Genomic DNA, 107005 nt, shown 5'->3' with positions numbered 1-107005 from the left:
ACGGCGTACCTTTTGTATAATGGGTCAACGACTTAGTGTATCTAGCAAGCTTAAGCCGGTAGGTGTAGGCGCAGCGAAAGCGAGTCTGAATAGGGCGATTTAGTTAGATGCATTAGACCCGAAACCGAGTGATCTAGCCATGAGCAGGCTGAAGGTTGGGTAACACCAACTGGAGGGCCGAACCCGCATCTGTTGCAATAGATTGGGATGACTTGTGGCTAGGGGTGAAAGGCCAATCAAACTCGGAGATAGCTGGTTCTCCGCGAAATCTATTTAGGTAGAGCGTCGACCGAATACCCTCGGGGGTAGAGCACTGGATGGGCTATGGGGACTCACCGTCTTACTGATCCTAACCAAACTCCGAATACCGAGGAGTACTAGTCGGCAGACACACGGCGGGTGCTAACGTCCGTCGTGAAGAGGGCAACAACCCTGACCTCCAGCTAAGGTCCCCAAGTCATGGCTAAGTGGGAAAGGATGTGAGGATCCCAAAACAACCAGGATGTTGGCTTAGAAGCAGCCATCATTTAAAGAAAGCGTAACAGCTCACTGGTCTAAATAAGGGTCTTTGCGCCGAAAATGTAACGGGGCTAAAGCCATGCACCGAAGCTGAGGATATGCACGCAAGTGTATGTGGTAGCGGAGCGTTCCGTAAGTCTGTGAAGGAGGACCCGTGAGGGCCTCTGGAGATATCGGAAGTGCGAATGTTGACATGAGTAACGATAAAGGGGGTGAGAGACCCCCTCGCCGAAAGACCAAGGGTTCCTGCTTAAAGTTAATCTGAGCAGGGTTAGCCGGCCCCTAAGGCGAGGCAGAAATGCGTAGTCGATGGGAACCACGTTAATATTCGTGGGCCTGGTGGTAGTGACGGATCGCGTAAGTTGTACCTCCTTATTGGATTGGATGTGCAGCGGGGCGGTTCCAGGAAATAGCTCCACCGTATAGACCGTACCCGAAACCGACACAGGTGGTCAGGTAGAGCATACCAAGGCGCTTGAGAGAACTATGTTGAAGGAACTCGGCAAATTGCACGCGTAACTTCGGAAGAAGCGTGACCCCTTTTTACGCAAGTGGAAAGGGGTGGCACAGACCAGGGGGTAGCGACTGTTTATCAAAAACACAGGGCTCTGCGAAGTCGAAAGACGACGTATAGGGCCTGACGCCTGCCCGGTGCTGGAAGGTTAAAGGGAGAGGTGCAAGCTTTGAACTGAAGCCCCAGTAAACGGCGGCCGTAACTATAACGGTCCTAAGGTAGCGAAATTCCTTGTCGGGTAAGTTCCGACCTGCACGAATGGCGTAACGACTTCCCCGCTGTCTCCAACATAGACTCAGTGAAATTGAATTCCCCGTGAAGATGCGGGGTTCCTGCGGTTAGACGGAAAGACCCCGTGCACCTTTACTATAGCTTTACACTGGCATTCGTGTCGGCATGTGTAGGATAGGTGGTAGGCTTTGAAGCGGGGACGCCAGTTCTCGTGGAGCCATCCTTGAAATACCACCCTTATCGTCATGGATGTCTAACCGCGGTCCGTTATCCGGATCCGGGACAGTGTATGGTGGGTAGTTTGACTGGGGCGGTCGCCTCCGAAAGAGTAACGGAGGCGCGCGATGGTGGGCTCAGACCGGTCGGAAATCGGTCGTCGAGTGCAATGGCATAAGCCCGCCTGACTGCGAGACTGACAAGTCGAGCAGAGACGAAAGTCGGTCATAGTGATCCGGTGGTCCCGCGTGGAAGGGCCATCGCTCAACGGATAAAAGGTACGCCGGGGATAACAGGCTGATGACCCCCAAGAGTCCATATCGACGGGGTTGTTTGGCACCTCGATGTCGGCTCATCGCATCCTGGGGCTGGAGCAGGTCCCAAGGGTTTGGCTGTTCGCCAATTAAAGCGGTACGTGAGCTGGGTTCAGAACGTCGTGAGACAGTTCGGTCCCTATCTGCCGTGGGTGTAGGAATATTGACAGGATCTGTCCCTAGTACGAGAGGACCGGGATGGACATATCTCTGGTGGACCTGTTGTCGTGCCAACGGCATAGCAGGGTAGCTATATATGGAAGGGATAACCGCTGAAGGCATCTAAGCGGGAAACCCACCTGAAAACGAGTATTCCCTATCAGGGCCGTGGAAGACGACCACGTTGATAGGAGGCGTGTGGACGTGCAGTAATGCATGAAGCTTAGCCTTACTAATAGCCCGATTGGCTTCATCGTTCTCATTGACTATGCTCATCTCAAGGCCAACGCGTGAGCGTTGGTCCTGACAGAGCGAAGGCGAAAGCCTTTGCGACGGGCCCGGCGAACACGTCAGTGTTCGTCCGGTTTGTTGCACCAAAGACGTGTTCAACTAAGACAAAAGGGGGTTCGCCTCCGCCAGCTTCTCGATAAAGCGTTGCAATGGTCGCCCATTGCCACGCATACATTGCCCTTAATCGACCTGGTGGTCATTGCGGGGTGGCTGCACCCGTTCCCTTTCCGAACACGGCCGTGAAACACCCCTGCGCCAATGGTACTCCGTCTTAAGACGCGGGAGAGTAGGTCGCTGCCAGGTCTATTAAAGGCAATGCCATCCATAAGGATGGATCAAACAATCTTCTCACACATAAACCAACCGGCCCCTGGCCAAACCAAGGGCCGCTCCCAAAGCGGCCTTTTGTCGTTGGTGGGGTTTAGAATTGCCGAAGGGACGTCTGGCTCGTAGTCGGTGCGTCCCTCACAGGAGACAAATCCTTCGGATTTGCTCCGGCACTACACGTAAACCGCAACGCGGTTTACGCAGACGCGAAATTTGGCAATGCCAAATTCGCTTGGCGCGGGGTGGAGCAGCCCGGTAGCTCGTCAGGCTCATAACCTGAAGGCCGCAGGTTCAAATCCTGCCCCCGCAACCAAATCATCATTATCGAAAAACACCCGTAGCCATAAGCTGCGGGTGTTTTGCGTTTGTAGCCTGACCGAACCGCATCGACGGCCGATACGTGTCCGCCAAAGACGGGTGACGCCGGATGCGATCGGGTTTGCTGGGCTTCTCCTCAGACAATCCTGACAACTCTTCGAGCGACGCTCGTGTTGCTAGCCTCTGCCAGGGCTTAAGACAAATCTGCACGGGCGCAGGTTTCAGTGCTCAAACGAAATTGCGAGACCGCCTTTCCTTCCTTGAGGTTGCAGGTTTGCCGTTCGCTGCACTATCGTGCAAGCCGATTGCCTGATGGAGGTTACCGTCCAAGGGCGGCGGGCTGCCGAAAGGTTTGCCGCTGACCGACATCCCCTCCGAATATGATGACGTTTGGACCCGTAGGCGCTGAGGCCATGACAGGCTGTCAGTGAAACAAAGGAATGACATGTCTGATTTCGATTTCTTTTCCGCGAAGCGCCCGTCGACCCTTTCGACCGGCGCGATGATTGCCACGTCGCATCCGCTCGCCACCGCAGCCGGTCTGGAAGTCCTGCAGGATGGCGGCAATGCTGTCGACGCAGCGATTGCGGCTGTCTCCGTCCAATGCGTCGTCGATCCCCTGATGACCGGTATCGGTGGCGATTGCTTTGCGCTCTACGCACCTGCGGGCGGTGCGGTCAAGGCGCTCAACGGTTCGGGCCGCGCGCCTGCCGCCGCCTCCGTTGCAGCCCTTACAGAGCTCGGCTTAAACGGCGAGATTCCCCAGACAAGCCCGCATTCGGTCACCGTTCCGGGTGCCATTTCCGCCTGGTGCCGTCTTCACAAAGACCATGGAACTCTGCCGCTCGAGCGATTGTTCATGCGCGCGATCGGCTATGCGCGTTCCGGCTTTCCCGTCACGCCTCGTGTCGCGATGGACTGGAAGGGCAATGAAAAAGTCATCGCCGGCGACAGCCACGCCGCTGCGGTGTTTCTGCCTGAAGGCAAGGCGCCTGTTGCAGGCGCCGTCATCCGCCAGCCGCTTCTGGCAGACCGCCTCGAGGAGATTGCTGCAGGCGGGGCTGCCGCCTTCTACGAAGGGGAAACGGCGGAAAAGATGGTTGCCCATCTGCGCTCGCTCGGTGGTCTGCACACGCTCGAGGATTTCGAGGCCGGCACGGATGGCGCGAACTGGATGGATCCGGTCAGCGCCAGCTACAAGGGTTTCGACGTCCACGAGTGCCCGCCGAATGGACAGGGGCTGGCGGCGCTGCTGATCCTGAAGATCGTCGAAGGCTTCGATCTCGCCGCCATGGACGAGGCGGATCGGATCCATGTCCACGCGGAGGCGACCAAGATCGCCTATCATCACCGCGACGCCCTGATCGCAGACCCCGAGCATTGCGCGGGCGTTGCCGAACAGCTGTTGTCCGATGAAGTCGTTGCGACGCTCCGCAGCCGTATCGACATGAAGAAGGCATTGCCGCCGGTTCTGTGGGACGAGCCAGAACACAAGGACACGATCTATCTCTGCGTCGTCGATACGCAGGGCAACGCGATTTCCTTTATCAATTCGATCTTCCATCCCTTCGGCTCGACGCGTCTCGACCCTAAGACCGGCGTGCTGTTCCACAGCCGTGGCGCATCCTTCCGGCTGATCGAGGGGCATCCGAATGCGATCGGCCCATCCAAGCGCCCGATGCACACAATCATTCCCGGCATGGTGACGCAGGATGGCAAGACGGTGATGCCGTTTGGCGTGATGGGCGGCCATTACCAGGCAGCGGGTCATGCGGCCTTCCTGTCGGGCGTGATCGACAGAGGTCTCGATCTGCAGGCGGCCATGGACGTGCCGCGCAGTTTCGGCTTCGGCGGCGTGCTGGAACTCGAGCCCACCGTCAGCCCGGTAGTGCGTAGCGATCTTGAAGCGAGAGGCCATGTGCTGAAGATCGTCACCAGCCCGATCGGAGGCAGCCAGGCCATCCGCATCCGCGACGGCCTGCTCGAGGGCGGGTCGGACAGCCGCAAGGATGGCATGGCGCTCGGCTTCTAGCCATAGCGGCGTATTCTGTTACCGTCGTTCGGAAGTGCAAAAAGCCCGACGAGTGCGGGCTTCTTGTCGTTCTAGCAGACGGTGGAACGCCCTAGCGCCACTGTTTCATTTCCGCATCCACTAGCGCGCGCCATGCCTGGGAATCGATCAGAGCCTGCGGAAACAGGCCCGGGATCTTGAAAAACGGGGCCGAGGGCTGCTCGTCCGAACTCTTGGCAGCGGCGGAGAGAAGCTCGTCGCGGCGCGGATCGTTGCAGTCCTGTAGCCGGCAAACGGCCGCTAGCCAGACGCCGACCACATGCGCATAGGCCGCCCCATCCTCACCTTGGCCGAGAACCTCAACTGCTGGTCCGAAAATCCGCTGCGGGATCTTCTGGCTCGTATCCATCGCGATCTGTGCGCAACGATGCGCGATCGTCGGATTGGCAAAGCGTTGCAGAAGCTGCTGGATATAGGCTGACAGGTCGATGCCCGGCACCGGGTCGAGCGTCTTGACCACGGTGTTGAGATGCCGCTCGACATCGTAAACATGCCGGCCGACCGTCATCACGTCGCGTGTGCATTCCAGCCCGTCCAGCAGACCCAGATGCGCAAGCAGCGTGTGCGATCCGTTGAGAAGCCGCAGCTTCATTTTTTCATAGGGCTCGACATCGACGGCAAAGAGGGCGCCGGCGGCTTCCCATTGCGGTCGGCAGGAGACGAACTCGTCTTCGATCACCCATTGCAGAAACGGCTCCGTATCGAGCGCCAACTTGTCTTCGACGCCTAGCAGACGGGATGCGCGCTGCCGGGTTTCTTCCGTGGCGGCAGGCACGATCCTGTCCACCATGCTCGAGGGAAATGCACCGTTCTCGGCAATCCATTCGGCAAGAGCGGGGTCGCGCCGGTTTGCCATGTCGAGCACCAGCCGCCGCAGGATCTTGCCATTGGACGGAAGATTGTCGCAGCAAAGCACAGTGAAAGGCGCGACATCCAGGTTGCGGCGAAGCGCCAGCCCTTCGACGATGAAACCGATCGGGCCGACAGGCGCCTGCGGGTTTTGAAGATCGGCGGCAACCGACGGATGATCAGGATCAAGGCCGCCTGTCGTCGGATGCAGCCCGTAGGCCTTTTCGGAGACGGTAAGCGTGACGATCCGGATGTCGGGGCTGGCGAGATAGGCCAGAACCTGGTCGCGCTGGTCCGCAGCGCAGATCCAGTCGACGGTCGAACCGATCACCTCGGACCGATCACCTTCGGTGTCGCGCACGGTGATCGAATAAAGTCCGTCCTGTTCGGCCATCGCCCGGACCGGCTCCGGCGAGCGCAGGTTAACCGCAACGATGCCCCAAGGGCCGAACTCCGCCTCGAGTGCCTTTTGCGTATAAACGGCCTGATGCGCGCGGTGAAAAGCACCGAGCCCGAAATGAACGATACCGGGGCGAAGTTTCGTGCGGTTGAAGGTCGGACCGGTCACGGTTTCCGGCAAGGTCGTCGCGGATGAAAGTCTCTGCAGGGTCATTCTATTGCTCCAAATTCCGGATGGCTGAGCGCGCGCTCGATGCCGCGCAGTTCCGCCAGTCCCTTCAGCCGGCCGATGGCCGGATAGCCCGGCTGGGCGCCACGGGTGAGATCGTCGAGGATTTCCTGACCATGGTCCGGCCGCATGGCAATCCTGTGGTCTTCACGTCCTTCGCGATGGCGCCGCTTTTCTTCCTTCAACAGGGCGGCGATGACCGCCACCATGTCAGTGCCACCTTCGAGATGTTCGTCCTCGAAGAAGGAACAGGGCAATGTGTCCTCATCGCGCGTCACGTTGCGCAGATGGACGAAATGGATGCGGTCGGCGAAACGCTCGGCAATCCGGGGAAGATCGTTGTCCGCACGTGCGCCGAGCGAGCCGGAGCAGAGCGTCACGCCGTTGGCGCGGCTGTCGACGGCCTTGAGCATGTGGGCGTAATCGTCTTCCGTCGAAAGGATCCGCGGCAGGCCAAGCAGCGGCCACGGCGGATCGTCCGGATGAGCGCAGATGTTGATCCCCACCTGCTCGGCGACAGGCACGACTTGCGAGAGGAAATCGACGAGGTTCGACTGGAGTTTTGCGCGGTCGATGCCGTGGTAGGTCCTCAGCTTCTCCAGAAGCTGGTCGAGCGAGTAGCCGTCCGCCGAGCCCGGCAGCCCGGCACCGATGTTGCGGCCGAGTGCTGCGATCCTGTCGTCCGCGAGCTCGGAGAAGCGCTTAGCCGCTTTGTCCTGCAGGGCTTCCGGATAATCGGCGGCCGCATCCGGTCGCTTCAGAATATGGATGTCAAAGGCGACGAAATCGGTGAGGTCGAAACGCATCGCCTTCGCGCCATGTCTGGTTTCCCAGCGCAGGTCGGTGCGGGTCCAGTCGAGGACCGGCATGAAATTATAGCAGACTGTGCGAATGCCGCTTTGCGAAAGGCGGCGCAGACTTTCCTGCCAGTTGGCGACATGGGCGCGCCAGTCGCCGGTCTGTGTCTTGATTTCTTCCGAGACGGGCACGCTTTCGACCACATCCCAGTAAAGACCGCCGGCCTTGATCTCCGCGTGTCGCTTCTCGATCTCGTCGGCCGGCCACACTGCCCCCGTCGGAATGTGGTGCAGGGCACTGACAATGCCTTCCGCACCGGCCTGCGCCGCATCCCTCACCGAGACCTTGTCGATCGGTCCGAACCATCGCCAGGTATGCTTCATTCTGTTCTTCCCGTTTCATGGTCGAAAAGTGCGATCTGCACCTTGCAGGCGACGGAACGGTCCGAAGCCTGTTCGAAGGCGCTCAGCGCGTCCTCGAGTGGATAGGTATGCGAAAGGATTGGCCGCACATCGATGGCGCGCCGAGAAATCAGATCGACCGCTTCTGCAAACTCGCGATCGAAGCGCTGCGAACCGCGCCAGTTGATTTCCTTGCCGACCAGCATGTTGAGCGGGATCGTGACGTCTCCCGTCACGCCCACCTGAACAAGGGTTCCCCGCGGCTTCAGGGCTGCAAAGGCGGTGCGAAGGGCAGGGCCGGCGGCAGAGCAGTCGAACGCGACATCGATCGTGCCCTTGCCCTCCAGATAGGGAGAGAGCCCTTCCGCGTTGTCGGCCACGTTGACCGTATCACTCGCGCCCATGGCGGGACCGCGGGCAAGCGCTGCATCGGCAAGATCGGTCACTATGATTTCGGCAGCCCCTGCATACCGGGCGGCTGCGACCGTCAGAAGGCCGATCGGACCGGCACCGGTCACGAGAACGCGCTTGTTTTTGAGATCGCCGGCCTGGGAGACCGCATGAAGGCAGACCGCAAGCGGTTCGGCGCACGCGGCTTCGGCTGGCGAAACGTCTGATGAGACCGGATGGCACTGGATGGCCGGCACCACCAGGTGATCGCGGAACATGCCCTGTTCGTGCGGCAGGCGCATGGCGCTGCCCATGAACCGCATTTCGAGGCAGTGGATCGGCTGCCCAATGCCGCAATAATGGCAATGGCCGCAGGGTTGGGACGGATTGACGGCGACCAGGGTGCCGACGCTGAGACCGGAAACGCCGTCTCCGATCGCTTCGACGAAGCCGGATGCTTCGTGTCCGGAAATGATCGGTTCGCGCACGCGGATCGGGCCGAAGCCGCCGTCTTGGTAATAATGCAGGTCAGAGCCGCAAATGCCGCCCATCGCCATGCGCAGGAGCACTTCACCGGGTCGAGGAGCGCCATAACCCTCGCTCTCGACCTTGAGATCGCGTTTGCCATGCAGGCGGACGACGCGGGTAAGCATGGGGATAGCCTCGTTTCATGCGTTTCGATCGGTCATTCCGCGCCGGTTGCCCGACGCGGAATGTTTGTCGGTATCAGCGGATCAGGCCCATTTCAGTCGGCAGCCACAGCGTGATTGCCGGCACGAATGTGATCAGCACCAGTGCGAGCAGCAGCGGCACCAGCCAGGGCAGGATGGCCATCGTAGTGCGCTCGACGGACAGTTTCGCGACGCGGGACAGGACGAACAGCACCATGCCGAGCGGCGGGTGCAGCAGTCCGATCATCAGGTTCAGCGTCATGATCAGACCGAAATGCACCGGATCGATGTCGAACTGCAGCACGATCGGCAGCAGGATCGGCACCAGAATGGTGATGGCGGCGATCGTATCGAGGAAGCAGCCGACGAACAGCATCAACAGGTTGACGAGGATCAGGAACACCCACTTGCTGTCGGTCAGGCTGGTGATCGCCGTGGACAGAAGCTGCGCCGTCTGGCTGACCGTCAAAAGCCATGCAAAGACCGAGGCCGCGGCCACGATGAACAGCACGGATGCCGTGGTTTCGATCGTGTCGAAGGTTGCCTTGGCAAGCGATTTGAAGGTCATGGTGCGATAGCGCACGAGGCCGAGGAACAGCGACCACAGCACGGCGGCAACGGCTGCCTCCGTCGGCGTGAACCAACCCATCGTCATGCCGCCGATCAGGATGACCGGGGTCATCAGCGCCATGACGGCGGAGAAGTCGAAATACCAGTCGCAGGCGAGAAGCACGACGAGCGCGATCAGGATCGACAGGTTGAGCGATAGCCCGGTCAGCGTCAGCAGATAGATACCAAGCGGCACCATGGCCACAACAAGGACCTCCGTCGATGCGCTGAGGATATTCCTCCAGCTGAACGGCGTATCGGAACCCCAGCGTTTCACATAGGCGAAGATGGCAACGGTCAGCATCATCAGCACCGTCATGACGACGCCCGGCACGATGCCGGCCATGAACAGCGCGCCGATCGAAACGTTGGCCATCATCCCGTAGATGACGAAGGGCAGCGATGGCGGAAAGATCGGACCAAGCGTTGCCGATGCCGCGGTGACGCCGACGGCGGCCTCGATCGGATAGCCGTGGTCCTTCATCGCCTTGATCTCGATCGTGCCGATACCGGCAGCATCGGCAAGCGCCGTTCCGGACATGCCGGAAAAGATGACCGAGCCGATGATGTTCACCTGCGCCAGGCCACCCTTCATCCAACCGACCAGTGCCACCGCGAACGAATAGATACGACCGGTCACGCCGGCGCTGTTCATCAGGTTGCCGGCCAGAATGAAGAAGGGAACAGCCAGAAGCGGGAAGCTCTCGACACCGGCAATCAGCCGCTGCGCGACGATGATGTCAGGCGCGACATTGTAGAAGACGATGTAGAGGACCGACGAGGTTGCCATGGAGATGGCGACCGGCAGGCCCAGAACCATCAGGAGAAGAAACGAACCGATAAGCAGCAGCATGAAATCAATCCTCGGCGTTCTGGAATTCTTCGGGGCGCTCGAGCACCGAATAACCGCGGCGCATGTTGGCGACGAAAACCTGGATGGAGCGCAGCAGCATCAGCACGAAGGCAACCAGCACGCTGTAGAAGACGATGTTGCGGGGCAGGTTTACGGTGACCATCTCCTCGCCCTCGACGATTTCCATGTACCGCCACATCAGCCATGATCCGTAGCCAAAGAAACCGACCCGGATAATGTCGACCAACGTCGCCATGATGCGCGTCACATGCGGTGGCAGGTAGTGGTAGAGAACGTCCACCTGAATGTGGCGCGACATGCGCACGCACATGACGGCACCGAGGAAAACCACGCCGATCAGGCAATTGACGGCGATTTCCTCTGTCCAGGCATAGCTGTCGTTGAGGACGTAACGGGTAAAGAACTGCAGGAAGACGCAGCCCGTCATCACCCAGAACAGGGCAAGCGTGACCCAGTCCTCGAAGGCATAGATTTTAAGGTCCACATCGACGGGCGCTTCGTCGAATGTATGGGCAAGCTCCTCAGGGGTCACCTGAGTGTGGATTTCCGGGGATGTCGACATGGATCCGATCCAGTTTCACGAAGGGAAGGCGCGGCTCTTGCGAGCCGCGCGAACGTTGGCGTGATCCGCGTTACTTGATGGCGCGGATGGCTTCCCAATCGGATTTCGCGTAGCCGAACTCTTCGAAAGTGACCTTTTCCAGCACGGTCTTTTCGAAGTCCGCCTTGTCGACGGTCACGACGTTGAGGCCGCGCTTCTTGAAGTCCTCGACGAGCGCCTTTTCGCGTTCCTCGATGATCTTGGTGGTGCGGGTGGCAGCTTCCTGCGTCACTTCCGTGAAGATCTTCTTGTCTGCGTCCGACAGGCTTGCCCAGCGGCTCTTGGAAATGACCGTGTTGAGATGGTCGACGATGTGACCGGACAGAACGATATTCTTCTGGACCTCGAAGAACTTCTTCGCCTCGATCGTGGTCAGCGGATTTTCCTGGGCGTCGACCGTGCCGTTCTGCAGAGCGAGATAGACTTCCGCAAAGGCGATCGGCGTGGTGTTGGCGCCGCAGGCACGTGGCATGGCAAGGTATGCCGGAACGTCCGGAACGCGCATCTTGACGCCCTTGAGGTCGGCGCATTTTTCGATCGGCTTGTTGGATGTCGTATGGCGCGTGCCGTAATAGCTGACCGCGGTGATGACGTTGCCGGTCTTGTCTTCATAGCCCTTGGAGAGACGCTTGAAGACGTCGCTCTTCACATAGGAAATCAGGTGTGCCGGATCGCGAAAGATGTACGGGAAGTAGGTCACGCCGATCGGCTTGTAATCGCGGGCCGCAAAGCTGGAGCCGGAAATGATCATGTCGACCGTTCCGAGCTTCAGACCCTGGTTGATGTCGGCTTCCTTGCCGAGCTGCGACGCGGGGAAGACGTCGATCTTGTAGCGACCTTCGGTTCGCTTGGCGATTTCGCCTGCAGCCCATACGGATTCCGTATGGAAAGGCTCCGAGGTCTCATAGACATGCGCCCACTTGAGCGCTGTCTGCGCCTGTGCGCCGATTGCCGACGCCATGACGACGGCGGCGGCACCTAAAATAGCGGTAAACTTCAACATAACTTTCTCCTCCCGAATTGAAATCTCAAACTATCGTCTCGATCCGCCGCCTCCTCGCGGTCGGATCAGTCGTTCCTCGTCGGCTCCTCTCCGAAGCTTTCCGAGAATCTCTTCTGCGACAGCGTCAAATGCTGCCGCATGGCCTCGCGCGCATCGGCGGGGTTGCCCGCAGCAAGCGCGTCGCGAATGATCTTGTGTTCTTCGAGTGCTGCCTTCCAGGTGTGCGGGCCTTCGAAATAGCTGGCCAGCTTGGTGAAATACGGCGACAGCCGCTTGTCGTAGATCAGGCCGGTAAAGCGGTTGAGCGCCGAATTGCCGATCATGTCCGCAATCGTTGTATGAAACGCCCGGTCCAGCGCCAGCGCCTGGTGCGAATCGTCGAGCGAACCCTCCATCTCCGCAAGGATCGAATTGAGCTTTGCTATGCTCTCGCTGTCCGCCTTGCGGGCTGCCTCCTCGGCAATAGCGCTCTCGATCAGGCAGCGCGCCTGCAGGATTTCAAAAGGACCATCGCTGTCATCGGCGGCAAGGATTTCCGGCTGCCGGTTTGATCTGGCGCTGACATAGACGCCGGATCCCATGCGGATCTGGATCAGACCCTCGACTTCGAGCACGATCAGGGCTTCGCGAATGGTGGGACGGGACACGCCAAGGCGCTCGGCAAGCTCACGCTCGGCCGGCAAACGCTCACCGGCCCGGACTTCTCCGGCTTCGATCAGCGTACGAAGCTGTTCCGCGGCCTGCCTGTAAAGGCGGCGCGGCTCAAGGGCTACGAACATGGTGTCCTCCACGCGTCCTCCCGACGCGTAATGCGGTCAGATTGTCTTACCAATTTTGGGAAGTCAAGTGCCATCAACCTCTGACTGCGAAACCAGGTTTGGAACCGGCAGTTGCGCCCCGTAGCGACCAGCAAGTCCTTCGAAAGCCGCGTGTGTTGCCGGATCGAGCGTGACGCCAGATGCTTGTCGATCCGCTGCAACCGCCCATTCCCGGTCGCCTGGCGCCATGACCCGGCAGTCGGCACGGGCGGGAGAGTTTCGCAACACGTCCAGATAGCGTGCCATGCCCGCATCGAACGTCTCCCGATCGCCGAACGCCTCCGGCAGGATCGCAAATACGAAGGCTCCAAGACCGCGCGGCGTCGAAAAATCTGGACCGCCCATCGGGGCGAGGTCGAAACTCAGGCTCATGCCGGTCACGACAGCGCTGAGGATTTCCGCAAGACCGGCGAGACCGGCGCCCTTGAAGCCGAATTCGCCACCGAGCGGTGCCAGCATGTCGGCCTTGTCGGCATCCAGTGTGTCGATGCCCGAAACATCTGACGCGACCGACTGCGGCAGGGTCGTGCCCATGCTGCGGTAGAGGAGAACGCGGTTATAGGGAATGGCGCTGGTCGCCATGTCCAGCAACCACGGATCTTGCCCTTCCACCGGCACGCCGACGGCAATCGGGTTGGTGCCGTGGAAGCGCGATGCGCCCTCATGCAGGCGCACGAAACTGTCGGAATTGCAAAAGGTAAAGCCGATCACGCCCTGGCGGGCCGCCTCCAGCGAATAGGCGCCGGCCGGGCCGAAATGCGAACTGTTGCGGATCGCCACAGCGCCGATGCCGAACTGACGGGCGAGCGCGATTGCGCGGTCCATCGCCGTATAGGTTGCGAGTGCGCCATGCGCGTGATCCGCATCCAGCGTTTCCACCGCTCCGAAACCGCCAACGGGCTTTAGCTTCGGCACCTTGTTGAGGCGCCCGCCTTCAAGCGCAGTCACGTAATGGTCGAGAAGACGCACCCCGTGACTGTCCACGCCATGGCGTGTGCCATGCATCATCGCCCGCGTTGCAGCGTCTGCCGTCGCAGCGTCTGCGCCGCAAGCCAGAAGGACCTCGCGGCAAAAGCGATCGAGCTCGGTGAGCGAAACGCACGCTCTGTCATTCCCAGTCGGCATGTCAGGACATCCTCCACAATGTCTTTTGTCTACACTAGACATCCGATTTGGAAGATGCAATCCATGCACTGCGATTTCGATCGATTGCGTTTCATGTCCTGGAGAGCCGAATGGCTGGCCCGTCCCCGAGGCTTCATCAACGCGTATGCGAGATACTGGCATCCGAGATCGCCTCCGGTGCGCTGTCTGCCGGCGCGTATCTGACCGAAACCAGCCTTGCCGACCGCTTCGGCATCAGCCGGGCGCCAGCGCGCCATGCCTTGGGCGAGCTTGAACTGCGAGGCCTGATGCAGCGCGTCCCTGGCAGGGGATACCAGATCCTGTCCTCGGAAAGCGGCACCGCGCCCGCCGCCCCGTCGAGCCATCCTGCGGGCTCCGACGAGAAGATCCATTTCCTGTCGAGCTGGGAACTGATCTACCGCCAGATCGAGATCGAGATCGTTTCCCGCACCTCGCTCGCCAGCTGGCGCATCAACGAAGCAGCGCTTGCCGCAGCCCACGGCGTCAGCCGAACCGTTGCGCGCGACGTGATGGCCAGGCTGCAGCAACGCGGCGTGGTGCTGAAGGACGATGCCGGCCGCTGGCTGGCGCCGGGCCTGACGCCTGTCCATATCGGCCAGCTCTACGAGCTGCGCTGGGTGCTGGAACCGCTGGCACTCGCGCAGGCATTTCCGCATTTGCCCGATGGCTACGTGACCGGATGCATCGAGTTCGTCGAGCAGGCAATCGCCGCCGCCGAGACCGTTACCGGCGACATGCTCGACCGCGTCGAACATCAGCTGCATTCGGAGCTTCTCGGATATTGCGACAACCGCGCGCTGATGCAGGCAATCAGCCTGCCGCAGGCGATCCTGGTCGCCCACCATTTTCTCTATCAGCCGAAGACCACCGGCTATGACGGCGAGCCATTCCTGCTGGAGCATCTGGACGTGCTTTCGCCGCTCGCTTCCGGCGATATCGGCGCCGCATGCGATGCGCTGGAGAGGCATTTGCGGATCTCACGCGACCGCGCAATCGCCCGCATTGGGGCTGCCGCATCGCGAAACATCGCCCTGCCTGACCTGCCTTATCTGGAGCGGCAGGGGCACGTCAAAACAGACTGATGTCTACCACCGGGAGGAGGAGCCCAAGAATGAAGATCAAATCCGTACAGCCATTCATCCTGCATCTGCCGCTGACCTCGGACTCGATTTCCGACAGCACCCACAGCATCACCCATTGGGGTGTCGTCGGCACCGTGATCGAAACCACCGACGGGTTGAAGGGATACGGCTTTACCGGCACCCATGCCCATATCGCCTCCGACCGGCTGATCACGGCCTGTATAAGGGATTGCTACGCGCCGCTGCTGATCGGCGAGGATGCCAACGAACATCAGCGTCTTTGGACCAAACTCGCACGCTATCCGTCCCTGCAATGGGTCGGCCGTGCGGGGATCACCCATCTGGCGCTGGCCGCCGTCGACGTCGCGCTCTGGGACCTCAAGGCGAAGCAGGCCGGCGTGCCGCTCTGGAGCCTGCTCGGCGGGGCAAGAACCGATCGTCTCGAGGCGTATAATACCGATATCGGCTGGCTGTCGTTTTCGCTGGAGGACCTGCTGGCCGGGTCGGCGCGCGCCGTGGAGGAGGACGGCTTCACCCGGATCAAGCTCAAGGTGGGTCATGACGATCCAAATATCGACGTCCGCCGCCTGGAAGCGGTGCGCAAGCGGCTGGGCCCAGATGTCCGGATCGCCATCGATGGCAATGGCAAATGGGATCTCCCGACCTGCCAGCGGTTTTGCGAGAGAGCCCGCGATCTCGACATCTACTGGTTCGAGGAACCGCTCTGGTACGACGATATCGCCGGCCACGCGGCGCTTGCGAAAAGCAGCACGATCCCGATCGCGCTTGGCGAGCAGCTCTATACCGTGGATGCGTTCCGGGCCTTCATCGCAGCCGGTGCCGTGTCCTACGTTCAGCCTGACGTCACGCGTCTCGGCGGCGTCACCGAATATATCCAGGTTGCGGATCTGGCACTGGCCCATCGGCTTCCCGTCGTGCCGCATGCGGGCGAGATGAGCCAGGTTCATGTCCATCTCAGCTACTGGCATCCGGCCTCGACGATTCTCGAATACATTCCCTGGATCAAGGATCACTTCGAGGAACCGTCCAATGTCGATGGCGGCATTTATCGAAGGCCACAGCAGCCAGGCGCCAGCACGACGGTGCTGAAGGAAAGCTTCGAGCGATACGGCAAGAGCCTCAGCTGAATGCGAAAGGCCGCCGGCGTCAGTCACCAGCGGCCTCCTCTACAACGTCGACAATCGCCGTCAGATCTCGAAGATATTCTCGAACGATTCCGGAAAGTTCTGCCGCGCCAGCTTTTCGTTGATGACAAGCATCGCCTCATAGGAAAGCGGATCGAACGTTTTGTCGGCCGGCAGCACTTCGCGCCCGAACAATAGGCTCAGACGCGCGGCATCGAGATTGCCGCGCTCGAAGGGTTCGGTGCCGAAGTGATGCCATAGCGCATGCAGAAAGGCCCCGTCGATCTTGTGCTCTTTCGTGCCGGGACGTGCCCTGCGCGGCAGAGCCTTGATCGGCGTCACGCCTTTCGGATTGGCCCGGCGGATGGTGAACTGCACCCCCGTGCTTGGCATCCCGCCCGGAAAGCCTCGGTGTTTGGTCATTTCAGGCAGGTTTGCCATGTTCGTATCCTCAAGTCCTATGCGGCTAACCGGCTTTCAGCCGATCTTGTCTTGTGTCTTCGTATCGAAATCCGAAGCGTCGTGGCGCTCATGCAGCTGCTCGGATGGCTCCCCGGATGTCCGGTTGACCATGCGGCCGCGTTTGACGCCAGGCCGTGCGAAAACCTCCGCCGTCCAGCGCTGCAGATTCTCATAGCTCTTTACCTCGAGAAAATCACCTGCATCGCCGTAAACCTGGCCGAGCGCCAGCGTGCCGTACCAGGGGAAGATCGCCATGTCCGCAATCGTATACTCGTCGCCCGCCATATAACGGTTGTCGGCAAGATGCCGGTCGAGCACGTCGAGCTGGCGTTTCGTCTCCATCGCATAGCGATCGATCGCGTATTTGATCTTGATCGGCGCATAGGCATAGAAATGCCCGAACCCACCGCCGAGAAACGGTGCCGAGCCCATCTGCCAGAACAGCCAGTTCATCGTTTCCGTGCGGATGCGCAGATCGGTCGGCAGGAAGGCGCCGAACTTCTCCGCCAGATAGACGAGGATCGAGGCCGATTCGAACACGCGCAGCGGCTTGCCGCCATCCTTTGGCGCGTGGTCGCAAAGTGCGGGGATCTTTGAGTTCGGATTGATGTCGACAAAGCCGGATCCGAACTGATCGCCCTTGCCGATATTGATCATCCAGGCGTCGTATTCGGCCTGTGTGTGACCGGCTGCCAGAAGCTCTTCCAGCATGATCGTCACCTTGACGCCGTTTGGCGTGCCCAGCGAATAGAGCTGCAGCGGATGCTTTCCGACCGGCAGTTCCTTGTCCTGCGTCGGGCCGGCGATCGGGCGGTTGATACTGGCGAACTGGCCGCCATTGCCCTTTTCCCAGGTCCAGATCTTCGGCGGCTCGTAGCCGGCAGGAAAATTGTCGGCAGGAGTTTTCTCGGTCATCAGGGCGGTCCTTCCTGAAAAATTGCTCTTAAAATACGAACGATGCCTGCGATATAGGAAAAACGAGAAGAGATTTCCCGTTTTATAGCGCCATCGTATCGCGTTTTTTGGTGCTGGTCAGGATCTCTCTATGCTGCCCCGTGGTGTTCCGAACGAGCGGCAATGGTTAACCACGTACACGCAACTCCGCGGTCGGTTCTTGTTCAGTTAACCGTTGCACCGGCACTGTCCAGCTATTCGAGGACACCCGTGCCTGCTTCAGGCGGAGACGTGTCCCACAACAAACAGGGCGAACGGTTTTTCCAGCGACGAACTCAACGTTGCGGCGAAGCTGGAAAAGGTGGTGGACATGGCAGTCAGAGCGGTCGTATCGATGGAAGAGGGTGTTTCCGCAGACGCCTCGGCGTTTGCCGCGCGCCTGGACGCTGCCCGTTCGCGCCTTGAGGAACGCTTCACCGAAGGCGGACGAGCGCTTCTTTCCATTCTCGACGTTCTCAACCGCCTGGTCGCCTCGCTCGATCAGGCCGAGAGCTCGCTCGACGCAGAAACGGCGAACGCATCCCTGTTCGAGCTCACCCAGACGGTCGCGCGGCTTTCGCAGCTGAGCGAAAACGAGAAAGGCCGACAGGTCCAGTTCACCCTCATTTCCGACGCCCAGGGGCACTTGAAGGGCCATGCCGAGGACATGCAGGAAACCCTGCGCTATCTGCGCACCTTTGCAGTTACTGCAAAGATCACCGGCGCCGGAATTGCCGACTTTGCAGGATTTGCTGAGGAAATCCTGCAAAGGATTCAGGACGGCACCCGTCAGGTCAATGATTTCTCGGACAAGGTCCAGTATCTCGGCCAGGGACTGGGTTCCCTGATCACAAGAGGGAAGAGGATTGTAAGCTCCTACGAGGACACAATCCCGCAGATCGCAGCAGGACTGTCGAACGGCGGCGAGGCGATCGCTCTCAATCGCAGATCGATGATCGAACAGGCCGCAAGCGTCCGGGCAATCGCGCGCGGCATCCAGACCAAGCTCGCCTCGACGCTGTCTGCCATGCAGATCGGCGACACAACCCGCCAGAGGATCGAGCATTGTCAGTCAACGCTCACGCTCCTCGACGATTTTCTGGCCTCACCGGACGCTACGCCGCTGACCAATCCTCAGCGCGACAACCTGTCCGCTGTCATCCGGAGGCTTGTCTCCCATCAGCTCAGGCAGTCCATCGATCATTTCGAGCGTGACACGGCAAAGATCGTCGCAAGCGTGGCGAGTTTCCGTTCAGATCTCCAGAAGATCGATGCAATCCGGGAAACGATGGCAGAAGGCCAGGGCGGCGCCGCCGCCATGCGCCAGCTCGACACCGGCATCGGCGTTGCGCGCGAAGCGGTTCGCCAGATCGAAGCCGTTGCCGGCGAGGCGACGGAACTCAGCCGGTCGACCGGCCAGACCGTAAGCGAGCTCGTCACCAGCATCGGCGTCGTGCAACTGGTCCGCACCGATATTCACTACATGGCCCTCAATACCAATCTGCGCTGCGGCAGGATCGGAGATCAGGGCAAGGCGATCAACGTGGTTGCCGCCGAACTGCGCAATTACGCGGGCGAACTGGATGGTGCCGCCGACAAGATCCTCGTTCATCTCAGAATGCTGGAAGAATCTGCGCAAAAGCTCAGCGCCTGCGAAGATACGGGCGGCTCGCTCGATCTTCGGCTCGAACAGGCACTCGCCAATATCCGCGTTGTCGGCGATCGCAGGGAGACCGAAATGTCGCTGCTTGGCGAACACAGCCGATCCGCCGTCGGCGAAATCGATGCCTCGCTTGCTCGGCTTGATTTCAAGATTGAGCTTGGTGAGGTTTTGCGGGCCTGCGCGGAAGAGGGCGAAGCCTTCGCAAGCGCCCGGCCACTGGCCGCCATCGAGCCTGCCCTCATCGAACTCGGGGCTCGCATTTCCGCCCTTTACACAATGGGTTTGGAACGTGAACTGCACGCGAAGATCATGGGAACCACACCCCTTGGCGAAACGTCCCTCGTCTCGGTTGCATGAGTGACGACACGCTGTTTTCAGGTGTCATCGGCATCGACGGCCTCCAAGTCAGACCGATTAAATACCCGCTGGACCTTGACCTTTCGCCGGGCCTTTGTCATGTGACCGCCTTCATTTGACGAAGCGCCCCATCGGGACGAGCCCCGGCGGCGTTATACGAAAGAAACAACATGACCAAGCCCACATCCTCGGCGCCGTCGCAGCGCATGCTTCGTGTTGGCGAACAGGTACGCGCCGCCATCACCCAGGTCCTGCAGCGTGGCGAAGTTCGCGACGACCTGCTCGAGAAAACCGTGATTTCCGTTTCGGAAGTGCGCATGTCGACCGATCTGAAGGTCGCGACGGCCTATGTGACGCCCCTTGGCGTCGCTGACCATGACGTCGTGATCGCAGCGCTCAACCGGCATGCCAAATATATCCGCGGCCGCATAGCCGGCCAGCTCCGGCAGATGAAATACATGCCGGAAGTGCGCTTCCGCGATGATACCAGCTTCGACAACTACAAGAAGATCGACGAGCTTCTTCGCTCGCCGGAGGTCCAGCGTGATCTCAACAGCGACGAAACCAAAGACCAGAAATAACAATCAAGAAGTATTGATGTCCAAACCCCGCAAACCAAAAGGCCGGCCGGTTTCCGGCTGGCTTATTCTCGACAAGCCGATCGATTTCGGTTCGACCGAAGCCGTGTCCAAGATCAAGTGGCTGTTCAATGCCCAGAAGTGCGGCCATGCCGGCACGCTGGATCCGCTTGCGTCAGGCATGCTGCCGATCGCGCTCGGCGACGCGACGAAGACAGTGCCCTATGTCATGGACGGGCGGAAGATCTACGAATTCGCCGTCACCTGGGGCGAGGAACGCTCGACCGACGACCTCGAAGGCGCCGTTACCGCATCGTCCGACAGCCGTCCGAGCGAAGAACAGATTCGCGCACTTCTGCCCAACTACACCGGCACGATCAATCAGATCCCGCCACAGTTTTCCGCCATCAAGATTGCCGGCGAACGGGCCTATGACCTCGCCCGCGACGGCGAGACTGTCGAGATCCCGTCGCGCGAGGTCCAGATCTTTCGCCTGACGCTGCTCGGTGTAACCTCGGACAAGGCGCATTTCGAAGTGGAATGCGGCAAGGGCACCTATGTTCGGGCGCTCGCCCGTGACTTCGGCCGCGATCTCGGCTGCTACGGTCATATCTCGGAACTGCGCCGCACTTTCGTTGCGCCCTTTGCTGAAGACCGTATGGTGCCGCTCGCCGAACTTGTGGCGCTGGAACAGATCGAGGATCGCGACGAACGGCTTGCAGCGCTTGATGCCTTCATGATCAACACGTCGGAAGCGCTTTCCAGCCTGCCGCATCTGCCTGTCACAGACGATCAGGCCCACCGCATCAAGATGGGCAATCCGATCATCCTGCGCGGCCGCGATGCCCCGGCTGACGAAGCGGAAGCCTATGCGACCGTGCGTGGCAAGCTGCTTGCCATCGGCGAGATCGGCCAGGGAGAGTTCCGTCCCAAGCGGGTGTTTGGCTGAGCCTCTTCCATTCTCTCCTTGAATGGTCTATAGGCACCGCCAGCAAAAGCAGGCTTTTCCGCCTGTTTTGCGTTTCACGGCCAAGACTGGACGACATCCCGGCCTTAGGCGACCCATAATCCTCATATTCGAAAGGATAACACGATGTCGATCACTGCAGAGCGCAAGGCCGAACTCATCAAGGAATACGCGACCGTTGAAGGCGACACCGGTTCGCCGGAAGTCCAGGTTGCGATCCTTACCGAGCGGATCAACAATCTGACCGAACACTTCAAGGGCCACAAGAAGGACAACCACTCGCGTCGTGGCCTTCTGACCATGGTTTCCACACGTCGTTCGCTTCTCGACTACGTCAAGAAGAAAGACGAATCCCGTTACAGCAAGCTGATTGCTGCCCTGGGCATTCGCCGCTAAAAAATTTCCGGCGGGCGCTCAATCGGGCGCCTGCCGGTTTCTCATTCGGGCCAAGCGTCCGATGCAATGTTTGCGATGCGCTTTATCTCGCGCCGCAAGAATGCCCGCAGACCCGGATGGGCCGGATCTGCAAAAACCAAACCGTTGATCTGTCATGGGGCAGGATTGCCGGATGCTTTCGACCAGGGATCACTCAAAGACCCTGAGCAGACGTCGACCACCGAAGTCGCCGACCCGAAGCCTCCCGTTGTCTTGCCCGTGATCTGTCACATCGATTGCGGTCGACTATGCACTGCGCCGGCTACGGCACTGCGCGTGCTCCCGCATTAAAGGACACCATATGTTCAATACCCACTCCGTCGAAATCGAATGGGCAGGCCGCCCGCTGAAGCTTGAAACGGGCAAGATAGCCCGCCAGGCTGACGGCGCGGTCCTCGCCACCTACGGCGAAACCGTCGTTCTCGCCACCGTTGTTTCGGCCAAGTCGGCCAAGCCCGGCCAGGACTTCTTCCCGCTGACCGTCAACTACCAGGAAAAGACCTATGCCGCCGGCAAGATCCCGGGTGGCTATTTCAAGCGCGAAGGTCGTCCGTCGGAAAAGGAAACGCTGGTTTCCCGCCTGATCGACCGTCCGATCCGCCCGCTCTTCCCTGAAGGCTACAAGAACGAGACTCAGGTCGTCGTTACCGTCATCCAGCACGACCTTGAAAACGATCCGGACGTATTGTCGATGGTTGCAGCCTCCGCTGCCCTGACGATCTCTGGCGTTCCTTTCATGGGCCCGGTTGGCGGCGCACGCGTCGGCTACATCAACGGCGAATACGTTCTGAACCCGCATCTCGACGAGATGGACGAGTCGACCCTCGACCTCGTTGTCGCCGGCACCCAGGACGCCGTCCTGATGGTGGAGTCGGAAGCCAAGGAACTCAACGAAGAGATCATGCTCGGCGCCGTCATGTTCGGCCACAAGGGCTTCCAGCCGGTTATCGACGCGATCATCAAGCTCGCTGAAGTTGCCGCCAAGGAGCCACGCGATTTCCAGCCGGAAGATCATTCGGCGCTCGAAGCCGAAATGCTGCAGCATTTCGAAGCCGAACTGCGCACCGCCTACAAGAACACCCAGAAGGCTGAACGCTACGCTGCCGTCGACGCCGTCAAGGCGAAGGTCAAGGCACACTTCTTCCCGGAAGGCGTAGAGCCGAAGTACCCGGCCGAAGTCATCGGCGCGACCTTCAAGCACCTGCAGGCGAAGATCGTTCGCTGGAACATCCTCGACACCAAGAGCCGCATCGACGGTCGTGATCTCGAGACCGTTCGCAAGATCGTGTCGGAAGTCGGCATCCTGCCGCGCACCCACGGTTCGGCCCTGTTCACACGCGGCGAAACCCAGGCGATCGTTGTTGCGACGCTCGGCACCGGCGAAGACGAACAGTATGTCGATTCACTGACCGGCATGTACAAGGAACGCTTCCTTCTGCATTACAACTTCCCTCCCTACTCGGTTGGCGAAACCGGCCGCATGGGTTCCCCAGGGCGTCGCGAAATCGGCCACGGCAAGCTCGCATGGCGCGCGATCCGTCCGATGCTGCCAACGGCTGAACAGTTCCCCTACACGCTCCGCGTCGTCTCCGAGATCACCGAGTCGAACGGCTCGTCCTCGATGGCAACCGTCTGCGGCACATCGCTTGCTCTGATGGACGCTGGCGTCCCGCTCGCAAAGCCTGTTGCCGGTATCGCTATGGGCCTGATCCTCGAAGGCGAACGCTTTGCCGTTCTCTCCGACATCCTCGGTGACGAAGATCATCTCGGCGACATGGACTTCAAGGTTGCAGGTACTGTCGACGGCATCACCTCGCTGCAGATGGACATCAAGATCGCCGGCATCACCGAAGAGATCATGAAGGTCGCGCTCGGCCAGGCACAGGGTGGCCGCAAGCACATCCTCACCGAAATGGCCAACGCCATCACCGAAGGTCGCTCGGAACTCGGCGAATTCGCACCGCGCATCGAAGTGATGAACATCCCGGTCGACAAGATCCGTGAAGTCATCGGTTCGGGCGGCAAGGTCATCCGCGAAATCGTCGAAAAGACCGGCGCCAAGATCAACATCGAAGACGACGGCACGGTCAAGATTGCCTCCGCCTCCGGCAAGGAAATCGAAGCGGCCCGCAAGTGGATCCATTCGATCGTTGCTGAACCGGAAGTCGGCACCATCTACGAAGGTACCGTTGTGAAGACCGCCGACTTCGGCGCCTTCGTCAACTTCTTCGGCGCCCGCGACGGTCTGGTCCATATCAGCCAGCTCGCTTCCGACCGTGTTGCCAAGACCCAGGACGTGGTCAAGGAAGGCCAGAAGGTCTGGGTCAAGCTGATGGGCTTCGACGAGCGCGGCAAGGTTCGCCTGTCGATGAAGGCCGTCGACCAGGCCACCGGCCAGGAAGTCAAGAAGGCTGACGGCGAAGCTGCCGAATAAGCCCTCGACCTATCGAGAGATCGAGGCGCGGAAGGAATAACTTCCGCGCCTTTTTTGTTTTCACCGACGACACGACCGCCCGAGATCCGATCATGACCCGAGAAGCCCTGAAGACCCTTTTCCATCCCTTCGCCACCGACGCGATCCAAACGCCCGGCGAGGGTGAGCGCATACTGTTTCTGGGTGCGGAAGCGGGCAATGCCCTGCCTGACGGGTTTGATGCCGAGATCACTGCCATCCAGCCGTTCCGCCCACTGTTCCGCAGCCTGCGCGACAACGCGTTTCCCGAGCCCGAGGGCGAGGATTACGACGGTGCCCTCGTACTCTGCGGCAAGCATCGCGGCGAAAACGAAAACCGCATTGCCGAAGCACTTGCGCGGGTGAAGGTCGGCGGAGTTATCGTCGTTGCCGGCGGCAAGGAAGACGGTATCGCACCCATTCGCACGATGCTGCTGAAGCTTGGCATCACGCTGGACTACACGCCGAAGTATCACGGCGTTGCCATCTGGTTCGGTCGCCCGGAAGATGCATCCGGTGCGATCCAGGCACTGAAAAAGACGGCCGTGACGGTCGAGGGTCGCTTCCAGGCGGCTCCCGGCATGTTCTCGCACGACCGCATCGATCCTGGCTCCGAACTTCTGGTAAGCCGCTTCCCGACGGATTTCGATGGCAATGCCGCCGATTTCGGTGCGGGCTGGGGTTATCTTTCGGTGATGCTGGCCGAGCGTTCGCCCCGCGTGAACCGTATCGACCTGTTCGAGGCCGATCACCGGGCGTTGGAATTTGCAAAGCAGAACGTTGCGCACAATTGCCCGGATCTCGAAGCCCGCTTCTTCTGGCAGGATCTGGGAACCGAGCCGCCAAAGGAAAAATACGACCTCGTCATCATGAACCCGCCCTTCCACGAGACGCAGGCTGCGGATCCGGAACTGGGCAAGACGATGATCCGCACGGCTGCAGGGGCGCTCAGAAGCGGCGGCAGACTGATGCTGGTCGCCAATCGCGGGATGCAATACGAGCCGGTGCTCGAGGAAGCGTTCCGGGAATACGGCGAAACCTGCCGCAACGCCCGCTTCAAGATCCTCTGGGCGAAGAAGTAACGTCACCCCTCAAAATCTAGGATTGCCCGTCCCGACAGCTCGAATGCACACTGAAGTTGCGTTCGAGCTGTCGGGGTTTTTGTATGAAAGGCGTTGTTTCAGCACTTCTGCTCTTGATCGCCACTGAAACGGCGAGCGCCGAAGAGCCGCGCGCCAGTGTTCGCTTGACCTGGGAATGGTTCAACACCGCGGAAACCTATCGCAAATACAAGGTCAAAGGGCCGGATGACCTTCGCATTGCCGCGCATTACTTCCGGCTCGCGGCCAAGAACGGCAACGCTGCGGCAGCATACAAGCTCGGTGAAGCTTATGAGATAGGCTCAGGTGTCCCACTCAATCTTCCGGAAGCGCTCCGCTGGTATCGCCAGTCCGCCGACGCTGGCGACATGCATGCGGAGCTGAAGGTCGGCTGGTTCTATCAGAAGGGCTTGAGCCTGCGGGCTGATCCATCACGGGCTGTCGAATGGTACGAGCGCTCCGCCCGCAAAGGCAACCTGTGGGCCTATCATATGCTGGCCTTCATGTTGATGGACGGGGAGGGTGTCGCAAAGAACCTCGCCCTTGCGCAAAGTTATTTCGAAAAGAGCCTGCCTTTCACGCACGATCACTGGGCGCAGCTGAAGCTGGCGCAGTTGCTCCGGTCGAGCGATCCACGTCGCTCCAAAGAACTGCTCAAGCAGTCAGCGAGTGCCGGCAATGCCGACGCGGTCCGGGAATTGAACTCAAATTGAAAGTGCCCGCCGTCCCAGGGATCGCACGCGTCGGATGCTACTGAGCGTCGGAGTTGCGCAGTCTGTCGAGGCTTGGCAGTGAGGTGATGCTGTATCCGGCGTCCACGTAATGCACTTCGCCTGTAACACCGCGGGAGAGATCGGACAGCAGATAGAGTGCCGATCCGCCGATGTCCTCGATCGTGGCAGTGCGGCGCAACGGCGCGTTCTGCTGGTTCCAGGCGTAGATCGCCCGTGCATCGGAAATCCCGGCGCCGGCAAGCGTGCGCACGGGGCCGGCGGAGATCGTGTTAACGCGGATGTCGTTCGGGCCGAAATCGGCGGCCAGATACCGCACCGAGGCCTCAAGCGCTGCCTTGGCAACGCCCATCACGTTGTAGTTCGGGATGACGCGCTGCGAGCCGTTATAGGTTAGCGTCAGCATAGAGCCGCCATCAGGCATCAGGGCTGCGGCGCGCTTGGCGATTTCCGTGAAGGAAAAGCAGGAGATCACCATCGTACGCGAGAAATTCTCGCGCGTCGTGTCGGCGTAGAGGCCCTTCAGCTCGTTCTTGTCGGAGAAGCCGATGGCATGAACGAGAAAGTCGATCGTGCCCCAGCGTTCGCGCAGCGCGTCAAACGTTGCGTCGACCGACGCGATATCTTCGACGTCGCAGGGAACCACGAAATCTGAGCCGAGTTCGGCGGCAAGCGGTCTGACCCGCTTGCCCAGCGCCTCACCCTGATAGGTGAAGGCAACTTCCGCACCCTGTGCCGCGACCGCCTTGGCAATTCCCCAGGCGATCGAGTGGTTGCTGGCAACGCCCATGATCAGGCCGCGCTTGCCCTGCATGATCCCGGACATCAAATTATCCGTTATGACGCTGGAAGACGAGCGTAGCGTTGGTGCCGCCGAAGCCGAAGGAGTTGGAGAGCACAGTGTCGATCTTGGCATTGTCGATCCGCTTGCGAACGATCGGTACGCCGTCAAATTCCGGATCCAGCGTCTGGATGTGCGCGCTTTCACCGATAAAGCGTTCCTGCATCATCAGCAGGCCATAGATCGATTCCTGCACGCCGGCACCGCCGAGCGAGTGGCCGGTCAGCGACTTGGTCGACTGGATGTGCGGGATCTTGTCCTTGAACACTTCGCGGATGGCGCCGATTTCCTTGGAATCGCCAACCGGTGTCGAGGTGCCGTGGGTGTTAATGTAGTCGACCTCGCCTTCAACGTTGGCAAGCGCCTGACGCATGCAGCGGATTGCGCCTTCGCCTGATGGTGCGACCATGTCATAGCCATCGGATGTGGCGCCGTAACCGGTGAGTTCTGCGTAGATCTTGGCGCCGCGCGCCTTGGCATGCTCCAGTTCTTCAAGCACGAGAACGCCTGCACCGCCGGCGATGACGAAACCGTCGCGGTCGGCGTCATAGGCGCGCGAAGCCGTCGCCGGCTGGTCGTTGTACTTGGAGGACATGGCGCCCATCGCGTCGAACAGGTTCGACATGGTCCAGTCGAGGTCCTCGTGGCCGCCGGCGAACATCACGTCCTGCTTGCCCCACTGGATCATCTCAGCGGCATTGCCGATGCAATGCGCAGACGTCGAGCAGGCCGACGAGATCGAGTAGTTGACGCCGTGGATCTTGAACCAGGTCGCAAGCGTTGCCGACGCTGTCGAAGACATCGCCTTCGGCACGGCAAACGGACCGATCCGCTTCGGGCTGTTGTTCTTGATCGTCGTCTCGGCCGCTTCGATCAGGGTGCGGGTGGAAGGACCGCCCGAACCCATGATGATGCCGGTGCGCTCGTTCTCGCTGTAATCCTTTTCCTCAAGTCCGGAATCGGCCAGCGCCTGCTTCATCGCCACATGGTTCCACGCTCCACCCTGGGAGAGGAAGCGCATGGCGCGGCGATCGACGAGTTCCGTCGTATCGATGTTGGGCTTGCCCCAGACCTGGCACTTGAAGCCGTGCTCGGCGAAATCCGGCGAGAAAGAAATACCGGACTTTGCCTGCCGCAGGGACTCGGTGACTTCGGCTGCGTCGTTACCGATCGAGGACACGATACCGAGCCCAGTGACAACTACCCGTCTCATTTCATCAAACCTTTGTTGTTTTCGACAGCTGCGCTTTTCAAGCAGTTCAGGCGGTCTTTTCCTTGGACAGACCCACGCGGAGGTCCGTCGCCTGATAGATGGTCTCGCCATCGGCCTTCAGCCAGCCGTCGGCGGTGCCCAGCACGAGGCGACCCCTCATGACGCGCTTGAAGTCGATGCCGTATTCCAGAAGCTTGGTGTCCGGGCGGATCATGCCCTTGAACTTCACTTCGCCGGTCGAAAGCGCCATGCCGCGGCCGGGTTCACCCAGCCAGCCCAGGAAGAAGCCGGTCAGCTGCCACATGCCGTCAAGGCCAAGGCAGCCCGGCATAATCGGGTTGCCTTCGAAATGGCAGGGGAAATACCAGTCGTCCGGACGCACGTCGTATTCAGCCCGGATGTAACCCTTGTCGAAGGCGCCGCCGGTTTCCGAGATCTCCGTGATCCGGTGGACCATCAGCATGGGCGGCAACGGCAGCTGCGCATTGCCGGGACCAAACAGATCACCGTGGGCGCAAGCGAGGATTTCTTCGTAGCTGAAGCTGGACTGTCTGGTGGACATGAATTTCCGTTTCCCCCCGTTTGAAGCTTTTGTTTCCCAAGCTTTAGAGCAAGATGGGCCGAAATTGAAGTCTTGCCATGACAACACAGGTGCTGTCTGGGGAAGACTGCAGCTGCGGAAGCATCGCATTCAGGTCCGCATATAGGAAGCGGAGAGCGCAAACCAGTGGTAAAACACCGAAAATTAGCGTTTTTGCCGACCGCGGAAGGACGTGCTAAGGGACACTATTGAAAGAATTCATCTTAAAAGTTATATCGGAAATCAGATTAGATCCCGTGTGACAAAACGGTTGGAGCCGAAGCACATATGGCGGATGCCATGCCGAACATCGAGATTAGATTGCGCCATTGCGGCCTTCGACCGACGAGGCAGCGTGTCGCGTTGGCGGATCTGTTGTTTGCAAAGGGTGATCGGCACCTGACGGTCGAGGAACTGCACGCGGAAGCCACGGAAGCCGGCGTGCCGGTCTCGCTCGCAACCGTCTATAATACCCTCCACCAGTTTACCGAGGCAGGCCTCATCCGCGTTCTCGCGGTGGAGAGCGCACGCACCTATTTCGACACCAATATTTCCGATCACCATCACTTCTTTGTCGAAGGGCGCAACGAGGTTTTGGATATCCCGATCAGCAATCTCGAAATCGGCAATCTCCCGGATGCGCCCGAGGGCATGGAAATCGCCCATGTCGACGTCATCATCCGGCTGCGCGAAAAGCGCGGCTAATCCTTGGCCTTGCCCTTGATCGCCTCGTCTGCCGGTCGCCCCGGACGTGACTTGTAGCGTGGCAGCGTCCAGCCGTAATGGATCGCGCCGCCCCGCAAGGCGAAGGCGACACATACCCCAAAGCCTGAACTGACATATTGCGGAAAACCGAGCGCTTGTGCCGCCGTGAACGCGGCCGCGCCGGCGATCGCGGCCGTGATATAGATTTCCGAGCGTAGCAGCACGGAAGGCTCGTTTGCGAGAAGATCGCGCAGGATCCCGCCGAATGCCGCCGTCAGCGCGCCGGTGATGATCGCGATCGTGGGTGATCCGGTCGCGGCCAGGCCCTTGGCCGCACCCAGCACGGTGTAAGCGGCAAGGCCCACCGCATCGAGCCAGATCAGCAGGCGATAGCGCCATTCGACCCGGTGTGCCGTCAGGTAGACGAGAACGCCGGTTACGACGCAGATCAGGATATAGGTCGGGTCGAGAACCCAGAAGACCGGGGTACGGCCAAGAATGATGTCACGCACCGTGCCGCCGCCGAGCCCGGTCACGGCTGCAAAGAACAAAAACCCGATGAGATCGAGCTCCTTTCTTGATGCCGCAAGCGCACCGGTTGCGGCAAACACCGCGATGCCGGCATAATCGAGGATCATCAGCAGGGACATTCCATTCTCCAGCGTCGCGCAAGTGCATTGCTCTAGATGATCACGCTAACAACGGCAACGGCATCTCCGGTCAGGTCCGATGATGTCATGAACAGATGATTTGAGAATATGGGTAGGTGCGGTGAATAAGGTCTTGATACTTCTGGTCGCTCTCGTCCTGCTGCCGACGTTCGCGTCAGCCCAGCAGAAACTGTTCAGCGATCCGGAAGTCACGGAAAAGAGCCATTTCCAGAAAACCTGCGGAAAAGTCGAGTTCGGTCCGGGCTTCGTCAAACGTTTCGACATCAACAATGATGGCATAACGGACGTCGTCACCGATCACAGCGACCTGACGTGCGACGGCGTTCGCGGCCCCAAATGCAATGCAGATGGCTGCCCGCAGAACTTCTACGTCCAGGCGAAGGAGGGCGGCTATATCATGATCGCCACCGCCCAGATCTACGGCTACGATTTCGTCCAGTATTTCGGCAACATGGTGTTCATGCTGCAGATGCATCCGCGGTTCTGCGAGCGCACCGATGCCGCGCCCTGCGTCATGCGGGTCCGCGTCCGCGGCGGCCGTTTCGTGACGATCTCGAAACAGTAATCGCGGCCCCTTCAGGGATCAGGGCGCCTTGATGCTGTCGATACGGCCCGCGAACCTATAGCCGAGAACGGCCATCCACTCCCGCGCGGCCGTCGCCGTCAGCTGCGTATTGAGCGCCGGCTGGGTGAAATCCAGCTTGGCGGATACGATGCCGCTGGTGCGAAAGTCGGTGGGCCAAGGCCGGACCGCTATTCCCGCCTTCTGAAACAGGGCGACGGAACGGGGCATGTGGAAGGCCGAGGTGATCAGCGCGCAATCGCTGAAGCCACGCTGCTTCAGAATTTCAGCTGTATTGAGCGTATTCTCGTAGGTGGTGCGCGATGTGTTTTCCTTCACCACCCGGTCCGCTGCTATGCCGAAGGCCGTGAAAAACCGTTCGGACGCCTGCGCTTCGCCTTCATAGACCCCACTGAACGATCCGTCGCCGCCGGAAATCAGGATGCGCGACTGCGGAAATTGCAGCGCCAGCCGACCCGCCTCGATAAACCGGTCCGCCGCCTGGTTGAACTCGATGCCACCCCGTGCGGCCGTCACCTCGCTCTCGAATGCACCGCCGAGAATGATCATGCAGGAGAGGTCTGCAGGATCGGTTGCCGGCTTGGCGTAGCGAGCCTCGAGAGACTGCAGCGCCAATGCGCCCGCCGTCGTATAGAGCGTGACGAACAGGGTGAGCGCACTCAGAAGTGCCGAGATGCCGGAAAGCTTCCGCAGGCCGAAAAACGCGAAGAGAGCGGCAAGCGCCGAAAGCAGGAAGGCGATGGAAAGCGGCTGCGCGAGCAGCCAGATCAGCTTGGAAATGAAAAACATGGACCGTCGTCTGTTTGAGTCCCGGCCAGTCTATCCTGTCGCGGGCCGATGGTGAACGCAGCAGCAGTCACTCTGTCTTGAGATAGGCTTCAACGCCGCGCGCTGCGGCAAGACCCGTGGCAAAGCAGGCAGTCAAAAGATAGCCGCCGGTCGGCGCTTCCCAGTCCAGCATTTCGCCGGCCGCGAACAGACCCGGACGCCGCTCCAGCATGAAGCCGCTATCGAGCTCGTCCCAGGCGATGCCACCGGCCGAGGAGATCGCTTCCGCAATCGGGCGAGGACGCAGCAGCGGGATCGGCAGCGCCTTGATCGCCCGCGCCAGATCCTCCGGCGGCATCCGGTTCACATCCGGTATCAGCTCGCGCAGCAAGGCCGCCTTGACACCGTCGAGGCCTGCACCCTTGCGCAGCCGGTTGGAAAAGCTCGCTTTCGCATCCTGCCGCGAGAGGTCGCGCACGAGACGCTCAAAGCTGCGGCCCGGCACGAGGTCGACATCAAGCACCGCCTGGCCATCCCTGTTGATCAACTCACGCAGGACTGCCGAATGCGCATAGACAAGGCTGCCTTCGATCCCGTGTTTCGAAATCACGAACTCGCCCTGATACGTGCCCGCATCCGATCGCGTCGAGACGGATTTGAGCGGCGCGCCGGCAAAACGCTCGACGAACACGTCGCTCCACTTAACGTCGAACCCGCAATTGGCCGCCTGGAACTCCGATATCGCAATCCCCTCGGCCTTCAGCCACGGCACCCATGCCGCATCCGAACCCAGCCGTGGCCAGCTTGCGCCACCAAGCGCCAGAATGACCGCATCCGGGCGGATGAGAAGGTCGCCATCAACAGTTTCAAACCTGAAACCGCCGCCTTCGAACCCCGTCCAGCGATGGCGCGTCTTCAGCACGACGCCCTGGTTGCCTAGTCGGGCAAGCCAAGCGCGCAGCAGTGGCGATGCTTTCATGGCAACCGGAAAAACCCGGCCCGACGTTCCGACGAATGTTTCCGTTCCGAGCTCCTGTGCCCAGGCGCGAACATTCGATGGCGTGAACGCGTCGAGCGCCGGTTGCATCCGCGACGAAGACGAGCTGAAACGACCGGAAAACCGGCCAAAATCCTCCGCATGGGTGATATTGAGCCCGGATTTTCCGGCCAGCAGAAACTTCCGCCCGAAGGTCGGCATCGCCTCGTAAACGGTCACGGAAAACCCTGCGGCGGAAAGATGCTCCGCCGCCATCAGTCCCGCCGGCCCGCCGCCTATGATCGCAACCTGTCTAGTCATGATCTCCGGTTACGGCAGATTACGGCGTTTTGCCATAGCCCCCGGCCGTCGGCGTTGTTACCGTCACCGCTTCGCCCGCCTCGATCACCGTCTGGGCACAGCCCGGAAGTGTCTCGATCGAGCCGTCGAGCCTGCGCATGGTGGTGATGCCAAGCTCTCCCTCTCCGCCGCCGTCAAGGCCGTGCGCGTGGAGCGTCCGATGCGAGGAGAGGATGGCGCAATCCATCGTTTCGAGAAACCGGATCGTCCGCTTCGTGCCGTCGCCTGCCGCAAACTGCCCCTGCCCGCCGGAATTGTCGCGGATGTGGAAATCTTCGAGCAGCACCGGATAGCGCGTCTCCAGGATTTCCGGATCTGTGAGACGCGAGTTGGTCATGTGCACATGGACAGCGTCGGTGCCGGCAAAGCCGCTACCGTCGTTGAACCGGCCGGCCGGCGAACCGGAGCACAGCGTCTCGTAATACTGGTAGGTGGCGTTGCCGAAGGTCAGGTTGTTCATCGTGCCTTGGCTTGCTGCGATCGCACCCAGCGCGCCGAACAGAGCATTCGTCACGTGCTGCGACGTCTCGACATTTCCGGCAACGACCGCTGCCGGATATTGCGGCTTGAGCATCGAACCATCAGGCACGATGATGCGGATAGGCTTCAGGCACCCAGCATTCATCGGGATTGAGCTCTCCACCATCACGCGGAACACGTAAAGAACCGCCGCGCGCGTCACAGGCTCGGGCGCGTTGAAATTGTTCTTTTTCTGCTCGCTGGTGCCGGTAAAATCGACCGTCGCCTCGCGCTTTTGCCTGTCGATGGTGATCTTGACCTTGATCGTGCTGCCCTGGTCGGTCGCGTAGGAAAACTCCGCATCACCGAGCTTTTCCAGAACGCGGCGGACGCTTTCTTCCGCATTGTCCTGGACGTGGCCCATATAGGCCTGCACGACATCGAGCCCGAACTGCGCGATCATCCGACGCATTTCGTAAACGCCCTTTTCGTTGGCCGCGATCTGCGCCCTGAGGTCCGCGACGTTCTGTGCAACGTTGCGGGCCGGGTAGGGATGGTCGGACAGGAGGTTGGTGATGCCCGCCTCGTCGAACCGGCCGCGGTCAACCAGAAGCACGTTGTCGAACAGCACGCCTTCCTCGTCGACGGTCGTCGCCAGCGGCGTCATCGATCCCGGCGCTGTGCCGCCGACATCGGCATGGTGACCGCGCGACGCGACGTAGAACAGGATTTTCTCACCCGCGTCATCGAACACCGGTGTCACCACGGTAATATCGGGCAGATGCGTTCCGCCATTGTAGGGCGCGTTCAACGCGAAGACGTCGCCGGGACGGATCTTGCCCTGGTTCTGCGCAATGATGCTTTCGACGGAGCGGTCCATCGATCCGAGATGAACCGGCATATGCGGTGCATTGGCGACCAGAGCGCCGTTCTCGTCGAACACGGCGCAGGAGAAATCCAGTCGTTCCTTGATGTTGACGGAGGACGCCGTGTTCTGCAGCGTCACGCCCATCTGCTCGGCAATCGACATGAACAGGTTGTTGAAGACCTCGAGCAGAACGGGATCGGCCTGGGTGCCGACAGCCTTGGCACGTGAGAGCTCGACGATACGCTTCAGGACGACGTGGTTGAGCCGGGTCACTTCGAATGCCCAGCCATCCTCGATCACGATTGTCTGGTGCGGCTCGACGATCAGGCAGGGACCGCTCGCGCGCGCACCGGGATTGATGTCGGCGCGGCGATAGACAGGTGCCTCGCGCCATGCGCCCGTGGAATAGAACCGCGTGTGCTCCGCAGCCGTTGGGGCCGCGTCGTCCAGCGCAAACTCAGGTTCCGATGCATCGGCACCACCGCCGATCGCCTCGACCTCGTAGGCCTCGAAGATGATCTCGCGGTTTTCGAAGATAAAGCCGAACTGCTTCCGGTGGACAGTCTCGAACGCTGCCGTCATCTCGGCGGCCTCTGTCACCGCGACCGAGAGGGTCGTATCCGTTCCCTGATAGCGAAGATGAGCACGGTGTAGCACCTCGGTCTGCGCTCGATCCACGCCCTGCGAACCCATTTCGGCGAGCACGCTGGCGGAAAGTTCGTCGCGTACCGGGTCGAGCGACGCCAATGCTTCGGAAAGCGGCCGCGAAACCGTCCGTTGGCGGGTGGCGCGGATATCGGCAAGACCCATCCCGTAGGCGGACAGGATGCCGGAAAACGGATGGATCAGGACCGTCGAGATACCGAGCGCGTCCGCTGTCAGGCAGGCATGCTGACCGCCGGCGCCACCAAAGCAGGTCAGCGCATAATGCGTAACGTCGTAGCCGCGCTGCACGCTGATCTTCTTGACGGCATTGGCCATGTTCTCGACCGCGATGGCAAGGAAACCATCCGCCACCTGTTCCGGCGTTCGGCCATCGCCGACCACCGTCGCCATCTCTTCGAAGGCTTTTCGCACGGCGGCGGCATCCAGCGGCTCGTCGCGGTTGGGCCCGAAAATCCTAGGGAAGAGCTCCGGTGAAAGCTTGCCCAGCATCACGTTCGCATCGGTGACGGTGAGCGGGCCGCCGCGGCGATAGGCTTTCGGGCCGGGATTGGCGCCGGCGGAATCCGGGCCGACGCGGAACCGACCGTTTTCGAAATGCAGGATAGAGCCCCCGCCGGCCGCGACCGTGTGGATCGACATCATCGGCGCGCGCATCCGCACGCCAGCGACTTCGGTCTCGAACGAACGTTCAAGCTCTCCGTCATAGTGCGAAACATCGGTGGACGTGCCGCCCATGTCGAAGCCGACCATTCTGTCGAACCCGGCAAGTCGCGAGGTTTCGACCGCGCCAACGACGCCGCCGGCCGGGCCTGACAGGATTGCGTCCTTGCCCTGAAACAGTCGTGCCGCGGTAAGGCCCCCAGACGACTGCATGAACATCAGCTGGGGTCCCTCAGAACCGGCAGTCTCCGCATCCGTGCCAAGCTCGCTCGCCACCTGATCGACGTAACGGCGCAGGATCGGTGAGAGATAGGCGTCAACGACGGTCGTGTCGCCGCGGCCGACCAGCTTGATCAGTGGCGAAACCTCATGGCTGACCGAGACCTGAGCAAAGCCGATCTCACGGCCGATCGTTGCAACGAGCTGTTCATGAGCCGGATAACGATAGGCATGCATAAAGACGATAGCGATCGCACGGTAGCCCGCATCGAACTGCGCCTGAAGGTCCGCGCGCACCGTCGCCTCGTCCGGCTCAGCCTCGACTTCTCCGTCGGCACGAACGCGCTCGTCGACTTCCACGGCCGCGGTATAGAGCAGTTCGGGCTTGACGATCTTCTTGGCAAAAATGTCGGTTCGGGCCTGATAACCGATTGCCAGCGCATCCTTGAAGCCGCGCGTGGTCACGAGCAGCGTCCGCTCGCCCTTGCGCTCCAGCAGCGCATTGGTGGCGACGGTCGTTCCCATTTTAACAGCGCCGACCAGTTCGGCCGGAATAGGTTGCCCAGCTTCGACCTGCAGCAACTCGCGAATGCCCTGCACGGCAGCATCGCGATAGGCTTCGGGATTTTCCGAAAGGACCTTGTGGGCCACAAGTGTCCCATCCGGCTTGCGCCCAACGATATCGGTAAATGTACCGCCGCGGTCGATCCAGAAATCCCACTTGTCCTGCGCCATGCAATGCCCCCGTAACGATCGATTTGAGGCCACGAGAACATTTCGTCGATAAAACGTCAATGATCGATTGACAGGAAAATGCCCAGTACGGCATCATGCCTTTATAACAGGCAAAGTGGCCAGAAGAGCCGCGCCGCAAAGGCAACCGAGGGGAAGCCATATGAGCGATCTACGCATTCTTGTGCGGAGGGCAAACTGTGTCCACCGTTGATCCACGCCACAGCATCTTCCCCGAATGGCTCCGTAAAGGGTTGGACGGTTTGTACCTCGTGTCCGGCTGGCTGGCCGGGCTTTTCCTGATTGCGATCTTCCTCATCATGCTCGCGCTTTCCGCAGGTCGCCCGCTTGGGATAGACGTTCCGGCCGGCGACGATTTCGCATCCTGGGCAATGGCGGCGTCTGCCTTCCTTGGTCTCGCCCATACATTCCGCTCCGGCGAAATGATCCGCGTCGGCTTGCTGGTGGAAAGGTTCACCGGCCGCACTCGCCAGATGGTCGAGATTTTTGCGCTGCTGGTGGGATCCGCCGCTGCCATCTATTTCGCCTGGTACGCTTTCGACATGAACGTCACCTCGTGGCGTTTTAACGATCTCGCCCAAGGCGTCATCGCCATGCCGCTGTGGATCCCGCAGATGGGTTTTTCCGGCGGCCTGATCATCCTGGCTGTCGCCATGACGGACGAGCTTCTGCACGTGCTTTTCGGTGGGTCGCCGCGCTACGAAAAGTTGCCTGCCGAAACCGCCGAAGAAGTGATTGAACGCGCAATGCAGAGCGGGGCCTGAAGCATGGGAACGATTGAACTCGTTGAAATCGCCGGCGTCGTCCTCGTCGCGCTGCTGGCGCTTCTCGCCGGCGGCGTCTGGATCGGCATCTCGCTGCTGATCTGCGGCCTGATTGCCATGCTTTTCGTGCCGGGCATCCCGTTTGGCGCGGTGCTGGCCACCAACTCCTGGAGCAATGGCGCGTCCTGGTCGCTGGCGGCACTGCCGCTGTTCGTCTGGATGGGTGAAATCCTGTTCAGGACAAAGCTGTCCGAAGAGATGTTTAGGGGTTTGGCACCCTGGCTCGGCTGGCTGCCGGGTAGGCTCATGCATGTCAACGTTCTCGGATGCGGCCTGTTCGGCTCGATCTCCGGTTCCTCGGCTGCAACCACGGCGATGATCGCCAAGATTGCCCTGCCGGAATTGAAGAAGCGCGGCTACGACGAAATGGTCAGCCTCGGCTCGCTGGCCGGTGCCGGCACGCTCGGCATTCTCATTCCGCCGTCGATCACCATGGTCGTCTATGCGGTCGCCGCCAACGTCTCGATCATCCAGATCTTCCTCGCCGGCTTCCTGCCGAGCCTGATCGTGATGGTCCTCTATTGCGGCTATATCGCCATTTGGTCGCTGCTCAACCCCGACAAGCAGCCGCCTGCACCGCCGAAGATGAGCTTCAAGGAGAAACTCAAGGAATCGGCGAACCTCATTCCGGTCAGCCTCCTGATCATCCTCGTCTTCGCAACGCTGTTGCTCGGCTGGGCCACGGCGACGGAATGTGCGGCCTGGGGTGTGGCCGGCTCGCTCGCCATTGCCGCCTGGTCGAAAACGCTCAGCTGGAAGTCCTTCTGGGACAGCGTCATGGGCGCGACACGTCTCACCTGCATGATCATGCTGATCCTGACAGGTGCCGGCTTTATGTCGATCGCCATGGGATATACCGGAATTCCGAACGCGCTGGCTGCCTGGGTCGATAGCTTCAACCTCAGCCCTTACGCGCTGATCGCCGTGCTGACGATCATGTATATTCTGCTCGGCGCGGCACTCGATGGGCTTTCGATGATCGTCCTCACGACGGTTGTCGTTCTGCCGATGATTGAGCAGGCCGGCTTCGACCTCGTCTGGTTCGGCATCTTCCTGGTGCTGATCGTCGAGATGGCGGAGGTCTCGCCCCCGGTCGGGTTCAATCTCTTCGTCCTGCAGACGATGAGCGGGCGCGATAGCCTGACGGTGGCAAAAGCCTCGCTGCCATTCTTTTTCCTGCTTGTGGCGACCGTCGCCATCATTACGGTTTTCCCGGAAATCGTGATGGTTCTGCCGAAAATGGCATTCCCGGGTTAATTACAAAGAGGGAACTGAAAATGAAGGTCACTGGAAAACTCGCCCGCCTCGGCATTGCCGCAGCCGCGCTCCTCGCATCCACAGCATCGTCTTTCGCAGCCAACTGGGTCCTGCCATCTGCCTATCCGCCGACCAACTACCATGTCGAGAACCTCAACCAGTTCGCCAAGGACATCGATGCGGCCACCAAAGGTGAGCTGAAGATCACCGTTCATCCGAATGCCTCCCTCTTCAAGGCCCCCGATATCAAGCGCGCGGTCCAGACCGGCCAGGCGCAGGCGGGCGAAGTGCTGCTGTCGCTGCACGAAAACGAAAACCCGGTCTTCGGGATCGACGTCGTGCCGTTCCTCGCCACAAGCTTCGAACAGTCCAAGAAGCTTTACACGGCCTCGAAGCCCGCTATCGAACAGGCGCTCGACAAGCAGGGCCTGAAGCTCCTCTACACCATGCCATGGCCGCCACAGGGCCTCTTCACCAAGAAGGACGTCAACACCGTTGCCGACCTGAAGGGTCTGAAGTGGCGCGCGTATAATGTCGGCACGTCGCGTATTGCGGAACTGGTCGGCGCCCAGCCGGTCACCGTCCAGGCCGCCGAACTGCCGCAGGCTCTGGCAACCAGTGTCGTCGATGGCTTGATGACCTCCAGCGCCACGGGCGTCGACAGCAAGATCTGGGAATCGCTGACCCACTACTATGACACCCAGGCCTGGATCCCGAAGAACGTCATCTTCGTCAACAAGGCTGCGTTCGCAGCCCTCGACGCCGCCACGCAGAAAGCCGTGACGGATGCGGCTGCGGCTGCAGAAACCCGCGGCTGGTCGATGGCCGCCGAAAAGACGGCGTCCTACATGGAAACGCTGAAGAAGAACGGCATGCAGGTTCTGGAACCAAGCGCCGAACTGAAGACCGGTCTTTCCGAAATCGGCGCCAAGCTGACCGAGGATTGGTCGAAGAAAGCCGGCGCAGATGGCGCCGCCATTCTGGACGCCTACAAGAAGATGTGATTTCGGAAGCGCCGCGGCAATCGTGCCGCGGCGCCCTCTCATTCCGGAGAAGCTCATGTCCGAACCGATAGACACTGTTGGCCCGATCGTTTCTTCGGAGCACCTGGCAAGCGGCGCGCTGCCGGCTCTGTCCGAAATCGAGTTCGGCCTCACCATGCTCAATCATGCGTTCAGCCGCTGGATGGTGCGCTGCATGGCGGCATCCGGCGTGCCCGACCTTTCGACCGTCGACATCCTCGTCCTCCACAACGTCAACAGCCGCAACAAGCCGAAAACGCTGGCCGATATCGCGCTCGTCCTCAATATCGAAGACACGCATGTGGTGACCTACGCGCTGAAAAAGCTGGAACGGCTGAAGCTGATCAAGTCCGGCAGACGCGGCAAGGAAAAGCTGGTCATGGTGACGGAAGCGGGTGCTGCCGCCTGCGCCCGCTACAAGGCGATGCGTGAAAGCCTGCTCGTCAAATCAGTGCTGGCAACCGAAGTATCCGCCGACTCCCTGTCGGATGTCGCAGCCCGCCTTCGCGCCCTGTCCGGCCATTACGATCAGGCCGCCCGCGGCGCGGCGTCTCTCTAGCGACAAAACGCTAGGACAGAAGCGCCCTCGTCAGCGGATGCTGCGGATCGGATAGCCCGTCCAGCACTGTGAAATGGTTTCGGTCCGGCTCTTCGACCGCTTCGGTCTCTGCCCCCAGACCCTTCCAGATATTGGCGAGCAGCGCGTTCTGGCGAAGGAATTCCGAGCGTTCGTTGCCGCCCACCCAGCAGGTGAGGCGCGTGTTCGGGAGGGGTTCCAGCAAGGCCGGGCTTTCCAGCTGCGCCTCGTCAGGATCGATCTGCTGCTTCTCGTTCATCTTCGTCCTCATGATCGGGCGAAGGTCATGCACGCCTGAGATCGACACCGTGTTGACGATGCGGTCGCGGACGGTCTCTGCAAGCGGCGATGTGGTGGTGATCATCCGCGTCACCAGATGCCCGCCGACCGAATGCCCGGCAAGCCGGATCGGCCCCTCCACCAGCTCTGCCGCTGCCGTGATCGCCTCACCGATCTCGCGGGTGATTTCAGCGATCCGGTTTTCCGGCGCAAGCGTATAGGCCGGCAGAGCCACCGCATATCCGCTTTCCAGAGCGCCATGGGCAAAATGCGACCAGTAGCTGTTGTCGAGCGCGATCCAGAAGCCGCCATGGACATAGACGACGAGGCCTGCCGGCTTTCCCGCGGGCAGCAAGAGATCGAACCGGTTGCGCGGCTTGTCGCCATAGGCAATGTCGAGCTTCGCACGTCCTTCTGCCGCGAGCGTTTCGCGGTACAGCCTTGCCGGTTCCACCCAGGCCGCAGGCCAACGATCGCCCTTTGGAATGTTCGGGCCATTGGCATAGGCGTCGTCCCAGTCGATGATCCCGTGGCGCATGTGATTGTCTCCTGTTCGATCCGACAAGCGTCATAACCCGCCCCCGATGTCGCTGGAAAGCCTGCCTTGCTGTTCCAAGACTTCTCCTCGTCGGCATAGTTTGCTTTGTGATGCTTTTTGCGCTTGCACGCGGTGGAAGTTTGCCGGCGAATGTGGAAGGTAACGGTTTCACCGCCATCGACGGATTGGCGGAGCAGGGGATAAAAAAGGGGAGAATGACGATGAAGAAAATCCTGGCAGCCGCCACGATGGCACTCGGCCTCGGCGCATCCGGTCTGGCCATCGCCGAGCCGCTCAAGATCGGCATGATCACTACGCTATCCGGCGGCGGTGCAGGCCTCGGCGTCGATACGCGCGACGGCTTCATGCTGGCCATCAAGCAGTCCGGCAACAAGGATATCACCGTCGTTACCGAGGATGATGCGCAGAAGCCGGAACTCGCCGTGCAGATCGCCGACAAGATGATCCAGAGCGACAATGTCGACCTGCTCACCGGCATCGTCTGGTCGAACCTGCTGATGGCCGTCGTGCCTGGCGCAGTCGCGCAGGACAAGTTCTACGTCTCGACCAACGCAGCACCCGCAGCGCTTGCCGGTGCCGGCTGCAACAAACTGTATTTCAATGCTGCCTATCAGAACGACAATCTTCACGAAGCTGTCGGCAAATATGCCAACAAGTCCTACAAGAAGATGTTCATCCTGGCGCCGAACTATCCGGCCGGCAAGGATTCGCTGACCGGCTTCAAGCGCTATTACAAGGGCGAGCTCGCGGGCGAGGTCTATACCAAGGTTGGCCAGACCGATTACGCTGCCGAAATCGCCCAGATGCGGGCATCGGGTGCAGACGGCATCTTCGTCTTCCTGCCGGGCGGCATGGGCATTTCCTTCATGAAGCAGTTTGCCCAGTCGGGTGTGAAGATCCCGGTCATGGGCCCGGGCTTCTCCTTCAGCCAGGATGTGTTGCCGGCGATCGGCGATGCGGCGCTCGGCGCCAAGGCATCGGGGCAGTGGGCTCCGGATTTCGATACCGACGTCAGCCGCAAATTCGTCACCGACTTCAAGGCCGAATACAATCGCCTGCCGTCCATCTATGCGCTCCAGGCCTATGATGCCGGTCAGCTCATCGCGTCGGCCGCCGCCAAGGCAGACGTCAAGGATACCGAGGCTTTCCGCGCCGAACTTCTGAAAGCCGACATCCAGTCGCCGCGTGGAAAGTTCAAGTTCAACACCAACCAGCATCCGATCCAGGATATCTACCTGACGGAAGTGGTGAAGAAGGACGGCGTTTTGACCAACAAGACGGTCGAGAAGATCTTTGCCGATCATGGCGATGCCTACGCCAAAGACTGCAAGATCTAAGGGAAGCATGTGACCATCTCGCTTGCTCTCGAGCAGCTGCTGAACGGCATCCAGCTCGGCGTCATGTTGTTTCTCATGTCTGCCGGGCTGACGCTGATCTTCGGCGTCATGGGCCTGATCAATCTCGCCCACGGCTCGCTCTATATGGTCGGCGCCTTCGCCTGCGCAGCCGTTGCAGCATTGACCGGGTCGTTCTGGCTCGGCCTCGTCGCCAGCCTCGCCTGTGCGGCGGCGGCCGGTGCCATCGTCGAACTCCTGGTCATCCGCAGGCTCTATGATCGCGACCATCTCGATCAGGTTCTGGCGACTTTCGCGCTGATCCTGATCTTTTCCGAGGGCACACGCTGGCTGTTCGGTTCATTCCCGCTTTACCTCGATATTCCGCCGCTGCTGCAGGGCGCGGTCGCTCTGCCGGGGGATGCAACCTATCCGGTCTATCGCCTGGCGATCATCGCCGTCGGTGCCTTGGTGGCACTCGGCCTTTATCTGCTGATCGGCAAGACCCGGCTCGGCATGCGCATAAGGGCCGGCGAAAGCGACCGAGAGATGATCGGCGCGCTCGGCGTCGATATCCGCACGCTCTATACGCTGGTCTTTGCACTGGGCTCCGCTCTGGCGGGACTTGCTGGCGCAATCGTCGGCCCGCTGCAATCGGTCCAGGTCGGCATGGGCGAACCGGTGCTCATCCTCGCCTTCGTGGTGATTGTCATCGGCGGCATCGGTTCGATCAAGGGTGCGCTCGTTGGCGCGCTGCTCGTCGGCATCACCGATACGCTCGGCCGGCTTCTTCTGCCGCAATTGTTGGCTCTGTTCATGGACCCGTCCCAGGCGGGCATGATCGGCGGCGCTGCGGCATCGATGCTGATCTATGTGGTCATGGCGGTCATCCTGTCGGTAAAACCTCGCGGCCTGTTTCCGCCAGCCCATGCATGAAAGCCGTTCAACGATGGTGCTGACCCGCGAAAACGCAGTCAATCTCACGCTGGCTGTGCTGCTGCTCGCTGTCCCCTTGATCGCGAGCGCGCTCGGCCAGCCGTTCTACATAACCCTTGCAACGCGGATCGCTATCCTTGCTTTGGCAGCCCTCGGCCTCAATCTTGCGCTTGGCCTCGGCGGTATGGTTTCGTTCGGCCACGCGGCCTTTTTCGGCATCGGAGGCTATGCCGCCGGCATTCTTGCGAGCCACGCGCTATCAGGCGAACCGCTTCTGTTCGATCTCTCAGGCACGGCGCAGATGCCGATCATCTGGCTTGTCGCGGTCATCGCAGCCGGTGTGGTGGCGCTCGCCATCGGGGCGCTCAGCCTCAGGACCTCGGGCGTCTATTTCATAATGATCACGCTCGCCTTCGCGCAGATGGTCTATTATTTCGCGATATCCTGGCCTGCCTATGGTGGCGAGGACGGGCTTTCGATCGCGGTGCGCAATCAGTTTCCGGGCACCAACACGATGCGCCCGCTGAATTTCTTCTTTGTCGCTTACGTTGTGCTTTTGGCCGGCATCGGCCTGTTCGCGCTGATCCGCGCGTCGCGTTTCGGTGCGGCTCTGGTTGCCACCCGCCAGAACGAGATCCGCGTCGCCGCCCTCGGCATAGACCCCTACCGCATCCGGCTCGCGGGCTTCGTCATCTCGGCCATGATCACAGCCCTTGCCGGCGCGCTCTATGCGGATCTCAACCGCTTCGTCAGCCCATCCATGCTCACCTGGCACATGTCGGGCGAACTGATCGTGCTGATCATTCTCGGCGGCACCGGCAGGCTTTTCGGGCCGCTAGCAGGGGCAGCGCTTTATGTGGCGTTCGAGTTCGCTCTGGGCGGCCTTACCGAACGCTGGCAGTTCTTCCTTGGCCTCATCCTTCTCGGCGTGGTTCTGTTTGCCCGCGGCGGATTGCTCGGCCTGCTTGCCGGAAAGACCAAACATGGTTGAGCCGGTCCTTGAGATAGACAATCTCGTCAAGAGCTTCGGAGCGCTTCGTGCCACCGACGGCATCACGCTCGACCTGAAGCCCGGCGAAATCCACGCACTGATCGGCCCTAACGGTGCGGGTAAATCAACCCTGATCCACCAGATCTGCGGCACGCTTAGGCAGGACAGCGGCACGATCCGCCTCGCCGGGCAAGACATCGGCGCACTGAGTGCTGCCGCCCGCGCCCGACGCGGGCTCGGTCGCACATTTCAGGTGTCGTCGCTGGCACCAGAGTTTTCCGCATTGCGAAACGTCATGCTGGCGGTGCAGGCAAGGCAGGGGTCGAGTTTCGGCGTCTTCCGACCTGTCATGCGCGACAGATCGCTGATCGATCCTGCAATGGCGATCCTCGAGCGCGTGGGCCTCTCCGATCGGGCGAGGCTGCCGGCGGCCGAGCTTTCCCACGGCGAGCGTCGCCAGCTGGAGATCGCCATGGCGCTCGCATTGCAATCCAAGGCTCTGCTTCTCGACGAGCCGATGGCAGGGATGGGACCGGAAGGTTCGAAACGGCTAACAGGCTTTCTCGATACGCTGCGCCAGGAAGCCCCGATCTTGCTCGTGGAACACGATATGGATGCCGTCTTCGCGCTGGCCGACCGGATTTCGGTTCTGGTCTACGGCCGCATCATCGCAACCGGCACGGTTGAGGATATAAGGCGCGATCCGGCGGTCCGTACCGCCTACCTGGGGGATCACGCCTGATGCTGCTCGATGTCAAGGATATCGCGACGTACTACGGCAGCAGCCAGGCGCTGTTCGGCGTCGAATTTGCGGTGGCGGAAGGCGAGGTCGTGGCGCTGATGGGCCGCAACGGCATGGGCAAGTCCACGACCATCAAGTCGATCTGCAATCTCTTGAGCCCGAAAACCGGCCGCATCGTCTTCGATGGTAAGGACACCGGGAAGCTGGCACCCTACAAGGTGGCGCGGCTGGGCGTCGGACTTGTGCCCGAGGGACGCCGCTGTTTCCCGAACCTCACCGTTCACGAAAACCTGGTCGCCGCCGCAAGACCCGGTGAATGGACCGTCTCAGAGATCAATGCCCTGTTTCCCCGTCTGGAGGAACGGCATGCGCAGATAGCCAGATCGCTCTCCGGCGGCGAGCAGCAGATGCTGGCGATCGGACGCGCGCTGATGACCAATCCGCGGCTGCTGATCCTCGACGAGGCGACGGAGGGGCTTGCACCTGTCATCCGCCAGGATATCTGGAAGGCGTTGCGCCAGTTGAAGACGAAGGGCCTGTCCATTCTCCTGGTCGACAAGACGCTGTCCGAGCTCTTGCCGGTTGCCGACCGGTGCGTCATCCTCGAAAACGGCAGAAGCGTCTGGATCGGCGCCCCAGCCGATCTGACACCAGGGTTGCAGGATCGATATCTCGGAGTGTGAGCAATGACGGACGATCTGCAAACCATCGTCGACCGGATCCACGCCAAGCTGCAGAGCCGGCTGGGCGAGGGCAAGGTGGCCGACTACATTCCCCAGCTCGCCCATGTCGACCCGCGCAAGTTCGGCATGGCTGTCGTCACGGTCGACGGCAAGGTCCATAGCGCCGGAGATTGCGCCGAACCTTTCTCGATCCAGAGCGTGTCGAAGGTTTTCACGCTGACGCTGGCGCTCGGCAAGCATGGCGAAACCACCTGGAACCGGGTCGGTCGGGAGCCGTCGGGCTCTCCCTTCAACTCCATTGTCCAGCTCGAACAGGAGGCCGGAAAGCCCCGCAACCCCTTCATCAATGCCGGCGCGATTGCCGTCAGCGATCTCGTTCTTGCTGGCCATACGCCGCGCGAGGCGATCGGGGAGATCCTGCGCTTCGTCCGCTATCTGGCGGATGACGAAACGATCGCGATCGACCCGTCGGTTGCGAAATCCGAGGAAGCGACCGGCTACCGAAATTTTGCGCTTGCCAATTTCATGCGCTCTTTCAACAAGCTCTCGCATCCGGTCGAGCATGTGCTCGGCGTCTATTTCCACCACTGCGCCATCTCCATGACTTGCACCCAGCTGGCGCGGGCCGGTCTATTCCTCGCCGCCAATGGCCGCAACCCGATGACCGGGCACACCGTGGTCTCAAGCCAGCGGGCACGGCGCATCAATGCCCTCATGCTGACCTGCGGCCACTATGACGGCTCCGGCGAGTTCGCTTATCGGGTCGGACTTCCCGGCAAGAGTGGTGTCGGCGGCGGCATCATGGCCGTGGCGCCGGGACGCGCATCAATGGCCGTCTGGTCTCCGGGTCTCAATCAGAACGGCAATTCGCTGGTCGGTTCGCTGGCGCTCGAAATGCTGGCGGATGAAACCGGTTGGTCCGTGTTCGGGCACTGACACAACACTCCCTTCAAAACAGAAAGCCCGGCCTCCTTTCGGAAGACCGGGCTTGTTTCGTTGGGGGAAGGCTGAGGTCCTCAGTCTTCGCTGGCTGCCATCTGGTTCAGCACGTTGCCGCGTCCGCGCATGCGCAGCACCAGCGGTACGATCAGGGCAGCCGCTGCCACGAGCAGCAGGCCTGCAGCGATCGGCGAGGTGAACAGCACCGTCACGTCGCCCTGGCTGATCGACAAGGCACGGCGCAACTGCTGCTCGGCCAGCGGTCCAAGGATCAGGCCGACGATCACGGGCGCGATCGGATAGTCGAACACGCGCATGATGTAGGCGACGAGACCGAAGACGAGCAGCATGCCAAGCTCGAACACCGACGGATTGGCGCCGATCGTGCCAAGCGTCGCAAACACGAGAATGCCGGCATAGAGCCAAGGCTTCGGGATCGTCAGCAGCTTGACCCACAGACCGACCAGCGGCAGGTTCAACACCAGCAGCATCAGGTTGGCGATGAGAAGCGAAGCAATCAGACCCCAGACCAGCTGCGGGTTGGTGACAAACAGCAGCGGGCCCGGCTGAAGGCCGTATTGCTGGAAACCGGCCAGCATGATGGCAGCGGTCGCCGACGTCGGAAGACCAAGCGTCAGAAGCGGCACGAGCGTACCGGCGGCGGATGCGTTGTTGGCAGCTTCCGGACCGGCAACACCTTCGATCGCACCATTGCCGAACTCTTCAGGATGCTTGGAAAGACGCTTTTCGGTCGCATAGGAGAGGAAGGTGCCGATTTCTGCACCACCGGCCGGCATCGCGCCGATCGGGAAGCCGATGACGGTACCGCGCAACCAGGCTTTCCACGAACGCGCCCAGTCCTGGCCGGTCATCCAGACCGAGCCCTTGATCGCTTCCACCTTGTCGGGTGCCTGGGCACCCTGGGCTGCGATAAACAGCGTCTCGCCGATCGCAAACATGGCAACCGCCATGGTCGTGACCTCGATGCCGTCGAGAAGGTCAGGTACGCCGAAGGAGAGGCGGTTCTGGCCGGTCAGCTGATCGATGCCGACAAGCGACAAAGCAAGGCCGATGAACAGAGATGTCAGGCCACGCAGCGTCGAGTTTCCGAAAGCCGAGGAGACTGTGACGAAGGCGAGAACCATCAGCGCGAAATATTCGCGCGGACCGAACACCAGCGCCAGCTTGACGATATAGGGTGCAACGAAGGCGAGCGCGAGCGTGGCGATCAGGCCGGCAACGAAGGAACCGATCGCAGCTGTTGCAAGCGCTGGCCCCCCGCGTCCTGCGCGGGCCATCTTGTTGCCCTCGAGCGCGGTCACGATCGAGGCGCTTTCGCCTGGCGTGTTGAGAAGGATCGAGGTCGTCGATCCCCCGTACATGCCGCCGTAATAGATGCCGGCAAACATGATCAGCGAGCCGGTCGCATCCAGCTGGTAGGTAACGGGCAGAAGCAGCGCGACGGTGGTTGCCGGGCCGATGCCGGGCAGCACGCCGACCATCGTGCCGAGCGTTACGCCGACGAGCGCGTAAAACAGGTTCATCGGCTCTGCGGCAGAGGCCAGACCCTGAAGAAGGAATTCGAAAGTGCTCATGGATTAACTCTCTGGCTCCAAGTTAAAGGAGCAGGTTTTCCAGCGGACCGGCGGGAAGGGAAAGCTGCAGGACGCCCGCAAACAGGTACCAGATGGCGAGACAGATCGCGATGCCGATCGGAATGCTGATATGCAGCCGACGGGCACCGAAGCCGCGTGCGGCGAAAGCGAAAAGCAGGCCCGTCGCAATCGAGAACCCGACGAACCGGATCAGGATCATCTGGGCGAGAAGCCCGGCGACAACCCAGGCGACGGGACCGAATTCCTGCCGTTCGCGCGCGGGGAAATCCCGACGGAATGCCGCAAAGACCGTCCAGATGGCAAGGCCGATCAGGCCGAAAGCGATCCAGTAGGGCACGGAGGCGGGGCCGACAGGCGAGTAGCCAGTCGTACTCGTCAGCCGCGACACATCGATGAAGATGACGGCGGCGACGATCGCGAGTACGGCTGCAATGGCAAGCGCCGCCCAATCAGGGCGGCGCTGTTCGGTAGTCGTGTTTTCAGAACTCATTTGACCAGTCCGATGTCCTTCAGGATGGTTTCCGTCGCAGCGATATCCTTGGCGAGCTGCTCATCGAAGGCCGGACCGGAGAGGTAGGTGTCCATCCAGCCCTTGGTCTTCAGGTTATCCTGCCAGGTCTTGGACTTTACCAGCTTCTCGATGTCGGCAGTGATGGTCTTCTTCTGCTCGTCGGAAATGCCGGGAGCAGCGGCAACCATGCGCCAGTTCTGCAGCACGACGTCGAGACCGGATTCCTTCAGCGTCGGGGCATCGATGCCGTCGATCTTCTTGTCGGACGAAATGCCCAGCAGGCGCAGCGAGCCGGCCTTGATCTGCGATTCGAATTCGCCGTAGGACGAAATGCCGGCCGTCACCTGGCTGCCCAGGATCGCGGCAAGCGCTTCGCCGCCACCGGAAAACGCGATGTAGTTGATCTTTGTCGGGTCTACACCGGCAGCCTTGGCGATGAGGCCAGCGCCGATATGGTCGGTGCCGCCAGCCGAACCGCCACCCCAGGATACGGAACCCGGATCAGCCTTCAGCTTGGTGACCAGATCCGCCATCGTCTTGATGTCGGAAGAGGTCGGGACGACGATCACTTCGTATTCGCCGGTGAGACGTGCGATCGGTGTGACGTCCTTCAGGGTTACCGGCGACTTGTTGGTGAGGATTGCGCCGACCATGACGTAACCGCCAACCATCAGAGCGTTCGGGTTGCCCTTCTGCTGGCTGGCGAACTGGGCGATGCCGATCGTGCCGCCGGCGCCGGGTACGTTCATGACCTGGACGCGGTTGGAGATCTTCTCCTGCTGCAGGGCGACCTGCATGGTGCGGGCCGTCTGGTCCCAGCCGCCGCCCGGCGCTGCCGGTGCCATGACCGAATAGTCAGCCGCTACGGCCGGGAAGGCGACTGCGCCCGCGAGGAAAGATGCGATGAGAAAATGTTTCAAGGGTATGTCCTCCGTTGACGTCCTTTTGGACGAAATCTTTGATGGCGCAACGGTAGGATCGATTTGAGCGGACTGGTGCCGTCCGTTGATCTCCTCCCGTCACCGATCGAGTCCGCCTCCGAACGGGTCTCGAATGGTTCTAAGGCAGCATAACAAGCTGACATCTACCTGACATTTCCCTGACTGCGTTTGTTTGACAAGGGTAAATGCCTCAAAATCGCCAGAATTGATCACTGCTGGCGCAAGACCTCGTTCCATTTCGAGATCAGCCGCGCCCGTTTCACCTGATCGAGATAGACCATCAGCCCGAGGCTGACGGGCACCGGCTTCAATTGGCCACCCAGCATCTCGCGCATCGTCGTTGCGGTGTTGTTGCCGGACACTTCGGGACTGACGGCCGGGATCTGCAGTTCGCGGGCCATAATCGTCTGGCCCTCCTTCGACATGAAGAATTCGAGGTAGCGCTTTCCGAGATCGGCACGTTGAGCGGCTTGCGGCACCAGCCCGATACGCGACATGACCACCGTATAGTCCTTCGGCAGGACGATCCCGACATTCGGGTTCCGTGAGGCCCAGTCGGCGGCGTAGGAACCGACGATATTGTAACCCATCAGGAAACGGCCATCCGCCACCCTCTCGAGGATGGCGCCGCTTGTCGAATAGAGTTTGACGCCCGCTTCGCCCATCGCCCGCACCACCGACCAGATGTCCCCGAACTGTTCCTGGTCGCGCGACATGAACAGGAAGCCGACACCGGAGCGTTCGATATCGTAGGTGCCGATGCGGCCATGCACCTGGTCACCCTGGCGCGCCAGAAACGCGATGAACTCGGCGCGGGTGGCAGGCGGCGCCTCGTTCTTGAAACTCGGCTTGTTGTAGACGAACACGGCCGGCTCAAAGGTCAGCGCGTAAACCGTATTGCGCCAGTTCGCCCACTCGGGCCATCGCCCGCTCATCGGCAGGTCGCTCGCCTGGGCGTAACCGTCATTGGCAAGCTTGACCTGGAGATCCATGGCCGACGAAAACGCGAAATCTGCTGTCTTGTGGCCCGCGTCGGTCTCCCGCACGATCCTGTCGTAGATCTCTCCCGTCAGCATGTCCTCGTAGGACACCGCCACATCTGGGTTGGACGACTGGAAGCCTGTGATCATCGGCTTGGCAAGAGGCTCGTCCAGCGACGAATAGACGGTAAGGACAGGCGCATCCTTGTTGCCCGAAAGGGCAGGAAACATCAGCACTTCCGCGACGGCCAGATGCGGCGCAGCGATGAGACAAAGACAGAGGAGAAGCTTTTTCATTGCGGGCAAGAATGCCCGACCCGGGCGCTTGCGGCAAGCCGTTGGAAATCCATCACTGGCGTCCGGAATGCAGGGCTCGCGGTTTACCGCTCCCCTGTTGTATTGCCGGTCGCCGTTATTACCTGTCAATGGCGATTTCCCCACCAGCCCTTTGAGGTCACAACCATGTCGCTTTCCCTATACGACGTCTCCGTCCCGGCGTTTATCCGTGGATTTGCCAATCTCTCCGAGATCCTGAAGAAAGCCGAAGCCTTCGCCGACGAGAAGGGCATTCCCCACAGCCAGCTTCTCGCAGCGCGCCTGATCGAGGACATGCTACCGCTGACGGGTCAGATCCAGCGCGCCAGCGACACGGCCAAGTTCGTCCCGGTGCGCGTCGGCCAGCTCGAAAACGTCGCGATGGAGGATAACGAAGTCACGTTCGCCGATCTCCATGCCCGCATCGACAAGACGGTCGCCTTCCTGAAGACCGTCGTTCCCGCCAGCATGTCCGGTCGCGACGAGGCCGAGGTCGTGCTGAAGACCCGGTCCGGCGAGATGAAATTCACAGCCACCGACTACGTTCTCGGGTTTGCCCTGCCCAACTTCTATTTCCATCTCACCGCCGCCTACGCGATCCTCCGCCACAAAGGCGTACCCATCGGCAAGACCGATTATCTCGGCCGCAGCTAGGCGCGCTATCGGCAGACGCTGCTCTGTCCAGTGACAACCCCGCGTCCCGGCGATAAGAGTCAGCAGGAACGGGGAAATGACGGTTTGCGTATCCTTCTTGTCGAAGACAATCAGACGCTGGCATCGGGCCTTGCCGCGATTTTGCGCGGCAGCGGCTATGTGGTCGATCTCGTGGCCGATGGAACATCGGCGGAGGCAACGGTCGCGGCCGAAAGCTACGATCTGGTCATCCTCGACCTGAACCTTCCCGAAATGGATGGTCTCGATGTTCTGAAGGCCATGCGCGCCCGCCAGAACCGCGCGGCGGTGATGATCCTCACCGCCCGCGGCACGCCGGAAGAGCGGGTCAAAGGCCTCGATCTCGGCGCCGACGATTACATGACGAAACCGTTCGACGTGCCGGAGTTCGAGGCGCGCATTCGCGTTCTCCTTCGCCGTCAGGCGGGCCTTCGAAGCTCTGTCGTCACCTATGGCGGCGTTACTTTCGATCTGACGTCGCGAACCTTTTCGAGCCAGGGCGTACCGCTCGATATCCCCGCCCGCGAGGTGGCCCTTCTCGAACTCCTCTTCATGCGCGCCGGAAAAGTCGTCTCCAAGGAGGCGATCATTCGGTCGCTGACAGGGTTCGACGACGACCTCTCGTCCAACGCGATCGAGCAGTATGTGAGCCGACTAAGAAAAAGGCTTGCGGTCTACGGCCTGACCGTCAAGACCGCCCGCGGGATTGGTTATTATCTCGAGAAAATGGCCTCTCCGGAATGACGCCGACGGCTGCCTATTCGCTCCGCCGCCGCCTTCTCGCGTGGCTGCTTCTCTCGACGGCACTGATCGGTGGCGTCGCCATGTTCGACACATGGGATGAGGCTCTCGATACGGCGAACGAAGTATCCGACCGCGTGCTTGCGGGATCTGCTTTGGCGATTGCCGAACGGGTGATCGTTGCGGAAGACGGTGCGCTCGAGGTCGACATCCCCTATGTGGCACTGGAAATGCTGACCTCTGCCGCGCAGGACAGGGTGTTTTACCGCGTCGACGGGCCGCCCGGCACCTTCATCACCGGCTACCAGAACCTGCCATCGGTCGCCCGGCGGGAGGGCCAGGCGGTGGCGTTCGAGAACGCCAGCTTCCGCGGCGAGCCCATCCGCGTGGCGGTGCTCGCCAGATCCGCCTCGACCGGCATTCGCTCTGTGCCCTTCGTCGTCACCGTCGCCGAAACCACCATGGCCCGCGAACAATTGACGCGCACCATCCTGATCCGGTCGGCGCTGCGAATCCTCTTCATGATCATCGGTGCCGCCGTGATCGTCTGGGTCGCCGTCACGCTGTCGCTTCGCCCCCTCTATCGCTTCAGCGAAGCGATCGCCGAACGCAGTCCGGACGATCTGCATCCGATCGGTGAAAGAGTGCCGAACGAGGTTCAGGGCCTAGTCGATACGGTCAATTCGTTCATGGTGCGGCTCGAAGGCGCGTTGAATGCGCTGCGCCACTTCACCGGCAATGCCAGCCACCAGCTTCGCACGCCGCTCGCAATCGTGCGCACACAGCTCGCACTTGCGGACCGGGCGGACGATCTGGCCTCGGCAAAGACCGCAGTCCGCAAGGCGGATGAAGCGGTCGCCGGTGCCGAACATATCCTTGCGCAACTGCTGCTGATGGCAAAGATCGATGCGGCCGGACGCTCGGCAGCATTCCGCAAGCTCGATCTCACCGATCTCGTCCGCGGCCTGACGGGAGATCATGTTCCGGGCGCCGCCGATCGTGGCATCGACCTCGGGTTCGAAGGAGAGGGCGTAACTGAGGTCAACGTCGAGCCGCTGCTGATCGGAGAACTGGTGAAGAACCTGATCGTCAACGCGATCCTTCATGCGGGCTCCGGCACGGAGGTCACCGTCCGCATCGAACGGAGTGACGAGACGGCCCGGCTCGAGGTCGAGGATAACGGCCCTGGGATCGCGCCCGAGAAGCGAGCTATCGTGCTCGAACGGTTCGGCCGTCTCGGCCGCGGCGATGCATCCGGCGCCGGTCTCGGACTGCCGATCGTCGAAGAGATCGCCCGCCTACACGGCGCTGCCCTGTCGCTTCACGATGCCTCAGTCGGTACAGGCTTGAAAGTCCGGATCGATTTTCCGTTGGCGGGATAGACCGTTCAGCCCTTAAGCGTGCGCACATTCTCCTGAAATCCAGGTGCTCTTCATGGAAAGATCCGCGCCAAGCACGACGAAATCCGCGTCATATCCGGGCTTCAGAAAGCCTTTGCGGTCTTCGATGCGCGCCGCCTGCGCGGGATAGGCGGATGCCATGCGCAAGGCCTCTTCCAGCGACACGCCGAGCTTGCGATGCACGTATCGAACCGACGAGATCATGTCGATATCGGCGCCGGCCAGTGTCCCGTCGGCCAGGGTCAGCCTGCCGTCCTTGCGCAGGATTTCGCGGCCGTTGAGCGTGAAGGATGTCATGTCGGTCCCAATCGTCGACATCGCATCGGTCACCAGGAAGATCTTTCCCGGACCTGCCTTGGCGCGCAGCGCTGCCCCCATTGCGGCGGGATGCACGTGGATGCCATCGGCGATCAGGCCGGCATAGAGTGATCCCGTATCGAGCGCCGCCCCAACCAGCCCCGGTTCGCGGTGACCGAGCGGGCTCATGGCGTTGAAGAGATGCGTGACGGTGCGAATGCCAGCTTCGGCATAGGCCGTCGCCACATCGTAGCTCGCTTCCGTGTGACCGAGGCTGACGATGACGCCGGCGTCTGCAAGCTTTGCCACCTGTTCTTGTGTCACGCTTTCAGGCGCAATAGTCACCATCAGAACATCGAGCGCCCGTCCGCAGGAGAGCATCAGATCGAGGTCGCGATCCTCCATCGTGCGGATGAGCTTGGGGTCATGCGCTCCCTTGCGGGCAACCGACAGATGCGGACCTTCGAGATGCAGTCCGAGGAAGCCGCGAACGCCGCGGTTCCTCGCATCGATGCCGGCGGCAACGGTCCGGGCGGACATGTCAGGCGTGTCGGTGATCAATGTCGGCAACAGTGCCGTCGTGCCGAACTTCGCATGGGCGGCGCAGATCGTGGCGATACCCTCGACCGTCGGCTCTTCGTTGAGAAGCACGCCACCGCCGCCATTGACCTGCAGGTCGATAAAGCCCGGAGCGATGATCTCGCCACCGTCGATCCTTTCGATCTCGGGCGAAAGCGAAGCCGAAGGCTGGATGCGATCGATCCGGCCGTTCGAAAACACGACCGCGGCATTCTCATGCCATTCGGCGCCGTCGAAGATGCGGTTTGCAGTCAGAGCCTTGAGGTCGGTCATAGGGTTTCAGTGACTTTGTTAAGGGCTGCCGGCTGGTCGGGATCAAACCCTTTGGACCGCGACCACGCTTCGACGAAACCGTAAAATGGCACGATCAGCGCCAGCGCGTCGGTCAGCGGATGGCCCGTTGCAACGAAGGGCAGCTTTCGGGCAGCCGTGACCTTGTCGGAGGTCGCGTAGGCGAGCGCGCCCTTGGCCGCGAAATTGTCTGCGATCTGCACCGCGGACGCTTCCGCCGCGTCCCGTGCGGCAAATGTCAGCACCGGAAAGCGCTTTTCGACCAGCGCCACCGGACCATGCAGGACTTCTGCCGCGGAATAGGCCTCCGCATGCATGTTGGACGTTTCCTTGAATTTGAGCGCAGCCTCGCTGGCGATCGCAAGCGCCGGGCCACGGCCCAGCATATAGAGCGAATCAGCATCTCCGAGTTCGCTCGCGAACGCGCTCCAGTCGAGCTTGATGGCCTCATCGAAATGGCCGGGCAGTGCGCGAACCGCCGCCTTCAGTCCGTCATCGCCGGTCCATTCGGAGAGAAGGGCAAGGCCGGCGACAATCGAGCTGACGAAGGACTTCGTGGCTGCGACGGCAATTTCCGGACCGGCATTGATATCGACCCCATAAAGCGATGCCTCGGTGATCGGCGAAGGGAGCGTATTGGTCAGCGCAATCGTCACCGCTCCTGACCGGGTCGCAGCCTCCGCCATCGCGACGATGTCCGGGCTCTTGCCGGACTGGGAGATGGCGATCGCAGCGCCACCGCCAAGCTGCAGATTGGCACCGTAGATCGAGGCAAGCGACGGTCCGAGCGAGGCAACCGGGCGCCCCGCCGTCAACTCGATCGCATATTTGATGAACGTCGCGGCATGATCGGAGGAGCCGCGCGCGATCGTTACCAGGAAGGCCGGATCCTTGTCGCGCAGTGCCTTGCCGGCCTTGGCAATGTCTGCCGCCGAACGGTCGAGCAATCGGGCCGTCGCCTCCGGTATCTCGTCGATTTCCTGGCGCATATGGGTCTTCATCGTCATCCTCGTCTGATCAGCTGTCGCCAAGCGAAAGCTCGGCCACGAAATCATAGGCATCGCCCCGGTAAAGCGAGCGGGTAAGCTCCACCACCCGGCCGGAAGCCAGGTAGGAAACGCGTTCGATCGACAGGCCCGCCGCCTCGATGGGCACTTCAAGCAGGCCGGCGTCGATCTTTTTCAGATTGGTCGCGGAGATCCGCTGGATGGCGCGTACCGGTCGCGCATCCTTCTTTTCAAGTTCCGCATAAAGCGACTGCTGGAGCGATACCGGGTTGGGCAGGAATTCTGCCGATATGCTGGCGCGCTCGATGGCAAGCGGCATATCGTTCCCAAAGCGCAAACGTCCGATCCGGGCAACCATCGTGCCGGGTGCGAGACCCAGCATCATCATCTCTTCGGGCGAGGGATGAAACAAACCGCGCTCCAGCCATTCCGATCGGGAAACGAGGCCACGCCGTGCCATGTCCTCGGTAAACGATGTCAGCTTGGTCAGGGGTTGCTCGACGCGCGACAGCGGTTTTACCACGAAGGTCCCGGATCCATGGCGGCGGGTCAGAAGCCCGTCCCGGACAAGATCGTCGACGGCCTTGCGCACCGTGACGCGGCTGACGCTCGCATAGTCGGCGAGATCCCGCTCCGCGGGAAGCGCGTCGCCGTGACCGAGCTTGCCGGACCGGATCGCATCTTCCAGGCTTTGGCGCAGCTTGAGATAAAGCGGGCCGGAGCCGCCGGACTGCAGGCCGTCGAGGGGCAAGATGGCCGTCAGCGCCTCGCTCATGCGCACGCCTCCGTCCGGGCTCCAGATGCAAAGGCCTCTACAGCGAGTTCGACAGCACCGGTCAGTGCGTCGGCCCGCGGCTCGGAAAGACGGAGCCTGTGCCTCTCGGCAAGATAGGGAGGATAAAGCGGTGCAAGGCCACCAAGCAGGCAGAGTTTTGCTTTGTCGCCGCTCAGCGCCATGACGGCATCGAGCGCTTCGTCGATCCCGGCAGCACCGGTATGGAGGATCCGCAAAGCCGTCTCGTCGCCACGCGCCGCAAAGTTGAAAACATGAGGCGTCTGACGCCCGAAGTCGCCGGGCTTGGCCAGCCGCGCGAAATCGACGATCAGTTCCGGATTGTTGTCGAACTCGGCCAAGATCGCCTCGCAGAGCGGCGTCATCGGCCTTATCCGGTCGAAGGCAAGCAGGGTTTCCTGCAGCGCGAGCTGCCCGAGCCTTGCGCCGCTGCCGAGATCGCTCACCTGAAACCCCCAGCCGGCGATGGATCTGAACTGACCGTGGCTGCGGATGATGTAGACGGTCCCGGTCCCAACGATGCCGATCGCACCGTCTTCGTCACCGATCGCACCCTGCAAGGCGATGACGCCGTCAGAAACGATCTGCGATCTGGCAAAGGGGAGACGTTCGGTCACATAGCCAACCGCGCCGCCGACATTGTTGCCGGCAAGACCCAGGATTGCAGATGCGGATGAAAGATCCGGCGTGAGCCCTGCTTCTTCGAACGCCTGCTTCGCGGCTTCAGCAATATGCCTGAGGGCGGTGTCGGGATCGGTCAGGATATTGGATGCACCGCTCTTGCCGCGGCCGAGCAGGGTGCCGTTCATATCGGCCAGCGCCGCCCGGCAGCTTGTCCCGCCGCCATCTATCCCGATCACGTAATCCGCCATGGATACCTCCACGAAGAATGATACCAAAAAAATACCATTTACCAAGGGCGAAATTATTGATGCGGACAGATCACGGCTAACACCCTATTTCGACTCGATTATTAGTCCTGAGTGACAGCTGCCGTGTTTCCGTGGGTAACTTTCGTTAATTTCCTGCTGGACAATTGGTATTTTTTTGGCATCATTTTGCTTGAGGGAGAAACGGATGAGCCAAACAGCCACCGAAGCCAGGCATGGGAATACGGAAGGGCTCGATACGCGCGCCCCGACCGAAATCCTTCGGCTTCTGGCGTCCGGTCAGCAGCAGGCGGCCAAGAGCGTCGATGCGGCGATCCCCGCTCTTGCGGATGCCGCGGAACTCGTTGCGTCGGCTCTGAGGCGTGGCGGAAAGCTTGTCTATGCAGGCGCCGGCAGCTCCGGCCTGATGGCCATGGCCGATGCGCTCGAGCTTCCCGGAACCTACGGCATTGCACGCGAGCAGATCGTCCTTCTTCTTGCCGGCGGAACGTCCGTCCTGGCTGACCTGCAGGGTGCGCCGGAGGATGATATCGCCCTGGCCGATCAGGATGCAGCGATCATTGCGGCGGGAGACTGCGTTCTCGCCGTGTCTGCAAGCGGCTCGACCCCTTACGTGCTGAAGATCGTCGAAATTGCCGGGGCCCGTGGCGCAAAGGTCGTGGCACTCGCCAACAATCCCGATGCACCCCTTTTTGACCATGCCGATGTGGCCGTCCTTCTCGAAACGCCGCCGGAACTGGTGGCGGGGTCGACGCGCATGGGCGCGGGGACCGCACAGAAGCTTGCATTCAACATGCTGTCGACGTTGGCTGCGATCAAGCTCGGTCACGTGCATGACGGACACATGGTCAATCTGCGCGCCGACAATGCCAAGCTGCGCACCCGCGCCGCCGGCATGGTTGCCGATATCGCAGGCGTGACTGCCGACGAGGCGGTAAGATATCTGCAGGTGGCGGACGGATCGGTGAAGATCGCCGTGCTCCTGGCTGAAGGCGCCTCTGATGTCGACGCCGCACAATCGTTGCTTATTCGTTCCGATCACGTGTTGAGGAAAGCACTTGCGGAACTGAAGATGACGGAAACGACCGAGACTCGCGCTGCAAGGCGCTAACCAATAAGGGAGAACAGCATGAACAGCCTGTTGAAAACAATTCTTTTGGCCACGACGGTGCTCGCGTCCGCGGGTGCAGCGTCTGCGGCCGATGTCACGCTCAACATCGAGAGCTGGCGCAATGACGATCTGGCGATCTGGAAAGAAAAGCTGATCCCGGCCTTCGAAGCGAAGAACCCCGGCATCAAGCTCAACTTCTCGCCGACCGCACCGACCGAGTACAATGCGTCGCTCAACGCCAAGCTCGATGCAGGCTCTGCCGGTGACATCATCACCTGCCGTCCGTTCGATGCCTCGCTCGAACTCTTCAACAAGAAGCAGCTCGTCGATCTCACCAGCCTGTCGGGCATGAGCAATTTCTCGCCGGTCGCCAAGGCCGCCTGGTCGACAGACGACGGCAAGTCCACCTTCTGCGTGCCGATGGCATCCGTCATCCACGGCTTCATCTACAACAAGGACGCCTTCGACCAGCTGAAGATCGCAGTGCCGAAGACGAACGAGGAATTCTACGCCGCGCTCGACAAGATCAAGGCTGACGGTACGTTCATCCCGCTTGCCATGGGCACCAAGGATCTCTGGGAAGCCGCAACGATGGGCTACCAGAACATCGGCCCGAACTACTGGAAGGGCGAGGAAGGCCGCAAGGCGCTGATCGAAGGCAAGCAGAAGCTGACCGATCCGGAATGGGTCAAGCCCTACGAAGAGCTGGCCAAATGGAAGCCCTATCTCGGCGACGGTTTCGAAGCCCAGACCTATGCCGATAGCCAGAACCTGTTCACGCTCGGCCGCGCTGCGATCTTCCCGGCCGGTTCGTGGGAAATTGCGCTGTTCACCAGCCAGGCCCAGTTCAAGATGGGCGCGTTCCCGCCGCCGGTGCTCAAGGCTGGCGAAACCGGCTACATCTCCGACCATCCGGATATCGGCGTTGGCTTGAACACCAAGAGCAAGCATCCGGAAGAAGCCAAAAAGTTCCTGACCTGGGTTGCTTCGCCGGAATTTGCCGAGATCTACGCCAATTCGCTTCCAGGCTTCTTCAGTCTGAATTCGTCGCCTGTGAAGATGGCAGATCCGATGGCGCAGGAATTCGTCTCCTGGCGTGAAAAATACAAGCCGACGGTCCGCTCGACCTATCAGATCCTGTCGCGCGGCACCCCGAACCTCGAAAACGAGACCTGGGTCGAATCGGCCAACGTCATCAACGGCACCGATACTCCGGCCGTTGCCGCCGAAAAGCTCCAGAAGGGCCTCGACAGCTGGTACAAGCCAGGTAAGTGACAAGCTTCCCCTTCCCTTGATGGGGAGGGTCGGCCCGACGGGCCGGGGTGGGGTTATCCTTGTGCGTGTGGTGTCACCCCCACCTGCAGCTTCGCTGCGACCTCCCCCTTCAAGGGGGAGGTATCGTGATCATGCTGCGCCAGCGCAAGCACAAGAAAACAGGCAAAGCCATGAGCGACATCCACCCTTCATCTGCCCTGCAGTCGGTATCGATCAAGCGCCCGTTCCGCTGGCATATCGTCGTCTTCATGGCGCCGGCGCTGCTGGTCTACACGGCGATCATGATCCTGCCGCTGATCGAGACGCTCAGGCTTTCGTTCTACAACACTGTCGATGGTGCTCAGTCCTTCGTCGGCTTTGCAAACTACCAGGTCCTCTTCGGTGATGTCCGCTGGGCGCGCGATTTCTGGAATGCGCTCACCAACAACCTGATCTTCTTCGCCATCCACATGTGCGTGCAGAACCCGATCGGCATTGCGCTCGCAGCACTGCTGTCACTGCCGAAACTGCGGTTTGCCGCCTTTTACCGCACCGCCATCTTCCTCCCGACGCTTCTCTCCTTCGTCATCGTCGGCTTTATCTGGAAGCTCATCCTCTCGCCGATCTGGGGCGTTGCGCCCTGGCTGATGAGCCTTGCCGGCGCCAAATGGCTGTTTGCGCCCTGGCTCGGTCAGTCCGGCCCAGCCCTGATTGCGGTTTCCCTCATCTCGGTTTGGCAATATGTCGGCATACCCATGATGCTGATCTATGCGGCGTTGCTCAGCATCCCGGAAGAGGTGGTCGAAGCTGCCGAATGCGATGGCATTACCGGCTGGAGCCAGTTCTGGAAGATCAAGCTGCCGCTCATTCTGCCGGCGATCGGCATCATCTCGATCCTGACCTTCGTCGGAAATTTCAACGCCTTCGATCTGGTCTACACGGTACAGGGCGCGCTTGCGGGCCCTGATATGTCGACGGATATTCTCGGCACGCTTCTCTACCGTACCTTCTTCGGTTTCCAGCTGCAGCTCGGAGATCGCTCCATGGGGGCAACGATTGCAGCGGTGATGTTCGTCATCATCCTTGCCGGCGTCTCGTTTTACCTTTTCGCCATCCAGCGGCGCATGCGCCGCTACCAGTTCTAGGGGCGTCCAGACATGTCCAACAAGGCACGCTCTTCACCGCTCCGCTCGAGCCTCGTGCATCTGGCTTTGATCGCCTACACGCTGATTGCGCTGTTTCCGGTCTTTCTCACCATCATCAACTCGTTCAAGGATCGCAATTCGATCTTCCGCAATCCGATGCAGGTTCCCACACCGTCGAGCTTCAGCCTGATCGGCTACCAGACGGTTCTCGGCCAGGCGGATTTCATCGGCTATTTCCAAAACAGCATGATCGTCACGGTCGTCTCGATCGCGCTCGTGCTGTTGTTCGGCGCGATGGCCGCCTTTGCGCTGTCAGAGTATCGCTTCCGCGGCAATACGCTTCTGGGGCTCTATATGGCGATCGGGATCATGATCCCGATCAGGCTCGGCACGGTGGCAATCCTGCAGGGCATGGTCGCATCGGGCCTCGTCAACACGCTGACCGCGCTGATCCTTGTCTATACGGCGCAAGGCATACCGCTTGCGATCTTCATCCTGTCGGAATTCATGCGCACGGTCTCCGATGACCTTAAGAATGCCGGCCGCATCGATGGGCTCTCGGAATATGCGATCTTCTTCCGCCTGGTCCTGCCGCTGATCCGGCCGGCCATGGCAACGGTCGCCGTCTTCACCATGATCCCGATCTGGAACGATCTCTGGTTCCCGCTGATCCTTGCACCGTCTGAGGCCACCAAGACGGTGACGCTCGGATCGCAGATCTTCATCGGCCAGTTCGTCACCAACTGGAACGCGGTGCTCGCGGCCCTGTCGCTCGCCATCCTGCCGATCCTCGTCCTTTACGTCATCTTCTCGCGGCAACTGATCCGCGGCATCACGTCTGGAGCCGTCAAGTGAGTTCAACCGAAAAGCCGATCCGCGTTCTTGTCGCAGGCCTCGGCAATATGGGCCGCAGTCATGCGCTGGCCTATCACAACAACCCGGGCTTCGAGATCGTCGGTCTCGTCAACCGCTCGAAGCCGACGCTCGATCCGGCCCTTGCCGGCTACGAGATCCATGCCGATTTCCTGACTGCCCTTGCCGAGTTGAAGCCAGACCTCTGCGCCATCTGCACCTATTCCGACAGCCATGCGGACTATGCGGTCGCAGCCTTCCAAGCCGGCTGCGACGTGTTTGTCGAAAAGCCGCTGGCAACCACGGTTGCCGATGCCGAGCGCGTCGTTTCCGCCGCCAAGGCCGCAGGCAAGAAACTGGTGATCGGCTATATCCTGCGCCACCATCCGTCCTGGATCCGCCTGATTGCCGAAGCCCGCAAGCTCGGCCCGCCCTATGTGTTCCGCATGAACCTCAACCAGCAATCGTCAGGCCCCACCTGGGATGTCCACAAGGCGCTGATGCAGACGACGCCGCCGATCGTTGATTGCGGCGTTCATTATGTCGATGTCATGTGCCAGATCACCGATGCCAAGCCGGTGGAAGTGCGCGGCATGGGTCTGCGCCTTTCCGATGAAATTGCGCCCGACATGTATAATTACGGCCACCTTCAGGTGATCTTCGATGACAAGTCGGTCGGCTGGTACGAAGCTGGCTGGGGCCCGATGATTTCCGAGACTGCGTTCTTCGTGAAGGACGTGATGTCACCGAAGGGCTCGGTCTCGATCGTCATGGACCCCAATGCCAAGTCCGACGATATCGACACGCATACCAAAACCTCCGTCATTCGCCTTCACAGCGCCGAGACCGGTCCGGACGGCAGGTTCATCAGGCCCGACGAGGATATGACCATGGACGGCGAACCCGGCCATCAGGAGCTTTGCGATTTCGAGCAGGCCTATATGCTGAAGGCGATCCGCGAGGATATCGATCTCAGCCGCCACATGGATGATGCGGTCCAGTCGCTGCGCGTCTGCCTCGCAGCGGATGAAAGCGCCCGGACCGGCAAGCCGATCTATCTCTGAAAGCAACGCAAGCAATCGTACCGGACGGGTCAGCGTCCGGTACGATTGCACCAAACGACAGAAGTGGGAATACGCTCGTGGGTTCGCTGCAACTGAAATCCATCCGAAAGGCCTTCGGCGATCATGAAGTGCTGAAGGGCATCGACCTCGAGGTTCAGGATGGCGAGTTCGTCATCTTCGTGGGTCCATCCGGCTGCGGCAAGTCCACGCTGCTGCGGGTCATTGCAGGCCTTGAAGATGCGTCATCGGGCTCGATCCGGATCGACGACCAAGAAATGGCAACCACCCCGCCCGCCAAGCGCGGCATCGCCATGGTCTTCCAGTCCTATGCGCTCTACCCGCATCTGACGGTGAAGGACAATATGGGCCTAGGTCTGAAGCAGGCCGGAACGGACAAGGCCGAGATCGAGACGCGGGTGTCGAATGCCTCGTCGCTCCTATCGCTCGATCCCTATCTCGCCCGACGCCCGGCAGAGCTCTCGGGTGGTCAGCGCCAGCGCGTGGCGATCGGTCGTGCCATCGTGCGGGAACCGAAACTCTTCCTGTTCGACGAGCCGCTTTCCAACCTCGATGCGGCGCTGCGCGTCCAGACGCGGCTCGAGATCGCCCGCCTGCACCGGCGCCTGAAGGCGACGATGATCTACGTCACCCACGACCAGGTTGAGGCGATGACGCTTGCCGACAAGATCGTCGTCCTCAGCGCCGGCGCGATCGAGCAGGTCGGGTCTCCAATGGAGCTTTACAACAAGCCGGCCAACGTCTTCGTCGCCGGTTTCATCGGCTCGCCGCAGATGAACTTCATCCCGGGCGAAACGCTTTCCGAAAGCGGCATCAAGACCATCGGCATCCGGCCGGAGCATATCGCCCTGTCGCGAGAAAGCGGCGACTGGAAGGCCAAGGTAGTCCATGCCGAGCACCTCGGCGCCGATACCATCCTCTATCTCGAAACCGAGACGGCGGGCCTCATCACGGTCCGTCTGTTCGGCGAGCATCGCTATGGTCCAGACGACATCGTCTTTGCCACACCAGACAAGGCCTCGCTGCACCGGTTCGACGAAAACGATCAGGCGATCGGTTAACCTTTAAATCGGCTGTAACCAGTTTCGTGTTCCACTACCTCCAATGCGGGAAAGCGAACCTTTGCGCTCCTTCCGCGTTATGGGGATGGAGGAAACGGCAATGACGGTAATTTTAATTCTGATTGCAGCGGTCGCCACTCTCGCAGGGACCGGCGCCTTGGTGGTTCGCCAGATCGCGGATGCTCGCCGCCAGCAGTACCAGGACGAGGTTCTGGCCTCAGATCTCGGCTATCTGCGCGAAGTCGAGCGCACCAAGAAGCGCTTCCGGCACGCGGCCCACAAAACCCGCAAACTCGCCGCCCGCCGCACCCGGATTCATCAGACGAAAGCTGCGCACAGCACAGCCGCGTACTTCGCGAATTAGGCCTTGTCGGCCTCTATTCAGCAGTCGGTTTGTTCGGAGAAAGATTTGGTGGAGCTAAGCGGGATCGAACCGCTGACCTCTTGCATGCCATGCAAGCGCTCTCCCAGCTGAGCTATAGCCCCATCAGGGTGGTCCGGGTGTTCCGGTCCTTGGGAACTCCGAAGCAGCGATGCTGACCGGAGTGGCGGCTTATTACGTCCGGTTTTCGGAGAGTGCAAGCCTGTTTTTCAAAGCCCGGCAATTTTTCTTCAAATTACCGGGCTTTAGGTCGAAAGATCAATTCTCGTCGTCGTCGCCGCCAACGCCGACAATGCCGGTTACGTCGTCGTCTTCATCGTCTTCGTCGGCTTCGAGGAAGGTGTTGTCGTCATCGTCGCCGATATCGACATCATCGTCGTCGCCCAGATCCGGGATGTCGTCGCCGGTTGCCGCATCGTCGGCGTCGTCGGTTGCGACGGGCTCGACAGTTGGGTTCTCGACGTCGACTTCCTCGACATCTTCTTCTTCCGCCTGCTCCAGCTTTGCAGCGGCGCTGTTTTCGGCGAAGAACGACAACGGCCAGGACTTGCCGCTATAGGGGGAAACGACGGGATCGCGGTTCAGATCGTAAAACTTCTTGCCGGTATCCGGGTCGGTGCGCTTGGTTCCGAGTTCCGCTTTAGCCACTATCAAAGCCTCATGAGATGGCCGAACAGGTCGGCGAAGCCGCATAAAGCGGCAATCAATGGGTGAAAAATCTAAGCCGGTCCCCATAAGGCCTGGCGGGCTCCATGTCAAAGACTAACTTTTCCTGAATTCCTTGGCAGGCAGGCTAATGACCCGCCTTTTTCTTTGTGATAACGACGGCGGAAATCAAAGGCATACGAGCAAGGACCGATCATGTCGCATGGGATTGCCCTCAAACCGGCAAAGTCGAGAAGATCGACAAACCTCACCGGGACCGTCCGCATCCCGGGCGACAAGTCCATCTCGCATCGTTCCTTCATGTTCGGAGGCCTGGCTGCCGGCGAGACGCGGATCACCGGCCTCTTGGAAGGCGAAGACGTCATCAACACCGGCAAGGCGATGCGTGCCATGGGCGCGAAGATCGACAAGGTCGGCGCCGAGTGGATCATCCAGGGCACCGGCAACGGCGCGCTGCTCGCACCGCAGGCGCCTCTCGATTTCGGCAATGCCGGCACCGGCTGCCGCCTGACGATGGGTCTCGTCGGCGTCTACGATTTCGAGTCCGCCTTTATCGGCGATGCCTCGCTGTCCAAGCGGCCGATGGGCCGGGTGCTCGATCCATTGCGCGAGATGGGCGTCCAGGTGACGTCGATGGACGGCGACAGGCTGCCCGTCACGCTGCGTGGTCCGCGCACGCCCAACCCCATCGTCTACCGCGTGCCCATGGCCTCGGCGCAGGTCAAGTCCGCGGTGCTGCTTGCCGGCCTCAACACGCCTGGTGTCACCACCGTGATCGAACCGGTCATGACCCGCGACCATACGGAAAAAATGCTGCAGGGTTTCGGCGCTGATCTGACCGTCGAGACCGATGCCGATGGCGTCCGCACGATCCGGCTTGAAGGTCGCGGCAATCTCAAGGGCCAGGTGATCGATGTTCCCGGCGATCCGTCCTCGACCGCGTTCCCGCTTGTGGCTGCGATCCTGGTGCCGGGATCGGACGTGACCATCATGAACGTCCTGATGAACCCCACCCGCACCGGTCTTATCCTGACGCTGCAGGAAATGGGCGCGGATATCGAGGTGATGAATGCCCGCAGCGCGGGTGGCGAGGATGTGGCCGACCTGCGCGTCCGCGGCTCCGACCTCAAGGGCGTCACTGTTCCCGCCGATCGTGCACCATCGATGATCGACGAATATCCCGTCCTCGCGGTCGCCGCAGCCTTTGCCGAGGGAACGACGACGATGCTCGGTCTCGAGGAGCTGCGCGTCAAGGAGTCCGACCGTCTCTCGGCCGTTGCCGAAGGTCTGAAGCTGAACGGCGTCGATTGCGATGAAGGCAAGGAAACGCTTGTCGTGCGCGGCCGTCCAGGCGGCAAGGGCTACGGCAATCCGTCAGGCGCCGCCGTCGTCACCTATCTCGATCACCGCATCGCCATGAGCTTCCTCGTTCTCGGTCTCGCATCGGAGCACGAAGTCACGGTCGACGACGCCTCGATCATCGCCACCAGCTTTCCGGAGTTCATGGATCTGATGACCGGTCTCGGCGCGCAGATCGAGAACCACATCGAAGGAAAGACCTGAGGCGCACGCTAATGTACCAACCGCCGCATTTCCGCGAAGACGATCTCGGCACCCAGCATGCGCTGATCCGCGCCTATCCGCTGGGCATGCTGATCACATCGGGAAATTCCGGTCTGCTGGCCAACCCGGTGCCGTTTCACCTCGATGGAGAAGCCTCTGATAAAGGCGTGCTGCGGCTGCATCTTGCCCGGGCGAACAGCCAGTGGAAAGACATCCGCGACGGCGCGAGTGTCCTTGCTGTGTTTCAGGGCGCCGATAGCTACGTGACACCGTCCTGGTACCAGACCAAGCAGGAGACGGGTAAGGTCGTGCCCACCTGGAACTACGCCATCGTTCAGGCCCGCGGCCCGGCCCGCATCATCGAAGACGCCGGCTGGCTGCTTGCCCAGATCGAGGCGATCACCAGCGAGCACGAGAACAGCCGGCCGATGCCCTGGTCCGTCAACGATGCGCCAGACGATTTCATTTCCGCCCAGTTGAAGGGTATCGTCGGTGTCGAGATCGAGATCTCGGAGATCGAAGGAAAGTGGAAGGTCAGTCAGAACCGCCCGGTCGGCGATCGTGAAGGCGTTGCCTCTGGCCTTGATGATATGCCCGGTCAGAACGCAATGGCCGATCTTGTACGCCGCTACGGAGCTTCCCGCCTGACATGAATCCTGCAGACAACACTACGCCTCTGGTGATCGCAATCGATGGCCCTGCGGCAGCCGGCAAGGGAACCCTGTCGCGCCAGATCGCCGAAACCTACGGCTTCCAGCATCTCGATACGGGCCTCACCTACCGCGCAGCGGCCAAGGCGCTGCTTGATAGGGGTCTGCCCCTCAACGACGAGGCCGTTGCCGAGACGATGGCGCGCGACGTTGAACTTGCAGGTCTCGACCGCGAAATTCTCTCGGCCCATGCGATTGGCGAAGCGGCCTCGAAGATCGCCGTCATGCCCGCCGTGCGCCGGGCGCTGGTGGAAGCGCAGCAGGCGTTTTCGAAACGCAAGCCGGGCACGGTGCTCGACGGTCGCGATATTGGCACTGTCGTCTGCCCTGATGCACCGGTGAAACTTTACGTCACCGCCTCGCCGGAAGTGCGTGCCAGACGCCGTTACGACGAGATCGTCGGCCGCGGCGATGCCGCAGATTTCGACGAGATTTTTGCGGATGTGCAAAAGCGCGACGACCGCGACATGGGGCGTGCCGACAGCCCTTTGAAGCCTGCGAAAGACGCACACTTGCTTGATACGTCAGAAATGGGTATAGAGGCCGCGTTTCAGGCCGCGAAGGCGATTATCGACGCCGCCCTGAAAGGATGATGACCGACCGGATAACCGGCGGCGCATTCGAGCCCGATATCTTAGTCCTTGCGCCGGATTGCCTCTGAACATGACGAGGCGGGCTTGGATTTCGGGTGTGATCAACACGAACCCACGGCGCAATGTGTCCTTGACTGGACACGACCAGGAGATTTCATGGCAGTAACTAACCCGTCGCGGGAGGACTTCGCAGCCCTTCTCGAAGAATCCTTCGCAACCAATGATCTGGCCGAAGGCTACGTTACCAAAGGTCTGGTAACGGCGATCGAAAAGGACATGGCCGTTGTTGACGTCGGCCTCAAGGTCGAAGGTCGCATCGCGCTGAAGGAATTCGGCGTCAAGGGCAAAGACGGTTCGCTGAAGGTCGGCGACGAAGTCGAAGTCTATGTCGAGCGCATCGAAAACGCGCTTGGCGAAGCAGTTCTGTCGCGCGAGAAGGCTCGCCGCGAAGAGAGCTGGGTCAAGCTCGAAGTCAAGTTCGAAGCTGGCGAACGCGTTGAAGGCGTTATCTTCAACCAGGTCAAGGGCGGCTTCACGGTCGATCTCGACGGCGCTGTTGCCTTCCTTCCGCGCAGCCAGGTCGACATCCGTCCGATCCGCGACGTGACCCCGCTGATGCACAACCCGCAGCCCTTCGAAATCCTCAAGATGGACAAGCGTCGCGGCAACATCGTTGTTTCGCGTCGTACGGTTCTTGAGGAGTCCCGTGCAGAACAGCGCTCGGAAATCGTTCAGAACCTTGAAGAAGGTCAGGTTGTTGACGGCGTCGTCAAGAACATCACCGATTACGGTGCGTTCGTTGACCTCGGCGGCATCGACGGCCTGCTGCACGTGACCGACATGGCATGGCGCCGCGTCAACCATCCGTCGGAAATCCTGTCCATTGGCCAGCAGGTCAAGGTTCAGATCATCCGCATCAACCAGGAAACCCACCGCATCTCGCTCGGCATGAAGCAGCTCGAGTCGGATCCGTGGGATGGCATCGCTGCCAAGTACCCGGTTGGCAAGAAGATCTCCGGTACCGTCACGAACATCACGGACTACGGCGCATTCGTCGAGCTGGAGCCAGGCATCGAAGGCCTGATCCACATCTCGGAAATGTCCTGGACCAAGAAGAACGTACATCCCGGCAAGATCCTTTCGACCACGCAGGACGTCGACGTTGTCGTTCTCGAAGTCGATCCGTCGAAGCGCCGCATCTCGCTCGGTCTCAAGCAGACCCTCGAGAACCCATGGCAGGCATTTGCGTTCAGCCATCCGGCCGGCACTGAAGTCGAAGGCGAAGTCAAGAACAAGACCGAATTCGGCCTGTTCATCGGCCTCGACGGCGACGTTGACGGCATGGTTCACCTCTCCGACCTCGACTGGAACCGTCCAGGCGAACAGGTCATCGAGGAGTTCAACAAGGGCGACGTCGTAAAGGCTGTCGTTCTGGATGTGGACGTCGAGAAGGAGCGTATCTCGCTCGGCATCAAGCAGCTTGGCAAGGATGCTGTCGGCGAAGCCGCAACATCCGGCGAACTGCGCAAGAACGCTGTCGTTTCGTGCGAAGTCATCGCCGTCAACGACGGTGGTGTTGAAGTGAAGCTTGTTGCTCACGAAGACATCACGTCCTTCATCCGCCGCAACGACCTGGCACGCGATCGCGACGATCAGCGTCCGGAGCGTTTCTCGGTTGGTCAGGTTTTTGACGCCCGCGTCACGAACTTCTCCAAGAAGGATCGCAAGGTCATGCTGTCGATCAAGGCTCTCGAGATCGCTGAAGAAAAGGAAGCAGTTGCACAGTTCGGTTCGTCCGACAGCGGCGCTTCGCTCGGCGACATCCTCGGCGCGGCTCTGAAGAACCGCGGCAGCGAGTAATCGTTGTAGCTTGAAATGCGAAAGCCGCCGGATCGAAAGATCCGGCGGCTTTTTTCATGCCCGCTTTTTTGAGGCCGCACCGTGAACCGTCGGCTCAGGCCCACCCTGCCATGCGCCAGTAAAGTTCGTTCGGACGACGATCGTCGTTGCTGGCCTCCGAGGACGCAGCTTCGTCGTCGCCTGGGTTGTCGTCGTCAGTCGGCTCGTTGCCGTCATCAGCGTGATCGAAAGCCTGGTCCTGGCTGTGGTCTGCTTCGCCATCCTCGTCCACTGCCGTCACCGGCTGCGTCTTGCGGTTTTCGCGCCGCGGCTCGTCGTCCGCCATCGGGTAGGGGACAAACGGCAGGCCTATCGCCTCGCGCTGGACAAGCGGCAGCGGCACGGGCATCGGCTGGATGTCGGGGTCTGGCACGGCCTCCGGGGCTCCGGTGGTTTTTGCGCCGGTGGCGTGACGTTCGTTTGCAACGCGCAGCAGATCGTCCTCGGCATGCGTTATCCCGGCCGTCTGCATCGCGTCTATGTCCGGAGCACCCGCGGCAGGTTGTCCCTGTCCGCCGGCATGTGCCACCGTCCCACTGCCCCCTCCGCCAAATAGGTTCTTGAAAAGCGCCGCTGTCGAATTGTCGACCGGAGTTCCTGTCGCGAGTAGCGCCGCCTGAAGCGCGCTTGGCGCAATCGCTGATACGAGTTGCGCCAGATTGCTGGGCCATTCCACAGCGGGTTTCGGTGCCAACGCCGTTTCGGCATCGCTGATCGGGATTTTCATGTCATTGTCGAAGGCATCGATAACCGATGCGACCAGAGCCCCGGTATTCGTCACCGTCGAGATGCCCGGTACGGAGGTCTGCGGCAGGGCTCCTGGCGAAACTTGCTGCATCAGCCCCGCATCTGCGGCCGCGATCGATAAGGCTTGCGCAGGCGCCGGGCTCGCGTCCGGCTTGATCGGAACCGCGTTTGAGACGGCGGGAGACGGCGTGGCGGGTTTGGATTGCAGGTCGGTGGTTGCCGTCGCGAGACCTTCTGATCGGACCGGCATCGGCCGCGCAAGGACCGCCTCGCGGGTCGGCTCTTCCTGCAAGTCAACGAGGGGCGGCAGCAGTTGGGGTTTCTGAAGCTCAGTACCGGGAACCTTTGTGGCAGGAGCCGCGGCGGCTGACCCGCTCGTGGGTGGCGAGAACGGAGCGATAGCTGGTGCCGCTGCACCGGGAGCCGGCGGCGTTGCACTGGTGGCGGGTGACGTCACCGACTGCGATTTTGCTCCGATGTCAGGCAGAGCGCCGGGGGATGGCCCGGGGGTCTCTGTACTTGCTGTGTCCGGAGAAGAACCGGGCAGAGGAACTGCCGGCGATGCGGGGCCCGGCGCCGAGGTCTGGGGCGCTGAGGTGCCGGGCAGGGAAGCTGACGGCGAGGGGGCGCTGGTCCGTGACGCAAGGGAGGTTTTCGTATCATCTCCCGTTGCGCTGGCAATCTCATTCTGCCGATAGGAGCTGACTGCTGCATTCTCAACCGTATCGCTATCCGCGACAAGCGCTGCTTCCAGCGACAGGATCAGCCTGGCGGCATCGAGACCACCGGGGTTCTTGAGGATTTCGGCCAGCAGCGGCACGGACAAGCCCTTGACCAGCTGGCTCAGCGTTTTCTCAAGTGCGGCTAAGTCGACGGCGCTCATGGACTGCACCGCGACAGTCAGGCGCTCCGCATAGTCTGCCAGCAACTCGCCGTCGTTTCGCGGTATCTGCAGGAGTTGACCGATCGTTTCGGCGAAGATCGACGACCCGTAGGCAAGCTGCAACTGGCCGGAGAGCGACAGAAGGTTCAGGCGGCCACCCGCAATCAGTCCATCGTTCGCGGACAGGTCAAGGTCAGCTCCTGCGGCCGCCGCGATGGGACGTGTGGGAGCAACCGTACGGACCGGAGAGAGTGGGTCGGCCTGCATGCTTTGCGTAGCACTGACAGGAGTCAGCATGGCGCGCTTCCATCTGTCGCGTGTGAAAGGAAGGGACAACTCGGCCGCACACGACCGTACGCGCAAGGAGCACGCCGAAACTGCGCCGCCATCTCATGGCGCACGATTTGCCGATCAGCAATTTTAAGCGCGCTATGGTTAAATCATCGCTAATCGCCGGATTACACGGGCCGATGGTCAGCTGTGCGCAAAAATGTCGGTCTCGCCCCATCCGAGCAGATCGAGCTTTGCACGGGTCGGCAGGAACTCGAAACAAGCCGTGGCGTGTTCGATACGCTCATCGCGGAGCAGGCGTTCGGTCAGCTTGTCGCGCAGCGCATGAAGGTGAAGCACGTCGGACGCCGCATATTCCAGTTGGGCCTGCGACAGGGTTTCGGCCGCCCAGTCGGTCTGCTGCTGCGCCTTGGAGATGTCGACGTCGAGCAACTCTCTCAGATTGTCCTTGAGGCCATGTCGATCCGTATAGGTCCGCACAAGCCGCGATGCGACCTTGGTGCAGAAGACAGGCGTGGTCGTAACCCCGAACGTGTGAAACAGAACTGCGATATCGAACCGTCCGTAGTGGAAGATTTTCTGGTGGGTGGGATCGGCAAGCAATGCGACGAGATTGGGAGCGTCTTTTTGCCCCGAAGCGATCCGGATGACGTCCGCCGTTCCGTCGCCCGGCGATAGCTGCACGACACAGAGCCTGTCGCGGCGGGGAACGAGGCCAAGCGTTTCGGTATCGATCGCGACCGCGCCCGTGTAGCGCGACGCGTCGGAGGCTGGAATATCTCCATGATGGTACCGTATCGTCGTCTTCATGCGTGTCTCCGATGCCTCGCTGTCTGCCGGATAACCTAGAGGAAAGCTCAGGCGGAAGCACGCAGCCAGGACGTCTTATCCCGGACAATGGCTACCGCTTGGCGAAGACGAAACACGAACGCGTGAGCAATTGCCCAGCAATGCAGCAAACGCATTGCTGCATTGCAGCAGAGCCTCTTGGCGCACCGGGAAGATATGGCTAGAAGTTTGGTCATCGAACGACGCACCTCCTCCTCCCAGTGTCGTTCGATACGGATCAACAACACCCTCCTCCTCCCAGTTGTTGATCAAGTTTAAAGCCTGGCGCATCCTCCTCCCGCGCCAGGCTTTTCTCGTTTTGTATCCCTTAAAATCCTCTATGACCGGCTCTGCCTCCGCAGAACGCCTTGCTGCGCAATAAGAAAAAGCCAGCGCATCGCTGCACTGGCTTGTCCGGCATAAAGGTGGATCTGCAGGTCAGCCCAGAGCTTCTATCGCCTTCATCACGTCGTCGTCGATCTTGAGACCGTGCTGGATGCTTTCGGCGCGAAGACCGCGGCCTCGCCGGCCGGGCAGGCGGACACCGTCCTGCTTTGCCATTTCGCTCGCCAATGCCGCAAAGCGTTCTGCCGCGCCGCCACCCGTCGTGGCATCCGGATCGATGACGATCAGCGACTGGCCAAGCGCCGGCGGAGATCCGGTCTCGTCAAACAGCGAGCTGGCCTGGTAGGAGTATTGCGCACCGCCGATGCCGGCCGCCATCACTTCGACCATGAGTGCAAGCGCTGCCCCCTTGGCGCCCCCGGATGGCGCCATCGTTCCCTTGATCGCGGCAAATGCGTCGGTTGTCGGATTGCCGTCGGTGTCGAACGCCCAGTCGTCGGGAATACTGGTGCCCTTCTGGGTCGCTTCCATCACCTTGCCGCGGGCAACCTTGGAGAGTGCTAGATCGATGACCAGCGGCTCGTCACCGGCAATAGGCGCCGCAAAAGCGATCGGATTGGTGCCGAACAGCGGCACCTTGCCACCCCAGGGGGCCATGGAGGCGGGCGCGTTGGCAAACATCATCGCAACCAGCCCCTGCTCGGCAAAGCGCTCCACGGTCAACGCCATGACGCCTGCATGGTGCGAACGGTTGATGGCGGCAAAGGCGATGCCCTGTTCGCGCGCAATCGCTGGAAGTTCCAAGACAGCGAGATCGAGCGCCGGATAGGCAAAGCCAAAGTCCGCGTCGATTGCAAGAACTGCGGGCCTTGGCCTACTCGCCTTAGGCCGAGCACTGCCATCCACCTTGCCGGTCCGCACCTGTTTGACATAGGCCGGGATGCGGCGAAGCCCGTGACCGGACTGGCCGGCGGCTTCCGCCTGCACCAGGGCGCGGGCAACCGAGCGTGCGGTGCTATCAAGCACGCCGTTGGCTTCGAAAACGCCGCTCACCAGCGTTTCGGCTTCTTCAAGGGTAATCTGCATGGACAAGCTGTTCCGGGAGCGAGTGTTAAGGAGGGCAACCGAACCCGAAAGCACGGCTACTTGCACTCTACCGACTGAGTGACGAGGCTTGCAACACCTGCCGGTGCGATCGGAACAGGTGATGCGCGCCGAACGGCTGAGACGACGTAGTCGTCGATACGCGTATCTCCAGACGATCTGGCAACGGACACGCGCCCGATATTGCCATCGCTGTCGAAATTGAAGCTGATCGTCACGATCCCCTTCTGGTTTGACGGGCAGCGGCGGGCATTACGGGCGATCTTCGTGCGCACACGGGTCATCCAGGTGGACGGTGACATCGTCGAGGCCACCGATCCGCTCGAGGTCTGCGCAGCGGCAGTGCGCTCCGACGGCTTTGCCTGAACCTTTGCCTGCGCCTTTTCCTTCTGCGCCTGCGGCTGACGTCGTGGCTTTTCTACCTTCTGGACCGGCTTCGGTGGTGGTGGACGAGTGACCGGCAGCGGGACTTCCACGTTCTCCAACGCTGCGGTGACCTTCTGCTCGATCGGATCGACAGGCTCGGGCGGCGGCGTTTCGACGATCTCCGGCGGCGGGGGCGTTTCCTCCGGCAGCGGCGTCTCGATCACGGGTTCCGGCGGCGGTTCGGGTGTCTCCTCAGCCACTTCCGGTGGCGGTTCGACCGGTGGCGGCTCCTCGACGGGTTCGACCTCTTCGACCGGCTCGGTCTGCTGGGTCTCGACCAGTTGCCGGTCTTCGGTGTCGGTAGCGATCTGCTCTTCGTCCGGGATCGCCGCCTCCGGCTCCGGCGCAAGCTCGATCATGATGGCGGCCTGCGGACCGTTGTCGGCAAGTTCCTCCGGCTCTTGCCTCATCAGAAGCGCTGCGGCGGCAATGTGGACCGTGAGCACAAGGATAGCGGCAGATCCCCACAGCGCGATCTCGCCGATCCTGCTCGCATATCCTCTGCGCTGCATGGCAAGGCTCATGGAGCGCCTCCGGTGGCCGGCGAAGCGGCTGGTGCAGGCGCTGCTGGTGCGGCGGGTGTAGACGCTGGCGCCTGTTGGGCACCCGACGCGGCCTCCAACCCGACCAGCGCAATCTTCAGGTAGCCGGAATCGCGCAGCAGGTTCATCACTTCCATGAACTGCCCGTAATCGACGGCCTTGTCGGCCCGCAGGAAGATCCGCGTATCCTTATTGCCTTCGGTCTGACGGTCGAGATTTGCGGCAAACTGTTCGCGCGCGACCGGATCGTTGCCGATATTGAGCGACAGGTCGTCCTTGACCGTCACGTAGAGAGGCTCGTCCGGTCGTTCTGCGGGCTTTGCGCTGGAGGCGGGCAGATCGACATTGACGTCGACCGTCGACAGCGGCGCGGCCACCATGAAAATGATTAGGAGCACCAGCATGACGTCGATAAACGGCGTCACGTTGATCTCGTGATTTTCGGGAAGTTCATCGCCGTGATGTTCGCGAATGCCGCCTGCCATGGGTTTATTCCCCCGCGACCAGAGACATCGACGCAGGCCTGCGTCCGCCCGGCGGCACCTTGCGGAAATCCAGATCGCGGCTGACCAGTCTTTCGACACCGGAAGCAGCGTCGGCCAGCAGCTGGCGGTAGCCGGTGACCGAGCGGGCGAAGGCGTTGTAGATGATGACAGCAGGAATTGCGGCGACCAGACCAAGGGCGGTCGCAAGCAGCGCTTCGGCGATGCCGGGTGCCACGACCGCAAGGTTGGTCGTGTTGGACTGCGAAATGCCGATGAAGGAATTCATGATGCCCCAGACCGTGCCGAACAGGCCGACAAACGGACCGACCGAACCGATCGAGGCAAGAATGCCCGTGCCGCGGGCCATGCGCCGTCCGGAATAGGCTTCGATGCGCGACAGAACCGAAGACACGCGCTCCTTGACGCCACCGGTTTCCGCGTAATCAAGAGCTGCTTCGGAAAGCTCCACCTCTTCCGTCGCGGCACGCAGCATCAGGGCCGCAGGCCCGCCGCGACGGCCCGTCGTCTCAAGCGCTTCAGGCAGCGTATGCGCGCCCTGGATGATTTTCAGGACACGCTTTGCGCGGGTACGGGCGCCCATCAGCTCCAGCGTCTTTGCGATCCAGATCGTCCATGTGAGAAGCGAGGCAATGGCAAGGCCGATCATCACGGCCTTCACCACCCAGTCGGCCGCCATGAACATGCCCCAGGGCGAAAGATTGTGAGGAATATCGGCGCGTGCTTCGGGGGAAGGTGCACCCGTTGCAGCCGGAGCCTGCTCGATTGGCGTCACGGAGGGAGCAGCAGGTTCTGCCGGGGTTGCGTCTTGAACGGGTGGCGGGGTCTGCTGTGTCGTAGGAGCAGCGCTTGGAGGATCAAGGGCCGGCGCCGTCTGTTGTGCCGGAGCAGGCGCTTCCGGTGCAGGCGCCTCGACCTGCGCGACCGCATTTGTCGTCATCAGCATCAAGGCCGCAATCGTTGTCACGAGGGGACCGGGCCCGGCAACGCGCAACTGCTTCCTGTCGAGGTGAGACTTCGGGACAACGGACATGGCAGCGATACTCCGACTGGTCGCCGGAAGGCTCAGTTGGCCCAACGGCTCGATATCATTCAGCCGGTCCGAAAACTGAGGGCGGCGGCTTGCCGCTATGCGATAATAAACATGAGTGTGGTTGGCAACTATAATCGGGAGAGTATCGCTTAAATTTGACTGCTTCCGTCATGATTTGGTCCGCATGGCCCTGCTGCCAGCCGCAGCCTGTCTCCCAAAGCTCCGCACAAACGAAAAAACCGCCGGAGATTTCTCTTCGGCGGTTGATGGTTTCGGCAGCGCTAAACTTACAGCGTGCGCGTGATGTGCTCCACGCGGAAGCACTCGATCGTGTCGCCTGCGCGGATATCTTCGTAGTTTTCGAACGCCATACCGCATTCCTGACCCATCGGCACTTCGCCGACTTCGTCCTTGAAGCGCTTGAGCGTCTTGAGCTTGCCTTCGTGAATGACAACGTTGTCGCGCAGCAGGCGGACGCCTGCACCACGCTCGACCTTGCCTTCGACGACGCGGCAACCTGCAACCTTGCCTGTCTTCGTGATGTTGAACACCTCGAGGATCTCGGCATTGCCAAGGAAGGTCTCGCGACGTTCTGGCGAAAGCAGACCCGACATCGCTGCCTTCACGTCATCCACCAGATCGTAGATGATGTTGTAGTAGCGGATCTCGGTGCCGGCACGATCGGCCGCTATGCGCGCCTGTGCGTTGGCACGGACGTTGAAGCCGATGATCGCTGCTTCGGAGGATTCGGCAAGCGCAAGATCCGACTCGGTGATCGCACCTGCGCCCGAATGGACGATGCGGGCGCGGACTTCGTCGGTGCCAAGCTTGTCGAGAGCGCCGATAATGGCTTCGACGGAACCCTGAACGTCGCCCTTGATGAGCAGCGGGAATTCCTTGTAGCCGGTATTCTGCAGCTTGCTCATCATCTGCTCGAGCGAACCGCGCTGACCGGACTGGCGAGCAACCGCCTTGTCGCGGGCAAGCCGCTGGCGATATTCGGAAATCTCGCGAGCACGGCTCTCGTTTTCAACGACGGCAAACTTGTCACCGGCAGCCGGAGTGCTGGAAAGACCGAGCACTTCGACCGGCATGGCCGGGCCGGCTTCCTTGACGTGAACACCCTTGTCGGTCACGAGCGCGCGGACGCGGCCCCACTGATCGCCGGCAACGATGATCTGGCCAGGCTTCAGCGTGCCCTTCTGGACGAGCACGGTTGCAACCGCACCGCGGCCACGGTCGAGCTGAGCTTCGATGACGATGCCTTCTGCCGTACGGACCGGATCTGCCTTGAGGTCGAGAATTTCGGCCTGCAGCAGAACTGCCTCGAGCAGCTTGTCGAGATTGGTCTTGTTCTTGGCCGAAACTTCGACGTCGAGAACTTCACCGCCCAGCGATTCCACGAACACTTCGTGCTGCAGCAGCTGCTGGCGCACCTTGTCCGGGTTGGCTTCGTGCTTGTCGATCTTGTTGATCGCCACGATGATCGGAACACCGGCAGCCTTTGCGTGGCTGATGGATTCAATCGTCTGCGGCATCACGCTGTCGTCGGCTGCAACCACGAGGATCGCGATATCCGTTGCCTGGGCACCACGGGCACGCATGGCCGTAAAGGCGGCGTGGCCGGGGGTGTCGATGAAGGTGATCTTCTGGCCGTTCTGTTCGACCTGATAGGCACCGATATGCTGGGTGATGCCACCGGCTTCACCCGAAACTACGTTGGCCTGGCGGATCGCGTCGAGAAGCGAGGTCTTGCCATGGTCGACGTGACCCATGATCGTCACGACCGGAGGACGCGACACCATTTCGCCGGCGTCGTCCATCTGGTTGAAGATACCTTCTTCAACGTCCGATTCCGAAACGCGCTTGACCGTATGGCCGAATTCACCGGCAATGATTTCAGCGAGATCGGCGTCGATGACGTCGCCGGCCTTCATCATCTGGCCTTCCTTCATCAGGTACTTGATAACGTCGACGGCGCGTTCAGACATGCGCTGCGACAGTTCCTGAATGGTGATGGTCTCAGGCAGGATCACCTCGCGCATAACCTTTTCGCGGGTTTCCTGCATTTGGCTGCGGCGGAACTTTTCCTGCCGGCGGCGCATGGCAGCCATCGAACGACCACGGCCGGTGCCGTCATCATCAGTGCTGGCAGCGGTGATCGTCAGCTTGCCCTGGCGACGGCCTTCTTCGACCTTCGGGCGTGTCGGTGGCTTGGCAGGAACGGGCGCTGCAACGCGGCCGCGACCTGGAATGGTCCGGGCAGGTGCGCGATCCTCTTCCTCGTCGTTGCGGCGACCACGTCCGATGACGGGGGCGGCAACAGGTGCGGCTCCCGGCGTCGGGCGAGCCGAGTTACGGTTGTCCTGGGTATTGGCGTTGCGATCTGCAGCGGCTGGCGCTGGCGCAACCGGTGCCGGACGCAGAGCTTCCTCGGCGGCGCGTGCCTTGGCTTCTTCGGCCAGACGTGCTGCTTCTGCTGCTTCTTCGACCTTGCGGCGCTCGTCTTCTACCTTACGGCGCGCATCATCCTCGACGCGCTGCTTGGCTTCGACCACATCGCGCGCCTGGGCTTCGACGAGTGCGCGACGGCGTGCATCCATCTCGCTTGCGGACAGGTCGTGCAGGACAGCACCACCCGAACGCTGCGGCTGGCGCTGCGGCTGTGACGGCTGCTGCGGACGCTGGCCCTGATGCGACGAGGGACGCTGACCCTGCGATGACGAAGGGCGCTGGCCCTGCGAAGAACCGGGGCGGTATCCCTGCGATGAAGGCTGCTGGACGCGCGGCTGCGGCGGGCTAGGCTGGCTGACGGGTGCAGCAGGGGCGGGGGTTGCAGGTGCGGCGGCGGCCACAGGGGCGGCTGGTGCCGGCGCTGCAGGGGTTGCCGGCTGCGGGCGTGGCGCTACAGGAGCGGCTGCCTCGACTGGCCGAGGGGCCGGTGCTGCGATCGGTGTAATTGGCTTTTCGTCGAGCGGACGGGTCGGACGGCGCTTGACCGTCTCGACGACGACCGCCTTGGTCCGGCCGCGACCCATGTCCTGGCGCACAGTACCCTGGGTCACACCCGATGGTTTCAGGGTAAGGGTCTTCTTCACGCCCAGTGTCTTGTCGTCGTTGTTATCAGTCATTCCGTTCCTGTTCCTTCGGACAGGAACAGATGGAAGCCATCAGTGCCTGTCGTTCAATTCGTACATATCGATGTGCGTCCGGCAAAAACCGGTAACCGCGTCATTGTTTCGGCATGTCAGCGACACCTTTTGTCTGGGACAGACCGCCCTTGCGGTACTGTTCAAGTAGGTTTGCGCGTTTCACTACACCTTCACCCGCCTGTCCCGCAAGCGCGCAGGCATGGATAAAAGCATTCTGGCCCATCACTTCGTCCAGTTCGGCCCCCGTGAAGAGCAAAAAGGATGGAATTTCTTCCTCGGCATTCGAGCCGAATTTGAAGGCCTTGCGGGCCTGATCGATCTTCCGGATACCGTCTGCCGCAGCGTCTGAGGCATGAAAGACGGCAATCGCGCCGCCGGAGCGAACTGCGGCATCGACCTTCGTCGCGCCCGAGATAAACTGGCTCGCCTTGCGGGCCATGTTCATCATGCCGATCAGATCGGCCGCGAGCAGTCTGTCGACCGTCGCCCCGAGATCGGCATCCGCCTTAGCGTCCGTTTTCAACGCGCGGGCGAAGGATTTCTTCTGGACCGCCCGGTCGATTAACGCCCGTTCGGCCTTTACCCAGCAGCCCCGCCCCGGAAGGCGACGCTTGAGATCGGGAACAACCTGACCATCAGGCCCGGCCACGAAGCGGATCAGCGTTTCCGGTGATCCGGCTTCACGGGTGACGATGCAGGTACGGTCATTCACGATAAGCTCGTCGTCTGCATCGTCGTCTGGTTCATTGCCAATCGGGATCATTCCCGCTCGGCGGCAGGCGCCTCCTCGGCGTCTTCGGCCTCTGGTGCTTCTTCTGTGGCAAGATCAGCCTCGGTGATCCAGCCAGCCAGCAGGCGGGCCTGCACGACCATGTTTTCAGCTTCGGTGCGCGAAACTTCGAACTTCGAAAACAGACCTTCGAACTTCTTGGTCTCGCCGTCCTTGCGCTCGCTCCAACCGACAAGATCATCGGCCGCGCAGCCGGCAAAATCCTCGATCGTCTTGATGCCGTCTTCGCCAAGCGCGACCAGCATCTGACCGGTCAGGCCGTCGATCTGCTTCAGCTCGTCGGCAACACCGAGTGCGACGCGCTTCGCATCGTTTTCGGATTCGATCCGCTCAAGATATTCGCGGGCACGGGTCTGGATCTCGGTCGCGGTGTCTTCGTCGAAACCGTCGATGGACGAGATTTCGTCGAGCTCGACATAGGCAAGCTCTTCAACGGCGGCAAAGCCTTCGGACGCCAGCACCTGGCCAACCATCTCGTCGACATCAAGCGCGTCCATGAACAGGTTGGTGCGCTCGTTGAATTCCTTCTGGCGGCGCTCCGATTCCTCGGCTTCCGTCATGATGTCGATATCCCAGCCGGTCAGCTGCGATGCAAGGCGGACGTTCTGGCCACGACGACCGATCGCCAGCGACAGCTGCTCGTCGGGAACCACGACTTCGATCCGCTCGCTGTCCTCGTCGAGAACAACCTTGGAGACTTCAGCCGGCTGCAGCGCGTTGACGATGAACGATGCCGGATCCTGGCTCCACGGAATGATGTCGATCTTTTCGCCCTGCAGTTCGCCGACGACGGCCTGAACGCGCGAACCGCGCATACCGACGCAGGCGCCGACCGGATCGATCGACGAGTCGTTGGAAACGACAGCGATCTTGGCGCGCGAGCCAGGATCGCGGGCAACGGACTTGATCTGGATGATGCCGTCGTAGATTTCAGGCACTTCCATGGTGAACAGCTTCACCATGAACTGCGGATGGGTACGCGACAGGAAAATCTGCGGGCCACGCTGTTCGCGGCGCACGTCGTAGACATAGGCGCGAACGCGGTCACCGTAGCGCATGTTTTCGCGCGGGATCATCTCGTCACGGCGAATGATGCCTTCGCCACGACCGAGGTCGACGATGACGTTGCCATATTCGACGCGCTTGACGGTGCCATTGACGATTTCGCCGACGCGGTCCTTGAACTCGTCGAACTGACGGTCACGTTCCGCTTCGCGCACCTTCTGGACGATAACCTGCTTGGCAGACTGGGCAGCGATACGACCGAAATCCATCGGCGGCAGCGGATCGGCGATGAAGTCGCCGATCTTGGCGTCAACGTTGCGATCGAGCGCCAGCGTCAGCGGGATCTGCGTGCCGTAATCCTCGGCGACATCGACCACTTCCAGCAGACGCTGGAGACGGATCTCGCCGGTCTTGGAATTGATGTCGGCACGGATGTTGGTTTCCGAACCATAGCGCGAGCGGGCGGCCTTCTGGATGGCGTCGGCCATCGCAGCCAGCACGATTTCGCGGTCGATGACCTTTTCGCGGGCTACTGCATCTGCGATCTGCAGAAGTTCAAGCCGGTTTGCGCTCACTGCCATTGTCGTTGGTCTCCGTAAGTCGAGCTATGTGCGACCTTCTCAAAGGAAGGCGTGCTGTCGGTTATTCTTCGTCAGTGTCTTCGTCGGTTTCGTCGTTCTGATTGGCGGCCTGCTGCTTGGCCGCCTTGTCAGCCCGCAACGCGTCGCGGATCAGTTCGTCGGTGAGGACAAGCTTTCCTTCGGACAGCGCCGTAAACGGAATGAGCAAATGCTGTGTCTCGCCATCGGCGACCTGATCGCGGTCGATCGTGAAGCCCTCGGACGTGACGTCGGTGATCTTGCCGCGAAAACGCTTGCGATTGTCGACCAGGATCGACGTCTCGCATTTCACGATATGGCCGTTCCAGCGCTCGAAATCGGACTTGCGCACCATCGGGCGATCGATGCCGGGCGACGATACTTCGAGATGATACTCCCGATCGATCGGATCTTCCACATCGAGAACGGGCGAGATCGCCATCGAGACAGCTTCACAGCCCTCGACATCCATCGTGCCATCGTTGCGTTCGGCCATGATCTGCAGCGTCGCGCCATTCTGATTGAGCATCCGGACGCGCACGAGGCGGAAGTCCATGGATGTCAGAACGGGCTCGATGATCTCGGCCACTCTGAGTTCAAGCCCGGTCTCGACGATCAGGCGCGGTTCGCTGTCGGTTTGTGGCATGCGCCCTCCGAATTCGTGCTCCCTGTCCGGTTTCCGGACGAGGGGGAGAAAAGCGATCGCCTAACAAAAAAGAGCGGGTCCGGGAGGGCCCACTCTTCATCGGACGATCAAGAATATGGCCTGCATATACGCTTTCACACCGGCGATTGCAAGACCGCCGCAAGACTCGTCGCATTCGCTCCGGTCCGTGATGGGGTCGGTGACAGCAGATCTCCATCATCGGGCATTTTAGGACATGACGCGGGTGGAATTTGTGGTCTTCAGGTCTATAACCCTTTGGTGACAGTGCAATGATGGGAGGAAGAGACTTGCCCGATCGGATTTCGACGCTGGCGCCGTTTCGGCTGCCGACGTTCCGAATGATCTGGATTGCCAGCATCGCGTCGAATTTCGGTGGGTTGATCCAGGCCGTCGGTGCCGCCTGGATGATGACGGCGATCGCCAGTTCGCAAGACATGGTGGCGCTGGTGCAGGCGTCCAACGCCTTGCCGATCATGCTGTTTTCACTTGTCGCCGGAGCACTGGCCGACAATTACAATCGCCGCAGCCTGATGCTGACGGCGCAGTTCTTCATGCTGATAGTGTCGATCACGCTGACAGTATTTGCCTATCTCGGCCTACTGACGCCGTGGCTGCTTTTGATGTTCACCTTCCTGATCGGCTGCGGAACGGCTCTCAATAACCCGTCCTGGCAGGCCTCGGTCGGCGATATCGTTCCGCGCGAGTTCCTGCCGACCGCGGTGACGCTGAACAGCGTCGGCTTCAACATCACCCGCAGCGTCGGCCCGGCGATCGGTGGCGCGATCGTCGCAGCAGCAGGTGCTGCCGCGGCCTTCGCGGTCAACGCGATGAGCTATTTCGCCATCATCTACGCACTGTTTCGCTGGAAGCCGCAGCGTGCGGACGATTCGCTTCCGCGCGAAACCCTGCTGCGGGCGCTGTCTGCCGGCCTCGGCTACGTCGCGATGTCGCCGAATATTCTGAACGTGCTGCTACGCGGCCTGCTGTTCGGCCTGACCGCAAGCGCCATTCTGGCCCTTCTGCCGATCGTCGCCCGCGATCTCGTGTCCGGTGGCCCGTTCACCTACGGCATCATGCTGGGCGCTTTCGGCATCGGCGCCGTCGCCGGTGCCATTGCCAATGCGAGGCTCAGGGAAAAGTTCTCCAGCGAATGGATCGTCCGGTTCGCGTTTGTCGGCTTTGCCGCAAGTTCCGCCGTGATCGGCGCAAGCACGAACACGACACTGACGGTGATTGCGCTCTTGTTCCCAGGCGCCTGCTGGGTTCTTGCGCTATCGCTGTTCAACACCACCGTGCAGCTTTCGACGCCGCGCTGGGTCGTCGGCCGTGCCTTGTCCTTCTACCAGACGGCAACATTTGGCGGCATTGCTGCGGGCAGCTGGATGTGGGGTCTTCTGTCCGAAAACTTTGGCGCGTCGGTTGCACTCTCTATCGCGAGCCTCGCCATGCTTGTCGGCGCTCTCGTCGGCTGGCGCATGCCGCTGCCGCAGTTCGGCGATGTCAATCTCGATCCGCTCAACCGCTTCAACGCGCCGCTTCTCAGCCTCGCGCTGCAGCCACGAAGCGGGCCGATCGTGCTCCAGATCGATTACCTGATCGGCGAGGCGGACATCCCCGAATTCCTGACCCTGATGGCACGCCGCAGACGGGTGCGGATCCGGGACGGTGCAAGGCAGTGGGCCTTGATGCGCGATCTCGAACATCCCGACGTCTGGACGGAGACCTATCATACCGCCACCTGGGCAGATTACGTGCGCCACAATCAGCGGCGCATGCAGATGGATGCGGAGATCTGGGACGCGATCCGCAAGCTGCATCAGGGCGATGAGGAACCGAAGGTTCATCGCATGATCGAGCGGCAGACGATCCCGCCGCCCTCCGACATCATGCACAAGCCGCATATCGACCTTCACCACTAAGGCGAAGGCTGTGGTCCGTTACTTGAGCCGGCTTTTCAGCGACGCATCCGGATAGCAGGTCGGCGAAAGACCATTCTTGGCCTGCCAGTCGCCAAGCGCCCGGCGGGTTTTGAAACCCGGCAGACCATCCACGTTGCCGACATCATACCCCTTGGCCACCAACGCCTTCTGCATGGCAAGCACGTCGGAGCGAAGCATCTTGCCAACGTCACCCCACGAGCCCTCAAAGGCGCCGGCACCATGGGCGATACGATCAGCCAGATTGCCGATGAACAGCGCATAGAGGTCGGAGTTGTTATATTCCTTCAGCACGTAGAAATTCGGCGTGACGACGAATTCCGGTCCGTTGCGGCCGGCAGGTACCAGCATCATGCCGGATGCCTTGAGATCCGCCGTAGGAAAGGCCTTGCCGGAGATGCGGGTGATCCCGGTCGCCGCCCAGGCGGAGATCGGCTTTGCCAGATCCGGGCCTTCCTGGGCGCAGGAAACCTTGGCAGGAATGGAAACCTCGAAGCCCCAGTCACGACCGCGCTGCCAGCCTTCCTGCTGTAGATAGTGGGCAATTGATGCCAGCGAGTCGGGTACGGAATTCCAGATATCCGGATGCCCGTCCTTGTCGAAGTCGACGGCATATTTGAGGTAGCTGGTCGGCATGAATTGCGGCTGGCCGAGAGCGCCGGCCCAAGAACCCTTCATCGTCGCGGCATCCACGTCGCCGCGCTCGATCATCATCAGCGCTGCGATCAGCTCCTCGCGGAACATCAGTTTGCGGGTGGACATGAAGGCCTTGGTCGCGAGAACCTCGAGTGCCGAATAGGGAAGCCGTGCCTTGCCGAAACCGGACTCGCGACCCCAGATGGCGACCACGATCTCACCGGGAACGCCGTAGGCGGCCTCGATCCGCTTCAGCGTCGCGGCATGTGTCGACGCAAGGCCGCGACCCGTTGCCGCCAGTCCTTGCAGCCGCTTTTCGGAGAAATAGGCGCCGGGGGAAGAGAACTCCGCCTGGCTCTGATCCTGGCTCTTCGGCGGCTTGGAGCCCGGCGGCACCAGATCGGGCAGGGTCCAGTTGAGGGCGATGCCGTCAAAGGCGGTCTCCAGCGTCCGCTCGGAAATGCCGGCTTTGCGAGCTTCCGGCCCAAGATCGCTGGCGATCCATCGCTGGAACTGCTTTTCCACATCCGGCTTGTTTTGGGCCATCACGGGCAGCGGAAGCAGGCAAAGGATGGCGCCAAGGGCGATGAGTGTCTTGCGCATGAAATCTCCTCAGATCGCCGTTCGTGCCCGAAGTGCCGCCGTCAGTGTGCCTTCGTCGAGATAGTCGAGCTCGCCGCCGACAGGAACGCCGTGCGCCAGCCGGGTGATTTTCACATCGATGCCGGCCAGCTGGTCGGTTATATAGTGTGCTGTGGTTTGTCCCTCGACCGTGGCGTTGACCGCGATGATGATTTCCTTGACCACGCCTTCGCTCACCCGGTCGATCAGTCCGCGAATGTTGAGATCGTCCGGCCCGACACCATCGAGCGGCGACAGCGTGCCGCCCAGCACGTGATAGGCCGCGTTCATCGCGCCTGCGCGCTCCAGAGCCCAGAGATCGGACACATCTTCGCAGACGATCAGCGTCGACTGGTCGCGACGGATATCGGTGCAGACGGTGCAGGGATCGGACGTATCCACATTGCCGCAGCGCGAGCAGATCTTCACCTTGTCATAGGCTTCGCCCATCGCGTTCGACAGCGGACCGAGCAACTGGTCCTTCTTCTTGATGAGATGCAATGCCGCCCGGCGGGCCGAACGGGGGCCGAGACCCGGTACTTTCGCCAGAAGCTGGATGAGTTTTTCGATTTCGGGGCCGGTGACTCGCTTTGCCATGGTTCTCCTTTAGCCCATATGCAGGGGAAACGGAATCGACGAAGGACCAGCCGAATGAAACTTCTTAGCCTCTGCCTTGGTCATCCGGAAAAGCTTCCGGGCAAGAGCTACAAGACCGGCATCAACAAGATGCCGATGAAAAATCCAGTCATGATCGATGTTGAAGGCCTGGTCGGCGATGCCGTCTGCAATACGAAATATCATGGTGGCCCGGAGCAGGCGATCCTGCTCGAAGGCAGCCTCACGCTCGACTGGTGGCGGTCGGAACTCGGCCGCGATCTGCCGGATGGCACTTTTGGCGAAAACCTCGTGATCGAAGGGCTCGACAACCGCGACGTGGCCGCGGGCGATTGTTTCCGCATCGGTGCCGAGCTTGTTCTGCAGGCGACATCCGCCCGCACACCCTGCGCGACGCTTGCCGCCAAGATGGGCGATCCGACTTTCGTCAAAGCCTACCGAACGGCTGCTCGCCCCGGCATCTACTGCCGGGTGCTGACGCCGGGTTTTGCGTCGGCGGGCGATGCCGTTGAATTCAGTGCGTACCAAGGAACGAGGGTTTCCATCCCGGAACTGCTGACCAAATTCGGCAAGCGTCTGGGAGATGACGACCGGCAGCGGTTTCTATCCGCACCCATCCATGCCGATATGCGAGAGGCGATCGAAGCCGGCAAACCCGCCAAGTTCTAGCGAATAGGCAGGTCTTGCCGGCAGACGGTTCCCAGAGGGAACGCCGGTCTCGGCTTAGAACGGCAGCTTCATGCCGGGCGGAATCGGCAGGCCGGCGGTCAGTTCCTTGGTCTTTTCGGCAGTGATTTCTTCTGCCCGATCCTTGGCCAGCTTGTGCGCTGCAATGATCAGGTCTTCGAGGATCTCGGATTCGTCTTCCTTGAACAGGGACGGATCGATCTTCAGACCCAGCATGTCGCCCTTGCCGTTCATCCGGATCGTCACGAGGCCGCCACCGGCCGTGCCTTCGACTTCGAGAGCGGCGATATCCGCCTGCATCTTCTCCATCTTGGCCTGCATTTCCTTGACCTTGCCCATCATGCCCATGATGTCGCGCATCGGGATCTCCTCTTCCTGATTTTTAAAGTTCGATGTCGTCGCCCGGCAGGATATCGCCCTCGGCGCTTTCCACCACGGCTGGCGGCGGCAATTCGTCTGCGTCGATTTCGTCCTCGCTCACGCGGATCCGGACGTCGGTGATCTTTGCGCCGGGAAACTGCGACAGGATCGCCGCGACATCCGGGTCGGAGCGGGCATCGGTCAGCCGCGCTTCGCGCGCTGTTCCCTCTGCCTCGACCAATGTCGGCGAACCGTCTTCCTTGCTGAGGGAGACGATCCAGTGGATGCCGGTCCATTCCTTCAGTTTGACGCCGAGTTCGCCTGGCAGCGTCGTTGGTCCGCCGTCGGTCAGGCGCATGTCGAGCCGGCCCGGCTCGATCTTCACCAGCCGCACGAAATTGCGCACGAGCGCCTTCAGCTTCGCGTCGCGGTTCTTGGAGCAGAGATCGACAATGTCGGCCAGCGAGCGAACCGCAACGCTGGGCTCGGGCTTTTCCTCGACACGGCCGATCGGCATCTCGCGCGGGTTGTCGTTCGGCACGGCTTTCAGCATCGCCGTCGGTCCGCCTGACGGCATCCGCTGCGATTGCATATCGATCCCGCGGGCATTGAGCGGCGGCTGCGATGACGAAGTCTGGCCTGCGCCATTGCCGCCGCCGTTCCCATTGGGCGCTCCGCGCTGGCCATCGCCACCGGAAAGGTCGGCAAGCCGCCGCGCCGCGTCTTCCGGCGAGGGAAGGTGGGCGGCATGAGTGAGGCGGATCAGCACCATTTCGGCGGCACCGGCGGGGCGGGAAGAGTTCTCCGCTTCCGGAATGCCCTTGAGCAGCATCTGCCAGATCCGCGACAGGGTGCTGACGGCGATCGTCTCGGAAAATTCGCGACCGCGCACACGCTCCACTTCGCTCAGCGAAGGATCGTCCGCCGCTTCCGGGATATATTTGAAGCGCGTGACGAGATGGGTGAAGTCCGCAAGGTCGGTCAGAACCACGACAGGGTTGGCGCCGGCTTCGTATTGTGCGGTGAATTCGGAAAGGGCAGCCGTCACGTCGCCCTGCACGATCTGTTCGAACAGATCGACGATGCGGGCGCGGTCGGCAAGGCCAAGCATGCCGCGCACGGTATCGGCCACCACATGGCCTGCGCCATGGGCAATCGCCTGGTCGAGAAGGGACAGTCCGTCGCGAGCGGAGCCTTCAGCCGCGCGCGCGATCATCGACAGTGCCTCGGTCTCGGCCGGAATACCTTCCTTTTCGAGGATGGTCGTGAACAGGCCGACGAGATCGGCAGCACTGATCCGGCGGAGGTCAAAGCGCTGGCAGCGCGACAGGACGGTAATCGGCACCTTGCGGATTTCCGTCGTCGCGAAGATGAACTTCACATGCTCCGGCGGCTCTTCCAGCGTCTTCAGCAGGCCGTTGAAGGCCTGCGTGGAGAGCATGTGCACTTCGTCGATGATGTAGACTTTGTAGCGCGCCGAGACAGGACGATAGCGCACCTGCTCGATGATCTCTCTGATATCGTCGATGCCGGTGTGCGAGGCTGCGTCCATCTCGATGACATCGACATGCCGACCTTCCATGATCGCCTGGCAGTGTTCGCCGGGGATACGCAGATCGATCGTCGGGCGGTCGATCTCGGCGGTCTTGTAATTGAGCGCACGCGCCAGAATGCGGGCAGTCGTCGTCTTGCCGACACCGCGCACACCGGTCAGCATATAGGCCTGGGCGATGCGGCCGGTCTCGAAGGCGTTGGTGAGTGTTCTCACCATCGGCTCCTGGCCGACCATCAGGTCGGAAAAATCCTTGGGACGGTATTTGCGGGCGAGAACCCGGTAGCCACTGCCGGAAGGCGTCGGCGCAGTCGGGTTGCTGGAATATGTCGGCCCGTCGTCGCTCATGAAAATCCTGCCAGCCTGTACGGGCCATTCCGGCCGTCAGAGACTGAGCGCGCCGGATGCTGACCAAGATGAGAGGGTGGGAGGCTGGCACGGCGACCCGTGCCTGGCTCGTTAGGGCTGCTTCCTTCCGGACCTGACCCGGTTGGCGAGTGGCTCGTCCACCACCAACCTCCCACCGCTCATATCGTCAATAACGCTTCCAAATGCAAGCCAAGCCTGTAAAAAACTACGACCAGATAAAAACATTAGGAGGAATGCTTGAGCGAGTTCGAACTGGACGGGCGCATTGCGCGGGACTCCGATCTCATCGCCACCCTCGATCTCTGTCAGCTGCGGATCCAGAATGACAGCCGCTGGCCGTGGCTTGTCATGGTGCCGCAGCGGGCCGACATGACCGAGATCTTCGAGCTTTCAGAAGCGGATCAGGCGCTCCTGTCGGCCGAGGTCAATCATGTTGCGGCCGCCTTGAAGGAGATAACGTGCGCGACCAAGATTAATGTCGGTGCGCTTGGCAACATCGTCCGGCAGCTCCATGTTCATGTGATTGCCCGCTTCGAAGGCGATGCGAACTGGCCGGGCCCGATCTGGGGATACGGATCCGCAGAACCGTATGACAGCGAAAAGAGGCAGGCCCTCGTGAACACACTGATGGAAAAGCTTTCCCGATGAGCAGCATATTCGATACCGATACACCGCATCCCGATCCAAGCAGTCTCACGGCGTTCTCCGGCAACAAGCTCGACCGGCAGGCGGAAAACCGGGAAGACGACTGCATCGAGAAGGCGCTGTCCGTCGATGGCACCCATATCCTCGCCTTTTCCGGCAGCCGGGTCATACTGAAGCACGATGGCCAGATCCTCGATCCGCTGTTTGCCGCCTACGAGCTGGCGGAGCTGAAGCCGGATTTCGACCGGGCCGTGCTGCTCGGCCATCACGAGAACGGTGAGCCGCGCGTCGCTGTCCCGGTCACGATCGCCGATGAAGAACTCGCAAGCCATTACAAGCCGACCGAGGCACGCGCTCTCTTCCGGGAAGGCCTGCTCGATGACGAGCTTCAGGGGGAGGTCGCCCAGGCGGTGTCGCTGCTCAACTGGAATGCCGCCAATATCTTCTGCGGAAAATGCGGCTCGCCCACCGAAATGAAGATCGGCGGCTACAAGCGCGTCTGCACACAGTGTCAGCACATGATGTTTCCGCGCACCGACCCCGTCGTCATCATGATGACGATCGACGAGGAAAACGAACGCTGCCTTTTGGGACGCAGCCATCATTTCCAGGAGGGTATGTATTCCTGCCTGGCTGGCTTCGTCGAACCCGGCGAAACGATCGAACAGGCCGTCAGACGTGAAACCGTCGAGGAATCGGCGATCGAGATCGGACGCGTGCGCTATCACGCATCGCAGCCCTGGCCGATGCCGCATTCGCTGATGATCGGCTGTTTCGCCGAGGCGACGTCGACGGAGATCACCATCGATGCCCACGAAATGTCTGACGTTCGCTGGTTTTCGCGCGCCGAGGTGCAGGCGATGCTGGAGGCAGGCCCGGATGACAAGCCGTTCGGCCCCGCCAAGGGAGCGATTGCCTATCGGCTGATGCGCGACTGGATCGACTGGAAGCGCTGAAAGGAGCGCTTCCGCCCGTCAGCCTTTCTGCAGCGCGCCGCGCATCGGATGGCCCTTGTAGGTCCCGAGAATGCGGACCTTTTCGGAGAAGAAGCGCAGTTCTTCCAGCGCACGCCGCACGGGGGCATCGTCCGGATGCCCCTCGATATCCGCGTAGAACTGCGTCGCCACGAACTTGCCGCCCAGCTGATAGCTTTCGAGCTTCGTCATGTTGATGCCGTTGGTGGCAAATCCACCCATCGCCTTGTAAAGCGCAGCCGGTATGTTGCGCACGTTGAACACGAAGGTGGTGACGATCACGTCGTCCGCCTCGTTGCGCTGCACCCACTTCTCGTCGCGCGACAAAACCACGAAACGGGTGACGTTGTTTTCCGTGTCCTCGACATTTTCGGCGAGGATGTCGAGCCCGTAGAGACTGGCCGCAAGCCGTGGCGCAAGGGCCGCCATCGAGCGGTCGCCCTTTTCGGAAACGAGTTTCGCAGCACCCGCCGTGTCGCCGGCAACAACGGCCTTCCAGCCATTGGCGCGGATGATCTTGCGGCACTGGCCAAGCGCGTGGATATGGCTGTGGACGGTGCGGATTTCTTCGCGCTCCACACCCGGCAACACCATCAGCTGGAACCGGATCGGCATGAAATATTCGCCGACGATATGCAGACGCGATTCCGGCAGCAGGTAGTGAATGTCGGCCACACGTCCGGCGATGGTGTTTTCGATCGGAATCATTGCGAGATCCGAATCACCGTTCTCCAGCGCCTGGAACGCATCCTCGAAGGTCGGGCAGGGCAGGGGTTCCATGTCCGGAAACATGTCCCTGGACGCCATATCGGAATTGGCGCCGAATTCACCCTGGAAGGAAATGCGGTTGGTCGAGGCATTCATGAGGCTGATCCGTTACAAACCGCGGGAGGAAAGGATGGCACGCGCCTTTTCAAGGTCGGCCGGCGTGTCGACGCCCAGCGGCACCGATGCGACGATTTCGGCATCGATGCGCATGCCCGCTTCGAGTGCCCGCAACTGCTCGAGCGATTCGCGCTTTTCGAGCACCGAAGGGCCGAGCGTCACGAATTTCTCAAGCGCAGTGCGGCGATAGGCGTAAAGCCCGATGTGGTGGTAGAGCGGGCCGTTGCCGTAAGGGGCTGTGGCGCGGGTAAAGTAGAGCGCCTTCAGCCGCGTGTCTGACAACGGCGAACCGACGATCTTGACCACGTTCGGATTGGTCTTCTCGTGCTCTTCGGTGATTTCGACGGTCAGCGTGGCAATATCCGTCTGCGGGCTGTCCAGCAGCGGTTTGAGCGAGGCGCGCACGACGTCGGCTTCCACGGTCGGCAGGTCGCCCTGCACGTTGATGACGTATTCCACCTTGCCGTCAGGGTCCGCCTTGGTCAGCGCTTCGAAGATCCGATCGGAACCCGACTGGTGGTCTTCGCGGGTCATGACCACCTCGAAGCCTGCAGCTTTCACCACATCGAAAATGTCCTGATGGTCCACGGCAACGACGATGCGACCGACATTGGCCTCCTCGGCGCGCTTTGCGACCTGCACGATCATGGGCAGCCCGGCGATGTCTGCGAGCGGCTTGCCGGGAAGGCGCGTCGACGCCATTCGTGCTGGAATGAGGACGAGCGTCCGGTCGAAAGCCGTGTAAGTCATCGTAAAACCTTCCAGTCCAGCCTGCGCAGTGGCAAAAAGTCTCAAGCAGAACGAGCGTATCGTGTTGCAAGGCCTCTGCAAAAGACATAGCTTCCAAACAAATTCAAGGTGCCTGCTTTGGGACGGCGGGCCGGTGAGGAGAATTTGCTGATGAATCCCTATGTAAACATGTCGGTAGGCGCATTGCTTGCCACGGTTTTCGTGATGATGTCCGTATCGATCGCGTCGGAGGGGATTTTCCACTCGCCGTCGCCTGAGAAGGAAGGATTTGCAATCGCCGCGCTGGAAGAGCCAGCCGGCGGCGAAGCGGCTGCCGGTGGCGGTGCCGCGGAAGTTGTCCCTGTTGGTCAGCTGATGGCAGGTGCCGATGCCGCTGCCGGCGCAACGGTATTCAAGAAGTGTCAGAGCTGTCACTCCATTGAAAAGGGAGGCCCCAACAAGGTGGGTCCCGATCTATGGGGTGTTGTAAACCGTCCGATCGCCAGCCATGAGGGCTTTTCCTACTCTGCTGCCATGAAGGATTTCTCCAAGGGCGGCGCGGAGACCTGGACGTTCGATCACCTCAACCACTTCCTCGTTGCGCCCAAGGCCTACGTGAAGGGGACAGCGATGGGCTTTGCCGGCTTGAAGAACGACAAGGAACGCGGCAACCTGCTTGCTTATATCCGCGAACAGTCTGATAGCCCTGCGCCACTGCCTGAACCCGGCGCTGCACCCGCTCCCGCCCCGACGAATTGATCCCACCCGGCGGCAGACATTCCGATCACGACAGCAGCCAACCCCAGAAGCTTACGGTGATAAGGCCGAACGCTGTCGTGATGCTGATGGTCGAGGCGGCAAGGCTTTGTCCGGACCTGAACCGCTGGGCAATCAGCCAGGCATTGATGCCCGTTGGAACAGAAGAGGTCAAAACCAGAGCGGCCGCCCAGTCCCGCGGCAGCCCGATCGCATGGCTTGTGGCGAACACGATCGCCGGCATCAGGGTAAGCTTCAGGACTGCAACGGCCGTGGCGAGATTGATATCGCCACGGATCGGATAACGGGTCAGCGCCATGCCGATTGAAATCAGCGCCACCGGCCCGGCTGAGGCGGCGATCTGGTTGACGACAGGCAGCACGGACGTGGGGATCGAGAAGCCCAGAAGATTGAACGGTATCCCGATCGCGATCGCGATCACGAGCGGATTGCGGACCAGGTTGCTGGCGACCTGCCGCAGAACCACGGAAAGCGTGCGCTTCTGTGTGCCGTCGACCCGCGCAGTTGCCCCCTCCATCAGGATCGAGCCGGCGATCATCATGATCGGCAGATGGATGGCGAGCAGGATCGAGACGGCAAGAAGCCCTTCCTTGCCGACCATGTGATCGATCAACGGCAGGCCGATGAAGATGTTGTTGGCAAACGCACTCGACATGCCCGCGATGACGCCGACCTTGGCATCCCGTGCGAAGAACCGCGTGGCCATCAGATGCCCGGTCGTCCATGTGACGGCAACGGCAATGAAATAGGCGCTCCACAGCCCGAAGGGAGAGACGCCGCCAAAATGGGCGTCCGCAACCGTCCGGAAGATCAGCATCGGAACCGCGATCTTGAAGACGTATTCCCCCAGCGCGTCACCGGTTTCGGCCTTCAAAAGCCCGGTTTTGGCGGCGAGCCAGCCCATCAGGATCAGGATGAAGACGGGCAGCACATTGGCGAAGACTGACGACACGGAGGCGGCTTTCGGAGGAGACTGTTATCTGCGTCTAGCGCAGATCTGGCTGAACGACAAATGCGTCGGGCGCAAACCCGTTGCAGGCGAAAGCCGAAAACAGAAAAGCGGGGCTTGATCCCCGCTTCCTTCCCCGGTCCAGCCAGGGGTGTCCAAACGCTTCGTCGCCAGTTCATCCGTGGTCGACATCAGCAATCGGATGATCGTTATCTAGCGGCTCACCATGACGGGAGAATGACAGCTGCGGATTTTTGGAGCCTTAGTGCCGACAGCGTTTTTTGCTTCCCATCACGGCTAAAGGCGAATACCCGTTCTCTCATCCATTCATTCGAAAGAGGATCAGAGCCGGATGCCGAAATTCGACGTGCTAACCATCGGCAATGCCATCGTGGACATCCTCGCGCGCTGCGACGATCAATTCCTCGGCGACAACGCGATCATCAAGGGTGCGATGAACCTGATCAATGCCGAGCGCGCCGAACTTCTCTACTCGAAGATGGGTCCTGCGGTCGAAGCCTCAGGCGGTTCCGCCGGCAACACAGCGGCAGGCGTTGCCAGTCTCGGCGGCAGGGCTGCCTACTTCGGCAAGGTCGCCAACGATCAGCTCGGCACCATTTTCCAGCATGATATCCGTGCGCAGGGCGTCCACTACGAGACAAAGCCTGATGGTGTTCATCCCCCGACCGCCCGTTCGATGATTTTCGTGACGCCGGATGGCGAGCGTTCGATGAACACCTATCTCGGCGCCTGCGTCGAACTCGGTCCTGAACATGTCGAGGAAGATGTGGTTGCCGAATCGAAGGTGACGTATTTCGAAGGTTACCTGTGGGATCCGCCGCGCGCCAAGGATGCGATCCGCGAAGCAGCCCGCATCGCCCATGCGCATGGTCGTGAAGTCTCGATGACGCTGTCGGATCCGTTCTGCGTCGGTCGCTACCGTGAGGAATTCCTGGAGCTGATGAAATCCGGCACCGTGGATATCGTCTTTGCCAACAAGCAGGAACTTCTGTCGCTCTACGAGACGGACGATTTCGAGCTCGCCCTCGGCAAGATCGCTCACGATTGCAAGCTGGCGGCCATCACGCTGAGCGAGGAAGGTGCGGTTCTCGTGCGTGGCAAGGAACGGATCGCGATCCCGGCCTATGCCATCGAGGAACTCGTCGATACGACCGGTGCCGGCGATCTGTTCGCCGCCGGCTTTCTCTACGGCTATACCGCAGATCGTTCGCTTGAGGATTGCGGCAAGCTTGGCTGCCTGGTCGCGGCCATCGTCATTCAGCAGATCGGGCCGCGGCCGATGGTCTCGCTCGCGCAGGCGGCGAAGGAAAGAGGCCTTATTTAAAGGCCTCTCCTGGGTAAGCGCCCCAGATTTCCGCCTGGGCGATCCAGCCCTCTGCACCATTCGCTTCTGCATGGCACCAGTCGCCATTGCATTCGCTGATCTTGATCATCACGCCGGGCTCGAGCTTTGCAGTGAGGCCCGCGGATTGCTGCGGCTCGTTGCGCATGTTGACATAGATGTCCTTGCCCTTGCCGCGCATCCACGGCGCTGCAACGGCAGTGCGCTCGCCCGATAGCAGGGCCTGGTTGACCCAGCCCTCCGTGCCCTCGGCATCGCGAACACGGCGCCAGTTGTCGTATTCCTGGATGATTTCCATCGGGGTTCCCGACTTCATGTACATCCATGACACCGCATAATCCGTGCTCGGACCGATGCGGATGTTCACCTTTCTCGATTTCAGGCTGACGAAACGGGGAAGCGGCAGACCGCTTGCGCCCTTGGCAACGCCCTGTGCAAGTGCGCCGTCGGCGCCGGAAAGGCAGGTGAGGAGCCCGATCGAGGCTGCAAGGAAGGATGTAAAGAATGTTCTGCGCATGAATCTCATTCCGGCTGAAATTCCACAAGCGTTCCTGTCCATGCGAGGTTTTGTTTGTCTTCGCCGACGGGTCTGTTAAGAAAACGCCCTGGATGCCTCCGACTATTGCGCACCTTGGTTAAGGACGTCCTAATGGCAGCTGATTGCAATGCGGCTTTGAAACCATGACAGCGAAGAAAAAAACCCAGGTTTACATCACTCGCAAACTTCCGGACGCCGTTGAAACGCGCATGCGCGAGCTTTTCGACGCAGAGCTCAATATCGACGATTGTCCCCGTTCGCGCGAAGAGCTTATCGCTGCTATGAAGACCGCCGATGTGCTGGTACCGACGGTTACCGATAGGATCGACGCAGGGCTGATCGCGGAAGCAGGCCCGCAGCTGAAGCTGATCGCCAGTTTTTCCAACGGTACCGATCATATCGATGTGGATGCGGCCGCCAAGAAGGGGATCACGGTCACCAACACGCCGAACGTCCTGACCGAAGACACGGCCGATATGACCTTGGCGCTGATCCTCGCCGTCAACCGCCGGCTTGCGGAAGGCTCGCGGATCCTCACAGACAAGCCCGGTGAATGGGAAGGCTGGAGCCCGACCTGGATGCTAGGCCGCCGGATCTGGGGCAAGCGGATCGGCATCGTCGGCATGGGCCGCATCGGCAGTGCTGTGGCGCGCCGTGCCAAGGCCTTCGGCCTCGCCATCCACTATCACAATCGCAAACCGGTCAGCCCGGCCACCGAGGAAGAGCTGGAGGCGACCTATTGGGACAGCCTCGACCAGATGCTTGCCCGCGTCGATATCGTCTCGATCAACTGCCCGTCGACGCCGGCGACCTTTCACCTTCTCTCGGCCCGCCGGCTGGCCTTGCTGCAGCCCGGTTCGATCATCGTCAACACCGCCCGCGGCGACATTATCGACGAGGCCGCGATGGTGCAGCTTCTGCGCGACGGGAAAATTGCAGGCGCTGGGCTCGACGTCTATCAGAACGAACCGGCCGTCAATCCGAAGCTCGTCAAGCTCGCCCGCGAAGGGCGTGTCGTGCTCCTGCCGCATATGGGCTCGGCAACGATCGAAGGTCGCATCGACATGGGCGACAAGGTGATCATCAATATCCGCACGTATTTCGACGGCCATCGCCCACCGAACAGGGTCCTGCCCGGCCGAAACTAACGGTTCTTACGCTAGGGGCTTCTGCATCTCGATCGATGTCGTTCTGGCATAGCCCGCATGGGCGTTCTCGGCCGTCCTGACGAAGCCCCACTTCTCGAAGGTCGCGTGATTGCCGGTAAGCTCGATGCGCGTCTCCAGCCTCAGCGCAGGCAGGCCGTGTTGCCGCGCGATATCCTCCGCCACCGAGAGCAGCCGCCGGCCGAGACCTCGGTTCTGGAACGCAGGCGATATCGCCAGCTTGCCCACATAGAGACATCCGGGTTCAGGCTTCAGAAACACGCAACCTGCAAGCTGTCCCTCTTCCACCGCGACGAACGCAATCTCGTCGCGCGCCTTCTGCTCAAGCGACACAAGCGTGAGCCGGTGGGCAGAGGAGGGCGGATCGATCACGCCGTCCATGTAGGCGAAGGATGACAGGATGAGCGTCAGCAGGTCTTCCCAGCGGGTAAAACTCTCGTCGAGGCGAACGATCTCGGTCATTCCGCCGCCGTCCGTGTCCCGCGGCGCTTGTACTTGATCACATCGAACCGGGTTGCCAGCGCATCGTAGAGCAACAGGCGTCTAACCAGCGGCTCGCCGATCCCTGTCACCAACTTGATCGCTTCCATCGCCATCAGCGTCCCGATCACGCCGGTGAGCGCACCGACGACGCCAGTCTCCGCGCAGGCGGGGATAAGGCCTTCCGGCGGCTGCTCGGGAAAGAGGTCGCGGTAGGTGGGGTTGAGATCTCCGTCCTCGCCGGCCTCGTAAGGTTTCAGCACCGTCAACGATCCGTCGAAGCGCCCGACCGCACCCGTCACCAAGGGGATGCGGGCCGCTTCCGCCGCGTCCGCTGCTGCATAGCGCGTGTCGAAATTGTCCGAGCCGTCGATCAGCAGGCGGAAACGGGAGAGATGCATCTGAGCCCATTCGGCGGAGAAGCGCTCCTCGAAATCCATCACCCGCGTATTCGGGTTCAACCGGGCGATCGCCTCTCGGGCACTCCGTGTCTTCATCTCGCCGATCGTGCCGGTATCGTGGATCACCTGTCGCTGCAGGTTGGAGAGCGAAACGCGGTCGTCGTCGACGATGCCGATCGTGCCAACGCCGGCCGCTGCGAGATATTCGAGAATGGGCGCCCCAAGACCGCCCGCACCGATCACCAGCACACGTGCGCTCTTGAGCTTCTGCTGGCCCTGACCGCCGATCTCCGGCAGCAGGATATGGCGGCGATAGCGCTCGATTTCATCTGGGCGGAGCGTGTCCGAATTCTGGTTTTCCATCATGGGATCATAGCACCGCAGAAATCGAGTGTAAGCAGGTTCAGCGGGTTATGCCGCCATGGGAAACTGTCAGGAACTGCGCCCGATCGGCAAGCGCTGCAAACATGTGGCGATCGGTGCCGGTCATGAAGGCCTGCCCGCCCAGTCCATGCACGAGATCGAACAATGTCGCGCGCCGTCCCTCGTCCAGATGTGCTGCAATCTCGTCCAGAAGCAGGATTGGCGCATGGCCGGTCATATCCGCCGTCAGGCGGGCGTGGGCAAGCACGAGCCCGATCAGCAGGGCTTTCTGCTCCCCGGTCGAGCAGCGCGAAGCCTCAATGTCCTTCTCGCGGTGACGAACGGTTAGGTCGACACGGTGCGGACCATCCAGTGTTCGTCCCGCTGCAGCGTCGCGGCCACGCCCTGACGCGAGCATGGCGAGATATTCATCTTCCAGGTCCGCCGCGGGCCGATCCATGGCACCGTCCAGAAACCCTTCCAGCGAAAGCTCTGGCGTTGGAAACGGCGTGTCGCCGAGATTGGCAGACAGCGTCTTCAGCAGTCCCAGCATCTCGTGCCGGGCCGCCGCCATGGATATACCGAGACCCGCCATCTGCGCCTCGATTGCGGAAAGCCACGCGGGATCGAACCGTCCTTCAGACAGCAACCGGTTGCGGCTGCGCATGGCACGTTCGAAATCGCCCGCCCGCCGGCCGTGACCTGCATCGAGCGAGAGAACCAGTCGGTCGAGAAAGCGGCGGCGGTCGGCCGAGGGGCCGGTGAACAGCCCATCCATAGCCGGGGTCAGCCAAAGGGCGCGCAGATGGTCGGAGAGTTCTTCGGTCGATTTTGCAGGCGTGCCGTTGATCCGGAGCTTGCGGCTGACACCGTCGCCGTCATTGGCTTCGATGCCGGTGCCGAGCGAAACCTCGCCCTCCATCCCGTCCACATCCGCAAAGACGCTGAAACCTGCGGCAGCGCCGACGCGCGTCACATCGCTCAGCACGGCGCGGCGCAGGCCACGGCCGGGAGACAGGAAGGACACGGCTTCCAGAAGGTTCGTCTTTCCTGCACCGTTCTCGCCGGTCAGGACGACATGCCGGCCGTCGAGATCGAGCGAAGCCTGGTTGTAATTCCGGAAGTCGGTCAGCTTCAGCCGGGAAAGGAAAGTCTTTTGCGCCATCTTGTATCGCGTTGTTTCCACGTAGGAGCTAAGGACTTCGCGCCAAGAAGGCAAGCGCAGGTCTGTAACTGACATCACCCTTGGCGAGTTGCAGGCCGTGCCCGCCGTTTTCTTCCCGTTCCAAACGCTGTAGTCTCGGAGAAAGCCTCAGCCGGAAGGATCCGGCGAATGCCCGAAATCGAGTGCGAGTGAATAGTGTGACCGAAGACGATAGAATTTTGAAGCTGGAGGAATTGGCGGCGCATCAGGCCAAGGTCATCGAGGAACTGTCCGACCAGCTTGCCGAACAGTGGAAGGTCGTCGAGCAGACCCGCTCGAAGCTCGACCGGCTGACCGTACGCTTTCTGTCCCTCGAGGAAACCTCGCTGGAAGCGCCGGCCAACACTAGGCCGCCACACTACTGACCGTCACGCGGCGGCGCGGGCAAAGCGCCTCAGGGCCACATATTCCCAGATTGCGACGGCCAGAAGCGAACCCGTCGCAAGCATCTGGATGTGGACGGTTGTCAGGCTCGCAACAAGCAGAAAGCAGGCAACAAGGACGGCAATGCCGGCACAATGCGACCATGGCACATGCTTTGTCGAATGCGTCTTTACCCAGATCATGCCGCTTAAGAACAGGATCGGACCGCCTAGAAGCGCGAAAGCCTGAGCAAGCGTTGCATGCTCGTGCGCATGCGACAGTGCGAAGTCTTCACCGACTGCAGTAAGGATGATGCCAGCGATAATCGGCAGGTGACCGTAGGTGAAAAGATGATTCGCGGTCGCCTGTGGCTCTGAACTTTCTTCCGCCTTGTCGGCTGCCTTTTCCTGCCCGTCATGGAAGTAGATCCACCACATCAGCACGGTCGAAAGGAAGGCTACAAACAGCACGAGTGGCGTCAAGCTGCTTTCCAGATGACTGGACGCATTCTTGCCCGTGGTGAGGATCGTTTCTCCAAGCGCGATGATGACGAACAGCGCGCAGCGTTCGGCCATATGCTCGCCGTTGATATCAAGCGTTTCCGCAGGCGCGGCACCTAGCCCGGGCACCCGGTAACGTAAGATCGGTGCGATATATTCGATCGCCAGCGCAGCGATCCAGAAGTACACCCGGACGGACTGTTCACTGAGGCCGCCGGCGATCCACAAAGCGCTTGAAACCGAAAGCCAGACGGTAATCCGCTGGAAGGTGACATAGGAGGCCCGATCGGCGTGTCGGAAGGCGTAGAGCGCAAACAGCGATCGGATGATCTGCATGGCCGAATAGGCGAGCGCGAAGGTCAGGCCCATGTCCTGAAACGCCCTCGGCAGGGCAATTGCCAGAATGACGCCGAGAAACATCAGGCCGAACAGCAGGATCCGCACCGGCTCTATTTCGGCATCGAGAAGATTGGTGACCCAGGTCGTGTGGATCCAGACCCACCAGAGCGCGAAGATGAAAATCAGCGCTTCGGCGGCGATCCCGAGTGAGAAATCCGCGGCCAGCGTTTCCGACAACTGGATGAAGGCGAAGACGAAGACCAGGTCGAAGAACAGTTCCGGGAAGTTGGCCTTGGTCGCCTGCTTGTCGTCTTTGCGAAGCCAGTAGTGTTTACCGTCCGTCATGTCTGGTCTCGATTGTTTCAGTCCCGCAACTACAGAGCGGGCTTGTTCAGCTCTATAATAATGGCTGGGCAGATTGCTGTGTCTATAAGGGTTTTAACGAAGAAAAACGCCGGCGCAGGGCCGGCGTTTTGCAATCTTCGTCTTTGCGACAGCCATCAGGTGTCGAAGAATTCCTTCATCCGGGCAAAGAAGCCCGTCGATTCCGGATTGTTCTCCTTGGACGAGATGTCCTCGAACTCCTGCAGCAGCTCGCGCTGGCGCTTGGTCAGCTTCTGCGGCGTCTCGATCTGGATCTGAATGTAGAGGTCACCCGTCTGTGAAGACCGCAACACCGGCATTCCCTTGCCCTTAAGGCGGAACTGCTTGCCGGCCTGTGTGCCCTCAGGAACGGTCACACGTGACTTCGATCCATCCAGCGTCCCGACATCGAACGTGCCGCCAAGCGCTGCCGTCGTCATGGAGATCGGCACGGCGCAGTAGAGATCGGCGCCATCACGCTGGAAGAACTCGTGCGGTCGGACCGACAGGAAGATGTAGAGATCCCCGGTTGGGCCACCGCGCGCACCGGCTTCGCCTTCGCCCTGCAGGCGAATGCGCGTGCCGTCTTCGATGCCCGATGGAATGTTTACGGACAGCGAACGCTCTTCGGTGACGCGACCCTGGCCGTGGCACTTGGTGCACGGATCGGTGATGGTCTGTCCGCGGCCATGACAGGTCGGGCAGGTCCGTTCGACCGAGAAGAAGCCCTGGGATGCACGGACGCGCCCGGACCCCTGGCAGGTGCCGCAGGTCTTCGGCTGGGTGCCAGGCTTGGCGCCCGAACCCGAACAGACATCACAGGTGATCGAGGACGGAACCCGGATCTGCGCCGTCTTCCCGGCATAGGCCTCGTCGAGGGTGATCTCCATATTGTAGCGAAGATCGGCGCCACGTTCGCGACCGCCGGACGACCGGCGCGCACGGCCGCCACCCATCATGTCGCCGAAAATGTCTTCGAAAATGTCGGAGAAGCCACCTGCTCCCGCGCCGCCGGAGAAGCCGCCACCGCCGCCGCCCATGCCACCCTGTTCGAAGGCAGCGTGGCCGAAGCGATCATAGGCCGCGCGCTTCTGGGGATCCTTCAGCGTCTCGTAAGCTTCGCCGATTTCCTTGAATTTCTTCTCAGCTTCCGCATCGCCGGGGTTCTTGTCGGGATGGTATTTCATCGCAAGCTTACGGAAGGCGCTCTTCAGCTCCTTCTCGTCAGCGGATTTGCCGACACCCAGCGTTTCGTAAAAATCTGCTTTAGCCATAAGCGGTAACCGGCTCCAGAAAGGGTTCCGGCTGCACGATGGCAGCCGGATATCTTAGTCGACTATCTAGCGGTATCCGTCAACGGAACCAGACTTAGGCCGACTTCTTGTCGTCCTTGATTTCCTCGTAGTCGGCATCGACGACACCGTCGTCCTTGCCGGCTTCGGCAGCGCCACCATCAGCCTGCTGGGCCTCATAGATGGCCTGACCAAGCTTCATGGATGTTTCCATGAGGGTCTGGGTCTTCGCCTGGATGTCATCTGCATCAGGCTCGGGAGCCTCGACAGAAGCCTTGAGCGCGGCAATGGCATCCTCGATCGCCTTGCGGTCGGTCTCGGTTACCTTGTCGCCATATTCAGCCAGCGACTTCTCGCTGGAATGAATGAGGCTTTCGGCCTGGTTCTTCGCTTCCACACCGGCACGACGCTTCTTGTCGGTTTCGGCGTTCGCCTCGGCGTCCTTGACCATCTTCTCAATGTCGGCGTCGGACAGACCACCAGATGCCTGGATGCGGATCTGCTGTTCCTTGCCGGTACCCTTGTCCTTGGCCGAAACCTGGACAATGCCGTTGGCGTCGATGTCGAACGTGACTTCGATCTGCGGCATGCCGCGCGGAGCCGGCGGCAGACCGACGAGGTCGAACTGACCAAGCAGCTTGTTGTCCTGCGCCATTTCACGCTCGCCCTGCGAAACGCGGATCGTCACGGCCGACTGGTTATCGTCGGCGGTCGAGAAGGTCTGCGACTTCTTCGTCGGGATCGTCGTGTTGCGGTCGATCAGGCGGGTAAAGACGCCACCGAGCGTTTCGATGCCGAGCGACAGCGGGGTCACGTCGAGAAGGAGAACGTCCTTGACGTCGCCCTGCAGAACGCCGCCCTGGATCGCGGCGCCCATGGCAACCACTTCATCCGGGTTGACGCCCTTGTGCGGCTCCTTGCCGAACAGCTGCTTGACGACTTCCTGTACCTTCGGCATGCGGCTCATGCCGCCGACCAGAACGACTTCGTCGATTTCAGCGGCAGTCACGCCGGCATCCTTCAAGGCTGCCTTGCACGGTGCGACAGTGCGCTGGACGAGATCGTCGACCAGGCTTTCGAACTTCGAGCGGGTCAGCTTCAAGGTCAGGTGCTTCGGACCGGAAGCATCGGCCGTGATGAACGGCAGGTTGATTTCGGTCTGCTGCGACGACGACAGTTCGATCTTTGCCTTCTCGGATGCTTCCTTGAGGCGCTGCAGAGCGAGCTTGTCGTTCTTCAGGTCGATGCCGTTTTCCTTCTTGAACTCGTTTGCGAGATATTCGACGAGACGCATGTCGAAGTCTTCACCACCGAGGAAGGTGTCGCCGTTGGTCGACTTCACTTCGAAGACGCCATCGCCGATTTCGAGAACCGAGATATCGAACGTGCCGCCGCCCAAGTCGTAAACGGCAATCGTCTTGCCTTCCTTCTTGTCGAGGCCGTAGGCAAGTGCTGCAGCCGTCGGCTCGTTGATGATGCGCAGAACTTCAAGACCCGAAATGCGGCCGGCATCCTTGGTTGCCTGGCGCTGGGCATCGTTGAAGTATGCGGGAACCGTGATGACGGCCTGCGTGACCTTCTCGCCGAGATAGGCTTCTGCGGTTTCCTTCATCTTCTGAAGGATCATCGCGGAGATCTGGGCCGGAGAGTAGGCCTTGTCCTGGGCCTTCACCCAAGCGTCGCCGTTGTCGCCCTTGACGATATCAAAGGGTACGAGGCCCTTGTCCTTCTCAACGGTCGGGTCTTCGTAGCGGCGGCCGATAAGGCGCTTCACTGCGAAGAGCGTGTTGGTTGGGTTGGTTACAGCCTGGCGCTTGGCCGGCTGACCGACGAGACGTTCGCCGTCGTCAGAAAATGCGACCATGGACGGCGTCGTGCGCGCGCCTTCCGCATTCTCGATGACTTTGGAATCCTTGCCGTCCATGATGGCGACGCAGGAGTTGGTAGTGCCAAGGTCGATGCCAATTACTTTTGCCATATCTTCTCTCTCCTTTAAGCGAACTGTCGGAACCCCGTGAAAGGCATTCCTTTGACAGTTCCTCGACTGGGAATTTTCGCAGCACCGGCTGCTGTCATGCGGGGTATATAAGGACGGGTTTTTCGGACTGCAAGGCGGGAATTCGCCTGCATTCACGCAAAAAAATGCAATTTGCCTTCTGTCTTTCTAACGGCCTACTGGCCCATGAGAATATCGTAAAGCGTCGTTCGACGTGTTTCCTGCGGCTGGTAGACCTGTCCGACGTCAGATGGCGGCATCGGGCGGCCGCCGACATCGCCGGGCGGCACCGGTGCCTGGCTATCGTAAGGGGCACGATATTCGCGGTAATCCCTGTATTCTCCGGGTTGCGCACGGTTGGCAGAACCGCCTTCGCGATACTGTCGCGGCGGCGGTCTGTTGTCATAAACCGTCCCGGTGTTGCAGACCGCGTTGTCACCATAGGCGCAATCGGGCTGGCCCGGTGGGGCAGGCTGGACTTGCTGGCGCGTTGCGGGCGGAGGCCTGCGCGCCGGCTGTTCAAGAGAGGCTTCTCCACGAGGTGCCGCCTGTTGGACCGGCGCACGCGGAGCTGGCGGAAAATTGTCGGGCGCAGGCGCTTCACGCTGATCGCTCGCCCCCGGTACGATGCCGGAAATGATGTCGCCAATCGATGTCGATGGCGATTGTTCTTCCTCAACGGGCGGTGGCAGCTGAAGGCCGCTGTTGAAACCGAACAGTGGCGTCGGGGTATAGCCCTTCATTGCCACCGTCATGTATTCCTTCCAGGCTTTTGCCGGCAGGCCGCCACCTGTCACCTTTTTCATGAAGGCGCCGTCGTCGTTGCCGAACCAGATCCCTGTCGTCATGATGCTGGTATAACCGACGAACAGCGCATCGCGGAACGACTGGGTCGTCCCGGACTTGCCGGCAACCTGCCAGCCGTCGAGGCGCGCGGCCCGTCCGGTGCCGTCACGGACGACGCCCGACATCATGCTGTTCATGGCAGCGGCAACCGGCGCGCTGAGAACACGCGGCGGGTTGGTGTAGTCGGCCTCATAAAGAACCTTGCCGTCCGTATCCGCGATCCGCTTCACGATATAAGGCGTCGCCTTGTAGCCGCCGTTCATGAAGGCCGCATAGGATGAGGTGAGTTCCGTCAGCGAGACTTCCGATGTCCCGAGCGCGATCGAGGCGTTCGGCTGGATGTCGGAATCGACGCCGAGCCGATGCGCCATCGACACGACCTTTTCAGGCCCCACCGCCATCACCAGTTGGGCGGCGACGGTGTTGAGCGAATGGGCCATCGCATAGGAAAGCGGAACCGGCCCCTTGTATTCCTTCTCGTAATTCTCCGGCGTCCAGTTGCCGATGCGGACAGGCGCGTCGTTGACAATCGTGTCCGGATTGTAGCCCGCTTCGAGAGCCGAGGCATAGACGAACGGCTTGAACGCCGACCCCGGCTGGCGCTTGGCCTTGACGGCCCGGTTGAACTGGCTCTGCGCATAATCGCGGCCGCCCACCATTGCGCGGATTGCGCCAGTCGCATCGACCGAAACAAGCGCCGCCTGCGAGGCGTTCAGCTTGCCGCCTTCCTTGGTCAGCACATCTTTCAAAGCCTTTTCGGCGGCTTCCTCGAGACGCAGATCGACGGTGGTCTCGACGACGACATCGACCTTCGGCTCCCCGATCAGACGCTTGACCTCATCGACCACCATATCTGCGGCGTAGTGCTGGGCGCCGTTCCAGGAGCTCTTGGCGTTGGAAGGCGGCTGCGCCATCGCGGTCTTGAGGTCGCTGTCAGTGATGTAGCCTTCTTCTCGCATCGTGCCGAGAACGACCTGTGCCCTCTCTTCGGCCGCTTTCGGATCTCTGGCAGGCGAAAGCCGCGAGGGCGCCTTCAAGAGACCCGCAAGCGTTGCCGCCTCGCCGAGGTTGACGTCCCGTGCCGACTTGTTGAAGTAGCGACGCGAAGCGGCCTCTACACCATAGGCGTTCGCGCCGAAGTACACCCGGTTGAGGTACATCGCCAGGATCTGGTCCTTGGTGAATTTCGTCTCCAGCCAGAAGGACAAGAGCACTTCCTGGATCTTGCGCTCGAACGTGCGGTCCGGGGATAGGAACAGGTTCTTGGCAAGCTGCTGGGTGATCGTCGAACCGCCCTGGATCGGCTGGCCTGTCAGATTGTTGACGAAGGCGCGCGCCAGACCCAGCGGATCGACGCCGAAATGGGAATAGAAGCGCCGGTCCTCGATCGACATGACGGCCTGGGGTAGATAAGGCGACATGTCTTCCAGCGCCAGCGCCTCGCCACCAGTCGTGCCGCGGTTGGCGATGACCGACCCATCGGTCGCGGTGATCTTCATGTTTGGCGGACGGTCTGGAATGGTCCAGCTGCTGGCAGACGGCATCTGCGCGCCGTAGTAGAGAACAAGTCCACCGATGCCGATCGCTGCCCAGATCGACAGGACGACGCACCAGTAAACCAGTCGTTTCAGGGGCGCGAAGAAGCCACCATTGTCGCCACCGCGATTTGAC

Annotated in this window: 96 protein-coding genes, 2 tRNA genes, 2 rRNA genes and 1 other RNA gene (2 of these 101 only partly in view); 47 read left to right on the top strand and 54 right to left on the bottom strand. The window is 61.0% G+C overall.

Translation table 11 applies throughout. The features are described from left to right. The 4 genes from AC0JZ8_RS05515 to AC0JZ8_RS05500 form a co-directional block, all read left to right on the top strand. A 23S ribosomal RNA gene (locus AC0JZ8_RS05515) occupies positions 1-2210 on the top strand; it begins 605 nt to the left of the window's first position. Between the two features lie 222 nt (positions 2211-2432). Continuing rightward, a 5S ribosomal RNA gene (gene rrf, locus AC0JZ8_RS05510) occupies positions 2433-2547 on the top strand. A 260-nt stretch (positions 2548-2807) separates the two neighbouring features. Then, a tRNA-Met gene (locus AC0JZ8_RS05505) sits at positions 2808-2884 on the top strand. 450 nt (positions 2885-3334) lie between these two features. Further along, positions 3335-4921: a gamma-glutamyltransferase family protein gene (locus tag AC0JZ8_RS05500; RefSeq protein WP_471891999.1), complete on the top strand. Its 1587-nt coding sequence runs from the start codon at positions 3335-3337 to the stop codon at positions 4919-4921. Positions 4922-5012: 91 nt separating this feature from the next. Here AC0JZ8_RS05500 and AC0JZ8_RS05495 read toward each other — a convergent pair whose 3' ends face one another. The 8 genes from AC0JZ8_RS05495 to AC0JZ8_RS05460 form a co-directional block, all read right to left on the bottom strand. After that, positions 5013-6422, bottom strand: coding sequence for a mannitol dehydrogenase family protein (locus AC0JZ8_RS05495; protein WP_471891998.1), 1410 nt, complete (start codon positions 6420-6422; stop codon positions 5013-5015). Further along, entirely contained in the window at positions 6419-7618 is a 1200-nt protein-coding gene (gene uxuA, locus AC0JZ8_RS05490; protein ID WP_471891997.1) for a mannonate dehydratase, read from the bottom strand. The genes AC0JZ8_RS05495 and uxuA overlap by 4 nt, the downstream gene beginning before the upstream one ends. After that, positions 7615-8679, bottom strand: a complete 1065-nt coding sequence (locus AC0JZ8_RS05485) for an L-idonate 5-dehydrogenase (protein WP_471891996.1) — start codon at positions 8677-8679, stop codon at positions 7615-7617. The genes uxuA and AC0JZ8_RS05485 overlap by 4 nt, the downstream gene beginning before the upstream one ends. Positions 8680-8752: 73 nt before the next feature. Further along, positions 8753-10159, bottom strand: coding sequence for a TRAP transporter large permease (locus AC0JZ8_RS05480; protein ID WP_062454266.1), 1407 nt, complete (start codon positions 10157-10159; stop codon positions 8753-8755). Positions 10160-10163: 4 nt separating this feature from the next. Next, a complete protein-coding gene (locus AC0JZ8_RS05475) occupies positions 10164-10742 on the bottom strand; it encodes a TRAP transporter small permease (protein ID WP_113469057.1) in 579 nt (192 codons plus the stop codon). A gap of 70 nt (positions 10743-10812) precedes the next feature. Continuing rightward, entirely contained in the window at positions 10813-11784 is a 972-nt protein-coding gene (locus AC0JZ8_RS05470) for a sialic acid TRAP transporter substrate-binding protein SiaP (protein WP_471891995.1), read from the bottom strand. A 65-nt stretch (positions 11785-11849) separates the two neighbouring features. Continuing rightward, a complete protein-coding gene (locus AC0JZ8_RS05465; RefSeq protein WP_471891994.1) occupies positions 11850-12563 on the bottom strand; it encodes a FadR/GntR family transcriptional regulator in 714 nt (237 codons plus the stop codon). Positions 12564-12626: 63 nt separating this feature from the next. Continuing rightward, entirely contained in the window at positions 12627-13727 is a 1101-nt protein-coding gene (locus AC0JZ8_RS05460) for an Ldh family oxidoreductase (RefSeq protein ID WP_471891993.1), read from the bottom strand. A gap of 110 nt (positions 13728-13837) precedes the next feature. Here AC0JZ8_RS05460 and AC0JZ8_RS05455 point away from each other — a divergent pair, with 110 nt between their 5' ends. Next, on the top strand, positions 13838-14830 hold the full coding sequence (locus AC0JZ8_RS05455; protein ID WP_184654314.1) for a GntR family transcriptional regulator: 993 nt from the start codon (positions 13838-13840) through the stop codon (positions 14828-14830). A gap of 29 nt (positions 14831-14859) precedes the next feature. Next, positions 14860-15978, top strand: a complete 1119-nt coding sequence (locus AC0JZ8_RS05450; RefSeq protein ID WP_471891992.1) for a mandelate racemase/muconate lactonizing enzyme family protein — start codon at positions 14860-14862, stop codon at positions 15976-15978. Positions 15979-16038: 60 nt separating this feature from the next. On the opposite strand, the gene AC0JZ8_RS05445 is transcribed toward AC0JZ8_RS05450, so the two are convergent. Together AC0JZ8_RS05445 and yghU are read right to left on the bottom strand one after the other, a co-directional pair. Beyond that, positions 16039-16416 (bottom strand): hypothetical protein, encoded by a 378-nt coding sequence (locus tag AC0JZ8_RS05445; RefSeq protein WP_062454259.1) that lies wholly within the window; start codon positions 16414-16416, stop codon positions 16039-16041. Between the two features lie 36 nt (positions 16417-16452). Further along, positions 16453-17352 carry a glutathione-dependent disulfide-bond oxidoreductase gene (gene yghU / locus AC0JZ8_RS05440; protein ID WP_113165738.1) on the bottom strand — a complete coding sequence of 300 codons (900 nt, stop codon included), beginning with the start codon at positions 17350-17352 and terminating at the stop codon, positions 16453-16455. Between the two features lie 349 nt (positions 17353-17701). Between yghU and AC0JZ8_RS05435 the strand changes: the two genes are divergently transcribed. The 7 genes from AC0JZ8_RS05435 to AC0JZ8_RS05405 all read left to right on the top strand — a co-directional run bounded on the left by AC0JZ8_RS05435 (position 17702) and on the right by AC0JZ8_RS05405 (position 25635). Then, positions 17702-19390 carry a chemotaxis protein gene (locus AC0JZ8_RS05435; RefSeq protein WP_471891991.1) on the top strand — a complete coding sequence of 563 codons (1689 nt, stop codon included), beginning with the start codon at positions 17702-17704 and terminating at the stop codon, positions 19388-19390. Positions 19391-19560: 170 nt separating this feature from the next. Beyond that, a complete protein-coding gene (gene rbfA / locus AC0JZ8_RS05430) occupies positions 19561-19971 on the top strand; it encodes a 30S ribosome-binding factor RbfA (RefSeq protein WP_192078003.1) in 411 nt (136 codons plus the stop codon). A 16-nt stretch (positions 19972-19987) separates the two neighbouring features. Then, positions 19988-20917: a tRNA pseudouridine(55) synthase TruB gene (gene truB / locus AC0JZ8_RS05425; protein ID WP_471891990.1), complete on the top strand. Its 930-nt coding sequence runs from the start codon at positions 19988-19990 to the stop codon at positions 20915-20917. A gap of 144 nt (positions 20918-21061) precedes the next feature. Next, a complete protein-coding gene (gene rpsO, locus AC0JZ8_RS05420; RefSeq protein WP_062454254.1) occupies positions 21062-21331 on the top strand; it encodes a 30S ribosomal protein S15 in 270 nt (89 codons plus the stop codon). A 340-nt stretch (positions 21332-21671) separates the two neighbouring features. After that, complete coding sequence (pnp, locus tag AC0JZ8_RS05415; RefSeq protein ID WP_430241440.1) at positions 21672-23804, top strand: polyribonucleotide nucleotidyltransferase; 2133 nt, start codon at positions 21672-21674, stop codon at positions 23802-23804. Between the two features lie 92 nt (positions 23805-23896). Then, positions 23897-24904 (top strand): class I SAM-dependent methyltransferase, encoded by a 1008-nt coding sequence (locus AC0JZ8_RS05410; RefSeq protein WP_471891989.1) that lies wholly within the window; start codon positions 23897-23899, stop codon positions 24902-24904. Between the two features lie 83 nt (positions 24905-24987). Next, positions 24988-25635, top strand: coding sequence for a tetratricopeptide repeat protein (locus AC0JZ8_RS05405; protein WP_471891988.1), 648 nt, complete (start codon positions 24988-24990; stop codon positions 25633-25635). A gap of 37 nt (positions 25636-25672) precedes the next feature. Here AC0JZ8_RS05405 and fabI read toward each other — a convergent pair whose 3' ends face one another. The 3 genes from fabI to fabA are packed head-to-tail and all read right to left on the bottom strand — an operon-like array spanning position 25673 to position 28269. Then, the gene (gene fabI, locus AC0JZ8_RS05400; RefSeq protein WP_471891987.1) at positions 25673-26479 is read right to left on the bottom strand and encodes an enoyl-ACP reductase FabI; all 807 of its coding nucleotides are present in this window, start codon (positions 26477-26479) and stop codon (positions 25673-25675) included. A 4-nt stretch (positions 26480-26483) separates the two neighbouring features. Next, positions 26484-27707: a beta-ketoacyl-ACP synthase I gene (gene fabB, locus AC0JZ8_RS05395; protein WP_062454249.1), complete on the bottom strand. Its 1224-nt coding sequence runs from the start codon at positions 27705-27707 to the stop codon at positions 26484-26486. 46 nt (positions 27708-27753) lie between these two features. Next, positions 27754-28269, bottom strand: a complete 516-nt coding sequence (fabA, locus tag AC0JZ8_RS05390; RefSeq protein WP_062578496.1) for a 3-hydroxyacyl-[acyl-carrier-protein] dehydratase FabA — start codon at positions 28267-28269, stop codon at positions 27754-27756. 306 nt (positions 28270-28575) lie between these two features. Here fabA and irrA point away from each other — a divergent pair, with 306 nt between their 5' ends. After that, positions 28576-28992, top strand: coding sequence for an iron response transcriptional regulator IrrA (irrA, locus tag AC0JZ8_RS05385; protein WP_062454247.1), 417 nt, complete (start codon positions 28576-28578; stop codon positions 28990-28992). On the opposite strand, the gene AC0JZ8_RS05380 is transcribed toward irrA, so the two are convergent. Beyond that, positions 28989-29642, bottom strand: coding sequence for a trimeric intracellular cation channel family protein (locus AC0JZ8_RS05380; protein WP_062454246.1), 654 nt, complete (start codon positions 29640-29642; stop codon positions 28989-28991). The two genes, irrA and AC0JZ8_RS05380, sit on opposite strands and share 4 nt — an antisense overlap. A gap of 121 nt (positions 29643-29763) precedes the next feature. On the opposite strand from AC0JZ8_RS05380, the gene AC0JZ8_RS05375 reads away from it, so the two are divergent. Beyond that, positions 29764-30228, top strand: a complete 465-nt coding sequence (locus AC0JZ8_RS05375) for a hypothetical protein (protein WP_092664052.1) — start codon at positions 29764-29766, stop codon at positions 30226-30228. Between the two features lie 18 nt (positions 30229-30246). Here the strand turns inward: AC0JZ8_RS05375 and AC0JZ8_RS05370 are convergent, their stop codons facing one another. The 3 genes from AC0JZ8_RS05370 to AC0JZ8_RS05360 form a co-directional block, all read right to left on the bottom strand. Then, the gene (locus tag AC0JZ8_RS05370; RefSeq protein WP_192087729.1) at positions 30247-31035 is read right to left on the bottom strand and encodes a YdcF family protein; all 789 of its coding nucleotides are present in this window, start codon (positions 31033-31035) and stop codon (positions 30247-30249) included. A 67-nt stretch (positions 31036-31102) separates the two neighbouring features. Beyond that, complete coding sequence (locus AC0JZ8_RS05365) at positions 31103-32314, bottom strand: TIGR03862 family flavoprotein (RefSeq protein ID WP_471893330.1); 1212 nt, start codon at positions 32312-32314, stop codon at positions 31103-31105. A 16-nt stretch (positions 32315-32330) separates the two neighbouring features. Continuing rightward, positions 32331-35957 (bottom strand): hydantoinase B/oxoprolinase family protein, encoded by a 3627-nt coding sequence (locus AC0JZ8_RS05360; RefSeq protein WP_471891986.1) that lies wholly within the window; start codon positions 35955-35957, stop codon positions 32331-32333. 197 nt (positions 35958-36154) lie between these two features. Here AC0JZ8_RS05360 and AC0JZ8_RS05355 point away from each other — a divergent pair, with 197 nt between their 5' ends. Genes AC0JZ8_RS05355 through AC0JZ8_RS05340 form a run of 4 tightly spaced genes read left to right on the top strand, consistent with a single transcriptional unit; the run spans position 36155 to position 39637 of the window. Continuing rightward, positions 36155-36739 carry a TRAP transporter small permease gene (locus tag AC0JZ8_RS05355; protein WP_471891985.1) on the top strand — a complete coding sequence of 195 codons (585 nt, stop codon included), beginning with the start codon at positions 36155-36157 and terminating at the stop codon, positions 36737-36739. Positions 36740-36742: 3 nt separating this feature from the next. Then, entirely contained in the window at positions 36743-38056 is a 1314-nt protein-coding gene (locus tag AC0JZ8_RS05350; protein ID WP_471891984.1) for a TRAP transporter large permease, read from the top strand. A 20-nt stretch (positions 38057-38076) separates the two neighbouring features. Then, the gene (locus AC0JZ8_RS05345) at positions 38077-39060 is read left to right on the top strand and encodes a TRAP transporter substrate-binding protein (RefSeq protein ID WP_471891983.1); all 984 of its coding nucleotides are present in this window, start codon (positions 38077-38079) and stop codon (positions 39058-39060) included. Continuing rightward, on the top strand, positions 39023-39637 hold the full coding sequence (locus AC0JZ8_RS05340) for a winged helix DNA-binding protein (RefSeq protein WP_446737906.1): 615 nt from the start codon (positions 39023-39025) through the stop codon (positions 39635-39637). Before AC0JZ8_RS05345 ends, AC0JZ8_RS05340 begins: the two co-directional genes overlap by 38 nt. Before the next feature lie 10 nt (positions 39638-39647). Here AC0JZ8_RS05340 and AC0JZ8_RS05335 read toward each other — a convergent pair whose 3' ends face one another. Further along, a complete protein-coding gene (locus AC0JZ8_RS05335) occupies positions 39648-40472 on the bottom strand; it encodes an alpha/beta hydrolase (protein WP_471891982.1) in 825 nt (274 codons plus the stop codon). A gap of 221 nt (positions 40473-40693) precedes the next feature. Here AC0JZ8_RS05335 and AC0JZ8_RS05330 point away from each other — a divergent pair, with 221 nt between their 5' ends. The 6 genes from AC0JZ8_RS05330 to AC0JZ8_RS05305 are packed head-to-tail and all read left to right on the top strand — an operon-like array spanning position 40694 to position 46115. Then, complete coding sequence (locus AC0JZ8_RS05330) at positions 40694-41830, top strand: ABC transporter substrate-binding protein (RefSeq protein WP_471891981.1); 1137 nt, start codon at positions 40694-40696, stop codon at positions 41828-41830. Between the two features lie 9 nt (positions 41831-41839). Next, positions 41840-42763, top strand: a complete 924-nt coding sequence (locus tag AC0JZ8_RS05325; protein ID WP_471891980.1) for a branched-chain amino acid ABC transporter permease — start codon at positions 41840-41842, stop codon at positions 42761-42763. Positions 42764-42776: 13 nt separating this feature from the next. Beyond that, positions 42777-43754 (top strand): branched-chain amino acid ABC transporter permease, encoded by a 978-nt coding sequence (locus tag AC0JZ8_RS05320; protein ID WP_471891979.1) that lies wholly within the window; start codon positions 42777-42779, stop codon positions 43752-43754. Further along, entirely contained in the window at positions 43747-44496 is a 750-nt protein-coding gene (locus tag AC0JZ8_RS05315; RefSeq protein ID WP_471891978.1) for an ABC transporter ATP-binding protein, read from the top strand. Before AC0JZ8_RS05320 ends, AC0JZ8_RS05315 begins: the two co-directional genes overlap by 8 nt. Further along, positions 44493-45179 carry an ABC transporter ATP-binding protein gene (locus tag AC0JZ8_RS05310; RefSeq protein WP_471893329.1) on the top strand — a complete coding sequence of 229 codons (687 nt, stop codon included), beginning with the start codon at positions 44493-44495 and terminating at the stop codon, positions 45177-45179. Before AC0JZ8_RS05315 ends, AC0JZ8_RS05310 begins: the two co-directional genes overlap by 4 nt. Before the next feature lie 3 nt (positions 45180-45182). Continuing rightward, the gene (locus AC0JZ8_RS05305; RefSeq protein WP_113109265.1) at positions 45183-46115 is read left to right on the top strand and encodes a glutaminase; all 933 of its coding nucleotides are present in this window, start codon (positions 45183-45185) and stop codon (positions 46113-46115) included. A gap of 80 nt (positions 46116-46195) precedes the next feature. On the opposite strand, the gene AC0JZ8_RS05300 is transcribed toward AC0JZ8_RS05305, so the two are convergent. The 4 genes from AC0JZ8_RS05300 to AC0JZ8_RS05285 form a co-directional block, all read right to left on the bottom strand. Then, positions 46196-47713: a tripartite tricarboxylate transporter permease gene (locus AC0JZ8_RS05300; protein ID WP_209902720.1), complete on the bottom strand. Its 1518-nt coding sequence runs from the start codon at positions 47711-47713 to the stop codon at positions 46196-46198. Positions 47714-47735: 22 nt separating this feature from the next. Beyond that, positions 47736-48224: a tripartite tricarboxylate transporter TctB family protein gene (locus AC0JZ8_RS05295; RefSeq protein ID WP_062454230.1), complete on the bottom strand. Its 489-nt coding sequence runs from the start codon at positions 48222-48224 to the stop codon at positions 47736-47738. Further along, positions 48221-49165, bottom strand: a complete 945-nt coding sequence (locus AC0JZ8_RS05290) for a Bug family tripartite tricarboxylate transporter substrate binding protein (protein WP_062454229.1) — start codon at positions 49163-49165, stop codon at positions 48221-48223. The genes AC0JZ8_RS05295 and AC0JZ8_RS05290 overlap by 4 nt, the downstream gene beginning before the upstream one ends. 230 nt (positions 49166-49395) lie before the next feature. Continuing rightward, a complete protein-coding gene (locus AC0JZ8_RS05285; protein WP_471891977.1) occupies positions 49396-50463 on the bottom strand; it encodes an ABC transporter substrate-binding protein in 1068 nt (355 codons plus the stop codon). A gap of 165 nt (positions 50464-50628) precedes the next feature. Between AC0JZ8_RS05285 and AC0JZ8_RS05280 the strand changes: the two genes are divergently transcribed. The 3 genes from AC0JZ8_RS05280 to AC0JZ8_RS05270 all read left to right on the top strand — a co-directional run bounded on the left by AC0JZ8_RS05280 (position 50629) and on the right by AC0JZ8_RS05270 (position 53276). Beyond that, entirely contained in the window at positions 50629-51135 is a 507-nt protein-coding gene (locus AC0JZ8_RS05280) for a DUF1993 domain-containing protein (protein WP_430241412.1), read from the top strand. Positions 51136-51219: 84 nt separating this feature from the next. Continuing rightward, positions 51220-51897 (top strand): response regulator transcription factor, encoded by a 678-nt coding sequence (locus tag AC0JZ8_RS05275; protein ID WP_113109268.1) that lies wholly within the window; start codon positions 51220-51222, stop codon positions 51895-51897. Next, positions 51894-53276 carry a sensor histidine kinase gene (locus tag AC0JZ8_RS05270; protein WP_471891976.1) on the top strand — a complete coding sequence of 461 codons (1383 nt, stop codon included), beginning with the start codon at positions 51894-51896 and terminating at the stop codon, positions 53274-53276. Before AC0JZ8_RS05275 ends, AC0JZ8_RS05270 begins: the two co-directional genes overlap by 4 nt. A 12-nt stretch (positions 53277-53288) precedes the next feature. Here AC0JZ8_RS05270 and nagA read toward each other — a convergent pair whose 3' ends face one another. Genes nagA through AC0JZ8_RS05250 form a run of 4 tightly spaced genes read right to left on the bottom strand, consistent with a single transcriptional unit; the run spans position 53289 to position 57133 of the window. Further along, positions 53289-54443, bottom strand: a complete 1155-nt coding sequence (gene nagA / locus AC0JZ8_RS05265) for an N-acetylglucosamine-6-phosphate deacetylase (protein ID WP_471891975.1) — start codon at positions 54441-54443, stop codon at positions 53289-53291. Further along, positions 54440-55468 carry an SIS domain-containing protein gene (locus AC0JZ8_RS05260; RefSeq protein WP_471891974.1) on the bottom strand — a complete coding sequence of 343 codons (1029 nt, stop codon included), beginning with the start codon at positions 55466-55468 and terminating at the stop codon, positions 54440-54442. The genes nagA and AC0JZ8_RS05260 overlap by 4 nt, the downstream gene beginning before the upstream one ends. A 10-nt stretch (positions 55469-55478) precedes the next feature. Further along, positions 55479-56243 (bottom strand): GntR family transcriptional regulator, encoded by a 765-nt coding sequence (locus AC0JZ8_RS05255; RefSeq protein ID WP_092664018.1) that lies wholly within the window; start codon positions 56241-56243, stop codon positions 55479-55481. Next, positions 56240-57133, bottom strand: coding sequence for a glucosamine kinase nucleotide-binding domain-containing protein (locus tag AC0JZ8_RS05250; RefSeq protein WP_471891973.1), 894 nt, complete (start codon positions 57131-57133; stop codon positions 56240-56242). The genes AC0JZ8_RS05255 and AC0JZ8_RS05250 overlap by 4 nt, the downstream gene beginning before the upstream one ends. 205 nt (positions 57134-57338) lie before the next feature. Here AC0JZ8_RS05250 and AC0JZ8_RS05245 point away from each other — a divergent pair, with 205 nt between their 5' ends. From AC0JZ8_RS05245 to AC0JZ8_RS05215, 7 genes are all read left to right on the top strand, one after another. After that, complete coding sequence (locus tag AC0JZ8_RS05245; RefSeq protein ID WP_471891972.1) at positions 57339-58262, top strand: N-acetylmuramic acid 6-phosphate etherase; 924 nt, start codon at positions 57339-57341, stop codon at positions 58260-58262. Between the two features lie 18 nt (positions 58263-58280). Continuing rightward, complete coding sequence (locus AC0JZ8_RS05240; protein WP_062454219.1) at positions 58281-59537, top strand: ABC transporter substrate-binding protein; 1257 nt, start codon at positions 58281-58283, stop codon at positions 59535-59537. Positions 59538-59707: 170 nt separating this feature from the next. Further along, the gene (locus tag AC0JZ8_RS05235) at positions 59708-60661 is read left to right on the top strand and encodes a carbohydrate ABC transporter permease (protein WP_092664145.1); all 954 of its coding nucleotides are present in this window, start codon (positions 59708-59710) and stop codon (positions 60659-60661) included. Positions 60662-60673: 12 nt separating this feature from the next. Beyond that, positions 60674-61516, top strand: coding sequence for a carbohydrate ABC transporter permease (locus tag AC0JZ8_RS05230; protein ID WP_471891971.1), 843 nt, complete (start codon positions 60674-60676; stop codon positions 61514-61516). Continuing rightward, positions 61513-62577, top strand: a complete 1065-nt coding sequence (locus tag AC0JZ8_RS05225; protein WP_471891970.1) for a Gfo/Idh/MocA family protein — start codon at positions 61513-61515, stop codon at positions 62575-62577. Before AC0JZ8_RS05230 ends, AC0JZ8_RS05225 begins: the two co-directional genes overlap by 4 nt. 77 nt (positions 62578-62654) lie before the next feature. Continuing rightward, a complete protein-coding gene (locus tag AC0JZ8_RS05220) occupies positions 62655-63656 on the top strand; it encodes an ABC transporter ATP-binding protein (RefSeq protein ID WP_092664009.1) in 1002 nt (333 codons plus the stop codon). A 100-nt stretch (positions 63657-63756) separates the two neighbouring features. Next, the gene (locus AC0JZ8_RS05215) at positions 63757-64020 is read left to right on the top strand and encodes a hypothetical protein (protein ID WP_156466411.1); all 264 of its coding nucleotides are present in this window, start codon (positions 63757-63759) and stop codon (positions 64018-64020) included. 46 nt (positions 64021-64066) lie between these two features. Here the strand turns inward: AC0JZ8_RS05215 and AC0JZ8_RS05210 are convergent. Both AC0JZ8_RS05210 and AC0JZ8_RS05205 read right to left on the bottom strand, forming a co-directional pair. After that, positions 64067-64142: transfer RNA gene (locus tag AC0JZ8_RS05210), tRNA-Ala, on the bottom strand. 154 nt (positions 64143-64296) lie between these two features. Then, entirely contained in the window at positions 64297-64686 is a 390-nt protein-coding gene (locus tag AC0JZ8_RS05205) for a TIGR02300 family protein (RefSeq protein ID WP_062454214.1), read from the bottom strand. Positions 64687-64899: 213 nt separating this feature from the next. On the opposite strand from AC0JZ8_RS05205, the gene aroA reads away from it, so the two are divergent. From aroA to rpsA, 4 genes are all read left to right on the top strand, one after another. After that, positions 64900-66267 (top strand): 3-phosphoshikimate 1-carboxyvinyltransferase, encoded by a 1368-nt coding sequence (aroA, locus tag AC0JZ8_RS05200; protein WP_471891969.1) that lies wholly within the window; start codon positions 64900-64902, stop codon positions 66265-66267. A gap of 11 nt (positions 66268-66278) precedes the next feature. Then, complete coding sequence (locus tag AC0JZ8_RS05195) at positions 66279-66920, top strand: FMN-binding negative transcriptional regulator (RefSeq protein ID WP_471891968.1); 642 nt, start codon at positions 66279-66281, stop codon at positions 66918-66920. Then, positions 66917-67570, top strand: a complete 654-nt coding sequence (gene cmk, locus AC0JZ8_RS05190) for a (d)CMP kinase (protein ID WP_471891967.1) — start codon at positions 66917-66919, stop codon at positions 67568-67570. Before AC0JZ8_RS05195 ends, cmk begins: the two co-directional genes overlap by 4 nt. A gap of 156 nt (positions 67571-67726) precedes the next feature. Then, positions 67727-69430: a 30S ribosomal protein S1 gene (gene rpsA, locus AC0JZ8_RS05185; RefSeq protein ID WP_062454210.1), complete on the top strand. Its 1704-nt coding sequence runs from the start codon at positions 67727-67729 to the stop codon at positions 69428-69430. A gap of 94 nt (positions 69431-69524) precedes the next feature. Here the strand turns inward: rpsA and AC0JZ8_RS05180 are convergent, their stop codons facing one another. The 10 genes from AC0JZ8_RS05180 to rimP all read right to left on the bottom strand — a co-directional run bounded on the left by AC0JZ8_RS05180 (position 69525) and on the right by rimP (position 82363). Further along, positions 69525-71396, bottom strand: coding sequence for a hypothetical protein (locus AC0JZ8_RS05180; protein WP_471891966.1), 1872 nt, complete (start codon positions 71394-71396; stop codon positions 69525-69527). Positions 71397-71573: 177 nt separating this feature from the next. Continuing rightward, on the bottom strand, positions 71574-72200 hold the full coding sequence (locus AC0JZ8_RS05175; protein WP_092663999.1) for a ribonuclease D: 627 nt from the start codon (positions 72198-72200) through the stop codon (positions 71574-71576). A 456-nt stretch (positions 72201-72656) separates the two neighbouring features. Further along, entirely contained in the window at positions 72657-73649 is a 993-nt protein-coding gene (locus tag AC0JZ8_RS05170; protein ID WP_471891965.1) for an Ldh family oxidoreductase, read from the bottom strand. 56 nt (positions 73650-73705) lie between these two features. Further along, positions 73706-74617: a cell envelope integrity protein TolA gene (gene tolA, locus AC0JZ8_RS05165; protein WP_471891964.1), complete on the bottom strand. Its 912-nt coding sequence runs from the start codon at positions 74615-74617 to the stop codon at positions 73706-73708. Continuing rightward, positions 74614-75120, bottom strand: a complete 507-nt coding sequence (exbD, locus tag AC0JZ8_RS05160; RefSeq protein ID WP_062454205.1) for a TonB system transport protein ExbD — start codon at positions 75118-75120, stop codon at positions 74614-74616. The genes tolA and exbD overlap by 4 nt, the downstream gene beginning before the upstream one ends. Positions 75121-75124: 4 nt before the next feature. Next, the gene (gene exbB, locus AC0JZ8_RS05155) at positions 75125-76084 is read right to left on the bottom strand and encodes a tonB-system energizer ExbB (protein ID WP_471893328.1); all 960 of its coding nucleotides are present in this window, start codon (positions 76082-76084) and stop codon (positions 75125-75127) included. 374 nt (positions 76085-76458) lie between these two features. Next, positions 76459-79302, bottom strand: coding sequence for a translation initiation factor IF-2 (gene infB / locus AC0JZ8_RS05150; RefSeq protein ID WP_062578571.1), 2844 nt, complete (start codon positions 79300-79302; stop codon positions 76459-76461). Positions 79303-79402: 100 nt separating this feature from the next. Further along, complete coding sequence (locus tag AC0JZ8_RS05145) at positions 79403-80086, bottom strand: RNA-binding protein (RefSeq protein WP_062578573.1); 684 nt, start codon at positions 80084-80086, stop codon at positions 79403-79405. Beyond that, on the bottom strand, positions 80083-81699 hold the full coding sequence (nusA, locus tag AC0JZ8_RS05140) for a transcription termination factor NusA (RefSeq protein WP_113109286.1): 1617 nt from the start codon (positions 81697-81699) through the stop codon (positions 80083-80085). Before nusA ends, AC0JZ8_RS05145 begins: the two co-directional genes overlap by 4 nt. Positions 81700-81760: 61 nt before the next feature. After that, a complete protein-coding gene (rimP, locus tag AC0JZ8_RS05135) occupies positions 81761-82363 on the bottom strand; it encodes a ribosome maturation factor RimP (protein WP_062454201.1) in 603 nt (200 codons plus the stop codon). Positions 82364-82653: 290 nt separating this feature from the next. Between rimP and AC0JZ8_RS05130 the strand changes: the two genes are divergently transcribed. After that, a complete protein-coding gene (locus AC0JZ8_RS05130; RefSeq protein WP_471891963.1) occupies positions 82654-84303 on the top strand; it encodes an MFS transporter in 1650 nt (549 codons plus the stop codon). Between the two features lie 18 nt (positions 84304-84321). Here AC0JZ8_RS05130 and AC0JZ8_RS05125 read toward each other — a convergent pair whose 3' ends face one another. Together AC0JZ8_RS05125 and recR are read right to left on the bottom strand one after the other, a co-directional pair. Beyond that, a complete protein-coding gene (locus tag AC0JZ8_RS05125; RefSeq protein WP_471893327.1) occupies positions 84322-85503 on the bottom strand; it encodes a lytic murein transglycosylase in 1182 nt (393 codons plus the stop codon). 66 nt (positions 85504-85569) lie between these two features. Continuing rightward, on the bottom strand, positions 85570-86175 hold the full coding sequence (gene recR, locus AC0JZ8_RS05120; protein ID WP_174195406.1) for a recombination mediator RecR: 606 nt from the start codon (positions 86173-86175) through the stop codon (positions 85570-85572). Between the two features lie 54 nt (positions 86176-86229). Here recR and AC0JZ8_RS05115 point away from each other — a divergent pair, with 54 nt between their 5' ends. Beyond that, the gene (locus AC0JZ8_RS05115) at positions 86230-86862 is read left to right on the top strand and encodes an MOSC domain-containing protein (protein WP_471891962.1); all 633 of its coding nucleotides are present in this window, start codon (positions 86230-86232) and stop codon (positions 86860-86862) included. Positions 86863-86916: 54 nt separating this feature from the next. Here the strand turns inward: AC0JZ8_RS05115 and AC0JZ8_RS05110 are convergent, their stop codons facing one another. The 3 genes from AC0JZ8_RS05110 to ffs form a co-directional block, all read right to left on the bottom strand. Next, positions 86917-87240, bottom strand: coding sequence for a YbaB/EbfC family nucleoid-associated protein (locus AC0JZ8_RS05110; protein WP_062454196.1), 324 nt, complete (start codon positions 87238-87240; stop codon positions 86917-86919). Between the two features lie 22 nt (positions 87241-87262). Then, positions 87263-89140 (bottom strand): DNA polymerase III subunit gamma/tau, encoded by a 1878-nt coding sequence (locus AC0JZ8_RS05105; RefSeq protein ID WP_471891961.1) that lies wholly within the window; start codon positions 89138-89140, stop codon positions 87263-87265. Between the two features lie 76 nt (positions 89141-89216). After that, positions 89217-89313: signal recognition particle sRNA small type (ffs, locus tag AC0JZ8_RS05100), an RNA gene on the bottom strand. Positions 89314-89398: 85 nt separating this feature from the next. Between ffs and AC0JZ8_RS05095 the strand changes: the two genes are divergently transcribed. Then, the gene (locus AC0JZ8_RS05095; protein ID WP_471891960.1) at positions 89399-89809 is read left to right on the top strand and encodes an HIT domain-containing protein; all 411 of its coding nucleotides are present in this window, start codon (positions 89399-89401) and stop codon (positions 89807-89809) included. Continuing rightward, positions 89806-90762 (top strand): NAD(+) diphosphatase, encoded by a 957-nt coding sequence (nudC, locus tag AC0JZ8_RS05090; protein ID WP_471891959.1) that lies wholly within the window; start codon positions 89806-89808, stop codon positions 90760-90762. Before AC0JZ8_RS05095 ends, nudC begins: the two co-directional genes overlap by 4 nt. Positions 90763-90780: 18 nt before the next feature. On the opposite strand, the gene AC0JZ8_RS05085 is transcribed toward nudC, so the two are convergent. Further along, on the bottom strand, positions 90781-91644 hold the full coding sequence (locus AC0JZ8_RS05085; protein WP_062454192.1) for a prephenate dehydratase: 864 nt from the start codon (positions 91642-91644) through the stop codon (positions 90781-90783). 12 nt (positions 91645-91656) lie between these two features. Then, a complete protein-coding gene (locus AC0JZ8_RS05080; protein WP_471891958.1) occupies positions 91657-92415 on the bottom strand; it encodes a 3-deoxy-manno-octulosonate cytidylyltransferase in 759 nt (252 codons plus the stop codon). 150 nt (positions 92416-92565) lie between these two features. Between AC0JZ8_RS05080 and AC0JZ8_RS05075 the strand changes: the two genes are divergently transcribed. After that, complete coding sequence (locus AC0JZ8_RS05075) at positions 92566-93153, top strand: c-type cytochrome (protein ID WP_062454190.1); 588 nt, start codon at positions 92566-92568, stop codon at positions 93151-93153. Between the two features lie 25 nt (positions 93154-93178). On the opposite strand, the gene AC0JZ8_RS05070 is transcribed toward AC0JZ8_RS05075, so the two are convergent. Continuing rightward, positions 93179-94123, bottom strand: a complete 945-nt coding sequence (locus tag AC0JZ8_RS05070; RefSeq protein WP_062454189.1) for an AEC family transporter — start codon at positions 94121-94123, stop codon at positions 93179-93181. A gap of 349 nt (positions 94124-94472) precedes the next feature. Here AC0JZ8_RS05070 and AC0JZ8_RS05065 point away from each other — a divergent pair, with 349 nt between their 5' ends. Beyond that, the gene (locus tag AC0JZ8_RS05065; protein ID WP_062578597.1) at positions 94473-95465 is read left to right on the top strand and encodes an adenosine kinase; all 993 of its coding nucleotides are present in this window, start codon (positions 94473-94475) and stop codon (positions 95463-95465) included. Here AC0JZ8_RS05065 and AC0JZ8_RS05060 read toward each other — a convergent pair. After that, positions 95458-96000: an SH3 domain-containing protein gene (locus AC0JZ8_RS05060; RefSeq protein WP_062454187.1), complete on the bottom strand. Its 543-nt coding sequence runs from the start codon at positions 95998-96000 to the stop codon at positions 95458-95460. The genes AC0JZ8_RS05065 and AC0JZ8_RS05060 overlap by 8 nt on opposite strands. 164 nt (positions 96001-96164) lie before the next feature. On the opposite strand from AC0JZ8_RS05060, the gene AC0JZ8_RS05055 reads away from it, so the two are divergent. Beyond that, positions 96165-97169, top strand: coding sequence for a 2-hydroxyacid dehydrogenase (locus AC0JZ8_RS05055; RefSeq protein WP_471891957.1), 1005 nt, complete (start codon positions 96165-96167; stop codon positions 97167-97169). 6 nt (positions 97170-97175) lie between these two features. On the opposite strand, the gene AC0JZ8_RS05050 is transcribed toward AC0JZ8_RS05055, so the two are convergent. Genes AC0JZ8_RS05050 through recF form a run of 3 tightly spaced genes read right to left on the bottom strand, consistent with a single transcriptional unit; the run spans position 97176 to position 99596 of the window. After that, positions 97176-97649, bottom strand: a complete 474-nt coding sequence (locus tag AC0JZ8_RS05050; protein ID WP_430255649.1) for a GNAT family N-acetyltransferase — start codon at positions 97647-97649, stop codon at positions 97176-97178. After that, complete coding sequence (gene moeB / locus AC0JZ8_RS05045) at positions 97646-98434, bottom strand: molybdopterin-synthase adenylyltransferase MoeB (protein ID WP_471891956.1); 789 nt, start codon at positions 98432-98434, stop codon at positions 97646-97648. The genes AC0JZ8_RS05050 and moeB overlap by 4 nt, the downstream gene beginning before the upstream one ends. A gap of 37 nt (positions 98435-98471) precedes the next feature. Further along, complete coding sequence (gene recF, locus AC0JZ8_RS05040; RefSeq protein ID WP_471891955.1) at positions 98472-99596, bottom strand: DNA replication/repair protein RecF; 1125 nt, start codon at positions 99594-99596, stop codon at positions 98472-98474. A 188-nt stretch (positions 99597-99784) separates the two neighbouring features. On the opposite strand from recF, the gene AC0JZ8_RS05035 reads away from it, so the two are divergent. Next, complete coding sequence (locus AC0JZ8_RS05035) at positions 99785-100000, top strand: SlyX family protein (protein WP_062578605.1); 216 nt, start codon at positions 99785-99787, stop codon at positions 99998-100000. A gap of 3 nt (positions 100001-100003) precedes the next feature. Here AC0JZ8_RS05035 and AC0JZ8_RS05030 read toward each other — a convergent pair whose 3' ends face one another. From AC0JZ8_RS05030 to AC0JZ8_RS05015, 4 genes are all read right to left on the bottom strand, one after another. Continuing rightward, positions 100004-101182, bottom strand: coding sequence for a low temperature requirement protein A (locus tag AC0JZ8_RS05030; RefSeq protein WP_062578606.1), 1179 nt, complete (start codon positions 101180-101182; stop codon positions 100004-100006). A 155-nt stretch (positions 101183-101337) separates the two neighbouring features. Continuing rightward, positions 101338-102474, bottom strand: a complete 1137-nt coding sequence (dnaJ, locus tag AC0JZ8_RS05025; protein ID WP_062454181.1) for a molecular chaperone DnaJ — start codon at positions 102472-102474, stop codon at positions 101338-101340. Positions 102475-102568: 94 nt separating this feature from the next. Continuing rightward, a complete protein-coding gene (gene dnaK / locus AC0JZ8_RS05020) occupies positions 102569-104470 on the bottom strand; it encodes a molecular chaperone DnaK (protein WP_062578609.1) in 1902 nt (633 codons plus the stop codon). A gap of 194 nt (positions 104471-104664) precedes the next feature. After that, positions 104665-107005 carry the 3' portion of a transglycosylase domain-containing protein gene (locus tag AC0JZ8_RS05015; protein WP_471891954.1) on the bottom strand. The gene runs 221 nt beyond the window's last position, so 2341 of the gene's 2562 nt are visible here — the last part of the coding sequence; the start codon falls outside the window, past its right edge — the gene reads right to left on this strand; the stop codon is at positions 104665-104667.

The sequence above is a fragment of the Velazquezella soli genome (genome assembly GCF_977018685.1).
The sequence above is the reverse complement of the archived record's forward strand: the minus strand, read 5'-3'. Positions and strand labels throughout refer to the sequence as shown.

Coding starts and splice junctions, on each gene's coding strand:
- AC0JZ8_RS05500 (WP_471891999.1), top strand. CDS start 3,335: ATGTCTGATTTCGATTTCTTTTCCGCGAAGCGCCCGTCGACCCTTTCG.
- AC0JZ8_RS05495 (WP_471891998.1), bottom strand. CDS start 6,422: ATGACCCTGCAGAGACTTTCATCCGCGACGACCTTGCCGGAAACCGTG.
- uxuA (WP_471891997.1), bottom strand. CDS start 7,618: ATGAAGCATACCTGGCGATGGTTCGGACCGATCGACAAGGTCTCGGTG.
- AC0JZ8_RS05485 (WP_471891996.1), bottom strand. CDS start 8,679: ATGCTTACCCGCGTCGTCCGCCTGCATGGCAAACGCGATCTCAAGGTC.
- AC0JZ8_RS05480 (WP_062454266.1), bottom strand. CDS start 10,159: ATGCTGCTGCTTATCGGTTCGTTTCTTCTCCTGATGGTTCTGGGCCTG.
- AC0JZ8_RS05475 (WP_113469057.1), bottom strand. CDS start 10,742: ATGTCGACATCCCCGGAAATCCACACTCAGGTGACCCCTGAGGAGCTT.
- AC0JZ8_RS05470 (WP_471891995.1), bottom strand. CDS start 11,784: ATGTTGAAGTTTACCGCTATTTTAGGTGCCGCCGCCGTCGTCATGGCG.
- AC0JZ8_RS05465 (WP_471891994.1), bottom strand. CDS start 12,563: ATGTTCGTAGCCCTTGAGCCGCGCCGCCTTTACAGGCAGGCCGCGGAA.
- AC0JZ8_RS05460 (WP_471891993.1), bottom strand. CDS start 13,727: ATGCCGACTGGGAATGACAGAGCGTGCGTTTCGCTCACCGAGCTCGAT.
- AC0JZ8_RS05455 (WP_184654314.1), top strand. CDS start 13,838: ATGGCTGGCCCGTCCCCGAGGCTTCATCAACGCGTATGCGAGATACTG.
- AC0JZ8_RS05450 (WP_471891992.1), top strand. CDS start 14,860: ATGAAGATCAAATCCGTACAGCCATTCATCCTGCATCTGCCGCTGACC.
- AC0JZ8_RS05445 (WP_062454259.1), bottom strand. CDS start 16,416: ATGGCAAACCTGCCTGAAATGACCAAACACCGAGGCTTTCCGGGCGGG.
- yghU (WP_113165738.1), bottom strand. CDS start 17,352: ATGACCGAGAAAACTCCTGCCGACAATTTTCCTGCCGGCTACGAGCCG.
- AC0JZ8_RS05435 (WP_471891991.1), top strand. CDS start 17,702: ATGGCAGTCAGAGCGGTCGTATCGATGGAAGAGGGTGTTTCCGCAGAC.
- rbfA (WP_192078003.1), top strand. CDS start 19,561: ATGACCAAGCCCACATCCTCGGCGCCGTCGCAGCGCATGCTTCGTGTT.
- truB (WP_471891990.1), top strand. CDS start 19,988: ATGTCCAAACCCCGCAAACCAAAAGGCCGGCCGGTTTCCGGCTGGCTT.
- rpsO (WP_062454254.1), top strand. CDS start 21,062: ATGTCGATCACTGCAGAGCGCAAGGCCGAACTCATCAAGGAATACGCG.
- pnp (WP_430241440.1), top strand. CDS start 21,672: ATGTTCAATACCCACTCCGTCGAAATCGAATGGGCAGGCCGCCCGCTG.
- AC0JZ8_RS05410 (WP_471891989.1), top strand. CDS start 23,897: ATGACCCGAGAAGCCCTGAAGACCCTTTTCCATCCCTTCGCCACCGAC.
- AC0JZ8_RS05405 (WP_471891988.1), top strand. CDS start 24,988: ATGAAAGGCGTTGTTTCAGCACTTCTGCTCTTGATCGCCACTGAAACG.
- fabI (WP_471891987.1), bottom strand. CDS start 26,479: ATGTCCGGGATCATGCAGGGCAAGCGCGGCCTGATCATGGGCGTTGCC.
- fabB (WP_062454249.1), bottom strand. CDS start 27,707: ATGAGACGGGTAGTTGTCACTGGGCTCGGTATCGTGTCCTCGATCGGT.
- fabA (WP_062578496.1), bottom strand. CDS start 28,269: ATGTCCACCAGACAGTCCAGCTTCAGCTACGAAGAAATCCTCGCTTGC.
- irrA (WP_062454247.1), top strand. CDS start 28,576: ATGGCGGATGCCATGCCGAACATCGAGATTAGATTGCGCCATTGCGGC.
- AC0JZ8_RS05380 (WP_062454246.1), bottom strand. CDS start 29,642: ATGTCCCTGCTGATGATCCTCGATTATGCCGGCATCGCGGTGTTTGCC.
- AC0JZ8_RS05370 (WP_192087729.1), bottom strand. CDS start 31,035: ATGTTTTTCATTTCCAAGCTGATCTGGCTGCTCGCGCAGCCGCTTTCC.
- AC0JZ8_RS05360 (WP_471891986.1), bottom strand. CDS start 35,957: ATGGCGCAGGACAAGTGGGATTTCTGGATCGACCGCGGCGGTACATTT.
- AC0JZ8_RS05350 (WP_471891984.1), top strand. CDS start 36,743: ATGGGAACGATTGAACTCGTTGAAATCGCCGGCGTCGTCCTCGTCGCG.
- AC0JZ8_RS05345 (WP_471891983.1), top strand. CDS start 38,077: ATGAAGGTCACTGGAAAACTCGCCCGCCTCGGCATTGCCGCAGCCGCG.
- AC0JZ8_RS05340 (WP_446737906.1), top strand. CDS start 39,023: ATGGCGCCGCCATTCTGGACGCCTACAAGAAGATGTGATTTCGGAAGC.
- AC0JZ8_RS05335 (WP_471891982.1), bottom strand. CDS start 40,472: ATGCGCCACGGGATCATCGACTGGGACGACGCCTATGCCAATGGCCCG.
- AC0JZ8_RS05330 (WP_471891981.1), top strand. CDS start 40,694: ATGAAGAAAATCCTGGCAGCCGCCACGATGGCACTCGGCCTCGGCGCA.
- AC0JZ8_RS05320 (WP_471891979.1), top strand. CDS start 42,777: ATGGTGCTGACCCGCGAAAACGCAGTCAATCTCACGCTGGCTGTGCTG.
- AC0JZ8_RS05315 (WP_471891978.1), top strand. CDS start 43,747: ATGGTTGAGCCGGTCCTTGAGATAGACAATCTCGTCAAGAGCTTCGGA.
- AC0JZ8_RS05305 (WP_113109265.1), top strand. CDS start 45,183: ATGACGGACGATCTGCAAACCATCGTCGACCGGATCCACGCCAAGCTG.
- AC0JZ8_RS05300 (WP_209902720.1), bottom strand. CDS start 47,713: ATGAGCACTTTCGAATTCCTTCTTCAGGGTCTGGCCTCTGCCGCAGAG.
- AC0JZ8_RS05295 (WP_062454230.1), bottom strand. CDS start 48,224: ATGAGTTCTGAAAACACGACTACCGAACAGCGCCGCCCTGATTGGGCG.
- AC0JZ8_RS05285 (WP_471891977.1), bottom strand. CDS start 50,463: ATGAAAAAGCTTCTCCTCTGTCTTTGTCTCATCGCTGCGCCGCATCTG.
- AC0JZ8_RS05280 (WP_430241412.1), top strand. CDS start 50,629: ATGTCGCTTTCCCTATACGACGTCTCCGTCCCGGCGTTTATCCGTGGA.
- AC0JZ8_RS05270 (WP_471891976.1), top strand. CDS start 51,894: ATGACGCCGACGGCTGCCTATTCGCTCCGCCGCCGCCTTCTCGCGTGG.
- nagA (WP_471891975.1), bottom strand. CDS start 54,443: ATGACCGACCTCAAGGCTCTGACTGCAAACCGCATCTTCGACGGCGCC.
- AC0JZ8_RS05260 (WP_471891974.1), bottom strand. CDS start 55,468: ATGACGATGAAGACCCATATGCGCCAGGAAATCGACGAGATACCGGAG.
- AC0JZ8_RS05255 (WP_092664018.1), bottom strand. CDS start 56,243: ATGAGCGAGGCGCTGACGGCCATCTTGCCCCTCGACGGCCTGCAGTCC.
- AC0JZ8_RS05250 (WP_471891973.1), bottom strand. CDS start 57,133: ATGGCGGATTACGTGATCGGGATAGATGGCGGCGGGACAAGCTGCCGG.
- AC0JZ8_RS05245 (WP_471891972.1), top strand. CDS start 57,339: ATGAGCCAAACAGCCACCGAAGCCAGGCATGGGAATACGGAAGGGCTC.
- AC0JZ8_RS05240 (WP_062454219.1), top strand. CDS start 58,281: ATGAACAGCCTGTTGAAAACAATTCTTTTGGCCACGACGGTGCTCGCG.
- AC0JZ8_RS05235 (WP_092664145.1), top strand. CDS start 59,708: ATGAGCGACATCCACCCTTCATCTGCCCTGCAGTCGGTATCGATCAAG.
- AC0JZ8_RS05230 (WP_471891971.1), top strand. CDS start 60,674: ATGTCCAACAAGGCACGCTCTTCACCGCTCCGCTCGAGCCTCGTGCAT.
- AC0JZ8_RS05215 (WP_156466411.1), top strand. CDS start 63,757: ATGACGGTAATTTTAATTCTGATTGCAGCGGTCGCCACTCTCGCAGGG.
- aroA (WP_471891969.1), top strand. CDS start 64,900: ATGTCGCATGGGATTGCCCTCAAACCGGCAAAGTCGAGAAGATCGACA.
- AC0JZ8_RS05195 (WP_471891968.1), top strand. CDS start 66,279: ATGTACCAACCGCCGCATTTCCGCGAAGACGATCTCGGCACCCAGCAT.
- cmk (WP_471891967.1), top strand. CDS start 66,917: ATGAATCCTGCAGACAACACTACGCCTCTGGTGATCGCAATCGATGGC.
- rpsA (WP_062454210.1), top strand. CDS start 67,727: ATGGCAGTAACTAACCCGTCGCGGGAGGACTTCGCAGCCCTTCTCGAA.
- AC0JZ8_RS05180 (WP_471891966.1), bottom strand. CDS start 71,396: ATGCTGACTCCTGTCAGTGCTACGCAAAGCATGCAGGCCGACCCACTC.
- AC0JZ8_RS05175 (WP_092663999.1), bottom strand. CDS start 72,200: ATGAAGACGACGATACGGTACCATCATGGAGATATTCCAGCCTCCGAC.
- AC0JZ8_RS05170 (WP_471891965.1), bottom strand. CDS start 73,649: ATGCAGATTACCCTTGAAGAAGCCGAAACGCTGGTGAGCGGCGTTTTC.
- tolA (WP_471891964.1), bottom strand. CDS start 74,617: ATGAGCCTTGCCATGCAGCGCAGAGGATATGCGAGCAGGATCGGCGAG.
- exbD (WP_062454205.1), bottom strand. CDS start 75,120: ATGGCAGGCGGCATTCGCGAACATCACGGCGATGAACTTCCCGAAAAT.
- exbB (WP_471893328.1), bottom strand. CDS start 76,084: ATGCTGATGACGACAAATGCGGTCGCGCAGGTCGAGGCGCCTGCACCG.
- infB (WP_062578571.1), bottom strand. CDS start 79,302: ATGACTGATAACAACGACGACAAGACACTGGGCGTGAAGAAGACCCTT.
- AC0JZ8_RS05145 (WP_062578573.1), bottom strand. CDS start 80,086: ATGATCCCGATTGGCAATGAACCAGACGACGATGCAGACGACGAGCTT.
- nusA (WP_113109286.1), bottom strand. CDS start 81,699: ATGGCAGTGAGCGCAAACCGGCTTGAACTTCTGCAGATCGCAGATGCA.
- rimP (WP_062454201.1), bottom strand. CDS start 82,363: ATGCCACAAACCGACAGCGAACCGCGCCTGATCGTCGAGACCGGGCTT.
- AC0JZ8_RS05130 (WP_471891963.1), top strand. CDS start 82,654: ATGATGGGAGGAAGAGACTTGCCCGATCGGATTTCGACGCTGGCGCCG.
- AC0JZ8_RS05125 (WP_471893327.1), bottom strand. CDS start 85,503: ATGGCCCAAAACAAGCCGGATGTGGAAAAGCAGTTCCAGCGATGGATC.
- recR (WP_174195406.1), bottom strand. CDS start 86,175: ATGGCAAAGCGAGTCACCGGCCCCGAAATCGAAAAACTCATCCAGCTT.
- AC0JZ8_RS05115 (WP_471891962.1), top strand. CDS start 86,230: ATGAAACTTCTTAGCCTCTGCCTTGGTCATCCGGAAAAGCTTCCGGGC.
- AC0JZ8_RS05110 (WP_062454196.1), bottom strand. CDS start 87,240: ATGCGCGACATCATGGGCATGATGGGCAAGGTCAAGGAAATGCAGGCC.
- AC0JZ8_RS05105 (WP_471891961.1), bottom strand. CDS start 89,140: ATGAGCGACGACGGGCCGACATATTCCAGCAACCCGACTGCGCCGACG.
- nudC (WP_471891959.1), top strand. CDS start 89,806: ATGAGCAGCATATTCGATACCGATACACCGCATCCCGATCCAAGCAGT.
- AC0JZ8_RS05085 (WP_062454192.1), bottom strand. CDS start 91,644: ATGAATGCCTCGACCAACCGCATTTCCTTCCAGGGTGAATTCGGCGCC.
- AC0JZ8_RS05080 (WP_471891958.1), bottom strand. CDS start 92,415: ATGACTTACACGGCTTTCGACCGGACGCTCGTCCTCATTCCAGCACGA.
- AC0JZ8_RS05075 (WP_062454190.1), top strand. CDS start 92,566: ATGAATCCCTATGTAAACATGTCGGTAGGCGCATTGCTTGCCACGGTT.
- AC0JZ8_RS05065 (WP_062578597.1), top strand. CDS start 94,473: ATGCCGAAATTCGACGTGCTAACCATCGGCAATGCCATCGTGGACATC.
- AC0JZ8_RS05060 (WP_062454187.1), bottom strand. CDS start 96,000: ATGCGCAGAACATTCTTTACATCCTTCCTTGCAGCCTCGATCGGGCTC.
- AC0JZ8_RS05055 (WP_471891957.1), top strand. CDS start 96,165: ATGACAGCGAAGAAAAAAACCCAGGTTTACATCACTCGCAAACTTCCG.
- AC0JZ8_RS05050 (WP_430255649.1), bottom strand. CDS start 97,649: ATGACCGAGATCGTTCGCCTCGACGAGAGTTTTACCCGCTGGGAAGAC.
- moeB (WP_471891956.1), bottom strand. CDS start 98,434: ATGATGGAAAACCAGAATTCGGACACGCTCCGCCCAGATGAAATCGAG.
- recF (WP_471891955.1), bottom strand. CDS start 99,596: ATGGCGCAAAAGACTTTCCTTTCCCGGCTGAAGCTGACCGACTTCCGG.
- AC0JZ8_RS05030 (WP_062578606.1), bottom strand. CDS start 101,182: ATGACGGACGGTAAACACTACTGGCTTCGCAAAGACGACAAGCAGGCG.
- dnaJ (WP_062454181.1), bottom strand. CDS start 102,474: ATGGCTAAAGCAGATTTTTACGAAACGCTGGGTGTCGGCAAATCCGCT.
- dnaK (WP_062578609.1), bottom strand. CDS start 104,470: ATGGCAAAAGTAATTGGCATCGACCTTGGCACTACCAACTCCTGCGTC.